Genomic DNA, 115,343 nt, shown 5'->3' on the forward strand with positions numbered 1-115,343 from the left:
ATGAAAGTGTTGCAATAGATGAGAATAAGAAATCTAATAATCCCCCATCTAAAGCTAAACCATCGGGAGCGTTACCAGCAATCATCATAACTGCCATTGTTTCTCCAATAATTCTTGCTACACCCATCATAATTGCTGCAACAATCTTAATTCCTGCAGATTTTAATACGATTCTGAATGTTGTATGTGTTCTACTTAAACCTAAAGCTAAAGATCCTAAACGATATGAAGCCGGTACTTTTTCTATTGCATTAATTGATAATGAAATCATTATTGGTAAACCCATAAATGCTAATGTAACAGCGGCTGTTATCAAGTTAGCACTAGATGGAGCTCCCATAAGTTTAAATATAGGTCCAATAGTTGTTAATGCAAATAGCCCAAATACCACTGATGGTATTCCTGCTAAGATGTTAATAATTCTTGTAATACGTCTTTTTCATGTATTTGATAAATACTCACATATAAATAGTGATGAAAAGATTGTTAACGGAACTGCAAATATTAAAGCAATTAGTAGCAAGAAGAAGGTTGAAATTATAATCCCTCATATTCCGTATTGGTCGTTGTTGGTATTTCAAGTGTTTCCTGAAATGAAACCTCAAAATCCACCGTCAACTGTGTCTAAAAAGAAGACTGATTTATAAATAATAAATCCGATCAATGTAAATAGTATTAGTATAGTTAGGACTGCAAAAATATAAATAAATATTTTTGATGCAAAATCTACACCATTTTTTTTAGATTGAAAGTTACTTTTAAAGACATCTAATTTGTTTTGAAAATAATTTTTCATTTATCTATATTCCTTTCTTATCCTTTATACGCATAAGCGCTATAATCAACGTCAGCATATAATCCTGTTTCTTCAACTATAAAGTCTCATAATCCACGATAATTTTGATCCATATTTCAAGCTACTGGTTCATTATCAGTTTGTATTCCACTTTTAGCGAATTCTGTGTTGTTATTATATTTACTAAAGTATGGATCATCAAATGTTAATGGTTGTAATCCAAGTTTTGCATATCAATAAGCTGCATCATTTTCAGTTAATGGATTTGCTTCTGGGTCTGCCATATATGAACTATATGGTTCTGGGTCGATCATTCAACCAACAAATTCAAGAATTGTTCTAAATGCTGCTTTATAATTTGTGTTAATAACTCCTGTAAAAGGTCTTGTTAATGTATATGAAGGGTTAAATTCATATAATGGGTTTGTTTCATCTCCAATGTTTATATATGGTAATTCTGATTTTGTTTCTTCAGTTTTACCAACAGCAATAATTGCTGTTTCTCCAAGTTTAGCAACTATATCTTTTAAGAATGGGAAAGAAACATAACCAATAGATCCTTCGGTATCAGTAATTTTACCTGTCATACCACCATTAGAAGTTGTTACTTCATCTGTACTATAGTCTTTAGTTCCAAGAACATTACTTTCAAAAAAGCTTCTTGTTCCACTTCCAGATTCTCTTGTTAATGTGTGAAAATCTGTTTCCGCTTCATCATCACAATCTAATTGTTCTGGGAAAGCTTCAGCTCAATTAACTTCTCCGGCGTAAATTTTTTGTAGTAATTCACTTCCGTCTTTACTTCCTGATTTACCCATTAATCCAAACTCTAGATAATTTTGAGCTGGTTTTAATTTACAACCAGATGGAATGTTTGCTGCCAATACTATGAAGTCTCTTGCAAATACATATCTAAGTATTTGTTCATTATTTCATAATGCTGAAGCACTTGTTCCATTGTCATTTTCTTTTGGTGTTGAATGTACATCTTTTGACAAATAACCAAAAGCGTAACTGTTATTTCTTACACCTACAAACGCTGCAGATGATCCTAAAGAATTGTATAAAACGTCTACGCCTTTGTCTTTTTTATACTGTGCTGTAACTTCATTCATGGCTGGAGCAACTGATGTACTTCCCCCAGCAATAATAACGTTACTTGATGTTGAAACTGTTCAAATAATTATTGAAGCAACTAATATAACAAACATTGATAATGTAATCATAATTCGTTTACTAGCTACAAATAATCAAAATTTTGAAACAAAAGTTTGCTTACCACCGTTTAAATAAGTCTCGTCACTAATATCGTCTTGTGAATTTAATTTTTTATCATCGACATTAGTATCTTTGTTCTTTTTGCTCATTTTTTTCTCCTTGTTTTGTTTATTAAATTCGTTTTTATTTTAACAACAAACAAAGTTCTTGTACTTTTTAATCTATTAATTTACTTTTGAATTACTTTTATAAAAATCATTTTACTTTTGAAAAAAACTTACATTTGATGTAAGTTTTTTGGAAATTATTTAATTTTTATCTTTTATTTTCACACTTACCATTTTAGTAATACCCTTTTCTTCCATGGTTGCTCCATATAAAATGTCACAATGTTCCATAGTTCCAGAACGGTGAGTTACGACCATAAATTGAGTTTTGTCAGTAAATGTTTTAATATATTTTGCAAACTTTTCTACATTAGATGGATCTAACGGAGCTTCTGCTTCATCTAAAATTACTAATGGTAAAGCTTTTATTTTTAAAATAGCAAATAAAACTGATAAAGCAACAAGTGATTTTTCTCCCCCAGATAATAGGTTTAAGTTTAAAACCTTTTTACCAACTGGTGAAATTGATATGTCTATTCCTGTTTCTAGTAAGTTTTCAGGATCAGTATAAAATATTTTAGCACTTCCCCCACCAAATAAAATATTAAATGTTTCTGGCAAAACTTTATTAATTTGTTTTACAGTTTTATCAAAAACTGTAATAATTTTTTCGTCTAATTCTTTAATGGTTTTCAATAATTGATTTAAAGAAGACGATATTTGATCATGTTCTTTTTTCGTAAAGTCATATCTTTCAAATTCTTGTTGATAGTTTTCAATAGCATCAGTTGAAATTGAACCAATTTTTTNTAAATCACTTCTTAATATATTAATTTCTTCTCGAACATTTTCTTCATTATCAAATGATTGTAGCTCCATGTTTTCAGCTGTTTCTAATGTCATATTATAATCTTGTGATAATTTATTTAAACTTTCTAAAATTTTAGCATTCACATAAACTAGTTCTTTTTCGTTATCCATGTTTTTGCTTCTAATATTATCTAAAGTAGTTTTTAACTTTTCTATTTCTTCATTTACTAAAGTGTTTTTTTCAATAATTTGTTTACGGTATGCTTGTTGATTTTGAATATCAATTTCAATGCTGTTTTTTAATGTTTCTTTTTCCAAAATTTCTTGTTCAAAGTTATTTTCATCAGCCTTGTCGTCATTAATATCTTTATTGGTAAATTTTCTATAAGTATTTTGTAAATAATTAATTTCTTTTTCAATAGTTAATAAATTATTTTTTAAAGCCCCAGATTCTGTAAATAAATTAGTAATTGAGATATTTGTAAAATCTAATTTTGATACTACTTGTTGTTTTTCAGCAAATAAATTATTTAAATCATTTTGTAATAATTCAATTTGTTCTTTAATCTTTTCAATTTGTTCTTCATGATTATTTGAAGAAATAATATTTTTAACTATTTTTTTACCACCGGCAACAGCACCTCTTGGCAAAATTGTTTCACCATTTAATGTTATTATAGTGTATTTGTAATTTAATCTTTGCGCTAACTCTTTGGCATTTTCAAAGTTATCACAAATAAAATAGTTTGATAATAAGAAATCTACAACAACTTTATATTCACTTTTTGTTTTAACTAATTTATTAGCAACACTTATAAATCCATTAGTTTTTTGCGCTAAGAAAATATCGTTTTCATTTATAACTCTTGGTTTAATTGTGTTCAATGGTAAAAATGTTGCGTGTCCTGCATTATTAGCTTTTAAAAAGTCGATTGCTGTTTTTGCATCATCAATTTTTTTAACAACAATATTTTGCACACGACTTTCTAAAGCTAATGATAATGGAACATTATACTCCTCGTTAAACTTGATTAAATTACCAACAACATTAACAATTCCTGGCAAACTTTTGTTTTCCAATATTTTTTGAACCCCAAAGAAAAATTGTTGATTGTTTTTGAAATCATTTCTTTTTTTCTCTGTTTCATCTTTTAAATTTTTAACATTATTAGTAAGTAAATTTATTTTATTAGNTAATTTGTAATAACTCTTCTTCTAAAGTTTGTTTGTTAGCTTTATTACTATGAATTTTTTCATTTAAATCAGCTTGTTCTTTTCTGACACTTTTTTGTTGTAATAAAAATTTATTGTATTTTTCTTTTATTGCTTCAATGTCATTTTGATTTATTTTTTGATTTAAAATAGTGTTATTTTCAATTTGCGCTATTTTCAAACTAGATAAACTTTCAATGTTTGCTTTAAAATCATGATTTAATTCGTTTAATTTATTATCAATAANNTGCTAATGTCTTTATTATTTTTATTAAAAATAATGTTTTTTTCGTTAAGAGTTGATGAAAGATTTAAAACATCAATTCTTTCATTTTCTAGTTTATTTTCAATTAAACTTTGTTTTTCTTTATAAGTTTTAATATCTTTAATTAAAATTGATAACTCAATTTTTTCTAATTGAGTTTTTTTAGTTAAATATTTTTCCGCTTTATCTTTTTGTTTCTTTAAATAAGGCAGCTGTCTTTCAGCTTCATTTAAAATATCTTTAATTCTTGTTAAATTTAACTTAGTATTTTCGACTTTTCTTAAAACACTTTGTTTATTTTTTTGATATTTTAAAACACCAGCAGCTTCATCAAACCATGCACGACGATCTATTGGTTTTGCTTCTGCAAATTCATTAACATTTCCTTGCGAAATTATTGCTAAAGATGATCTAGTAAGTCCGCTATCAAAAGCTAAATTTTGAATATCTTTATGACGAACTTTTTCTCCATTAATAAAGTATTCATTTTCTCCATCTCCACGAAAGACACGTCTTTTTATTTCTACTTCATCAAAGTCAATGTCAAAAATCTTGTTTTCATTATTAAAAACAAGAGTAACTTCCGCCATATTTAATTTTTCTTTAACTTCCGAACCATTAAAAATAATATCTTCACTATTTTTACCGCGTAAAGATTTTAATGATTGTTCACCTAAACATCATTTAATAGCATCATTAATATTTGATTTACCACTTCCGTTAGGTCCGACAATTCCTGTCATTTCACTTGTGAAAGTTAACGTTGTTGGTTCTGCAAAGGATTTAAATCCTACAGCTTCTAACTTTTTTAAAAAAATCATTCTTCTCTATAACTCCAATTAATCCATTGGTCCTTTGTAAACGTAAATCTGATCTAATTGACGATATTTATCATCATAATCCATTCCATATCCCACTAAAAAATCATTTGCTGATTCAAACAAAGCGTGATATTCAAAACCTAATTCTTCATGTGCCGCTTTTTTATCAACAACAGCTACAACAGAAATTGTTTTTGGTGATAGTTTTTTTAATAGATCAATTGTATAAGCCATAGTTTTCCCAGTATCAATTACATCATCAATTAATAAAACATGTTGATTTGTAATATCTTTTGCAATGTTTTTATAAAGTTTAATTGCTTCAGATTTACCCTTGTTGTAACTAGCAACACTTATTGAGTCTATTCTAACTTCAACATCAATTTTCTTTAATAAATCACTCATAAAAAATAAGCAACCATTCATAACTCCTAAGCAATAAAGGACTTCTCCTTTAAAACGATCGTTAATATATTTAGCGTATGCTGCAACTTTGTTTTCAATTTGTTCTTTTGAATATCTTAGTTCTAAATAGTTATTATTCATTTTAGCTCCTTTTTTTATAATTGATTTAATTGGTTCATATGTTTTTCTGTGAATATCAATAAACCCTGATTTATAAATGGTATCTATATGTTTTTTTGTACCATATCCTTTGTTTTTATCAAAATCATAACTTGGTCATTTTTTATGATAATCAACCATAATTCTATCCCTTGTTACTTTTGCCAAAATAGAGGCTGCCCCAACTGATTGAAAGTTTTCATCAGCTTTATTTAAAAAAACACAATTTTTTTCATTTATTTTTAAACTATCAATAATAGTGAAATCATATTTAACTTCTTTTAAAATATTTTTTGCACCTTTGATTGTAGCTTGTAATGGATTTAAGTTTTCAATATCTAAATTACTAATAACTTCAATTTTATAACTAATTGCTTTATTAATAATTTCAGAAAATAAATTTTCGCGAATTTTTTCAGAAAGTTTTTTACTATCATTTATTTTTTCATTAAAATAATTAATTGGTAAAATAACTCCAGCAACAACAAGGGGTCCAGCCAAGGCCCCTCTTCCAGCTTCATCAATTCCCATTAATAAGAAATTGTTGTTAACTTCTTTTTTATGCTGTTCTAATAATAAACTTTCTTTTTTATTCATAATCCGCTGGTTTTTCGTNNATGAAATATTTAAAAACTTATTGTTTCATAATTTTTGTAAAATATCATTAATAATTGCTTCGTAATTATCATTTAATTTCTTGCTAAATCTAATTTTTTCTAAAACATCTAAGTTGTTGAAAAAAATTACTTCATCATCTAATGATGACATATCTAAATCAGTTTTTTTTAATCCTGAATACATCGCAAGAAACTTATCTATATAATTTGTAAACATAAACTTTAAAAAATTCTGACAAATTGTTTCTTTGTTTAAAACATCTGATTTTATCGAATAAATATATGAAAGTTTTAAAGCTTTATTAAATTCATCAATTTTTGGTCATAGTAAACCAGGTGTATCAATTAAATCAACAGATTTGTTTATTTTAATAACTTGTTCACCTTTTGTTAATCCTGGTTTATTACCAGCTTTTGCTACTGTCTTTTCTCGAACCATGTTAATAAAAGTAGATTTACCAACATTAGGTATCCCTAAAACATAAACTGTTATTTTTGGGTTTACTAATCCTTTGCTTCTTTTCTTAGCTAATGTTTCTTCTAAAATTTCATTTATTTTATTTACTAAAACTTGTTTTACATTATGATTTTTATTGCTAACTTCTAAAAAGTTTATATTGTTAGCTTTAAAATGTTCGATTCACATTTTTGTAATTCTCATATCTGATAAATCAGCTTTTTTTAAAATGTATAATTTTGGTTTACTAACACCAATATTTTTAATTACTGGATTTTGTGATGAAATAGGAATTCTAGCATCAATTATTTCAATAATTAAATCACATAATTTTACCCGATCAACGATTCTTTTAATGGCAGATGCCATGTGACCCGGAAATCAATTTATTGGATTATTCATAATCACTTTCTTGAAAATCAGTTACTCATTCTAATGAAACATTAGGTATGTTAGTTTCTTGAATATCTTTTAAAATAATTTTTGCTACTTTTTCAATATCTGGCGCTTCTTCTGGTGATAAAAGTCCTTTTAAATTTAAAATTGTAATAAAATTTTTTAAAACATCATCAGTTGAAGGTGTTTTTTGTAAATGTAATCCATAATGAGAATTTAATTTACTGCGATATTTTCTTGCCAATTGTTTAAAAAGATAAAAAGCTAGTAATTCACTAATATTATTTTTTGTTTCTACTCCACCTAAAATAATTGAATTTAAATATACTTTCTTTATTAAAAAGTTTTTATTAATAGCCTTTACAGTAAAGTCTACAGAATAATTTTTAAAACCACTAAAATCTGGAATGTTTGTTTCAGTTTCATCTGTATTAACAGGACAATTACAAATTTCTTTAGCGTAATTTTCTAAATCTATTGTAGATAAACCAACGAATAATACAGATTTATTACTATCGTTAGACTCCATTAAAACCTTTATTTTATCTCTAATTTCAAATAAAGTTTTTTCTTCATTAATATATTTTTTAATGAAAATATTTTGTGTTTCAAAAAAACTTATTCAATCTGATGTTACTTTATCATCAGCTAATTCTCAGTTAACAATTAAGATTATACGATTAAATGCTTGTTTACCTTTATATGAAAAAAGATTGCTAGATGAAAACATGATTCTGGCATCAACAATTTCAATAATTAAATCTGCATTGGCAACCAATTTTTCATTTTTTGCAATATTTTTATGATATTCCGAAGGTACTTTTAATACTAATTCTTTTCCCAAAATAAACCTCCCTTGGAATAAGTTGTTAGATTAATATAATTATATATCATATATTTTATTATTTTTGTTTAATAATTTCTTTAATACGTGCAGCTTTACCTTGTCTATTTCTCATATAGTAAATACGTGCTCTTCTAACTTTACCTTGTTTAATTAATGTAATCTTATCAATTAATGGTGAGTGAATTGGAAATATTCTTTCAACAGATGCTCCGTTGCTAGTTTTTCTTACTAAAACAGCTTGCGAAATACCGCTCCCTTGTCTTTTAATAACAACTCCTTCAAAAGATTGAATTCTAAATTTTGCTCCATCTTTTATTTTAGCATCAACTTTAATTGTGTCTCCTGAACTAAAGTTTGGTAAATCTGTTTTAAGTTGATCTTTTACAACTTCGTTAGTTAAATTCATGTTCATAATAAGTAATCCTTTCGTTATTTTTTNTAATAAATCTGGTCGATTTTTTTTAATTTTGTTACTTGCTTGTAATTTTCTTCATTTATTAATATTTTCATGATGTCCTGATAACAATACTTCTGGTACATCGTGGCCCTCAAAACTTCTTGGCTTAGAGAATACTGGGTGATCAAATTGATTATCATTAAAAGATTCACTCTGTAATGATTCTTCATTAATAACACCATCAATTAATCTAATAACACTATCTGCAATTACCATTGCTGGCAGCTCTCCTCCAGTTAATACATAATCACCAATTGAAATTTCTTCATCAATATAATTAAGAATTCTTTCATCTACACCTTCGTAATGACCCGATATTAAAATCAAGTCATCATAATTTGTAGATATGTTTTTTGCTAATAATTGTTTATATTGTTTTCCTTGAGGAGTTAATAAAATTGTATATTTATTTTTTGCCTTAATTGTTTTAAGTGCTTCCACAATCGGTTCGATAAGCATTACCATTCCCGGTCCCCCGCCATACTGGTAATCATCTACTTGTTTGTGTTTATAATTTGAAAATTTTCTGATATCTAAAATATTAATATTAATATAATTACTTTCAACTGCTTTTCCAATGATTGAAGTTTGTGTAAAACCATCAAACTGTTGAGGAAATAATGTTAAAATTCATATATTTTTTAAAGCCATTTAGCAATATCCTTTATTGTAATTGTTAAATTTTTATTATCCACAACAACAAATTCGTCTACCAAGGGAATCATTAAGTTACGATCTTGATATTCAAATGCAACTATGTCATGCGCATTGTTATTAAAAACTTTTTCAATTGAATAGTTATTTCCTTCAATGATTAATGTATAGTTTGCAAAACTTTTTAATAAAATTGGGTGATGCTTAATGCTATCTGAATCAATTTCAATAATTTTGTTTAAAAAAACTTGTACATCATTTATATTATTGTAATCATAAAATTTAATAATATATTTATCCTTAAAAGGTTTAATATTTTTTACTTTTAAAACTTCTTTTTTTAAACCTAAATTGATGACAATGTTTTTTTCCATTAAGTCTTCATGATTTAAATTTACTAAGCTTTTAACAACCATCTGCCCTTTAATGCCGTGGGTTTTGACTATGTCAAATATTTCAACTAATTTCAAATTATTTCTTTTTATTAGCTAACTTGTTTTCGTGATGTTTTTTCATAACACCCTCTTTGCTTAATAAGTTTCTAACAGTATCAGTTGGTTTAGCACCTTTTTCTAATCAACTTAGAGCGGCATCAAAATTAATTTTGTTTTCTCCATTGTTTGGATTGTATGTTCCTAATAATTCAATATACTCTCCATCTCTTTTAGCTCTAGAATCAATTGCTACAATTCTATAAAAAGCTGATTTCTTTTTTCCAGTTCTTTTTAATCTTAATTTTACCATTTTTATTCCTTTCATAATTCTGTTAAAGTTTATAACTTAACACCATTATAGTTTATAAAAAAAAATAAATAATGTCAAGTTAATTAACTTAACATTATTTAAAGTTTTTTAATAAGTTAGCTGAACATTTATCGCAAGCTAATTTAGGATAGATGTTTAATGAATCTGTTCTAAAGAAATTATCCTTAAAATCATAGAAATTATTGCAAATATTACATTGCATATTGCCTTGTAAATAAATTTTATTACATTTATTACAATATGGAGAACTATCTGTTCTTTGAAATCAATTTTTACATGATTTACAAATACCAATATCATCTTTAATTTCTGATGGTAAAATTGTCGCTTTTTCAAAGTTATTATCTAAACCAATTGCATTAAAAGTTTTTAAAACATAATGACTATTTTTATTATTTTCTAACAAATAATTTTTAGCTTCTTCATACTTTTTATAAAATTTTATAAGTTTAAAGTTATCTAGTTCTAAATTTTCTTTGTATAAAATAACATATAAAGTTTCTGTCTTTTTCATATTATCTATTCTCCATAAATGCGCCTTGAATGCAACCAGCACAAACTATAAAGCGTTTTTTATTTTTATATACTTCACCATACATTTTATCTTGATAATGATTTACTTTAACATTGATTCCATTACACATTTGGCATGAAAATAATTCTATTCCTTCATATTCACTATAACAAAGAGTACATAAATTTTGTTGAAGTTTCAAAGTCACTTTTCTACACATTACACAAAATGGTAGTGACTTTTCAAAATCATTTGTTTTTTCCTTGTTAATAACATAGTCATCGGTTTGTTCATCATATGATAAAACCAAACAAAATCTTTTTATATCTGTAAAATTTTTGTTTTGCTTAATATCTAAAACATAATCCAATAAGGCTTTTTTNNTTGCTGTTTTTTCATTTTTACATATTGTTACTAATTCCTGGTTTTTACCACTTAATTCATAAATGAAATAATAATCTCAAATCATAATACCCCTTGTCGTTAATGATATAATTTTAACTTAAAAATATAATTTTACAAAAATAAAACCTAATGTTTACATTAGGTTCTTAATTACTTTGGCTGCTAATAATTCGGGGTTTTCTATAGCTTGTTTTTTTAACTTTGGGTTATTTACAATTAATGAAATAAATGTGTATAAACGATTTTTTTCTTCTTTTGTAACCTTTCTAAATTCTTCGCTAAAATCCGCGCTTAAGAAAATTAATATTTTTTTAATTTTAGATCAAGATGTTGATGAACAATCACTCTCTATTCTACATATAGTTGATTGTTGCATTCCTACAAGATCTGCTAGTTCTTTTTGTGATAGGCCCCGATTTATTCTAAGCTGTTTTATAATCTTATTTATAAAAATCACTCCTATCCTATTAGTCTTCCTAAATTAATATATATCATCTATATATGTTTTAATTTTATAGCATCTTGTTTTTAATAAATAAAAAATATGCTATATTTGCATATTTAAATATTATATATCAAATTGTAAAAAATTAATACTTAATGTTTTTAGGAGTTCGAGGAAAGGCGATAACATCTCTAATATTGCTCACACCAGTTAAATACATAATTAAACGTTCAAAACCTAAGCCAAATCCCGCACTGCTAGCATAGCCAAAGTTTCGTAGTTCAAAATATCATGATAAATCTTTTTCATCTATATTAAATTCTTTTGCTTTGTTTACTAACTTTTGATAATCGTCTTCTCTTTGGCTACCACCGATTAATTCTCCAACACCCGGAACTAATAAGTCACATGCTGCAACAGTTTTATTATCAGCATTTTGTTTCATATAAAAAGCCTTTATTTTTGAAGGATAATCAGTTACAAACACAGGTGCGTTATAAACTGTTTCGCAAATATAACGTTCATGTTCTGATTGTAAATCCATACCTCAATTGATGTCATTAATTTCAAAAGATACTTTTTTACTTTTTACAGCTTTTTGTAAAATATCAATAGCTTCTGTGTATGTAATTCTAAAGAATTCTTTTTCAATAATTTCCTTAAATCTTGTTTCTAAATCTATTTCATTTTTTGTAGATAAAAGGTTAATTTCATTAATATTGTTTACAAATAATTTTTTAACAATGCTTTTTAATAAATCTTCAGCTAAATCCATATTTTGTTTTAAATCACTAAAGGCAACTTCTGGTTCAATCATTCAAAACTCTGCTGCATGGCGAGAAGTATTTGAATTTTCCGCTCTAAATGTTGGCCCAAATGTATAAACATTTTTAAATGCTTGCGCATAACTTTCTGCTTGCAATTGTCCAGAAACTGTTAAACTAGCTTTTTTTCCAAAAAAATCTTGATCATACTTATCATTTTTAATGGTTGTTACTGTAAATGATTCTCCAGCACCTTCTGCGTCATTGGCTGTAATAATTGGAGATTGTAAGTATACAAAATTGTTTGCATTAAAATATTCATGAATATAAAAAGATAAATTACTTCTTATTTTAAATATTGCATTAAAATAATTTGTTTTTGCTCTAATATGAGCTATTTCTCTTAAAAACTCTAATGATTGTTCTTTTGCTTGCAAAGGGAATTTTTCATCACTTGTTTTTAAAATTTCTATTTTTTCTGCCGCTATTTCAAATGGTTGTTTTGCACTTGGAGTTAACTTTAACATTCCCTTAATTTCAACAGCTGAAGATAAACGTAAACTTGCTACTTCATCAAAATTCTCAATTATATTTTTTTTATACACAACTTGTACATTATCAAGATATGTTCCATCATTTATTTCTAAAAAACCTAATTTACCGCTTAAGCGATTAGATTTTGTTCAAGCTGTAACTTTTACTTCTTTTTGATCTAAATTTTCAAAATTTTTAAATAATTTTTGTAAATCCATATTATATTTTTGCACAACTTTCTAAAGCTAATTTGATCATGTTGTTAAAACTATTTTGGCGATCTTCTGGTGATGTTTTTTCACTTGTAATAAATGAGTCAGATATTGTTAAAAGACAAGCTGCTTGTTTGTTTAAAGCAATAGCGTTTGCGTATAGAGCATATGATTCCATTTCTACACAAAGTGCATCATATTTAGTAGTAATTTCTTTTCAATCATTTGGGTTTTTACGATAGAAAACATCTGAAGAATGAACTGTTCCCGTTGTTACAACATGTGATAATTCTTTTGCTGTATCTTTAATGCTTGTTATTATATTTTTTGAAGCATCTATGATATTTCCTTCAATACCAGTAGCTATTTTTGCATATGTACTTTCTCCATATGCTTTATCAGCTAGCACAACGTCAAAAACATTTAATTCTTTACGATAACTTCCAGCTGATCCTACTCTTATTATTGTGTCAACATCATAAAATTTATATAATTCATATGAATAGATTCCAATACTGGCACATCCCATTCCACTACCTGCGATTGTTATTCTTTGACCTTTATATGTTCCTGTGAACATTAACATATTTCTAACTTCATTGACTAATTTTACATCTGTTAAAAACTTTTCTGCGATGTATTTAGCTCTAAGTGGGTCTCCTGGCATTATTACAATTTTTGCTATATCTTCTTTTTTTGCTGTTATATGTGGTGTCATAATTCTCCTTTATTTTTTTATTTATGTAATGTTTATATTATATATTTTTTAGTTTCAATCGTGATGGATTTTTGCCGCAACATATTCTCGATCTACAAATCCTGAATTTAATACTTCATTAATTAATTTATCTGTAAAAAACATTCATGGTACTAATTTATCAACATAAACGTCGGTATTTCTAATATCAAATATTGGTGATGAAATAACGTGTGTTATATCCGCAAAACTCCCAGAACTTGATAGTCCCTTACCTGAAATTACAATAATTTTTGCATTGTTTTCTTTTGCAGATTTTAATCCTTTATTAATTGCTTCGTTATTTCCAAATAATGAAAATGCTATTACTAAATCATGTTCTGTCATGTAACGAGTTCTTATGTTAAAATCTTCTTCACCTTCATCTAGTGCAATTGCTAAAAAACCGTAATTGTTTAATTGTAAAGCAAGTGATTGCGCTAAAAATCTAGTTGTACCCATCCCTACAATATATATTTTATGAGCCGCTGTTAAATAACTAACAGTTTGTTTTAATAGATTTTCATCTATTATATTTGAATTTTGATTAATAATATCAAAATATTTTTTCTTAAGTGATTTATCATCATTACTTAAGTTTAATGATTTCATTTCAATATCACTTGATACAGAAACAATAAAATTACGATATCCATTAATCCCTAATTTTTTTAATAGTCCATATATTGCACTATAACCCGTATTTACACTTTGAGCTAGTGCTTCAATATTCATGTTTCTAACACTTTCTAAATTTTTTCGTATAAACAAAATAATTTCTTTTTCTTTTTNTGTAAAATTATCTTCCATTAAGGTATCTAATTTTGTTAAAAATGAAGCCATACTTTTTCTCCTTATTTGTTAACTACTGTTTCGTAAGCCAACATTGCAATCATTGCTGCATTATCTGTACAATATTCAAGTTTAGGAATAATTCCTTGTAAATGATGTTGTGACGCTAATTTCACAAACATATTCCGAATACTTTTATTGGCGGCAACTCCCCCGGCCAAAATAAGTGATTTTACTTGATATTTTTTAATAGCTTTTGTTAGTTTGCTATATAAGATCTCTGTACATTTTTCTTGAAAATCTGCACAGAAATTTTTTGTGTTAATTTCTAAATTATGTTTTTCATGGTTTCTAATAATTCTTATGGCGGCTGATTTTAAACCACTAAATGAAAAGTCCAGAGAATCATCATTTAGTGGAAAAGGTAAATCATAATCACCAACTTTACCTAAACTGGCTTTTTTTTCAATAATAGGTCCACCAGGATAGCTAAGTTTTAATTCTCTTGCCACCTTATCAAAGCACTCACCAATAGCATCATCTTTTGTTGTACCAATAATTTCAAAATTTAAATTTTCTTTTAAATATATAAGTTGAGTGTGTCCTCCACTAATAAGAAGTGCGATAGCTGGGAATACAATATTATTATCAATTTTGCCCGCATAAATATGACCATGTAAATGATTTAAGGGAATTAAAGGAATATTTAAAACATCACTTAAAGTTTTAGCAATTATTTTTCCAACGTGTAAAGCCCCTAGTAACCCAGGGTTAGCGGTATAAGCTATATAATTAATATCTTCTAAAGAAATTTTACTTGTATTAATGGCTTCTTCTAAAACTGTGTCGAAATTCTCAAAATGCATTCTCGATGCTAGTTCTGGAATAACTCCTCCATATTTTGTGTGTTGTTCAATTTGTGATGAAATTACATTAGATAACACTTTTCCATCTTTTAAAATAGAAAAACTTGTTTCATCACAACTTGTTTCAATCGCTAAAATTATCATATGTAACCCTTTCGCATTCCTTATTATTATAAGAAAAATTGGAAAAAATTACTATTTTTTATAATAATATTTTTTATAAAAAAAAATGAATTAAAATTCATTTTTATAAAACTATTTAATGTTTTCTTCTGTTGATAATTCATTATCGATAAATAATTTTTTGATTTCAACGATTGCGTCTGCTTCATCACTTCCATCTGCAATAATTTCGATGTTTGTGTTAACAGTAATCCCAATTGATAAAATGTTCATAATTGATTTTAAATCACCTTCTGTTCCATTTTCAGATTTAATAGTCAACTTTGAGTCAAATTTACCAGCTGTTGAAACTAATAATGCTGCAGGTCTTGCGTGCAATCCTTTTGGATCTGTGATTTTTATTTTTAAAATTTTTGCCATAATAATCCTTTTCATTTCTTTTAGTCTATACAAGTGTATTTTATATAAATACTATAATTTTGTAAATACTATTATTCAAAATAGAAACATTTTGTTTCAATATTTTACGTATCTATTGTCTTTAAAAATTTTTTATTAAATAAAATTTCATATTTATAGGCCACAGATGTAAATGCTTTTATGACTGGGTTTAATAAAAATATACCGACTAAAAAATTACTTGTTCCATGAATAAAATCAAACATTAATCCTCTAATAAAATATGCTAATGCATATGAAAAACCATTTAAAAACCATTCTTGAAGAGTAAATAGCAATCCAAATATATATCCAAAAAATGCAATTAATAAACAAAATAACATTGGTCACTTAATAAGAATGTTTTTTAACAAATATGCTATTGTTCCATAAGCGTTAAAAATTAAAAAGTACATTAGATTTCAAGTTGTAAAACCAAAAGTAACCAACATTAACCCTATATAAGTATTTGTAATTATATATGATGTATTCGGTTTTAAAATAACGAACCCTACACATAAAAGAAATGTAGTTAAGTGCACGTTTGGAATTGCTGCCAAAGCAATTTGTAATCCAAAAATTAAACTAGCGTATATTGCGCAAAATGTATATTTAAATATTAATATGTGGTTTGGAATACTATTTTTTTTCTCTTAAATTTAATCATTATTTATATTTAGTAAGCAAATCCTTCTCAAGGAATATACTTTGCTCTAATGTCAAAAGTATCATTATCTTCTAGATATAAGAAACTCACACCAAAGTCACAAGCTCCATCAGCATTACCTTCACACCCTTTGTTACTATCACTATAAAGCATTAAATATCAGTCTGCTTCTGAGTTAATAATGCTGTATGCGTCTTGTAATCAAGCTCCAAACACTGGATTAGGATACATTTCAATATTATCTCCATAATATGGAGATGCTAATAATTCTTCTAAAGTAGCTCACTTTGTATTAAATGTATTTGATTCAATAACTTTTTCTTCTTTATCGTAAAAATTTACAGTTACTTCTTTTATCGAACTATATTGATCAGCTTTTTTTATTTCAGCCATTAGAAAAGTTGAAAAAACAACTGTTGTAACTAAAAATATTGTTGATGTAATAATAAATATTATTGTTAATAAATTTTTCTTAAAATTAAATTTCATATATCTCCTTTACCTTAAAATTAAACAGCCACAGCTTCTACAATATAAATATCATCATCTTGTAAAAATAATGAATCAATATAAAGACCACAAGTTCCATCGTTAGCTACACAATAACTATTTGTGTATGACTTGACACTAAAATTTATCTTTGTTTCACTATTTTTTGCTATGTTATATGCATCGCTTATAATTGGGTTTCCATATTCATTTTTTCCCATTTTTACATTATTTTCATATTCATTTGAAATTAATAACTCATGTAATGTAAATGATGTTGTATCTACAACACGATCATTTACAATCTCTTTTTTGTCATCTATAAAAATAAGTCTTACATTATCATTATTAACGCTTGCGTTATTTTCTTTTATTTGATTTGTCATAAAAATGGCTAAAACTATTGTGGCCACCATTAAAGCCAATGTTGTTAGCATAAATAAAAATGCTACTCAATTTTTCTTAAATCATACTTGTATATTATTATTCATATATCCCCTTTTTCTATGTTACTAATTAACCATAATACTCTGCTTTGATGTCAAATACATCATTATCTTCTAAATATAAGAAGCTTATTCCAACATCACACATTCCACCTTCGTTATCTTTACAGCTTTTGTTTGTGTCGCTATATAGCATTAAATATCAATTTGATTCATTATCTATTATATTGTATGCATCATTTAAAAAACTGCGATAAACTCCTGTAGAGATTACTGGTTTAGCTTCTTCATATACTGGCGACAGTAAAAGTTCTTCTAAAGTTGCATACTTTGTATCTGTTTTTTTATCACTTATTATTTTTTGTTCTTTATTGTGAAAATTCACTTGTACATTTTGTTTTAGTTGGTAGTTTTCACTCTTTTTCTTTTCTGATAATAAGAATGAAGCTAAAACTACTGTTGCTGATAAAAGCACGGTTGAAATGATTACAAAAATCATTGTAACTAAATTTTTCTTAAAATTAAATTTCATAAATCTCCTTAAAATTACTTAATTAAATACTACTTTTTATAGCCATTGGTTTAATTTTAAAAACATCATTATCTTGTAGATGTAATGTGTTGATTGGGTTACCTCCACCCTGTCCTTCATCATCATATCCACCACAAAATCCAAAGGCACAACTATTGTTTGTATCAGAATACACTGTAAAACCTACATTAGGTTTTCCATTAATTAAATTAAAAGCTTCAACTATTTGCACCATATAATTTACAATATCAACATGTACATCTTTTTCATATGTTTCAGATCTTAATAAGTCTTCCAACGTTAACAATTCTGTTGAAATTGTTTGATCGTTGACAACTTTATCTTCTGAATCTAAAAACATGACTCTCACGTTTTCATTAATAAAATAATTTTTATTTTCTTGTACTTGTTTGTATAAAAATACGGCAGTTAAAATAGTTGTTGCCAACAAGATAACTGATGTAAAAATAAAAATTAATTGTTTTCAATTATTTTTAAAACTAAAATTTTTCATTATATTCCTTTCCATAAAAAAAATCTCAAATTTTGAGACTGTAAAAATTATATTGCATGTTTAAAAATGAATATAACTAATACTTTATCCCAGAAGTATTTTTTATAAAAAAATATAAAGGTAGGTCTACTGGCTTAAAATCATCTTACTAACTACCCTTCCCGTGTATACACAGTGGTTTTGTAGCTTTCATCCTTTTCACAGTTGCTGGGACAGCTTAAGCATTTAACTTAATTCCCTATTATGAATAAAAATTCACCTTCTATATTTGTTTATGAAATAATTATATAATAAATATTTCTTTATGTTAATAATTTTTTTAAAATATCAGAATTTGATGGAACAGACCTTGTTGACATATCTTCTTCAAATTCAACTTCAACATCATTACCAATAAACCCAATAACACGACCTTTACCAAAAAATGAATGTTCTACTTTATCGTCTAAACTAAATTTAGCTTTTGCTCTGTTTTCAAACTTTTTAAATAAATAACTCGATTCCATCGGTTTCATCGCAGACTCAATTGCTTCAAATGATTTATCTTTCACAATTTCAACATACTGTTTATTAAACTCTCTAATAAATGAAGAGGCAATATTGTTTCTTTTTGTTTGAAAATTATATCCCATATTATATGAAATATATAACTTTTCTTGCGCTCTTGTGGCAGCAACATACATTGTTCTTCTTTCCTCTTCCAATTCTCCATAAAATGAAGGAAACGAACCTTCACACACACCAAAAATGAAAACAACTTTATTTTCTAGCCCTTTTGCAGAATGAATTGTGATAATTTTAACAGTATTGTCTTCTTCTTCATCTAAATGCGATGTGTCTAAATTAATTGTGTCTAAAAAATTATTTAAAGTTTCAAGATTACTTTCACTTGGATTTGCAATTTTAGCAGTTTCTTCAAAGTCTGATAATATTTTTAATGCTTCAAAAATATTTCCGGCTTCATCAGAATCTCTTGCTTCAGCTCTTTTAATAAAACCATTATTATGTAAATATTGTTCAACTAACTTATATAATGATAAATTATTATCACTTATTTGGTTATGCAACTTTAAAAAAGCCTCTTTAAAAACAGATAATGCTTCTAACGATCTTTTTGAAGTAATCGGAAAAGTTTCATTATTTAGTAAATAATCTTTAAAAGAAATATTTTTTTCTTGTATATCTGCCACAATTTTTTCAACTGATTTTTCACCAATTCCCGGCATTTCATCTAAAACTATTTCATAATAAGTGTTGTTTGATTTAAGCAATACAGCAATGTTAGCAATTGTTTGTTTAACAATTTTACGATCATAAAAAGAACGGTTATTTAGGATTTTATAAGGGATTTTATTAATACTAAATTTATCTTCTAAAGCTCTTGTTAAGTTATTAGTTCGACAAAGAACATATACATCTTTATATTTATAATCTTTTTGCAAGTTTTGAATTTCTTCAGCAACAAATTCAGCTTCATTATCAATGTCATAAGCTTCAAAAATATTAATTTTATCCCCAACTATTCCTTCTGAAAATAGTTCTTTTTTAATACGATTTTTATTATTGCCAATAAAACTATTAGATGCATTTAAAATTGTTTGAGTTGAGCGATAATTTTGATTTAAATAAATTGTTTTAGTGTTTGTAAAATCATTATTAAAATTTAAAATAAGTTCAACTCTTGCCCCTCTTCAAGAATAAATAGTTTGATCAGGATCTCCAACAACAGTTATTTTATTACTGTTAGCAGTTAATGATTTAATAATTGAATATTGAATATCATTTGTATCTTGGAACTCATCCACTAGAATATAGTCAAATTTATTTTGTCATTTTTCTAAAACAACTTTATTTGTAGAAAATAAATGGTCAACTTTTAACAATAAATCATCGTAGTCTAAAAAATTATTGTCTTTTAAATATTTTTGGTAGGCAACAAAAGTTGCATAAGCTTTTCTATCAACTTCTCGATATAATTTTGTTTCATCCACTTGCTCATCAGACCCATTTTTTCAATTACTTATGTAAGTTGAAATTGTTCTTGGTTTAGTCTTTATTGTATCTCAACCGTGGCCTTTAAAAAATTTTCTAATAAACGTTAATTTTGTATAAGTATCAATTATTTCAGGTATTTTTTCAAATCCTAAAGCTTCATATTCTTGTCAAATTACTTTAAAACAAAAACCATGGTATGTTGAAATGAATGTTTCTTGTCCATTGTCAACTAAAGCTTTAACTCTTTCCTTCATTTCATTAGTTGCTTTGTTTGTAAAAGTTAAAGCAAAAATACGTCATGGTTTTATATTTAAATTTTCAATTAAATTAGCAATCTTTAATGTAATTACTCTTGTTTTCCCAGAACCAGCTCCTGCAATAATTTTTACAGGTTGGTTTACCTCTAAAACAGCTTCTTTTTGTTGTTTATTTAAAGTATTAATTGCTTGGTCTAAATTCATTCTTATTTTTCCTTTATCTTATCTATTTCTCTTTCATCTATATTACCCGGTTGATTGTCTCCCAAGTGAATATGATGATAATCTTTGTTGATTATATCATTGTTATTTATTGTTTGTTGGTGTTCAACTGGTTTTATATAAACATTAAATACTTTTAGCTTTTTATCAAAAATATATTGATTTTTTTTACTTATAAAAAGTGAAGTATAAATGACAAATGTTCAAAGTGAAATGAAAGTAATAATAGATTGAATCAAAATTTTAGTTAACAAAAAGACATCATCTCCATTTATAGCTGACAACATGTCTTCTTGATAATAATTCAATAAAAAAATGTTTAACGAAGTAATAACTAAATAAGGAAGTGTGAAATAAAATTCCCTTAAAAAATAAATATATCATTTTGTCACTTTGTTGTAACTATATAATCTAAAACGGAAAATTCACTTAAATAATGTTTTTCCTTTTCAAAAAATTGGTATAACAGAAAAATAAAAGATAACAAATACTAAATTAATAACAAAAAAAGTAATAGCAACTCACAAACTTGCTAAACTACTTTCTAAAGCAACAGAAATAATAATTGAGGGAATACTAACAAAAATCATATCAAAAATTCTTGCTAAAAATATTAGCAAGCTATGAGCAATTTTGTATTCTAGATTATTTATAGGATTTTTTTTTCATTAAATTCAATTTCTAATTTATTTACAATTATTTTCTTTTCAAATTTTCAAATATTTACTTATATCATTAGCAACAGTTGCAAAGTACTTGTCCCCGACAATGTTTTTAGCATACTTATTTTGACGATAGTTTCTAAAACGTTTTTTATATTTATTGAAAACAGTTGAATACGCTTTGTGTGATAAATTATTATTATTTTGATTTGTTATTATATCTAAGAAAGTTACTAAACAAAACCTTACATAAGCATACTCAATTTCATTTCTAAAATTATTATAAATATTGCGATCACGATAGTAGTTAAAAATATGTGATCATTGTTTTAGTAAATCAAAAACACTATAAGAAATTATTGCTGAATCAAAAATAGCTATTTTATCGTGAATTGTTAAATAAGAATTAGCTTTAGCAATCGCTTTATAAAAGAATAAAGAATCAAATCTTTTGTAGCGTTTAAAAAATAACTTATTTTTATTTAAAAATTCCACACTATACATTTTGTTTCCAATTGAAGAGTTAGCAAAAGCCACAACTTCTTTATTAACTTGCGGATTTTTAGTTTTTAAATTTTCATTTATGAATACATTATGAGATACATTAGAGTTATTTTCATATCCAAATTCAAGAATATCTACGTCTTTTTTTCCAACAGATTTTTTNNTTAGAACCTCAATAGCTGTTGGTTCTAATAATTCTCCCTCTTCTAAAATCATACAATATTTACCTTCGGCTGCATGAATACCTTCATTTATTGCATAGCTAAATCCTTGTGATCTTGAAAAACTTATAATTTTAACATTCTCTTTTTCATGCTCATGAAAAACACTATCAAATAAATCCATAATAGGATGTTTTGGTGTGTAACCAGTATCATTTATAAAAATAACTTCATAATCACGCAAAGTTTGCTTTCTTATTGACACGATAGTTTTTAAAATTTTACTTGGGTGGTTTTGAGAATGAACTATTATTGACAAAAACATAAATACCCTCTTTCTTCTAAAATTATTATCTTTTTATAATTATACCTTGTTTATTTAATAAACATATTAATTAATTTCCAATTATTTTTAGATATATTCTGTTAAAACTTCACACCCATCTTTTGTAATTAAAATAGTGTGCTCGAAGTGGGCACTATTTTGACCATTAACAGAAACCGGTGTTCAGTTATCTTCTAAAAAATCTATGTGTTTAGTACCAATTTGAACCATTGGTTCAATACAAATTGTCATACCCTCTTTTAATCTTAATCCAGTCCCTGGTGTTCCAACATTAGGAATACTTGGATCTTCATGTAACTTTGTTCCAATTCCATGACCAGCAAAGTCTGTTGGTAAATGAAAGCCAGCTTTTTCTATATGATTTTGAACAGCATGACCTATGTCGCCAATTCTAACTCCCGGTTTTAAAACCTCAATTGCTTTATATAAAGATTCTTTAGTAACTTTTACTAATTTTTCATCTATTTCATTGTTTGCTGTACCAACAATTACCGTAAAAGCAGCATCACTATTCATGTTGTTATAAACACAACCTACATCAACTGAAACAACATCGCCATTTTTAAATTTATAGTTATTTGGTATTCCATGTACCAATACATTGTTTAATGAAACACAAGCTGTGTTTGGAAAGTCATATAAACCTTTAAAATTAGGTTTACATCCATTATTAATAATGATTTTNNTTTCAGCAGCTTGGTCTAAATCTAACCCCGTAACCCCTGGTTTTATCATTTTTTTTAACTCATAATGTACTTTTTTAATGACATCACAAGCAATTTTCATATCTTTAATTTCTTGTTCATTTCTAATTGTAATCATAATATCCCCTTATTAAGTTAATTATAAAATAAAAAATAGCCTTTTCAGACTATTTTTTTATTTAATTATTTAAATATTATACTAAAGCAATAATTACAACAGGTGCATTATCACCACGTCTATTATCTAACTTTAATATTCTTGTATATCCACCGTTACGCTTACTATATTGTTTAGCTAATGGTCCAAATAATTTTTGTAAAGCTGCTGCTTTTTCATTTTTAACAGTAATGTTTCTTAAAAAAGATGCTGCTCTTCTTCTTGCGTGTAAATCACCTCTTTTACCTAATGTAATTAGTTTTTCGACATGACGACGTAATTCTTTTGCTCTAGTTTCAGTGATTTGTAATTTTTCATGAATAATTAACTCAGTTGCTAAGTTTCTCATAAGTCCATTACGTCACGAAGTATTTTTACCTCTTTTTTGTTGGTATGACATATAAACCCCCTAGTCTTTCTTAAACTCAAGTCCTAATGACTTAACTTTTTCTTTGATTTCTGTTAATGATTTTTTTCCTAAGTTTCTAATAGTTTCAATTTCATCTTCAGTTTTTGTAATTAAATCACGAACAGTGTTAATTTGTTCACGTTTTAAACAATTTTGAGATCTTTGTGTAAATTCTAATTCTTCAATTGCACGATCCAATTCATCTTCTTGTTCTTCTGTTGCAGTTGCTATAACATTTGTTTCACTTAATTCCTCTTTTAAGTTAACAAAGAATTCCATGTGATCGTTGATCACTTTACCAGCAATAGCTACAGCGTCCATTGGTTCAATTGAGCCGTTTGTTTTAACAATAATTTCTAATTTTTCTAAATCTACACTTTTACCAACTTTTGTATCTTTGGCGTGATATGAAACTTTTTCAATTGGAGAAAAGTTTGCATCAATAACGATTAAATCAGTATATTTTTTATCTTTTTTATTTTCTTCAACAGTTTTATAACCACGAGAGTTTTTAGCATATAGTTCAACTTCAAAGTTTCCCCCATCAGCTACTGTTGCGATTACTAAATCTTTGTTAATGATTTCTACACCTTCAGGAACTTCTAAATCTCCTGAAAGCAATTCACCTTCTTCTCTTCTGATTCCTTTAATTAAAACAGATTCGTTTTCTGGGTAAATTTCTGGGTTAATTTTAATAACTAAGTCTTTAATATTTAACACAATTTGTGTCATGTGTTCTAAAACACCTTCAAGAGCTGTAAATTCATGTGAAGCTCCCTTTACTTTTAAAGCATAAACTGCCGCACCTGGTGTTGCGAATAATAATGTTCTTCTAATTGCGTTACCTAGTGTATCTCCAAACCCTTTTTCTAGTGGTTCTGCTACAATAACAGCTGAATTATTAACTTTATCTTCTGAGTTTATACTAAATTCTGGTCTAATAAATGGTTTCATATNTGTCGCATACTCCTATTTTCTTGGTTTTTTAGGTGGTCTTGCACCGTTGTGTGGAATTGGTGTTACATCTTTAATTGATGTAATTTCCAACCCTGCAGCTTGTAAACTACGAACTGCAGCATCACGTCCAGGTCCTGGACCTTTTACTTCAACAGCAATACTTACCATTCCGTTTTCTTGCCCTGATTTAGCAGCAGCTTCTGCTACCATTTGCGCTGCATAAGGTGTTGATTTTTTTCCACCTTTAAAACCAACTGCTCCAGCTGATGATCATGAAATAACATTTCCGTTTAAATCACTAATTGTAACAATTGTATTATTAAAAGTAGAATGAATGTGTGCAATACCTTTGTTAATATTTTTTTTGACTTTTTTCTTTGTAACTTTTCTTGTTGCCATTTTGAAATTACACTCCTATTCTATCTTTTGTTCTTATTGGCAATAGCTTTNTGTTCCACGTGGCCCTTTTTGAGTACGTGCATTTTGTTTTGATGATTGCCCTCTAACTGGTAAACTACGACGATGTCTCATACCGCGGTAACTTCCAATTTCCATTAATAATTTGATGTTTAAACTAACTTCACGGCGTAAATCACCTTCAGTTTTTTGTTTTGAAACTTCATTTCTAATTTTTGTTAATTGTTCTTCAGATAAATCTTTTACTCTAATATCTTCTGAAATTTTTAATTTTGCTAATATATCTTGTGATAAAGACTTACCGATTCCATAAACATATGTTAATGAAATAACAACTCTTTTATCATTTGGAATATCTACTCCACCAATACGTGCCATATTCTATATGCTCCTCTCAATTATCCTTGTCTTTGTTTATGTTTTGGTGTTATACAAATTGCCATAACACGGTTTTTTCTTTTGATAATTTGACATTTATCACAAATCTTTTTAACAGATGATCTTACTTTCATAATATTCTCCTTTATTTATGTCTAAATATAATACGCCCACGTTCTAAATCGTAAGGTGATATTTCGACAGTTACTTTATCGCCCGGTAAAATGCGGATGTAGTGCATACGGATTTTACCAGAGACGTGTGCGTGTATAACTGCTTTGTTTTCAAGCTCTACAACAAACTTAGTGTTTGGTAAAACTTCTATCACCGTTCCTTTTACTTCAATTAAATCTGATTTCGCCAAATTTAAATTCCTCCTAATTAAATATTTTCAATCAAACTTTTCATTTCATTTCAAATTAAATGAAATTCTTTATTTGCATCAATATTTATTAATTTGTTTTGAAGTGAATAATAATCAACTAAAGGTTTTGTTCCTTTTATAAATTCTTGATATCTAACTTCAAATTTTTCTTCTGTATCATCTTTACGATGAGTTAGTGTTGTTTGATCTTTATCACAAACATTATCAACTTTTGGTTTAGCAAAGTTTACATGATAAGAAGTTCCGCATGTTAAACACACTCTTCTTCCAATAATTCTTTGCTTTAATAAATCTTTATCAATATCTAAATTAATTACTAGATCTATTTGAGTTGATAAATTTGCTAATAAATCATCCAATTTTTTTGCTTGAATAACAGTTCTTGGAAAACCATCCCAAACAACATTGTTAGAAACCTTTGAAAGATAGTCTTTAACAATTTCAATCATAATATCATCTGGTACCAGCTGTCCTTTTTCAGAGTAAGCTTGGCATATTTTTCCCAGATGGGTTTTGTTTACAATATTTGTACGAATTAAATCACCAGTTGATAAGTGAATATAATTAAAATTCTCTAAAATATTTGCTGATTGTGTTCCTTTTCCAGCGCCCGGAGGTCCTAATAAAATAATATTTTTCAAAACATTTCTCCTATCACAAATATGAATCTGTGCTGCCAGATTTTCGTTTTTGGTTAATAAATTCTTGTTGCGTTATACGCCCTTGTACTTGTCGCACTGTTTCCAATGCTACAGACACCATAATAATTAATCCTGTTCCCCCAATTGCTAACGCACTTGGTAAACTAGTTAATTTTGAAATGACATAAGGTAATACCGCAATTCCTGCTAAGAATATTGAACCTAAAATACTTAATCGGTTAATAACCCCTTTTAAATATTTTTCTGTTTTTTTACCCGGGTTTACTCCCGGAATGAATGTTCCAGATTTCTGGAAATTATCTGCAATTTTTTCTGGATTCATTTGTACTTGTGAATACATGAAAGTAAAAATGATTGTTAAAATTGCATATATTGATATTCCCCATCACGTACTAAATGACAAATAATTGTTACTAAATTGAACAAAACCATTAAGTGGATTGTCAACTTCAATAATCTGTGCGATAGTTACTGGTGCTGAAATTAATGCTGTGGCAAAAATAACCGGGATTACACCAGCGGAGTTTATTTTGAGCGGCAAATATGGGCCGGTCGTGTCACTCGCGTTAGCAAGCCCACTTCCGGTTTGTTGAATTGGCACTTTACGTTCAGATTCATTTAACAATACTACGAATAATATAACTAAAATAAACATAATAAAGTAAACTGCAAAACGCAATATTCCATCAAACAAGAAGTTCATATCTTCTTGTCCTGAAACTCAAAATTTAAATGTTGTATCTAAATTGTTAGGCAATTGTGAAACAATACCAGCAAATATAATTAATGATACCCCATTCCCAATTCCTTTAATTGTCATTTGGTCAGCGACCCACAACATTAACATTGTTCCGGCAATTAAAATAGTTGGAATTAATAAGTAGTAAAAGATTGGTGCTCCAACTCCAAATTCAGTTGAATCTCATTTAGCTGAAATTACCCCTTCATTTATCATTGTAAAAATAATGGCAATTCCTTGCATAACTGCAAAAGGAATTGTTAGGTACTTAGTTAGACGATCTAACTTTTTCTTCCCTCTTTCTCCACCTTTAGCTCAACGAGCTAATGGCGGTACAACTTCTGTTGACAATAACTGTACAATAATTGACGCTGTAATATAGGGAGAAACACCTAGTGCTAAAATGGAAAAACTTCCAAGAGTTCCGCCACCAAGCATAGAAATAAGCCCAAAAAATTGGTCTTGTTCAACTAAGCTTTGAAACCCTTCATTTAATTGAACGCCAGGAACAGTAATATAAGTTCCTAGGCGAATTAATACTAAAATAAATAAAGTAATTAATACTCTTTTAACTAAATCCTTGTTTTTAACAAAAAAATTACTTTTATCAAAAGTATTTTTTTTCGTAGTAGATTTATTTTTAATTTTAGCAGTTTTTTTTGCCATTATTATAGTACCTCTACTTTTCCTCCGGCTTTAGTAATAGCTTCTTGAGCTGAGTTTGATATTTTATTAACTTTTACATTAACTTTCTTAGTAATTTTACCATTTCCAAGAATTTTAACTAATGTTTTTTCTGATTTTATTAATTTTTTTTCTACAAGAGTTTTATGATCAACTGTTGTAAGATTTAATCTTTCTAAATCATCTAAGTTAAATATTGTATAATGTTTTTTTATAAATATTTGTGAATCCAAATTTTGGAATTCTTCTAAATAAAGGAGTTTGTCCCCCCTCGAATCCAGGTCTTACCCCAGTTCCACGAGCGTTTTGTCCTTTTTGACCACGTCCAGATGTTTTACCATGCCCTGAACCAGTTCCTCTTCCGACACGTTTTCTTGTGTGGCGTGAATTTTCAGTTGATTTTAATTCATGTAATTTCATTATCCACTCACCTCTTCAATACTTACATCTCTTAATTTAGCAACTTGTTCTGGTAATCTTAATGATTTTAAACCATTGATTGTTGAACGAATCATGTTGATTGGTGTGCTTGAACCAATTGATTTAGCGTATACATCATGTACTCCTGATAATTCAAGAACAATACGTGCTGGCCCCCCAGCAATAACTCCTGTCCCTTTTTTAGCAGGTTTAATTAATACACGTGATCCACCGTATTTAACTTCAACTTGATGAGGAATAGTTGTTCCAATTATTGGTACAGTCACAAGTTCTTTTCTTGCTTCCTTAATTGCTTTTTTGATTGCATCAGGTACTTCGTTTGCTTTACCTGTTCCAAATCCAACTTTTCCTTTACGATCACCGATTACAACAACAGCTGCAAATCTAAAGTGACGTCCACCTTTTGTTACTTTTGTAACACGGTTAATTGTTACAACTTTTTCTTCATAAGGAGAGATTTCTTTTTTAAATTTCCCTCTATCTTTAAAGTTTTTATTAGAAAATTTTGCAGAATTATTTTTGTTAGCAAAATTTGTTTTATTTTCACTATCAGTTTTAACTGATGGCGTTTGTTGTTCATTCTTTATAATTTCTGACATTTGCTAACCTCCCTTAAAATTCTAATCCAGCTTTTCGCGCTGAATCTGCAAAAGCTTTCACTTTACCGTGATATAAATATCCACCACGATCGAATACTACATTTTTAATTTTTTTACTAATAGCTTTTTTAGCTATGTCTTCACCAACTTTAGCAGCAGCTTCAACATTACCAGTTGATTTTAAATCAGTCATTTTCAATGTTGATGATGCTAATAATGTAACACCTTCTACATCGTTAATGATTTGTGCGTAAAAGTTACCATTTGATTTAAAAACACATAATCTTGGGCGCTCAGCTGTTCCGCTGATTTTATTTCTAACACGAGCGTGTCTAATTTTTCTAATATAATTACGAGATTGTTTCATATTTGTTTACCTCTATTTACCAGCTGATTTCCCTTCTTTTCTAATAACACGTTCTCCAGCATATCTGATCCCTTTACCTTTGTAAGGTTCTGGTTTACGATAACTTCTAATATCTGCTGCGACCTGCCCAACAAGTTGTTTTGAAATTCCTTCCACAACAACGCTTGTTGTTTTTGGTACTGTTATTACAACACCTTGCGGTGGTGTAAATAATACTGGATGTGAATATCCAACATTTAATGATAAGTTAGTTCCTTGCATTGCTGCACGGTACCCAACTCCGATAATTTCTAATTCTTTTTTATATCCGTTAGTTACACCTTCGATCATTCCTTTAATTAAAGAATTGATTGTTCCATGTAATTGTTTTGTATGTTTAATTTCGTTTTTTCTAATTGTTTTAATATTGTTTTCTTCAACAGTTACACTAATTACTGATGGTAATGATTGACTTAACTCACCCTTAGGTCCTTTAATAGTGATAATTTTATTATTTTCAACATTTGCAGTTACTCCTGCAGGAATTATTAATTCACGATTTCCAATTCTAGACATATTTACCTCTTTGAACTATCACACGTATGCGACAACTTCTCCACCTAAGTTGTCTTTACGAGCTTTCTTATCTGTCATTATACCTTTGTTTGTTGAAATAATTGCTATCCCCATTCCGTTTAAAACCTTTGGAAGTTTATCACAAGAAGCGTATACACGTAGTCCTGGTTTAGAAATTCTTTTTAAACCAGAAATTGCTCTTTCTTTGTTTTTATATTTTAAATTTATGCTTAATTCTTTTTTCTTGTCATTTTCTTCAATTTTGAATTCTTCAATATAACCTTCTTCTTTTAAGATTTTAGCTATTTCGACTTTCAAATTACTTGAAGGCATTGATACTGATTTATGTATTCTTTGATTAGCATTTCTAATTCTAGTTAGCATATCTGCTATTATATCTATCATCANTATATTAGTACCTCTTTCCTATCATGACGCTTTTTTAACACCAGGGATTTGTCCCATGTGTGCTAATTCTCTAAAGCATATTCTGCATAAATTATATTTTCTTAAAACTGAGTGCGGACGTCCACAACGTCCACAACGTGTATATGAGCGTGTGCTAAATTTGGGATGACGTTGTTGTTTTATTTTTAATGATCTTTTTGCCATAACTCTCCCTATTTCTTGAATGGCATTCCTATTTTTTTCAATAGNGGCCATTGCTTCTTCATTAGTGCTTGCTGTTGTTACGATTGTTACATCCATTCCACGAATTTTTTTGATTTTATCATAATCAATTTCTGGAAAGATAATTTGTTCTTTGATTCCTAATGAGTAATTACCATGACCATCAAATGATTTTGTACTTACCCCTCTGAAATCTCTAACACGTGGTAAAGAGATATTAATTAATTTATCTAAAAATTCAAACATTTTTTTACCGCGCAATGTTACTTTAGCTCCAATAGGCATTCCTTCACGTAATTTGAAAGAAGCAATTGAACTTCTTGCTTTTGTTACAACTGGTCTTTGTCCAGTAATTAATGATAATTCACTTGTAATATCATCGATTACTTTGTTGTTATGAACAGCATCTCCAGCTCCGATGTTAATCATAATTTTTTCTATTTTTGGTACTTGCATAACTGATGTGTAAGAAANACTCTTTTTGAAGTTCTGAAACGATTGTATCTTTATATTTTTTCTCTAAACGATTCATATTTCTCCTTAAGTTATTTGCGCTTTTGATTTTTTAGCGATTCTTACTTTTTTACCATTTTCAGTTATTTTGTATCCAATTTTTGTTACTTGTTTTTTGTTTTTAGGATCGATCAATGCCACATTAGAAATGTGGATTGATGAAGGAATTTCTTGAATTCCTCCTTCTGTATTATCCTGTGAAGGTTTAACATGCTTTAATGCATTAATCCCTTCGATTTGAACACGGTTTTTTTCTTTAATAATTTTGTTGATTGGTCCTTCTAATCCTTTGTGTTTACCAGAAATTACTTTAACAACATCACCTTTTTTTAGTTTAAATCCTGCCATAATTCCTCCTATAACACTTCTGGAGCTAAAGAAGCGATTTTTGCNATATCCGCGTTCTTTAACTTCTCTTGCGATTGGCCCAAATATACGTGTTCCTCTTGGGTTTTTATCATCTTTAATAATTACTACTGCATTTTCTGAGAATTTAATATAACTACCATCTGGGCGGTTAACCCCTTTAACAGTTCTAACAATAACCCCTTTAACAACTTGTCCTTTTTTGACAGTTCCACCAGGAGTTGCTTTTTTAACTGTACAAACAACTACATCACCAATGTTAGTAAATTTTCTTCATGACCCACCTAAGTTTTTAATAACCAATACTTCTTTTGCTCCGGTATTATCAGCAACTTTTAATCTAGTTTCTTGTTGTATCATAATTTACCTTAAGCAATCGCTTTTTCTACCACTTTAATTAAGCGGAAGTTTTTGTTTTTAGATAAAGGTCTAGTTTCCATGATTTGAACTTTATCTCCTTTTTTAGCTTGGTTACTTTCATCGTGAACTAAATATCTTTTAGAATACTTAACACGTTTCTTGTATAGGGGGTGGTTTTTGTATGTTTCAACTAATACTGAAATTGTTTTATCAGCAGCATCAGTAACAACTTTACCTTGTAATACTTTACGACTATTACGTTCCATTATTATTTACCTTCCTTGTTTATTTTAGATGTTTTTTTGATTGTAGCTTTTTCGATTTTATCTCTATTTTCTTCTCAGTTTGTACCGTAAGTATATGTTGTAGCATCTTTGGGTTTTTCTTTTCCTTCGATGTTAATATCTTCAATATTTGAAGGTGTTTTACCTACGGGTTTAATTGTCTTTTTTAAGCTATTTAGACGATCAATTGCTGTTTCTTCTTTAATAGCTTTTGGTGTTTTAGGTTTTGCAACCACTCCACCAATAGTTTTACCTGTTGTAGCTGTTTTAGCAGCAACTGGTTTTTTAACTACTTCTTTTTTAGCAGCAGCTGGTTTAGCAGCTGTTGTTTTAGTTGTTGTAGCTTTTTTAGCAGCTGTTGTTTTAGCAGCAGCTGGTTTTGCTTCAACTTCTTTTTTAGCAGCAGCTGGTTTAGCAGCTGTTGTTTTAGTTGTTGTAGCTTTTTTAGCAGCTGTTGTTTTAGCAGCAGCTGGTTTTGCTTCAACTTCTTTTTTAGCAGCAGCTGGTTTAGCAGCTGTTGTTTTATTTGTTGCAGTTTTTTTAGCAGCAGCTGGTTTAGCAGCTGTTGTTTTAGTTGTTGCAGTTTTTTTAGCAGCAGCTGGTTTAGCAGCTGTTGTTTTAGTTGTTGCAGTTTTTTTAGCAGCTGTTGTTTTAGCAGCAGCTGGTTTTTTAGTAGTTGTAGTTGTTTTAACATCTACAACTTCATCAACTGTTAAATCTTTGTTAACAGTGATTTCATCAAAGTTTGGAAGATCAGTATTGTTTGCTCCACCGTTTTGTTCTGCCATCATTTTTTCAACTTCGGCACGGCGTTTTTTAGCAAATTTTTGTGATTCTTTTTCCACAGCTTCATATGTTTTGTTAAAGTCAACTTTAACTTTAACGTTTGTGTTTTCACCTTTTGATTTACGACTATTTAAAACAGTTAGAATACGTGCAATGTCTTTTCTTAGAACTTTAATTCTATCTGATTTTTCTACGTTTCCCATTGATGATTGGAAACGTAAAGCCATTAACTCAGCACGAGATTCTTCTTCGATTTGTTTTAATTCTGGTGTTGTCTTTTTAATTATTTCTGAAATTAACATTATTCATCACCTCTTTTAACAATTTTGCATCTAACTGGCAATTTATGCATTGCTAACCTTAAAGCTTCACGTGCAATTTCCTCTGATACTCCAGCGATTTCAAACATAACTGTTCCTTCTTTTACAACAGCTACTCATGATTCTGGAGATCCTTTACCAGACCCCATACGTACTTCTAGTGGTTTTTTTGTTAGCGCCATGTGAGGGAATATTCTAATTCAAACTTTCCCTCAACGTTTCATATAACGAGTCATCGCAATACGAGCCGCTTCGATTTGACGGTTTGTAATTCAAGCTCCGTCTAGAGATTTTAAACCAAATTCACCAAAGTCAACACTTGTGTTACCTTTAGCTTTTCCTTCGTATTTAACACGGTGAGGACGGCGGTATTTTGTTCTTTTTGGTATTAACATTCTTACTTCCCTCCTCTTGGGCTAAACTCTCTTGGTTTACGATCATTGTTTTTAAAATCTCTTGGTTTATAATTTTTGTTTCTAAAATCTTTACGATCATTGTTGTTATTTTGGTTTTTCTTTACATAGCTTATATCTAAAGGACTTTGTCCTGGTAAAACTTCACCTTTGTAAATTCACACTTTAACACCGATGATTCCATAAGTTGTGTGTGCATTTGCAGTAGCGTAATCAATATCACTTCTTAAAGTAGCTAATGGAACATTACCTTCTGAGTAACCTTCTTTTCTAGCCATTTCAACTCCACCAAGTCTCCCTGATACGCGAGTTTTGATTCCTTTTGCTCCTGCTTTTAAAGCTTTTTTAATTGCAATTTTTTGCACTGTTCTAAATGAAGCTCTATTCACAATTTGTTCTGCGATGCTGTTTGCAACTAATTGTGCATCAACATCAGCGTTGCGAATTTCAACAACATTGATTTTAATTTCAATTTTACGATCTTTAATCGCTTTTTTAATATCTTTTATAATAACAGGAATGTTTTTTCCTTCTTGACCTAGAACCACACCAACACGTGCTGTTTTAATGAAGATAACAATTTCACTTTTTGTTCTTTCGATTTCAATTCTAGATATTGAAGCACTTTTTAGCTTTGTAAATAAGTGTTTACGAATAACAATATCTTGATGTAATCATTTTGCATAGTCTTGTTTATCAGCATATCAACGAGATTCTCAGTTTTTAACAATCCCGACTCTAAAACCATTAGGACTTACTTTTTGACCCATATCGTTACCTTCCCTTTCTTACTTCATCACTTACAGTAACTGTAATGTGACTTGTTCTTTTTAAAATTTCATATGCACGACCGTGTGCTCTTGGTCTAAATCTTTTTAATGTTGGTCCTTCTGATGCGAAGATTTCTTTAATGTATAAAGTATCTGCATCCAAACCGTTGTTGTTAACAGCATTTGCAATAGCTGAGCTTACCAATTTTTTTACAGGTAATGCTGCTCTTTTGTTAATGTTATCTAACATAATTACAGCTTCTCCTGCTTTTTTATCGCGAACCATGTCTAAGACAAGACGTACTTTTCTTGCAGAAATTCTAATTGTTTTTAAATGTGCTTTAACTTCCATATTAAACTCCTACTTTTTCTTCTTATCTTTATCTTTACCATGTCCACCAAAAGTTCTAGTTGGTGAAAACTCTCCAAGTTTGTATCCAACCATATCTTCTGTTACGTAAACTGGTATATGTTCTTTACCATTATGTACTGCAAATGTGTGCCCAATAAATTCTGGGAAAATTGTACTACGACGTGATCAAGTTTTAATAACTTCTTTTTTGCTTGCTTGGTTTAATTTTTCTACTTTTTTCATTAGATGGCTATCGACGAAAGGCCCTTTTTTCAATGAACGTGACATATATAAATCCTCCTACCTAAGTAAATAAATTTACTTAGTTCTCCTTCTAATGATAAGCTTACTTGAAGCTTTTTTCTTGTTTCTAGTTTTAACACCAAGCGTTTTTTTACCTCACGGAGTAACTGGAGCTTTACGTCCAATTGGAGCTTTACCTTCTCCCCCTCCGTGTGGGTGATCATTAGGGTTCATAACAGAACCCCTAACTGTTGGTCTAATTCCACGTCAGCGATTACGACCAGCTTTACCTCAATTAACAAGTCCGTAATCTTCATTACCAACTTCACCAATTGTTGCAAAACATTCAGCTAATATTTTTCTAACTTCTCCTGAAGTTAAACGAATTGTTACATATTTTTCATCATCATCTTTTCCTAAGATTTGAGCTGATGACCCTGCACTACGTGCAATTTGTCCACCTTTGTTTGGACGCATTTCAATGTTATGAATTGTTGTTCCGTCAGGAATATTTTTTAACTTCATAGCATTTCCAACTTTAATATCAGCGCTTTCGCTACTAATAATTTGTTGACCGATTTTCATCCCTTTTGGAGATAAAATATATCTTTTTTCTCCATCAACATAATTAATTAAGTTAATGAAAGCGTTTCTATTTGGATCGTATTCTAATGTAGCAACAACCCCAATAATATCAAGTTTGTTACGTTTGAAATCGATAATACGATATTTTACTTTGTGCCCTCCACCTTTATGGCGAGTTGTAATAACACCACGATTGTTACGACCAGCTTTTCTTACTTTAATTTTAAGCAATGATTTCTCAGGCTTATCCTTTGAAAGAACAGAATAGTCAAGTGTCGTCATATGACGACGACCGTTCGTAGTGGGCTTATAAGATTTAATTGGCATATAACCCTCCTATTGCCAAATCCAGATAGTATTTCCTGGATCTTTCTATTTTTTGTTTTCTCCAAGAAGATCTAATGTTTCACCTTCTTTTAGTTTAATAATTGCTTTTTTTACATGAGATGTTTTACCTAAGTATTTACCCACTTTTTTATCTTTTGGTTTTGAGTTAATGATATTAACATTAGCTACTTTAACTTCAAAGATTGTTTCAAAAGCTTTTTTTTACGTGTGTTCTATTAGCACGACGATCTACTTCGAAAGTAAATACATTGTTTGACATAGCACGATATGATTTTTCAGTTAAGATTGGTTTTCTTAAGACATTAGTTATATGCATTATGAATATACCTCCTCTAAAGCTTTAACAGCATCTTCTGTAATTAATAACTTGTTAGCATTCATTACATCATATGCGTTTGTTACACGTCCCGCAATAATATTTACACGTTCAACGTTTCTTGAAGACTTGTATGTTACTATGTCTTCTTCGTTTGTAATTACTAAGATTTTTTCATCTTTAATTTTTAAATTTGTTAAAGCGTTAATAAAATCTTTTGTTGATGGCGCTTCAAATCCAAATTTATCAATAATGATTAAGTCGTTTGTTAGCACTTTATCAGATAAAACTGATTTGATTGCTAATTGTCTTACTTTTTTGTTAACATGTTTTTTATAATTTCTATCAGTGTTTGGACCAAAAACAACTCCACCACCTCTTCATTGAGGTGATCTAATTGAACCATGTCGCGCACGACCAGTTCCTTTTTGTCTTCATGGTTTACGTCCCCCACCAGAAACGTCACCTTTGCTTTTTACTTTGTGTGTACCTTGACGCATAGCAGCTTGTTGAGCAATAACTGTATCAAACATTGCTTGATTGTGAGGTTTAATATTTCAAATATTGTCATCTAACGTAATGTCTTTAACGGCATTACCAGTGATATCATGTACTTTAAATTTCATATCTTATCCCCTTATTTTGCATTGCTTTCTTCTGTTGCTTTGTTGTAGTTCACAAGTATAGCTGGTGTTTTAGCTTTAGGATTTTTAATCGCTTGCTTAATAACAACTAATTGTTTTTTAGGACCTGGTACTGATCCTCTTATTAAAATTACATTTTTTTCAACATCGATGCTAACGATTTCTAAGTTTTGAACCGTTCTTTTTAAAGCTCCGTGTTGACCTGGCATTTTTTTACCTTTAACAATTCTATTATTGGTAATAACTCCCATAGAACCAATTTGTCTATGGAATCCAGAACCATGCCCCATAGGTCCGATTGAGTAGTTGTGTCTTTTAACCACACCTGCAAAACCTTTCCCTTTTGATGTTCCAGTAATATCTACTAATTCTCCGGCGCTAAACAAATCAGCTTTTACAACATCACCGGCATTATAGCCAGTCATGTTTCTGATTTCTTTAATGAAGCGCTTAGGGTTAGTATTTGCTTTTTTGAATTGACCTTGATCAGCTTTGTTTACAAGGTTAACTCTTTTATCTTCTGACGCAATTTTTGTCGCTACATATCCATTTTTTTCGGCTGTTAAGCTTTCTAAAACAACATTAGGCAAAACTTCAATTGCTGTAACTGGTAATAACATTCCTTCTTCAGTAAAGACTTGTGTCATACCAATTTTTCTTCCTAAGATTCCTTTCATGATTTTCTCCTTTAAAATTTTGTCATGTATTTAATAATGCCGGTTTGTAGATAATTAATAATGTTTTATTTTATTGAAATAAGAACACCACTTGGTAATTGAACTCTTGATAGCGAATCAATAACTTTTGCATCCGGACTATATAATTCAATAATACGGCTGTGGTCTTTTTTTATGAATTGCTCACGAGAATCTTTATATTTATGTGTAGGCTTAATAACAGTTGTTATTTCCTTCTTAGTTGGCAATGGAATCGGACCAGATGATTTACCGTTAGATTCTTTTATTGTTAATAAAAGTTTCTTAACTACAAAATCAACTACTCTGTGATCGTGTCCAACAATTTTTACTCTCATGTTAGTTCCCTTTTTCATAAAACCTCCCTTTAACACACTTTCCCGTGTGTCAAATAATTTACATTAACATTGTTAATATACATGCTTTATTATTGTATTACACTATGATGGTATAATGCAAGTATATTTAATATTATTTTTAAATAATTTTTTTGTTGTTTTAAATGATATTTACTCTAAAATTAGATAATAAAGAAATAAATAAGGGGGATAAATGACATCAAAAGAATATGAAGATATGTTAAAAAATTTAGAACCCAAAGAACGAATTAAGGTTATAAGACAAGGTCTTGGGTCTTATTATAAGAAAAGAATTGAAACAATAACATCTAGAAAACACGAATTAAAATCATTGGCTAATAAAAAAAATAATGTCAAAAAACAAAAAAAAGATATTGATGATAATCATCCTTTGAGCTCTTTTTTAAAAAGAGCAAAAGCTAAAAATGAACAAATAGCCAAAAATGCTTATAAAACAAAGGGAGACATTTTTTATCTAAAAGATTTAACTGTAGAACAAAGAGTTAAGTTAAATAAATTAGCGTCTAAAAAGGATCCAGTATATTTACAATTATTAAGAGAAAAAATATCAACAAATTTATCAGCATCAGCTATGCAAAGAAAAAAAGAGTTTTACAAAAAAAATATCGTTAAGAAAGACAAAAAGAATTCTTAACGATATTTTTTATTTGTGATAAGTTTGATTATTTATAATTTTAAAACTTCTAAAAATTTGTTCGTAAAGAACTGTTTTGGCCAACATGTGAGGTAAGGTTAATTTACTCAACGATCATCTAAAATTACAAATTTTACGAACATCATCATTAACCCCGTTACTTCCACCTATTATAAAAACAATGTTCGCTTTTCCAATGTTTTTTTGTTCGTTTATTATAGAACTTAATTTAATGCTGTCTAATTCTTGACCTTGTAAATCTAACAAGATTTTATAGCTATCTTTTCTTTGATTTAAAATTTCAATTATTTTATCACTTTCTGATTTAATTGTTTTTTTGATATCACTAAAGTTTTGTTCTTTAATAATAGTCTCTTTAACATTAGCAAAATAAGAAATTTTTTTATTATAGTCAAAACACGCCTCTTTGTAATAAGGCGTGTTTGTTGTTCCGATGTTAATTATTTCAATTTTCATTTATTATTTTATTTTGCGTATTCAATAATTGAATCAGGATTAATTGTTCAAGCTAAATCACGGTTTGTGTATTTGCTATCTTCAAAGAAAATGCTCCNTGGAGTTTTATCATTTGCAATTGCTGTTTCATCTTCAATTCTTGTAAATTGATCAGCACCATTTCAACCAAATGCTAATTTTAAATCTTTTGATAATCCTGGGATTTGTCAATCGTTTGCATCACCATTGTTAAACTTCATATTTTCATTATCTTTATAATAATCAGCATATTGATCTAAATCATAATGTCAGTATCCGTTAAAGAATCATTGGTGAGCAAATGTTTTTTCATCATCTTCACTATTTGCTTTTTCAGGATTAACATATGCTAAATAAATAAAACGAGCAACTAAGTTTGTAATAGTTACATCAAAAGTATAAAAACTATCTTTATCTGGGTTATCAAAACTTAAAGTCATTGTAATTGGTGGCAATTCTGCTAATACATATTGAATTGATTGTTTACCTGTTGCAACATCTGATTCATATTTTTGACCATTAAAATATACTGGTTTTCCGTCAGGTGTTTCTGCAGTATCATCTCCATAACTATCATTAAGAGATGTCACTATTTCTTGTACAGGGTTAAAAGTATATAAAGACTCTTTATCCATTTGAACAACAGTTTTTGTTTCCCCTTCAACTTCTTCTTCTTTTTCATTAACATAATTTGTGTCAACTATTCTTTCGTAATTAAAAGTTTTTCTTATAATATTATTTTTTGTTTCTCCATCATTTGGAGTATCAGTAATTTCGCTATTTTTGTCAGTTAAAAATGCTACTTGTTTATAATATGAGTCAGCACTTGAAATATATGAATCAAAAAAGTTGTTTCATTCTTTTCCAGCAGCTTCTGAAGCTTCTAAGTTAGTTCTTTGACCTTCTAATGCAGCTTTTTTTTGCTCGTCTGTTCAAACACCTTCATTGTGTCCCCCACCACTACTTTGTTCTTTTAAATTTACTCCATATAGTGTATTTAAAACGATTTCTTGTAAACCGTTTGAAATAACTACCGGGTTTAAAAAATTAAATTCATGTTGGTCATCTCCGCTATCTAATGTTTGAACTTTTAAAGCTCCATTTCCACTTGGGTTATGTTTAACGTCTTCAGGGTATATAAACATTGGTATAGATGGACCAACGTCCCCAGAACAAGCAATAACTGTTGCAGCTGTTGTTGCAGTTACTGTTAAAGCTGTCAATAATGATAATATTTTACGCATTTTTATCTCCTTTTATACATATCAAATTTTATAATACCTTATTTATATTATTATATCAAGGCAGTAATTATTTACTATTAGCAAATGAACCAAACTCTTTTATAAAGACTAATTTTAAATCTCCGGTTGGACCATTTCTATGTTTTGAAACTATTAAATCAGCTAACTCAGTTGATTTAAAATTGTTCGGTTGATAATCTTCTCCAGCCTCATCATTATTTTTTTCATAATAAGTATTACGATATAAAAACATAATAATATCAGCATCTTGCTCAATTGCTCCAGAATCACGTAAATCAGACATAATTGGTCTTTTGTCTTCTCTTTTTTCTACAGCACGCGAAAGTTGTGATAAACAAATAATTGGTACGTTTGTTTCTCTAGCTACAGCTTTTAACTGGCGAGAAATAGCTGAAACTTCTTGCTCACGACTTCAACCAGTATTAACACCTGAACTGATTAGCTGTAAGTAATCAATTACCACTAATCCCAAATCATGTTCTCGACTTAATTTTCTTAATTTAGATTGTAGATCCAATATTTTTAAACCAGAAGTATCATCAACATAAATTTTAGCTTTACTTAAACTATCTCCAGCTTTAGTAATTTTTGATCAATCACTTTTCGTTAATTGTTTACCGGTTCTAATTTTTGTTGATTCTACAGTTGATTCAGTTCCTAACATTCTTTGAAAAAGTTGTTCTGATGGCATCTCAAGTGAAAAGAAAGCTACAACTTTTTTAGATACTTTTGCAGCATTAACAGCAAAGTTTAAAGCTAAAGCTGTTTTCCCCATTGAGGGTCTAGCTGCCAAAATAATTAAATCGCCCTTTTGAAAACCTGATGTCATATTATCTAAATCATGAAACCCTGATGTAATTCCCGTTAAATTTTCTTCTGAGTTTTGTAAGACTTCAATTTTTTGAATTACAGTTTGCACTTCTTTATCAGCTGTTTTAAAAACAACACTATTACGAGCTTTTCTAATGTCTAAAACATCTTTTTCAGCCAAACTAACAATTTCATCAATGTCCATGTTTTTGTTAATCTTTTGGCCAATATCACTAACAAATTCTTGTAAGGCAATTTTAGTTGTGTTTTTAAATAAAATTTCAATATATTCTTCAGTATTAGCGTCTGTTGTATAAAATTCAAATATTTCAACAACAAATTCTTCACCACCAATTTTTTCTAAATTATTTTCTTTTAGTAAAGCATCACAAACAGTTGTAATATCTAACTTCTTACGATTTGAAATTAAATCTTTAACTACATTAAAAAANNAGATTCTGAAATTTAAATATGTAAAATCATTTTCACCTATCTCTAATAAAATGTTCTCAGCTTTAATTGGGGAATTAACTAAAATTGATAAAATATTTTTTTGTGTATTTAATATTACTGTTTTATTATTATCCATTTTCTACCCTATCAATTTGCACTTTTAAAGTTGCTTCTACATTTTTATATAAATTAATTTTTAAATAGTTTAAACCAATATCTTTTAAATTTTTGTGTTCCACAAATTTTCTTTTATCAATTGTGATCTTATATTTATCGTGTAACATTTTAGCTATTTGAACTAAACTAACAGAACCTGACACTTGTTTATTGTGTATTTGTAATTTAAATTTTAATGTTATATTTTCAATTTCTTTTTTTAATTCAAGATTTTTTTCATACTCTATTTTTTGCAATGCTTCTTTTTCATCTAATTTTTTNNTTTGTAAAACATTTAAGTTTGAATTATTAGCAACATCTGCTAAGCCTTTTTTTAATAAAAAGTTTTTGGCATAACCATCAGAAACTTCAATAATTTCATCTTTTTTACCAACTTTTAATACATCTTTTTTCAATATTACTTTCATAAAAACATCCACCTTAGTCTTTATAATGTTATCAAAAATAAGTAAATAAAAAAATAAATTATTATAAATCTATTTAGAATAAACTTATAATAATTTATTTTTAATGGTGGACTCGAACGGGATCGAACCGTCGACCTCCTGCGTGCAAGGCAGATGCTCTCCCAGCTGAGCTACGAGCCCATAAAATAAAAATGGTCGGGCTAAGTGGACTCGAACCACCGACCTCACCCTTATCAGGGGTGCGCTCTAACCAGCTGAGCTATAGCCCGGAAACCTTTTTTATTATAACATTATAGATTAATAAAATGCAACGCTTAAATAAAAAAATTACCTACATTTCTTGCGGTAATTCTTCTATATAATCTGGGTTCTTGCTTTTTTTATTTTTTTTATTTTTTAATGATTTTTTAGCTAATTTTTCATCTTTTATTTTTTGTTCTTTATCTAATTTTTCTTGTCTTTTTAACATTAGCTCTATAGCTTTTTGTTCTTTTTTTAATTTTTTTTGTTCTTTTTTTAGATAACTTACCTTCAACATGTTCTTCATTTGTAGCAGAAATTTTATTAATTTCACTTAAAGAAGCTTCTTGATTATCAACAGGGAAAAAATTGCTTTCAACAGTTTCATCGATGTTGTTTTCTATTGTTTTAACATCATTAAATAGAATATCTTTAGGTTCTGACAGAACTTCATCTTCAAATTGTTCATTTTGAAGATGATTTTGTTCATATCCATTTTCTATAGAATTATCTTCTTTAACTTCATTTTGAATTAATTCTTGATCAACCATATAGTTTTGTTGTTGATTTTTGTTGTTGATTTTGTTCCATGTTTTGTTGTTGATTTTGTTCCATGTTTTGTTGTGAAATATTTTGGTTATATGCCATATCTTGTTGATGGTTTTGATTTTGTTCCATGTTTTGTTGTGGAACATTTTGGTTATACGCCATATCTTGTTGATGGTTTTGATTTTGTTCCATGTTTTGTTGTGGAACATTTTGGTTATATGCCATATCTTGTTGTTGAAGATTTTGGTTTTGTAAATTGTTCATATTTCTATTATGATTATGCCCCATTTGATGTGGACCATGTGGTTTTGGTGCGTGACGATGAACATTACCCACAAAGTGATGAGAGCGTCCAGCTGGTGCATGCACATTTCTTTTTAATGAATGATTACGAACAACATTATTATAAACACTGTGCTTATTATTTTTTTCTAACTGTAAATATCCATTTTTTAAATTTTGAATATCTTCTTTTCTTTTATCTTCAAGATTTCTATAATTATCTTTTAATTGTTGAATTTCATATTCTTTTTTTAACTCAAGACTTTTATAGTCATTCTTTAAATCGTTAATTTCATTTTTAAAAGAACTAATTTCTTCTAAAATAGCATTGTTGTTAAATGGATTTTGTTGAACCGGTTGTTGTGGTTGATAAATTGGTTGTTGTGGTTGATATATTGGTTGTTGTGGTTGTTGATAAACCGGTTGTTGTGGTTGATAAATTGGTTGTTGTGGTTGTTGTTGATAGATTGGTTGTTGTGCTAGAACTGGTTGAACTTGATTATGCCCAAAATCATTGCTTGGGTTTACCAAATATATTTTTGGTTGCGTTTGTTTATGTTCATTTTCTCCATTACAACAAGATTTATCATTAAAATTATTATAACGTTCCATATGAAGCTTAAAACTTTGAGAGCGAGGATTATTTAAATACTTAAAGTCATCGTCCTCATATAATCTTTCAATAAACAGTTCCGCGTCTCTTCTACTTCTAAATAGTGCAATTTGATGGTTATCAGAACTTTTAACTAAATAACCTTCATCACTTGGTGAAATATAATAATTTTTCATGTGTTACCTCTTTTTTTAATTAACTAATACATAATTATTATAACATAAAAAGAGGAAAAAAAGTGCAGTATTATTTGACATTGATTTAACAATTAGGTATTATATATTGCTTTTAATAATGAATTTTTTTAAGAGTTAAACCATATGGTTTAGCACAATATATTGTTTTATCGTACTCTGCTCCAATTTGGATTTGTTGTTTAATTTTTTCAATAGTTATTTTATCGTTATAACACTCTAAGATATTTTGCATAATCATTCTTACTTGATAACGAATAAATCCCTTACCAAAGAAATGCACATTTATCTTGTCGTTATTAAGGCGTTTAACTACAATATCATCTATTTTTCGAACTGTTTCTTTGTTCTCGCTGCGCTTAACACCTGATAGGTTAAAAAAATCATGCTTACCAATGAAAATGTTAGCAATCTCTTGAAGCTTTGTTACATCTAATTTTTTATCCACTTTTAATTCATAGCGAGCCATTTTTAAATCAAAAGTTCCATCATTTATTTTATAAATATATTCTTTCTGTTTACATCCACGAACTGAGAATTTTCGATCAACTATTTTATGTTCCTTAATATTAATATCTAAAGGTAAGATTTTATTCAAAGTAAAAATAAAGTAATCTAAATTTACTGGATGAAATGGTAATTTAACTAAAATTTTTTGATCTTCAGCATGAACTCCGGCATCTGTTTTACTGGCACCAATTGTTCACAACTTTTGATTGCAAATGCTAAAAAAGGCGCTTTCGACTTCGCCTTGAATTGTTTTAACATCATTTTGTTTAATAAAACCATGATAATTAAAACCATCATATTCTAATGTTAATAATAAATATAAATAACTTGTTTTTGGCATAATGTTAACCTAGTAAAAAATCATCCATTCTTGGAATTCTAATTTGTAAAATTCCTGTTTTAAAATAATCATAAACATATTGTCCGTTTTGGAATCCACCAATTTGATAAAATGTTGTGTATTCTCCAAATGTAATGCTTTGAGCAAAAATTGCTGAAGCAAAAGTTATTCCAACTAAAAATATTAGTCAGTCTGTAAAACGAAAACTATATTTACGATATCGAGTTCTTTTAGCATGTGGATCATAACCACGAGCATCCATTGCATAAGCTAAATCTTCTGCTTTTTGAAAAGATGACACTAATAATGGAATAATTAAAGATGTTGTAGATTTTACCTTATCTTTTAGTTTTCCATTTTTAAAGTCTACACCCCTTGATGCTTGAGCTTTCATAATTCTTCCAGCTTCATCAATCAATGTTGGAATCATTCTTAAAGCGATTGAAATTATTGTAGAAAAAATATGTACAGGGAATTTAATTAGTTTTAAAGGAGTTAATAAATCTTCTAAACCAATTGTTAAATCTAATGGTTGTGTTGTTGAAGTTAAAATTGTTGTAATAGTAATCATTAAAAATATTCTAACCGCCATATAAAGTGAGCTGTATAGTGATTTTTCTGATACAGAAAATCATTCAGGGCCCCCAAGAGATTCTCCAACAGCCGTTGGTTTACCACCTCAATGTCAACCTAATGTTCCATCTGTTAATAGAAAGGAGTTTATTATAAATAAAATAATAAACATAAAAATTAATGGTTTTAACAATGAAATAATTGTTCTAAAACCTAAACGAGCAATAAAATATATTGAAAAAATAAATGTTCCAATAATTGCATAACCAGTAAATCCAGTTTGTAAAAAGATTGTAACCATTAAAGTTATAAACATAAATAGTTTTAATCTTGGATCCATCTTATGAATTGGTGAATTGTGATCAATATATCTTCCTAATGATAGTCTCATTGTTATTCTCCTTTCTTAGCTGCAATAATTTGTGAAGCTAAATCTTTTATTGTTCTAATTTTATCAGTTTGTAAATTTAAACCTTTTTCTTGTAATTGGTAAACCACTTTATAAATTTTTGGTGGTTCAATTTCTAACTCTTCTAATAAAGATTTATCGCTAAAAATTTCACTTGGTGTTCCTTGTTTAATAAGTTTTCCTTTTTTTAGAGCAATAACTTCATCAGCTATTTCTAAAACGTGATCCATATTATGTGTTACTAAAACGATTCTTCTTTTTTCTTCTTTGTTAATTTTGTTAAATAAATGAATGAAATCCACTTCTCCTTCTGGATCTAATCCAGCAGTTGGTTCATCTAAAATTAAGGTATTTCCTTCCATAGCTAATATACCGGCAACAGCAACACGACGTTTTTGTCCTCCAGATAAATTAAATGGTGATCGATTTAAATACTCTTCTCCAAGCCCCACTAAAGAAATATATTTTTTTGCATTTATTTTAGCTTCTTCTTTATTTTCTCCTAAATGAACAGGCCCAAAAATAATATCTTTTTCCACCGTCTCTTCAAATAATTGATATTCAGGAAATTGAAAAACAAGCCCAACAGATTTTCTTAATTGTTTAATGTTTTTAATTCTTTTTTGTTTACCTTTAATTTCAAATCCATTAACTTCAACAGTTCCTTTTGACGGAATGATTAATCCATTAATATGTTGAACTAAAGTTGATTTACCAGAACCAGTTGAACCAATAACAGCTGTTATGATATTAGGTTTAATTTCTAATGTAATATCATCAATCGCTTTAAACTCATAAGGAGTTTTTGGTGAGTAAGTATAGTGAATGTTTGTTAGCTTAATTGGTGTTTGAATATTTTTATAATCAAAGCTATTTTTATTTTTCTTTATATTTTTCTTTATTTTTGACATATTTCNTTCCACCAACTTTTCCAAACTTAATGTTTCTTCAAGTTTTAATCCTTGTTTAGATATTTCATCATGTAAGTTTACAACAAAAGGAACATCTAAATGAATACTTTTAATAAATTCTTTATTCTTTAAGATTTCTTCTGGTGTTCCCGCTTTAACAAGTTCTCCTTTATTCATAACAAGAACTTTATCAGCATTGATAATTTCGTCCATATCATGTGTAATTGAGATAATTGTTTTTTTACGTGTTTCTTTTAGTTCCAACATAATTTTTTTAACTTCTTTTTTACCTTTTGGATCAAGCATACTTGTTGCTTCATCAAAAATAATAATTTCTGGCGATAAAGCCAAAACAGATGCAATAGCAACACGTTGTTTTTGTCCTCCAGAAAGCATTAATGGTTCATGGTCAAGAAAATCTTGCATTCCCACTTTTTTAGCTGCCGAATCAATAATTGGTTGCATATCCTCTTGTTTTAAACAACGATTTTCCAAACCAAAAGCTATGTCATCTTTAACAGTTGAACCAATAAATTGATTATCTGGATTTTGAAATACAATCCCCAAATATTGTCTAATGCTTGTGATGTTTTTATTTGTCATTTCATTACCAAATATTTTAATGTGACCTTCTTTTGGTTTTAAAACCCCAATGATAATTTTTGACAAAGTTGATTTACCCGAACCATTATGTCCTACAATTGTCACATACTCACCATGATTAATTTTATAAGAAACATTACTTAAAGCTTTGGGTAAATTTTCGCGATAACGAAAAGAGACATCACTAATTTCTAGTGAAATATCATCAACTTTTTTTATCAGCACTTCTATTGATTTTATTTTTTTTATTCTTACTCATAATTTTACCCTTCATTTTATATTATTATATATTAAAAACATTATTTATAAAAATTATAATATACAAAAAAACTAAACATTTTTTTGATATTATAATTTATTTTAAAAGTATTCGATATCATCGTCGTAATCATTAAAACTGTTTTGCATACTAACATCCACATTTTTAATAAACACTTCTCTTGGCTTAGAACCGTTTTGAGGTCCAATAATTTTTTCCTCTTCTAAATAATCTATTATTCTACTTGCTCTATTATAACCAATAGAAAACTTTCTTTGTAATAAAGATGTTGATGCTTTTTGTGATGAAATAATAAATTCTTGAATTTCATCTATTAAAGGATCATCAAACCCACCACCATCTCTTGGATTACCATTATGATCATTTTCTTCGTTTAAATTTAGAAAATCATGTTCATATGAATGTGGCTGTTCTTTTTTACAAAAGTTAACAATACTTTCAATTTCTTCATCTGAAATATAAGCTCCTTGAGCTCTTGTTGGTATTCCTTGACCAGCTGGTGAATAAAGCATATCTCCATAACCAATTAATTTTTCTGCTCCACCTTGATCCAAGATTGTTCTTGAATCAATGTTTGAAGTAACAGAAAAAGCAATTCTTGAAGGAATATTTGTTTTAATTACTCCTGTAATAACATCTGTTGATGGTCTTTGTGTAGCAATAATCATATGTATTCCAGCAGCTCTTGCTAACTGAGTAATACGCATAATTGAATCTTCAATTTCTTTTCCTGCTGTCATCATTAAATCAGCTAACTCATCAATAACAACAACAATGTATGGTAATTTAAATTCTTTACTTACTTTCTTATTATAATCCTTAACATTACGAACACTATTTTGACTTAGTAATGCATAACGTCTTTCCATTTCCAAGATAATTCTTTTCAATGCTGTGTTTGCTAATTTAGTATCTGTTATAACTGGACCAATTAAATGTGGTAATTCATTATAAACAGCTAACTCCACATGTTTTGGATCAATTAATAATAATTTTACTTCATGTGGTTTTGATCTAAATAAAAGTGAACACAAAATAGTGTTAATTGAAACTGATTTACCAGAACCAGTTGACCCCGCAATTAATAAATGGGGCATTTTTTCAAGTTCAACAAAAATAATTTCTCCATTTACAGATCTACCAATTCCAACTAACAATTTTTGATCTTGTTTTTCAATAGGAATACGCTCCAGTAACTCTTTCAATGAAACTTTGTTACTTTCAGCATTTGGCACTTCAATCCCAACAGCTGACTTACCTTGAACAGGCGCCTCAATTCTAACGTTTTGAGTTGCTAAAGCATATTTTAAGTTATCGTTTAAACTTGTAATCTTACTTATTTTTGTTCCGGGAGCCATTGAAACTTCAAACTTAGTTACCGTTGGACCAATATTAACGTTATCAACTTTTGCATTTACATTAAACTCATCAAATACTTGATTAATTTTTAATGCTTTTTCACGAGCTGCATGTTCATTTGCTTGTTTACTTTCTAGATTTACTTCATTATTTTTTAGTAAACCTAAATTTGGTAAGCGATAATTGTCATTAACTATTTGTTTTTGTTGAGCTTTTTCAATTGTATTTTTGTGTATATTAATTGTTTGAGATTTTTCATTATCTGAAAAACCATTATTACGATAGTTGTTATTGTAAGAATTATTTCTAAATGAAGATTGTGTATTTTGCCCTGATGGCAATTCTTTTGACTTATCAAAAGAAGATTTTTTATAAATATTATCTTCTGACTTAGAATTAAAATCTTGTGTATTTTTCTTTTGAATTAAATCACTTGATCCTGTTTCAAAACGAGCAAATCCCCTATTTTGAGCTAAAGTAACATTTTCTTCAAAATTTACATTGTTAACCTTTTCTTCAACAGATTTAACACTTTCATTTTGTTTGTAACTTGGCAATTTCCCAAATGGAGTTATATTTACTTCTGTTGCAAATTCACTTCTTTTTGAATTTGTTTTTTTACCACTCAATTGATTTCGAGGCAAGATGTATCCGCTTTTATCATATACCGTTTGGTTATCTAAGATATCTTTTGTATCTTGAACTCCTCTATTTTGAGGTAAGATGTAGCCGTTTTTGTTTAAAGATACNNATTTTCTTTTTTTTTCAAAATGTACTTTGTTTTGATTAAACAATTCTTTACGCGGTTCATTATCTTGTAAAAGATCATCAATTAAAGATTGTTCTCTATCCATAGCGCTCTCACTATTTAATTGCATTGTAACTTCTGATTCTTCTACATCATGAATAACTTGACGAGAATTTAAGAAAAATTCTTCTTCAACAAGAGCATTTTTTTTATTTTTATTTTTAAATGCTTTTTTTTTCAAATCNNCTACTTTAACAATTTGTAATTTTTTATTTTTATTACGCTTTTTATTAAGGAAAAAGCCGAAAATTGAACCAGTTAAGGCTGAACTTAAAAGCAAAATAAACGCTATTATATTAAAAATTAAAGATCCAAAAATTGATGTGTAAGAGAAAATTGAAGCAATTAAAGCTCCAATTAATCCCCCACCAGCAAGCGGGTTAAATCATTCACCATTAAAACTTGTGAAACTTGTAATACCATTGAATACTGATGATTGTTTTCAATTTTCAAAATAATTAATAAAAACTATATTAAAGATATTTGAATCAAAGGCGATTAAATCATTATTAAAATATTGAACCATCATCATAATGTTTGTTGCTAACCAACATAAAATTAAAACTAAAAAGATAAATAAAAATAAAACTCGTTTTTTTATTTTTATATGTAATGAAAAGAACAACGCAATAGCTAAAACTATTAAAATAGCATAAGCTAAATATTTAAATCATCCGAAAAGCAATGTCATTAAAACATCATCTAAAAATTGTCCAATAACAGTTAATCTAAACAAAGAAAAAATGATAAAAAATGATATTAAGATTCCCCCTATGAAACCTCCAACTGAATCGCTTTTTTTATCGCTTTTATTTATTTTTATAATAGCTGTTTTTTCACCTTCAAAATTTGATGGTGCGTTATCGTTTGTTTGTTGCCCTGTCATTTAACCCCCGTAGAACTAATAAATGAATTATTTCTAATTAATATTATAGTTCATTTATTGTAACTAGTATAATCGGTGTTTTTCCCGTTTCGTTTTTTATAATATCGGCCATAGCTTTTCTAATTTCGCCTTTAATTCCGTTTAAATCATATACTTGTTCTGACTCATGTTTTTTACGATTTTTTTCTAAGATATCAGTAACAATGCTTTGCATTTTTTTGAAAATACTGCTGCTTTCTTGAATAAAAATTACACCCCTTAATTGTGTGTCAATTAAACTCAAAATCTTTTTAGATTTAGCATCAACAGAAGCGCCAATTATAGCAACTCCATCCGTTGCTAATTGGTTTCTTTCTTTTAAAACAACACTTCCAATATCACCAACTCCAATACCATCAACATAAGTATCAGATACTTTAATATTTTTATTTGTTTTAGTTAACTTTCCGTTTTCAAAATTAACAACTTGACCATTATCAATTATAATAACGTTTTCTTCTTTAACACCAGCTTCTACTGCAGCATCCCGAGCTTTAACAAATTCTTTATATAATCCTCTTAATGGAATAAAATATTTTGGTTTACATATTGATGTCATTAATTTAATATCTTCATAACTTGCTGACATTGTTCAAACTTTTTTATCTGAAAGTGGAACCACTTTAGCAATTGTTCTTGCTAATTCATCCAACACATTGGCATGGTTAAGTTCACTACCAGGATCTGGTGGCGTTGCTAATACAATAGTATCAGTTTCATTAATTTCTAAGTTTTCATCATTGCTTGTCGCAATTTTAATTAATCTACTATATAGTCTTTCACCACTACCGCTAACTAAAATAATTGAATTATCCATTTTAGCAGCTTCTTTTAAGCTAACAATTTTTATTCCTTTTAAATTAATTTGTTTCTTTTCAATCATCATTTTTAATAATTCATATAATGTTTGACCATATATTCCAACAAATCTTTTTTCACCATCTAAAAGTTGTAATAATTCTTTAATTTTTTGTATGTCTTGTTCATAACAAGCTAATATAATTCTTCCTTTTGATTCTTGAACTGCTCTTTCAATATATGGTGTTATTTTATGATTAGGAGCAGTGTAACCCTTACGAGAAGCAGTTGCTGAATCTGATAATAATAATAGTATTTCATTATTTTTAGTAATGCTGTTTAAATGTTGCATATCAAACTCAAAACCTCTATCCGCTTTGGCATCAAAAATATAATCTCCTGTATAAATTATTACTCCAGCTTTTGTTTTTACAGCAAATCCAAAACTATTTGGAATATTTGAAGTTGTTGAAAATACCTCAACTGAAACATCACCAAAATCTAAAACGTCTTTTGATTTAATTTGTTTTAATAGATTTGATTTATTTTTAATTTTAAATAAGTTCAAACTAATTTCGATAGCTTTTATTGAAAGATCTGATGCATAAACATTTATTGGTAAATCTTTTAATAAATAAGAAACACCACCAGATGAAAAATCTGCTGCCTTTGAAATAAATATACCTTTTATACGGTTTTTGTTTTCTTTTAAATAGTCATAACTTGCTACAACTACATCAATTCCCAAAATACCTTTTCCTGGTTTTTTAACTCCAGCATCAAATAAAAATATATTATTGTCTACTTCTAAACAATATAGATTTTTACCTCTTTCATCTAACCCTCCAAGGGCGAAAAATTTAATATTACTCATTATATAAAACTCCTTTTTATTTAAAATATGTTTTTCCATGTTTTAAATACAATCATTACAATTTATTTTAATTCATTATTATTATAGTAATATAAATTGAAATGAAATGCTAAATTAAAATTTTTAATTAAATTATGTGTATTTAAAATATATACGAACTACTTATGTTATTTATATAATACCTTAAAAATGATATAATTTATATATATTTGGAGACATTATATTTATGATAGATAGTAATGAAAATAATAGAGATCTTAACAATATTAATTGTGAAGAATGTATAAATAATGAATATGAGTGTAAATGCGAGTTTATTGAAGGAACATTTTTTTGTTGTGATATAACTGACATAAATTATGATGGTAGTTGTTGTCACCAAGTTAATAATTACTTTGTAGAAGAAAAAAACGATAATGTTTTAGAAAAAAAAGATTACAACGTTAAAAAACTTGATGTAATTGATTTAGAAAACCAAAGACTTGTCTTGATGAAAGAAATTGAAATTTTAAACAAAATTAAATTAAGTACATTAACAGCTATAAGAAACATTAAAAAAGAAATTAATAATTTTTACCAAGAAAATAATGAAATTAATAACAACTTTAAAACATTAGACTCAAAAGCAAAAGATATTGCAGATAACTTAGAAAAAATTAGAAAAGAAGTAACAAGAGATTTTTCTAATAATAACTTAGTTAGCGATAATGAAATAAATAGTATTAAAGTTGAAAAACAAACAACATACAATGATCAAGACGAAATAAATAGTATAAAAAAAGAATCTATTAACACTGATTATGCGGACTCTAATTATAAAAATTTAGAAGAAAACAAAGAAGATTATCAAGATGACTATGTACCTCTTAAAAGAAGCAATATAATAAAAGCTGTACCAGTTGAAGAAGACATTATGGATACTGTCCCTGCTAAATCTACTTACAATAACTATAAAATATATTCAAAAAAAGGTACTTTTTATGCCTCTGAAATATATAATGATTTATTTGATATGTATGGTGCGCAAAAATTAGGACAGTTTGAAATAATGGATAAGTATGGTTTAAATAAAAAACAATACAAAAAAGTTTATAATAATTTTTATGGAAATAAGAAATAGCATAATTAACCATTATTGTTAATTGTGTTTTTTATTTTTGAGTGTATAATCTATTTTAGTTCAAAAACAAACGAATTAAGGGGGTTTTGTGACTAAATTAGTAATTTTAGAGTCGCCTACCAAGACAAAAGCTGTTGAAAAATATTTGGGTCCTGGTTATACAGTTGTTTCTTCTGAGGGTCATGTAAGAAATTTATCAACTAAAGGTGAACATGGGTTAGGAGTAGATTTAAATAATTTTACTCCATTGTATAAAGTTATTCATGGTAAAGGGAAAAAAGTTAAAGAATTACAAAAGATAGCTAAAAAAGCTGAAGTTGTTTATTTGGCGACTGACCCGGACCGTGAGGGAGAAGCTATTGCTTACCACTTAAACGAAGTTTTAAATTGTGATGACAGATCTGTTCGTGTAAGATTTAATGAGATTACCAAAGAGGCAATTTTAGATGCTTTTAAAAAACCAACAGAGATAGATATGGATTTGGTTGAATCACAAACAGCCAGAAGAATATTAGATAGATTTATCGGTTTTAGATTAAGTAAATTAATACAACAAAAAATAAAGTCTAAATCAGCTGGAAGAGTGCAATCTGTTGCATTAAAGATAATTGTGGAACGTGAAAAAGAATATTCAAATTTTGTTCCTAAAGAATATTGAGTTGTTGAAGGGAAATATAAGAGAACTTCAGTAAAACTTACAAAATATTTAGGAAATAAAATTGAGTTAGAAAACGAACAACAAGTATTAGATATTAAAAATAATACAAAAAATTCATATATTGTTGAAGATATTAAAGAAGTGGAGAAAAAGCGTAATTCGCCCTATCCTCACACAACATCAACTTTATTACAAGAATCAAGTAGTAAATTGGGATTTGCTTCTAATAAAACTTCAATGATTGCTCAGCAGTTATACGAAGGTATTAAAATTGATAAAGAATTGACTGGATTTATTACTTATCCAAGAACAGACTCAACAAGATTAAGTGATAACTTTTTAGAAGATGCTTTTACATTTATTAGAGTGGCATATGGTCCAGACTATATTGGAGAAGTAAAACCGCCTAAAGGTAAAAAGAAAAATGTTCAAGATGCTCATGAGGCAATTCGTCCAACAAATTTAAGCATTACACCAGAAAAGGCTAAAGAATATTTATCAAGAGATCAATTAAGGGTTTACAAAATAATTTATAATAAAACATTAGCAAGTTTAATGCCCCCAGCAAAACTGTTAGGAAAATCAATTATTTTAAATAATAATGGATATGAATTTCGTATGACTGGAAGCACAGTATTATTTGATGGATTTTTAAAATGCCAAGATTTAGATGATGAAGATAAAGTAGTACGATTACCAAAAATTAAAGTTGGTGATGAAATTGTAGTTGATGAAATGCTAGGATTAAAAAGATTTACTAAACCTCGCAACAGATACTCTGAAGCTCGTATTATAAAGGAATTAGAAGACATTGGTGTTGGAAGACCATCAACTTATGCCCCTATTTTGCGTACATTGAAGGAAAGAGGCTATATTGTTGTCGAAAATAAAGCAATTAAGGCAACAGAAAAAGGAATTTTAACTTCTGACAAGCTACAAGAATATTTTAATGATATAATAAATGAGTCTTATACTTCAATTGTAGAAGAGGAATTAGATGAGATTGCCGATGGTAATGTTCGTTCATTCCCTTTATTAAAAGATTTTTGAGATTTATTTGAACCCAGAATTCAAAACGCAATGGTTAATATGGAAGAAATTCCTATCGAAAAGGCAAATATTATTTGTCCTGAATGTGGTTTTGACTTAGTTTACAGATATGGTAAATATGGTAAATTTATAGCTTGTAGTACATTCCCAAAATGTCGCTATATACATCAAACCGGCCCTAAATTTGGCCCCTGCACCGAATGCGGAGTTGGTGAAATATTGCTTAAATTTAACAAAAGAGGACAAAAGTTTAAAGCTTGTTCTCGCTATCCTGATTGTAACTTTACAGACACATACAGACCAGAGAAACCAGATGAGGCTTCTGATGAAACAGAAGTTAAAATTAAACAAATTATTATTCACAGTAATAATAAATAGTTAAAAATTTTTTATAAACATTATCAATTAAAAATAAGATAAAATAACAACAGAAAATAAATAAAGAGTTAATATTAACAAATATTAAAAGGAGATATAAAATAATGTATGAAAAAGGACAAGTAGTAAACGTATCAATTACAAGTATCGCACCGTACGGAGCATTCTGTACATTTAAAGGTGGAACTGGATTAATCCACATTAGTGAGTTTTCAGATTATTTCGTAAAAAACATTGAAGAGTATGTTGCTGTAGGTGATGAAATTGATGTTGAAATATTATCATTTGATGAAAATAGAAAACAAGCAAAATTAAGTTTTAAAAATATCAGAAAAGAGCTTTTAAAATCTAATAGTGAAATCCAAGAAACTGGCGATGGGTTCAAAAATTTAAAAGACAAAGTTGAAGAATTTACTAAATAAAACAAATAAAAAACACAAAAGTGTTTTTTTTTTATATAAAATAGACTTATAAGGAAAATATAGGAGACAAAAATGATCAAAACAATTTTAAAAAATACCTTAAAAAAAATAGATCTAAATAAATATGAATCTAAAGTAAAAAATATTCATAATATGATTCACAATAAAACTGGAGCTGGTAATGAATTTTTAGGATGAACTGATTGACCAACAAATTACGATAAATCAGAATATGCAAAAATGAAAACAATTAGTACAGAAATCAAAGGAATGGTTAAAGATATTGTTGTTATTGGTATTGGAGGGAGTTATCTAGGTTCAAGAGCCGCTATTGAAATGGTTAATGGTTTGCACGCTGAAGAAACTCATAATATTTACTATGCTGGTCACACTTTATCATCAACTTATACATATCAGTTGTTGAAAAAGTTAGAAAATAAAAAGTTTGCAATTGTAGTTATTTCAAAATCTGGAACAACAACAGAACCAGCAATTGCTTTTAGACTATTTAAGGATTTATTATCAAAAAACTTAGGTAAAGATAAAGTAAATTTAAATAAATATATTGTGGCTATTACAGATAAAAGTAAAGGTGCTTTAAAGAAACAAGCAGTTGAAAACAATTATCAAACATTCACAATAAATGACGATATTGGTGGAAGATACTCAGTTTTAACACCAGTAGGAATTTTTATTATGATGTTAGCTAACATTAATACAGACCTAGTACTTGAAGGTGCTCAATTAGCAATGAAAGATACAAATAATGATGATGTAATGAAAAATGAAGCGTATAAGTATGCTGTAGCTAGAGATTCATTATTAAAAGATTATAACTTTAAAAGTGAAATGTTTGTTGCTTATGAAATTCAAATGCAATTAATAGCAGAATGATGAAAACAACTTTTTGGAGAATCAGAAGGAAAAAATGGTCAAGGTTTACTACCAACTTCAGCAATATTTTCAACAGATTTACATTCATTAGGTCAATTCATTCAAGATGGAACTAAAAATGTTATGTTTGAAACAATTGTTAAAATTAAAAAAACCCCTCACGATCTAAGCATCGCTAAAGATGAGTTAGACTTAGAAGGATTAAATTATTTAACTAAATTTTCATTACATGAAATAAATAACGTTGCTCTTGAAGGGGTTTTAGAAGCTCATACAAAAGACGGTTTAGTTCCAAATATTGTACTAGAAATGGACACAATGGATAGCAAAATGTTTGGTTATTTATCTTACTGATTTATGAAATCATGTGCTATGAGTTCATACTTATTAGAAATCAACCCTTTTAACCAACCAGGTGTTGAGGTTTATAAACAAAGAATGTTTAAGCTTCTTGGAAAAAAATAATACTATTTTTTATATAACTCAATTTCTCTCATCATAGAAGAGGAAATTGAGTTATTTTCATAATCGGATAGTAAAAATACTGTCTCTAACCCTTTTCCTAAAATATTGTTAGCATAAGCTAATTCTTTTTCAAAATTGAAATCACTTTGATTTCTCAATCCCCTTATAATGTATTTGATTTTAAGTTCACAAGCCACATCAGCTGTCAACTTATCAACATTTTTAATTACAACTACATTACTATTATCTTTAAAATGATTTTTGATAAAATCAATGTTTTTATCAGTATCATTTTTTTCTTTAGCTTTATTTTGAGTTACAACAACATAAACTTTTGTAAACAATTTTAAAGCTTTTTTTAANNTTATATCGATGTGTCCTTGATGTATAGGGTTAAAACTTCCCGGAAAAATACAATTCATTTATTTTAAATCTCTTTCTTTATTATTAGATTAAAAAATAAAAGGCGTCCCTTTTATTTTAAGATGTTTTATTAGCTACATTTGTATGTTGTAATATGTGCATTAATAACTTTTGTAAGTTATCAATTACTTCAACCATTGGCATTACTTTCATTTTAAAGTCTCTTGAATGAGTGATTAATTTTTNTCTATCTTCTTCTTTCATTGAAAGAATTCCTTTATTATATTTTTTAACTTCTTCTATTACTTTTGCTTTATCAAATCCGTTACCATTTAATTTTCCATCTTTAATATCTTTTTCAATTCTATCAATATTTTCTAATTGTAGTTTTTCTTGATCCTGAACTCATTTTTCTGAAAAATTTTCTAAAGCTACATTTCTAGAAACATAAACACCTAATTCATTCATACCATGTCATATTTCTGAATGATCTTTTGAATTTGATATTTTTTCAATAGTTTGATCTATTGTTTTATCAATATTCTTAATTGTTTTTTCATAAACCTTAAGAATTTCTTCTTTTTCAGGTTTCATCATATCTGTAAATAACTCTCTTAAGTCTACAGGTTTTTTCACAGATGCTTTTTGAGAAAAACCATCTAAAAATCTCGTTACTGGTATAAAGAAATTAAATACTGAACTAATTCTCATTAATGTTACTATTTTTTTCTGAGGTAATTTTGCAATATCGTTTTCTTCCCCTAAGTATTCTTGTCTTTTATTATCAAATAACTTTTTAATTTCGATTCTTAAAAAATTATATGTATTTTCAAAATCTTTTTTTTCTTTATAATCGGCTATAAATTTATCAATATCTTTGTCTTCTTGATATTCGTTTTTATTTTCATAACTTTTTTCAAATAAATTAAAGTTAAAATCTAAATAAGATTTCATTGCTTGTTCAACTTTTTTTCAAAATTCTTGTTTTTTGTTTTCCATAATTTCTCCATCTATTTATATGCTTTTACTATTCTAACATATATAACCAATATTTTTAAATTGTGATAATTAAGAATGTGATTTAACACCTTCAATATAAGTAATTCTTTTTCAAACAAAGTAATTAACAGTTGAATATAAAAATATTAAAGCTGGTAAATAAAAGACCCAGTTAATAACAATATTATAATCAAAGAAAAAATAAGGTTGATAATAAGTGTCTGATACACTTGTGTAATTATACAAACTTGCATTTATTAAAGTTGTTCTTAATATTGCTTGTCTTACCATTACATAACCAACATAAAGAAAAACTAAGTATATTGGATACAAATAGTCTTTCTTTGTGGGTTTAGCTGTTTTTTTTACAACAAATATCATAAAAATCATAAAAATTGGAGTTATTAAATGCGGAAATAGTGTGTACATTCAAAAAATAACGGTATTAAACTCTGGAGATAATTGTGTGTTGGCTATTAAGGACATAAAAATAGATATTAAAAAGAAAGAAATAGCTCAAATGTTGGTTACAAATATTAGTTGATTAACAATTAATTTAAAGGTTTTTTTCTTAATAAAAAAAGAAAAGCAAAGAACCAAAAAAAAGTTATGTGTGTAACTCAGGTAGTTCATCATGAATAAGAATATGTAAAAAAAGATCAAAAGCTTATTTTATTTTGTAACATAAGGAATAAAAAAGAAAATAAAAAAGATAAAATGTTCGCAATACCAAACAATAAAAATATTAAGTTATTTTTTTGTCTTAATAATTTGATCATAAATTTCTTTCTTGCTAACATTAAATACATCACTTAATTTTTCTGCAACATCTTTAGTGGAAAGTGATTTTTCTTTAATTAAAAAATGCGCGTAATCTATAATGTCTGAAGATATATCTTTTGAATGTGTGTGCTTAAGGTTGTTGTCAATAATAATAACATATTCCCCTTTTGAAACATTTGGATAATAATCACCATTAAAATAATTTATAACTTCACTAACTAACCCTCTAAAAAATTGTTCATTAATTTTTGTTATTTCTTTAGCTACACAAACATCAACATCCCCAATTTCTTCTTTAATTTTTATAAGAGTTTTAATAATTCTGTTGGGAGATTCATAAATAATAATTGTATTTTTTTTAGTTTTAAGCATGTCATATTCAGAGTTTTTATTGTTTTTATCAATAAAGCCATGAAAATAAAATTTATCACTAGGTAACCCAGAAGCTATAAGTGCACTAACAAATGCTGTTGGACCACTAATTGGAACTAAATTAAAATTACACACTTTTAATAAATTTTTAATTAAAACATAACCGGGATCACTTATTAGTGGTGTACCTTTATCACTCACAATTCCCACGTTTTTGTAAATAGTTAAATCATTTTTAAATTCTTCAACCTTTTGTAGTTCATTATGTTTAAATAATGATTTAAGCTTTTTATTTATGTTTAAAAAATTTAATAACTTTTTTGTCTCTCTTGTGTCTTCACAATAAATAACATCACATTCATTTAAAGTGTTTATAATCCTTGTTGATATTTCTTCTAAATTACCGATGGGTGTTGGGATTAAAAAAACATTTGGTAAGTGATTATTTTTAGAAAAACTATACTGATGCATTTCCACTGTGTTTATTTGTAAGTTCTAAATAATTATTCCCATCAATAAAATCATTTACAACTAATTGTACCTTTGGCAATATATCACTAATTAAAAGTGATAAATCTTTTTTGGCAAAGTTTTTTAGCACTCATTCTTTAATTGGATATTTATTGTTATAACCAATACCTACCTTGATTCTCATTCAATTTTTTTCTCCTAAAACTTGTATAATGTGTTTTACACCATTATGACCAGCTGCGCTACCATTGTTTTTGATTTTAAACTTACCTACTGGTAAATCTTTATCATCATAAATAACTAAAACATCTTCTGTTTTTATATTATAAAAATTTTTAACAGCTTGAATTGAATTTGCGCTTAAATTCATAAAAGTGTGTGGTTTTAAATAAATTATTTTTTCTCCGCTTATGTTTGTTTCAAAAACTTCCCCAATAAAATTTTTTTGTAAGAAAANGTTATTTTCACCAACCATTTCATCTAAAAAAATAAACCCAATATTGTGATGGGTTTTTTTATACTCTTTAGGGTAGTTTCCTAGACCAACAATTAACTTCATGCTCTCGCCCTTTTAAATATTAACTCCACATTTTCTAAAAATGTTTCTGGTTTAAAGCATAAATCTAAATCCTTTAAATTCACATATTTTTCAATACCATTTTTAATTAATGCAATTTTAAAATCACTGTGTTTATTGCTTTGTAACTCTAAAGTCGTTTTTTGAATGAAATCATATATTTCTTCACGAGAATTTTTAGAATTTTTTATTAACAAATTCATAACAGCTTGACTAAAAATCAACCCATTATTTTTATTAATCCTTAAATTTATTTGTTCTGTATTTACATAAAGATTTTCAATTGTATCATTCATACGATCTAAAATATAAACACAAGTATGAAATGCATCAGGAATGATTAATCTTTCATTACTACTGTGAGAAATATCTCTTTCATGTCATAAATTATTATTTTCAAAACCAACATTAACAAAAGTTCTCAAATATCTTGCTAACCCATTAATATTTTCTGAACTAATAGGATTTTTTTTATGTGGCATTGAAGATGAACCTTTTTGTTTTTTGCTAAAACCTTCACTAATTTCATTTACTTCACTTCTTTGTAAATGCCTAATTTCTGTAGCAATTTTTTCTAATAGGTTTCCGATTGTCGCTAAAGCAAAATATAATTTTACATGGCGATCTCTTGAGTTAACTTGTGAAGTAACTGGATCAATATTTAATTCCATTTTTTTAGCAACATGCTCTTCAATACGTAATGGCATGTGTGCAAAATTACCCATTGAACCAGATATTTTAGCGACTTCAATTTCTTTTTTTGCATTTAAAAAAGTGTTTTTAGCTCTTTTTAATTCCATTTCTCAATTTAAAAATTTTAACCCTAAAGATGTGATTTCTCCATTCATCCCGTGAGTTCTTCCGATTATAGGTTGATTTTTTCATTTATCAGCTTGAATTGAAATACTTTTAATCAAAATATTTAAACTATCTAAAACAACATCATTTGATTGTTTAATTAAGTAATTTTGTGCTGTATCAACAATATCAGTTGATGTTAAACCAAAATGAATAAAACGCTTTTCTGGTCCTAAAAAAGTTGATAACATTCTTGTAAATGCTACAACATCGTGTTTTGTTTCCGCTTCAATTGTTTTCATTAATTTAACATCAACTTTAATATTTTTTTTAATTAAAGTTAACTCTTTATCAGATATTAGACCTTCTTTATTTCAAGCTTCACAAACAAAAACTTCCACGTCTTTTCATATTTTTATTTTATTTTCTTCGTTTCAAATTTTTTGAATTTTATTATTTTCATATCGAGAAATCATGGCAACTCCTTAAAATATTTCTTCCATTTTAATTGTTTGTAATCTATCACGACCAACAGAGAACATAACTATTTTAACTTTAAGAATATCTTCAATTTTTTTCAAGTAATTTTGTGCATTTTTTGGTAATTGATCAAAAGATGTTACTTTTGAAATATCTTCAGTTCAACCCGGCATTTCAATATATTCAACTTCACATTTTTCATATTCTTTTATTGTTGAAGGAATATAAGATATCTTTTTACCATTTAATTTATATGAAGTACAAATTTTTATTGTCTTAACACCTGTTAAAACATCTAAAAGCATAATAGATAATTTATTGATTCCAGATACTAAAAGCGTATGTTGAATTAAGACACTATCAAATCACCCAATTCTTCTTGGTCTTTTAGAAACAGTCCCAAATTCATTCCCTCTAATTCTAATATCTTGCGAAACACTATCGTCAAACTCTGTTGGAAAAGGTCCTTCTCCAACTCTTGTGCTATAAGCTTTTACAACCCCTAATATATTATTAACAAAAGCAGGGCTTATTCCTGTATTTGTAGGAATTGAGCTAGCTGTTGGGTTAGATGATGTTACAAAAGGATAAGTTCCGTGATCTAAATCCAACATAACTCCTTGAGCCCCTTCAAACAATACTTTTTTATTTGTTTTAATATAATCATTTAACTTAAGTGATGTATTTGTAACAAATTGTTTTATTTTATCAAATGCTTTTAATGTTTCTTGATAAATTTTATCAAAACTAACTTGTTCGATATTATAAATTTTATCAAACAACATATTTTTAAAGTTTACATTTCTTTCTAGTTTTTCTCTAAACAACTCTTTATCAAGTAAATCACCAATTCTAATACCAATACGTTGTGCTTTATCTTCATAACAAGGACCAATTCCTTTTTTAGTTGTTCCAATTTTTTCATTACCCCTAAACATTTCTTGGGCTTCATCTAATTTGCTGTGGTATTCAAAAATAACATGTGCACGATCAGAAATTAATAAGTTTTTACAATCAAAACCTTGTTTTTGTAAGTTTTCAATTTCACTCACTAATTTTTGTAAATTAACAACACAACCATTTGCTATAATATTTGTTGTTTTAGAATTAAAAATTCCAGAAGGAACAATGTTTAATTTATACTTTTTATCATTAAAAATAATTGTATGACCAGCGTTATCACCACCCGATCACCTAACAACAACATCTGCTTTTTGCGCAAAAAAATCTGTTAGTTTTCCTTTTCCTTCATCTCCTCATTGAGTTCCTACAATAGCTAATGTATTATTTTTCATTTTTCTCCTTTTTGATAATATATGAATTATTTTATAGCTTTTACAAATCCTAAAAATAATGGGTTTGGTTTATTTAACCTACTTGTAAATTCTGGATGATATTGTGTTGCTATAAAGAATTTATGTTTTGGTAATTCAATAATTTCTACCAAATCTTTCTCTGCATATATTCCACTAAAACTTATGCCGTTTTTTTCAAACATACTGCGGTACTTATTACTAAATTCATAGCGATGACGATGTCTTTCAATTGCAAAGTTAGCATTATATAGTTTTTGAGCTAAAGAGTTTTCTGATAAAGTTGTTTTATAATTTCCTAACCTTAACGTTCCACCTAAATCTACAAGGTTTTTTTGTTCGGCCATAATATCAATAATATTATCTTTATTATCACCAAATTCTAATGAACCAGCATTTTTTAATCCACAAACATTACGTGCAAATTCAACAGCCGCTGCTTGCATTCCAAAACAAATCCCGAAAAATGGTATATTATTTTCTCTAGCAAATTTAATGGCTAAAATTTTACCTTCAAATCCTCTTTCACCAAATCCCCCAGGAATTAAAATACCTTTAGAGTTTTTTAAAATATCATTATAATTATCTTTATTGATATTTTCAGCTTTAATTCAATTAATTTTAATATTTTTACCAATTTCATATCCAGCAATTTTTAAAGACTCAATAATTGAAAGATATGCATCTGGTAATTCCACATATTTTCCAATAATATCTACAACAATTTCTTCTTTGCTGTTTTTTCTTTTATTATTAAATTCAATAATATGTTCAATGTTTGTTTTTTTAATTTTTAAATCTAAAATATTAGCCACAATTTTATGAGCGTTTTGCTTATATAAAATTTCTGGAATGTAATAAATTGATTTCTCTGTTTTCGCAACTAAAATATTTTCATTATTTACATTACAAAACATAGCAATTTTTTCTTTAATATCTTTGCTTAAATCCTCTTCACATCTAGCAACTATTATATCTGGTTGAATTCCTAAAGAAAGTAATTCTTTAACTGAGTGTTGAGTTGGTTTAGTTTTTACTTCAGCTGTAGCTCCTAAAATAGGAACTAGTGATACGTGCATAAATAAAGTATTGTTTTTACCTTGTTCTCTTCGCACTTGACGTGCTGCTTCTAAAAACGGTAATGATTCAATATCACCAATTGTTCCACCAATTTCAGTTATTACAATATCAGCATTTGCTGATTTACCAGCATCATAAACTTTTTGTTTTATTTCATTTGTGATATGTGGAATAACTTGAACAGTTTTTCCACCATAAAGACCTGCACGTTCATTTCTAATAACTTTTTGATAGATTTTACCTGATGTAATATTCGAAAACTTGTTTAAATTTTCATTAATAAAACGCTCATAATGACCTAAATCTAAGTCAGTTTCAGCACCATCTTCTGTTACAAAAACTTCTCCATGTTGATATGGACTTAATGTCCCTGGGTCAATATTTAAATATGGATCAAATTTTTGCATAAAAACTTTATACCCACTAGCTTTTAATAATGCTCCAATAGATGCTGATGTTATCCCTTTACCAAGACCTGAAACAACTCCGCCTGAAACAAATATATATTTTGTCATGTCTACCTCACTAAAATTTTAATATCTCTAAAAATTAAAAGAATGAAAAAACTTCATTCTTGATTTTTATAAAATTATTTTAATTATTTTCGTCAAATTGATCTTCAACGTCTTTTCAGTTAATTTCAGAAGTAATTCCTAAACTTTCAGCATAACTTTCATCTTCATCATCACTTAAGTTAAATTCTTCGTCAATTATATCTTCTTTATCTACTTTGTCGTCTTCAATAATATCATCCGATAAATCATCTTCAAAAATTTCATCGTCAACGTCACTATCTGAAACTAAAACAGTTTTAGTTTCTTCTTCCTCGTCAACGTCATTTACAACATCACTATCAAGAATTTCTTCATCGTCGTCTTCATCGTCGTCGTCTTCATCGTCGTCCATACTAATTTCATCAAATTCTTTTGTTGTTTCAAATTGATCTGAATAATCATATTGTTTTTTTATCTCATCAAATGGTAAAATTTCACGTAAAGTTCATTTACCATCGCTTGTTAATACAAATCGACTATCTAAAACCATTTCAGCATATAAATCTGCAATTATTTCATCTTTATCTTTTTTTGGTAATTTTATTTTTGTTTCTTTAATAATTTCGTTTCAAATATTTTCAAATGATTCTGGCTTTTCTTCTTTTTTTAAATACTCTTCCATTAAATCTAATAAATTTTCTATGCTATCCATAACGACTCCTTTTTTGTTTAATCACTAATAACGAAATACTCGTTAGCAATATTCCCTGCATTTTTTTGATTATCAAAGTTTAAAACTTGTGAATTTGCAGATAGTTCTTCTAATTCCCTACTTTTTTCATTATATATATAAATAGGTTTTTCATTCCTACTATATATTATATAACTTTTTTTCTTACAATGTAATATAAAATAATTATTATCAGTATGATATTCTCTTTGGAAGTTGATTAATAATTTACCAGCTTCCATAGTTGTTAGTTTTTTTCATTTATGAAATTTTCTATGAATTAAGTTATATGATAATTTTTTTAATATCTTATCATTTTCATTCATCATAATTTTTACATAAGTTATAAATGCATAGTTATCCATGTGTAAATAAACATTTATTGGTGTTTCATCTTTTAAAAAGTGGTGTAATGTATTAACAATTTTTACGTTTTCAAAAGGAAATTTCTTTTCAATCAGCTCTTTCAATCTTTTTCATCAAGCCAAATAAAGTGTATCAAAACCATTACTTATTTTGTGGTTATACATTTGCATATACATATGATATCTACTAATTAAATAATGCTCAATCGAATGCCTTGCTTTTGAACTAACACATAATTTTCCATCAACAATTAGCGAGTTTCTAATTATATATGAAGAATCCACATTACTATAATTAACTCCAGAAAAATAACTATCTCTTTTTAAATAATCTAAACGATCAGCGTCCAACTGTGAGCTAACAAATGAATTTAAAACATCATTTTTATGCTCACCTTGAATTAACTGACAAATTTCATCGATTTCTTCATCTTCTAAATATCTATTCAAGACCTTATATACTTCCCCATTTGGGTCTTTAATAATCTTTGATGAATACTCTTCGTGAGAAATAGGTTTATTTCTTATTTCATTAATAATCTCAAAAGTATGAGAATATGGTCCATGACCAATATCATGTAAAAGCCCAGCAATTTTCACAAGTAACATTTGTTTTTTAGTTAACTTGCTTGAAATAGCTTCATTTGTAAAAAACTTATCGACTAAACAATAAACTCCAATTGAATGTGAAAATCTTGTATGTGTAGCAGATGGAAAAACAAATTCTCCTCCACCTAACTGATTGATTCTTCTCATTCTTTGAAATTCTTTTGTATTAACAAGTTCTATAACAACATCTTCTTTTAAATAAATGTCTCCGTGAATTGCATCTCTTATAATTAATGGTTTTTTTGACAACATAACTATTTAAGCTCCTTTTTGATATTGTTTAAAACAAAATCTTTACCTAATAGATAAATAACTTTTGCAAGTTCTGGTCCTTGAAAACTATTTGTTGTAAAAATTCTTGTTGTCATAAATAAATTTTTACCTTTTAAACTATAATCTTTTCCAAGTTTAACAATAACAGCTTTAATATCCACGGGACTTCACTCACAATTTGAAAGTTCTTTATGTAATGAAGATATAAAATCTTTTGAATATTCTAAATCTTTTAAATGATCTTGAGTTTCTTGATTTTTTGTATTTGCTGGATTTAAAATTATTTGTGCCAATTCATTAATTTGACTCCCAAATTCTAACTCTTTTTTAAATAAACTTATTATTTCTAAGATAAATTCATTTGGTTTTTCTGATAAATCTTTATCTAAAAACTGTTTTACAAAGTTTACATAAGTTGTATCATCCATTTTTTTCATATATTGAAAGTTAATTCATACTAACTTTTTAATATCAAAAAAACTAGGTGATTTACTTAATCTACTTTCATCAAAAATACTTATTAAAGTTTTTTTATCAAAGATTTCTTCTTCCCCTTTAGGACTTCATCCTAATAAAGAAATAAAGTTAAACATAGCTTCTGGTAAAAACCCTTTTTCTTTATATTGAGAAATAAATTGATCTAAATTTCCATCTCTTTTTGACAATTTTTTATTGTTCTCATTTACGATAAGAGTTAAATGGGCAAAAATTGGTGGTTGTTGTTTAATAGCTTCAAACACCATTAATTGTTTAGGAGTGTTTGAAATATGTTCCTCACCTCTAATAACATGAGAAATTTTCATTTCAAAATCATCAATTGCTGCTGCAAAGTTATATGTTGGAATTTTATTATTTTTTTGAATTACTCAATCTCCAATATCTGAACTTTCAAAACTAACATTCCCACGAACAATATCGTCAAAGTTATAAGTTTTGCTATTTGGAACAGCAAACCTTACACTAAATGGCACTTTTTGGGTAATTTTTTCATTAACTTGTTCTAAAGTTAAATGTTTACATTTTTGTGAATATTTAGTTGCGATAATTTTTTGTGCTAATTGTAATTCTTTTTCTGTTAAAAGTTCCTCTTCTGTACAAAAACAACGATAAGCGTGTTTTTCAGCTAAAAGTTTATCAACATATTTTTGATATATATCTAATCTTTCAAGTTGGCGATAAGGACCATAATTTTTAGGATTGTATATTGATTCATCAATTTCAAAACCTAATCATTTTAAATTATCAAATTGTGATTCAATTGCTCCTTCTTGGTTTCTAGCTATATCTGTATCTTCAATTCTAACAATAAAAGATCCTTGATAATGTTTAGCAAACAAAAAGTTGAAAAGTGCAGTTCTTGTGTTCCCGATATGTAAATTTCCGGTTGGAGACGGGGCATATCTTACTCTAACGTTTTTCATTATATCCTCCTAATAATACGGTTGTTAATGCTCATATTTTTTTGCTACGTTTTTTTTCAAAAGTTGTTGCTTTGATATTAATGCAATCTAATTTAATATCACAAATTTCTGCAATCTTTTCTTTTATTAATGCTTTATACTCTTTTAAATATGGTTTTTGAACAACTATTGTTGTATCTATATTTATAATACAATAATTTTTTTCTTGCATAATACTTAGTGCTTTTTTTAAAATGACAACAGATGAAATATTTTTGTGTTTTGCACTAAAATATTCTCCTAAATCACCAGCACCACAAGCGCCTATAATAGCTTCACTAATAGTGTGAAGCAATATATCACCATCCGACACAGCTTCAACCTTGAAGGGTGATGGAATATTAATGCCCCCAAGCACTATCATTTTGCCTTTTTTTAAATTATGTATATCAAAAGATGAACCAACTCTCATATCTAAACGTTAAACTTGAAAAAGCATATATCGCCATCTTTTACAATATATGTTTTTCCTTCACTCCTTAATTTCCCTGATTCCTGTACTTTCTTTTCAGAACCACATTCTATTAAGTCATTATAGTTATAAATATCAGCTTTAATAAAGCCTTTTTGAAAATCTGTATGAATTACTCCAGCACACTCAGGAGCTGTCATATTTTTTTTATAAGTTCAACCTCTTAATTCTTGTTTTCCGGCTGTAAAAAATGTTTGAAGCCCAAGAGTTTTGTAACTTGATAAAACTAATTTATCTAAACCAGATTCTTGAATATTGTATTCTTCCATGAAAATTTCACGATCCTCTTCACTCATTACAGATAACTCTTGTTCAATTTGCGCACAAACAGTAATTACTTCTGTTTTTTGTTGTTTTGCATAATCTTTTAAAACTTTTACGTGTTTGTTATCACCTTGTTTTAAATCATCTTCGTGAACATTAGCTGCGAATAGCATTGGTTTTAGTGTTAATAAATTTAAATGTTTAATGTATTCAACATCTTCATCAATAAAAGTAAAATCTCTTATCATGTTACCTTCTTTGATAAACTCTTGAATGCTTTTTAAAACTTCAACTTCTTTAATTTCTAAAACATTTTTTTGTGCATATGCTTTTTTTTCAATTTTATCTAAACGTTTTTTAATTTGTTCTTCATCTGATAATAAAAGCTCTAAGTTAATAATTTCCACATCTCTAATTGGATCAACAGTTCCTTCAACATGAGAAATGTCTTTATCTTCAAAACAACGCACAACCATACAAATAGCTGCTGTATCTCTAATATTTGCTAAGAAAGCGTTTCCAAGACCCTCTCCTTTGCTAGCTCCACTGATTAATCCAGCAATATCATAAAATTCTATTGTTGGATAAATTGTTTTATTTGGTGTAAAAATTTCTTGCATTTTTTTCATACGAAAATCTTTTACTTCAACTGTCCCCACGTTTGGAGTAATTGTTGCAAAAGGGTAATTTGCGGCTTCTACTTGGGAATTTGTTATAGCGTTAAAAAGTGTTGATTTACCGATATTTGGTAATCCCACGATTCCAATTTTTAATGACATGATAATCTCCTATTTTTCTAATAAATTCAAAATTGCTAAAATACGATTTAAATCATGTAATCCTTTATATTCAATAACAATTTTCTTAGAATCTAACTTAACTTTAGCTCCTAATTTTTTTATAATTTGATTTTCTAGATGAGCAGTAACAACATTTGATTTTGTTGTGTTTTCATCAATACTGCTTTCACTAGTTTTAATAGTTGCTGGTTTTGTAATTTCTTTAATCATCTCTTCAACTTGTCGAGAAGTAAGTTTATCTTCAATTATTTTATTAACAACTTTAATTAAGTCAGCTTTTTTAAGATCGGCATTTATTAAAGGTTTAACTTGCCCCATTGTTAACAGTTTTTTACTTAACATTTCCAAAACTTCTTCTGGCAATGTTAAAAGACGTAAAATATTTGTAACATGACTTCGTGATTTTCCGATTTTTTTCGCTAATTTTTCTTGAGTTAAATTTAAGACTTCTCCAAGTTCTTTATAAGCTACAGCTTCTTCAACAATGTTTAAATCTACTCTTTGAATATTTTCAATCAAAGCTAATTCTTTCATTTTATTATCATCAATATCTAAAACTATTACTGGAACTTCTTTTAAATCAGCTAATTTTGCTGCTTTAGTTCTTCTTTCTCCTGCAATAATATAGTATTTATCATTGTCAATTTTTTTAACAACAATTGGTTGTAATAATCCATGCTCTTTTAACGAAACTGCAAGTTCATCTAACTCAACTTGATTAAACGACTTACGTGGTTGGTGTGGGTTTGAAACTAATTTATCCAAACTAACAACATTTTCTGTAACAACTGTTTTTTTGTCTTCTTTAATGTCATTTATTACATCATTTAAATCTGCACCAAATATTTTATCTAATCCTTTTGGATTTAATCTACTTTTATTGTTAGCCATNNTATTTTTTAACACCTCTTTCACTAATTCCTCATAAGCTTTTGCTCCAGCTCCTGATCCATCATAGTCAAAAATACTTAAACCATGTGATGGAGCTTCGGTAATCTTGATGTTTCGAGGAATATATGTTTTATATAATTTTTCTTCAAAATATCTTTTAACTTCCGCTAAAACTTCAAATGCTAATTTAGTTCTAGCATCAAACATTGTTAGTAAAATTCCTTCAATACTTAAGTTTTTGTTATACATTTTTTTCACAAAATTAATTGTGTTTAATAATTGTGTTAATCCTTCTAACGCATAATATTCTGCTTGTATTGGAATAATAACTGAATCAGAACTCGCTAAAGCGTTTCTATTGATTAATCCTAAGAATGGTGGACAATCTATAATAATAAAATCATAATTACTTTTAACTTCATCAAGCTTTTCTTTTAAAATAATGTGTTTGTCATCAGATTGTTCCATAAGGTGAATATCAACACCAGCTAAAGCAAGTGATGCTGGTGCTAAATCAACATTTTTGATTATATCTGGAATAATAATATCTTTTAAACTAGCTTCTCCGATTAAAACATCGTATGTGCTGTTTGTAATATCATCCTTATTAGCACCAATTCCGGTTGTTGAATTACCTTGGGGATCAATATCCATTAACAAGATTTTTTTACCTACTTTGGCTAACCCTGCCGCTAAATTAATTGATGTTGTTGTTTTACCAACACCACCTTTTTGGTTTGTAATAGCAATTATTTTACTCATTATTTCTCCTTAAAGTTTTACATATCAAGTAAATTATATCAAATTATAAAATATTTACTTGATAGATATTTTAGAGCGGTTGTTTTTTTATTTTATTATAACTACGAGGATATATATTTGGTGTTTGTTTCATTTTTTTAAAAATCATGAAGGCTCTTACTCCAAAATCTTGCTCATTTTCTAAAAATGTATCGATATGTCTTAAAAATAAATGCTGAATTGCACCTTTAGATAAAGATAGCTCTTCTTCATGTTTTTGTGATTTATAAGCAATAATATCACCTTTTATCTTTAAGTATCTTGTTGAAAGTTCTAAAATAACTGGCAGTGTACTAACAGCTCTCGATAACACGCAATCATAAACTTCTGTTTGTTTTGTGGCAAATACTTCTGCTCTTTCATTTACAATTTTTACAAAACTTAAATCAAGCAAAACGATTAATTCATCAAGAAAATTACATCTTTTTAATAAAGATTCTACAATAGTAACCTTTAAACTAGGAACTAATATTTTTAAAACAATCGATGGAAAACCAGCACCAGCACCAATATCTAAAATATTTTTATCATTTAAATCATAGTATTTAATTAATAAAGCACAATCTAAAAAATGCTTGTTTAAAACATCTTCTCACTTAGTAATTGCTGTTAAATTTATTTCTTGATTTTTTTTAACTAAAAATTCATAGTAAGTAATAAATTGTTTAATTTGAGTTTCACTTAAATCAATTTCTAAATTTTGCAAGAAAAGATCTTTAATCTGGTTCTTCATTGTTTTCCTTTAAATATTTTGCTAAGTTTTTTATACGATATATTCTTTCTCCATTTGGTAAAAGACCAATTCTTTTTTTATTTTCAGCAATTCACTTTAATTGAAAGTAACGAATTTTCTTTTCGTGTAATATTTTTAATATTTCAATTCAGTTATATCTTTTGTCATTGTAAACTCAATGTCTTTCTTCATGAGCTTTTATCAAATCTTTATTGTAAAAGCTATTAGGGTTTGATCACGTTCTAATTTGGCGAACATTATTTTCCCTTTTAGACACAATTTCTAAATTACTTGCTCTGTTGTCTCGTGGATTATTATTAACATGATCAATTGTCATGTTTTTGGGAATTTCACCAATAAATGTTTCGACCATAATTTTGTGAAATGGAAATGACTTTGTTTTGCCATCAATTTTTTTGCGCAAAATATAGTAATTTGAAGCCTTTGGCTTTTTTAACTCTTTTTTATGTTTAGAATCAAAATAACGAACTTCACCTTCAGAACTTAATTCTAAATGCATAAAATCAGGGTGTCTTTTTCAAACAACCTTATCTGAAGTTGGTTCATACTTGATAATAAATGGTTTCTTTTTAAAACTCTTTGGTTTGTTATTTTTTTGTGTATTTTCCATAATAATTCCTAAAATCTAAAAACTTTTGCAAGTGCAAAAGTTAGTGTGATTGACAAGCAGAAAATTCAACTTCAGCCGGTGTTAAACGACCAAACATTTCTACATTTACTGTCGCCAATCCTTTTGTTGTATCTATACTTACAACTTTACCGTCTTTTCCAGCTAGTGGTCCATCAATTAATGTAACAACATCGCCAACTTTAAAGTGTGCAACATAAACTTTTTTCTCTTTTTTCTCAGTATTTTTGTTAATGTTTAATGCTTTCCCTAACATTCTTTCAACTTCTTTATCAGTTAATGGAAATGGTTTTGTACCTTTTCCAGAAGAACCAATAAATCCAGTTACACCTGTTGTGTTTCTTACAACATATCAAGCGTCATCATGCATTTTCATGTTGATGAAAATATAACCAGGATAAACATTTTTTTCACGTGGTTTTTGACCTTTTTTAACAACGATTTTTTCTTTAACGACACGAATATCAAAAACTTTATCTGTTAAATTTAAAGATTCAACTCTTTGTTTTAAATCTTCTAAAACGCGATCCTCTTGCCCAGAGTAACTGTTGATAACATATCATTTACCTTTTTTATTATTTGGTGTTATGTTTAATTCATTATTTATAGTGTTCATTTTTATACCTTTCATAATTAAAAAATTATTATTACATTATTTTTAATGCTCGCAAGAGATTGAATAATCCTAAATCTAATGCGAAATAGAATAAAGCAAAAGCTGCTACAAAACATAGCACAATTAAGAACTTTTTACCTAAGTTATTTTTAGGCGATCACTTAATTCTTCTAATTTCTTTTGAAAATTTTATTGGAAATTCTTTAAAAGCTAGTTTAATATTTCTTTTTTCACGCGGTTTTTTTTTCTGTAACTTTAACACGTGCAAAACGAGATTTTTTGCCTTCAGCAATTCTATCCCCATCAAAAATTTCGGGATTAACTGCTTTAACATTTATTGGTTTTGCTTTTGCTTGCTTTTTCAATTTTTTTTCAGCTTTATCTTTGCCCATTATCTTGTTTCCTTATAAATTGTGTGTTTGTTACATTTTGCACAAAACTTTTTTATTTGAAATCTTTCATTTGCTAGTTTATTACTTTTGTATATAGAATGACTTTTTGATAAACATTCTGTACAAACTATTAAAATTTTTTGTGCCATATTTTCACCTTACAATTATATTTATTATACCAAAATATATTTAGTTATTTAATAAGTTAATATAAAAAAGCTCTTGTGAGCTTTCTTTTTTTAGTATTCGTTGATTTTAGCATCAATTCCTTCTTGGATAATATCTCTTGGATCTCTTAACCCTGTTCCTGCTGGAATTAAGTTACCAATCATAATATTTTCTTTTAATCCTTCTAATCTATCTGTTTTCCCTTTAACAATAGCTTTTACTAAAACTCTTGTTGTATCTTGGAAAGATGCAGATGATAAGAATGATTCTGATTCTAATGGTGCTTTTTTAATACCAAATAATACATGTTTTGCAATTGGTGGTTTTTGCTGTTCTAAAATAGCTTTTTTAGTAACTGCTTTATATTTCTTAATAGAAACAATTTCACCTTGTAACAACTCAGTATCACCTGAATCAATGATTTTTACTTTGTTTAACATTTGTTTTACAATAATTTCAATATGCTTATCAGAAATTTCAATCCCTTGTAAACGATAAACGTTTTGTACTTCTTTAATTATATAGTTTTGAACATCTTCAATTTTTGCAATATCTAATAAATCTTTAATATTAATTGAACCTTCAGTTAATTTTTGCCCACGAACAACACGGTCTCCAACTTTTACAGTTAATGCCGCATTATGTTGTGAGCGATATTTCTTCTCATCATTTTTAGAAGCAACAGTTATATGATAAACTCCCGATTCTTCAATAATTTCAGAAACTTCTCCGTCAATAACAGAAATAATTGCTGTAGCTCCTTTTGGAGTCGTTACGTCTAACAACTCTTTAATTCTTGGAAGCCCTTGAGTGATGTCAACACCACCAGCAACCCCTCCTGTATGGAAAGTACGCATTGTCAACTGTGTTCCTGGTTCCCCAATTGATTGAGCTGCGATAACACCAACAGCTTCTCCAACTTTAACTGGTTCTCCAGTTGCAAGGTTTTTACCATAACATTTTTGACAAATACCTTTTGCAGATTCACAAGTTAATACTGAACGAATTGATATTCTTTCAATTCCTGAATTTGCAATAATTTTTGCATCATCTTCTGTTAATAATTTTTCTTTACTAATAGTTAAACTATCATTAATTTCTAAATCAGATAATAAGAATCTACCAACAAGACGATCTTGAATTGGAACAATAATGTTACCATGACGATCATCTACGATGTTGAAAATTCAGAACCCTTTACGAGTTTTACAATCATCTTCTGTTACTATAACTTCTTGAGAAACATCAACAAGTCTTCTTGTTAAATAACCAGAGTCAGCTGTTTTAAGCGCAACATCGGCCATCCCTTTTCTCGCCCCATGGGTTGAAATAAAGAACTCAGAAACTGTTAATCCTTCACGGAAAGAAGATTTAATTGGTAATTCAATAATATCCCCTTTAGGGTTATTCATAAGTCCACGCATACCTACTAATTGGGTAAAGTTGGACACATTACTACGCGCTCCAGAATCTGTCATCATAAAGATAGAGTTTTTTGGATCTTCTTTAATAATTTCTTCTAATTGTGTTTGAATATTATCTTTTACTTTTGTTCAAACATCAACAACTTTTCGTTTTTTCTCACGTAAAGTTAGTAACCCTTCGTTATAAAATTCATTAATTTCATGGACACGGTTGTCTGCTGCTTCAAAAGATTCTTTTTTCTGATCAAATACTTTAACATCACCAGCTGAAATTGTAACTCCAGATTTTCCAGAGAACTTAAATCCAACATTTTTCATGTTATCAAGCATTTCAGCTGTTTTATTAGCTCCAAATAACTTAAAGTAACGATCAATGATTGATGATAAGTCTTTTTTTCTAAATGGTAAATTAATATCTAATGTTTCAATATATTCTTGAATGTTTGTATCGAAACTAACTAAAAATTTATCTTTAATTTCAAAATTTGAACTTTGAATTGGTTCATTTAAATATGGGAAATTTTCTTTAAAAATTTGGTTAAAGATAATTTTTCCTGGAGTTGTGATTAATAATTTATTTTCAAATCCATTTGGTAAATTTTTGTTAATTAAAGCTGATGCTTTAATTGCAATAATTGCATGTAAAGCAACACTATTTGTTTCATAAGCAATAACAGCTTCGTTAATGCTTCCAAAAATAGTTCCTTGACCTTTAAGTCCTTTTTCTTCATAAGTTAAGTAATAGTTTCCTAAAACCATATCTTGTGTCGGTGTAACTATTGGTCGTCCATCTTTAGGACCTAGAATATTTCTACTTCCTAACATTAAACTTCTAGCTTCAGCAACAGCTTCTCTAGTAATTGGTACGTGAACAGCCATTTGGTCTCCATCAAAATCGGCATTAAATGCTGTTGTTACCAATGGGTGTAATCTAATAGCTTTACCTTTAATTAAAACAGGTTCAAAAGCTTGAATTCCTAAACGGTGTAATGTTGGCGCTCTATTTAAAAGTACTGGACGGTCTTTAATAACCTCTTCTAATACTTCTCACACTACATCTTCTCGCTCTGAAATCATTTTTTCAGCAACTTTAATGTTTGTTGCAATATCTAATTTAATTAAACGTTGAATAATAAATGGTTTAAATAAAATAATTGCCATATTACGTGGTAATCCACATTGATACATTTTTAAGTCTGGTCCAATTGCAATAACTGAACGCCCAGAGTAATCTACCCTTTTTCCTAGTAAGTTTTGTCTAAAACGTCCTTGTTTTCCTTTTAAAATACTTGTTAAAGATTTTAAAGGACGTTTATCTTTACCAGTAACTGGTCTTACTTTACGTTCATTATCCATTAAAGCATCAACAGCTTCTTGTAACATTCTTTTTTCGTTGTTAACAATAACACTTGGTGCTCCCATGGCTTTAACTTTACGTAAACGTTCATTTCTAATGATAATACGACGATATAAATCATTAATTTCTGAAGTTGTAAATCTTCCACCATCCAATTGAATAATTGGTCTTATGTCTGGGGGAATTACAGGAATTGCATCCAAAATCATTCATTCTGCTTTGCTTCCAGATTTTAATAATGAATCTAAAACTTCTAGTCTTTTAATTAATTTTGTTTGTTCTGTTTGTGTTTTTTTAACTCTTAAATCTTCTTTTACTTGATCGATTTCTTTTTGTAAATCTAATCCTTGTAATAAAGTTTTAATTGCTGCAGCACCAATTCCAAATTCAGCATTTGTATAACGATTAATGAATTGTGCACATTCATCCATTGAAAATGGAATTGAGTTATCACTTAATTCTTCAATAATATTTTCACCGATTTCATATGTTGCTTCATTTTTGTCACGATCAATTGTTGCCAAAATTTCTTTAACAGTTTTAATTAATTTTGTACGTGTTTGTACTGAAGTTTTAGCATTACCTAAATCTAAAACCATTTTTTTCTTTAGTTGTGTTGCTGTTCCTGGATCTAAAACGATGTAAGAAACAAAGTAAGCAACTTCATCTAATTCTTTTGATTTCATATCTAGTAATGTTGCAATTCTTGAAGGAGTCGCTTTTAACATTCAAATATGTGTTACCGGTTCTTCTAACTCGATGTGACCCATTCTTTGTCTTCTAACGATTGCTTCTGTGATTTCAACTCCACATTTTTCACAAGTTTTACCTTTGTTTTTAGATTTTTTATATTTACCACAAGCACATTCGAAATTTTTAGTCGGTCCAAAAATTCTTTCATCGAAAAGTCCTTCTTTTTCTGGTTTTAAAGTTTTATAGTTTATTGTTTCTGGCTTTTTAACTTCCCCACGAGATCATGAGCGAATAGTTTCTGGGTCAGCTAAACCAATTTTTATCATTCTTTTTTGTTTGTCTAAAATCATNNTATTAACCCCTTTTATTTTACAAAATTAAAAATCTTCTTCTGAAATTTCTTTGTTTATATCAACACCTTCAGCTCAATCTTCTTTGCTTTCGTTTTCTTCACGTTCTAACAAGTCTAATTGTTCATAGTATTCTTCATTATCATCGTATGAGTCAATAGTTTTAATGTTTCCATCTTTATCAACTGTATTAATAGCAAATCCAAGACCTTGTATTTCTCTTGTTAAAACATTGAATGATTCTGGAACACCTGGTTCTGGAATCCTTTTATCTTTAACAATTGCTTCATATGCTCTTGTTCTTCCTTTAATATCATCAGATTTAATAGTTAAGATTTCTCTCAGAATATGAGCAGCTCCATAAGCTTCTAAGGCTCAAACTTCCATTTCTCCAAATCTTTGTCCACCATTTTGTGCTTTACCACCTAATGGTTGTTGTGTAATTAATGAGTATGGTCCAACATTTCTTGCATGTAATTTATCATCAACCATGTGAGAAAGTTTTAGCATATACATAACTCCAACAGAAATTAGGTTATCAAAAGCTTCACCTGTTTTACCATCGATTAGTTTTTCTTTACCAAAGTTTTTCATGTTGGCTTGATCCATGATTTCAATTAATTCATCATTTGTCATTCCATCAAAAACTGGTGTTGCAACTTTTAAACCAAGTTTTTTAGCAGCCATCCCTAAGTGGATTTCTAAAACTTGCCCAATGTTCATCCTTGAAGGTACCCCAAGTGGGTTTAACATAATATCAACTGGAGTTCCATCTTCTAGGTGAGGCATATCAGCTAAAGGTAATATTTTTGAAATAACACCTTTGTTACCATGACGCCCAGCCATTTTATCTCCTTCTTGAATTTTACGTTTTTGAACAACATAAATTTTAATAATTTCAATAACATCTGCTGCCAATTCATATTTATCACGAGAAAATCTTTTAATAGATTGAACAATTCCTTCACCACCATTTGGTGCTCTTAATGAACTATCTTTAACATTTTTTGATTTTTCTCCAAAGATTGATTGTAATAAACGATCTTCTGGTGACAATTGGATTTGTCCTTTTGGTGTTACTTTACCAACTAAGATATCCCCAGGTTTTACTTCTGTTCCAATAATAACTAGTCCATCTTCATCTAAGAATTTTCTAGCATTCTCTGAAATATTTGGTATTTCACGAGTTATTTCTTCCGCCCCTTGTTTAGTTTGTCTTCTTTCAATTGTATATTCTTCAATATGAATTGATGTAAAGACATCTTCAACAACTAATCTTTCAGATACAATAATCGCATCCTCATAGTTGTAACCATTTCAAGTACTAAATGCTACTGTAACATTTTGCCCTAAAGCTAATTCTCCTTTTTCAATTGAAGGACCATCAGCTATAATTTGACCTTTTTTAAGAGTGTCACCTTTTTTAACTAATGGAGTATGTAAAAGAGATGTTCCTTGATTACTTCTTTCAAAAGTATCTAGTGTATATGTTTTAATACCATCTTTTGTTTCAACTTCAATTTTTTTAGAATCAACATAGTTAACAACTCCAGTATCTTCAGCAATAATAGCTAACCCAGAATCTCTAGCAGCTACATGTTCAATCCCAGTTCCAACATATGGTGAATCTGGTCTAATTAAAGGAATTGCTTGACGTTGCATGTTGGCACCCATTAAGGCACGGTTGGCATCATCATTTTCTAAAAATGGAATACAACTTGTAGCCACAGAAACAATTTGTTTTGGTGACACATCAATATAATCAACTTGTGATCGATCAACAATAATATTATCTCCTTGGAAACGTGCAATAACTTCGTCTTCTTTAATTGAACGATCATCATTTAAAGCAATGTTTGCCTGAGCTATAACATAATCTTTTTCTTCATCTGCTGTTAAATATTCATTTTCTTCTGAAATTTTACAATCTTTTACAACACGATATGGAGTTGTAATAAATCCATACTTATTGATTTTTGCATATGTTGCTAAGTTATTAATTAAACCAATATTTGGTCCTTCTGGTGTTTCAATTGGACAAATTCTTCCATAGTGAGAGTAGTGAACGTCACGAACTTCTAATCCAGCACGTTCTCTTGTTAACCCACCTGGTCCCAAAGCTGTTAAACGACGTTTGTTTGTCAACTCTGATAAAGGATTTGTTTGGTCCATAAATTGTGATAATTGAGATAAGTTGAAAAACTCACCAATTACAGATGATAAAGGTTTGTTGTTAATTAAATTAGATGGTTTCATTTTGAAAATATTTGAAGTAGAAATTTTTTCTTTAACGTTTTTTTCAATACGTAACATTCCAATTCTAAATTGGTTTTGTAAAAGCTCTCCAACAGTTCTTACACGACGGTTTCCTAAGTGATCAATATCATCAACTTCCCCAATATCATGTCTTAAGTTTAGTAAATATGAAAAAGTTGCAACAATATCTGGTACAGTCACAAAAGTTTCTTTTCCATTTGGGTCAATCCCAATTATTGAAATTACTTTTTCACGACGATCACTTTCAGCATAAACATTAATTTTTTGAATTACGTTTGTTCCTGGAATTTCTTCGTCAAATTTAATTGTTGTTTGCATTGCTCCATTACGAAGTGCTTTTCTAATTACTTTTAATTCATTTTTAGTAATTAAAGTTTCCGCAGGGAATAAAACATTTCCGTTTTCATCTAAAAAGTCTTGAGCAATAACTCTTTTTAGTAATCTTTTTTCAATTGATAATTTTTGAATCAATTTAAAACGACCAGCTCTTGTTAAATCATGTTTTCTTGGATCAAATAAAAGTCCATATAAAAACTTAACCGCTCCATCTGGTGTAGCTGTTTCTCCCGAACGAATTTTTTTATAAATTTCTTGTGCTGCACTTTTCTTTTTATCTTCAATATTTTCGAATGGTGAACCATCAAAATCGTATGTATTTTGAATGTAGTTATTGTTTTCATATAAATCTAAAACAACATCTTGCTCTAAACCAAATGCATCAAATAAATGATTAACAGCTATTTTTCTTGATTTATCAATTTTTACAAAAAATACGTTTCTTAAAACATCTTCTTTTTCTTTCTTAATTTTTTTTAATTCTGATTCAAATTCTAATCATGTTCCACGAGAAGGAATTAAATCAACATAGTAAACAACTTCTCCGTTTTTTATATTAATATCTTTTTTAAAGTATGTTCCAGGAGAACGAACAAGTTGTGATACTACAACTTTTTCTGAACCATTAACAATAAATGTTCCTTTTTGAGTCATTAAAGGGAAATCACCGAAAAACACTTCCCCTGTTCTTTCAATTGAAAAGTCCACAATAATTTCATCTTCATTTGAACTTTTTATAATTACAAGGCAAGTTGCTTTGTGTTCACCATTATCAATAGTAAAGTTAAGCATATTATCTTTTTGTTTTTCAAGTGTAATATCATGACCAACATTTTCCTTAATGTGTTCTTTGATATAAATAAAGTCATCTCAATCAGCATTACTTTCGTAATCTTTTCTAATAACAGAGTCTTGTGTATTAATTGATAACTTTAAATTAGCATAAATTGGTGCTTCAAAAATTTTACCTTGCTCTTTAGCACGATAAACGCTTCTACGCTCTTTTTTAAAGCTTCAATCTAACATTTGTAAATGAATTTTTCCTTCACCGTCTGAAACCGGAAAAATTTCTCCGAAAATTTCATTAATTCCTTCATTTAAAAATCATTTAAAATTTTCTGTTTGTACTTCAATTAAATTTGGTAGTTCTAAGTCACCACTAACTTTGGTATAGTCTAATCTTTTAGCAAATTCACCGAACGATTTTTGTTTTCTCATTAATTACCCCTTAATAGTTTGATTTTTTACATAATAAACGCTTTTATATTATAAACATTAATTATATCTATTGTCAATACTTTGTTCATAAATTGTTATTATAACAAAAATAAAAATAAAAACTTTTGTTTTTATTTTTATTTTTTATTTATTTGTGTTTTTCGCAAACAAATATGTCATCTAAAGATCCACTAGCCATTGCTTGTCTAGCTTTGTTAACTAATATTGGATTTGCTGGTGTGCCTTTTTTTTCTAGTTCTTGTAAACATTTAAAGCATCTAATATCAAAATCTTGTTTCATAATTTAAACTCTTTTCTTTTGGTGTTCACAAATATCACAACCTTTTAAATATGGTGTTTTAACTTTTGTAAACTTTTCAACGTTATGTTCCGCAATATGGTTAGCAATTCTATGGCTTAGAATTAAACTATCTTGCTCTTGATAATTTTCATAATTATGTTTTTCGTTGTTATGGTTTGTTTCAACTACATGTTTTGTTCTTTTGATATGGTTTGTTTTTCTACTTTGTTGATTTAATTGTTCTTTAATTGATGATATTTCTTCTACTTTTAAACTTATAGTGTGCATGTTAGATTTTAAATCTAAAATAGCTTCTTCAAAATTATTGTGTTGTGAAAAAATTTCTTTTTCATTATTTTTTATACTTTGAATTTCTCCACCAAGTGAGTTTACATCAGCACTTACTGTATCAATTTTTGTGTTAATTTTTTCTATTAAATCACCATTGCTTTTTAATAGTTTATTTCCAAAATTATTTAAAACTGCTTCAAAATCAAAGTTGCTTTCTTTAACATTGTTAATAGTGTGTGTTGTATTTATAGTATTAGCATTTTCATCAATTGATGTTGTTGTTTTATTGTTTTCTACGTTGTTGTTTAATATTTGTGTTTCGTTGTTTGTTACATTTGTAATTGTTTTGTTTAATAGTGTTGTTTCATTTTTACTTATATTTGTTTCATTGTTATTTGATATTATTGTTTCGTTGTTTGTTACATTATTGTTAAATGTTTGTTGTTCATTTTCATCTTCATAAATAACTTTTACTTCTTTATCTAATTGGTTATTTTCATTAATTTCTCTGATTAAATCTCTTTGTTCAATTAGATCATTTTTAACTTTTGTTCTAAAAGGTTTTGATGATGGGAAATCGCTTTTACTACGATTGTTTTTAAAGATATTATCTTTATTTAAAATTTCAATAACTCCATCTTCATCGGCGTTATTTTCAATAATGTCATCTTCAAGTTTAAAATTGTCATTTGATTTTTTAATACTCATATTGATATTACCTTCATCTTGTATTTGTTTATTATTATCGTTTGTTTTTTCTTCAATAACTTCGTGTTTAATATTATCATTAATTGAACTATCTTCAAAAAATACAGTCATATTTTTAGTTTCAGGAACTACATTGTCTACAGTTTTTTTAATTTCATCAAAATTAAGATTGGTTTCTGATTGATCACTAATATATGATTTTTCAATTTTAAGTTCTTTTTCTTCAAGTTCAATTCTTCTTTGATTGTTTTTATTAATTAAACGACGTTTTTCCTCATTGTTTATTAATGCTAAAACTTTTGGTTTGTTAAAGTTTTGCTCCATAACAATTTTGTTAGCTTTTTTAGCTAAAATATTATATTTAAATATAATTTTGTTAAGTTCATTATTTGAAATAACATTTTTTGAATATATTGTTGAATGTAAGCATGTTGCTTTTTGGTGTAAAAAACCTCATTGTTCTAACTTTTGAATTGTATTATCATTTTCTTTATTTAATTCTAAAGATGTTGTTTGTGACTCTTCTTTTACATTTGTTAATGCTTTTTCTGTTACTGCACTGTCATTTTCAACTAAAATGAATTTATCAATATTATTATTTGAAATAACATTTGTGTTACTTTCTATTGTTTGAGTTTCAACTTCTTCAATAACTTCTTCTGGTTCTTCAACTTTTAAAACTTCTGAAACAGATTTAGACTTATTGAAAGTGTCTTCTTCTTCTTGTATTTGTTCATTCATATTTTGAATATCTAAACTTAAAGCACTTTGCTTAGTTATTAAATTTTCATTTATTTCGTTGTTGAAAACATTTTCTTCTGAAACATCTTGTTTTTCTTCTTCAAAACTTGAATTTATTGCAGGCGCACTCATGTTAATTTGTAAATCAGTTTGTTTTTCTTCACTAAAGAAATCATCGTACTCATTACTTGTTTTAGCTTCAGAAAACTTGATTTTTTTTCTTAATTTATCTTTTGCTTTCTTTAATACTAGTTTTCTATCCAAAACTTTATCTAAATTATCATTAGCCTGTGGCAACGCCATTGGTTTTTGAATGTTTGGTAATTTTATTTGTTTTGGAGTTTTTTCTTTTTTAACCTTAGGTTTTTTAATTTTCATAGTTTTTTCTTTAGATTTTTTAGTTTTTCCAAGACTTTTGTAAACTCTTTCGCTAATTTCTAAAGCTATTAATAAAAATCCTATAGCTCCTGTTAATGGACCAATTAAACTAGACCCGGCTGCAATTTGTAACCCAATTATAAATACCAATAATATTTTGATATAAATATTTAAATATAAATTACTATCATTACCTTTTTTAAATAATAATCTCAAATAAGTTATACTGAATCCTATCATTCCTAACGGGATAGCAATAATAGCTGCAGTATAAACAAACCCTCAAATAGGTCCTGACGTTAAAATAGCATATTGTTCTGGCCCTCAAAATGTTCAAGAAGCTTCTCTTAAAATTTCAAAAAGAGCTGTTGGTAAACTAATCTCTAAAACATATATTAAAAGTAATGACCCCAAGAAAATTTGAAATAACGCTAATAAAATTATTAAAGATAATGAAAAGGTAAATAACCCTAAATGTGTTTTTTTCATATAAGTACCTCTATCTTGATCTTCTTATTTTATTGCGCGCTTGATCAGAAATACGCAAATCACCCATTTTTTCTTCTTCTTTTTCGTTATTCATTAAACTTACTTTTTCAGAAGTTTTAAGATTACGGTTTATATTTACGTTTCTTAAAATACGGTCTGTATTTGACATATAATAACGTGATTTTTGTGGAAATGCTGAAGGCACATCTTCAAAACTTTTATCATCATAGTTGTCTTGATATTCAATCTCATTTACAATTCCATTGTTTTTATTAGGTTCTTGATTGTATTGAGTGCTTTGTGTAATTTGATTTACGTTATTAGCACTTAAAATATAATCAAAGTTATATAGTTCGTTATTTGCACTAAGTGTAAATTTGTTAAAGTAGTTTATAAAGATTGTTTCTTTAACTTCAAATAGAACATTAAAATTGTTTAAATCTTTAAAAATAATTTTTAATAGTTTATATAAGTCATAAGCATATTCAAAATTGTTTGAACTAATTTCATTTATAACAATTAAGAAATCTTCTTTTATTTCATAAGCTTGTGTTATTTCTTTAAACTCTTTGGCGATGTATTCTAATGGATCATCAAATTCTAAATCGTTTAAAATAATATCAGCTTTTTGGTTGTCTAATTCTTTGCTATTTTTTAACAAGTTTGAGAATAATTTAACTCTGTCTCACAAGATTTTTTTNNTGTCTTTTGCTGAAACAACAGTTAATCCTTTAATAATTTTTTTCATAGCAAATAAGAAAGACTCTCCATACATAGATAGTTTGTTGATTGAAAGCTCAATATTGAATTTAGCAATAATACTATAATTTAAATCTTTAATTATAGTATTTGAAAAATCAGGTAAAAAAACTATACAAAATCTGTTTTCTTTATATTTACTAATAAGTTTTTTCACAACTCCAAATTCATCAAATAAATCTACATCTTCCACTAAGTTAGAAATGTCATTGTTGTAACTTTTTGTTGAGATATTTTTTGTTAAGTCTTTTTCCATTAATTTAATTTTGTCGTAAGTATTCGTTTTCATATTCTCTCCTATACAATCTAATTATACCATATTTTTTTAAAAAATTGCTTGTAATTAATTTGCCATAGTGTTATTATATTATGATTTTTTTTTCTAATATTTACATAGAGTTTATAAGGAGTTTTGACATAAAAAAAGAAAAGCCTAAGCTTTTCCTTTTGAACCGAATCATGTTGTTAATTCATTAAATGTATCTTTAATTGCTACAAAACCTGGGTTAAGTAGTTTTCTAGGATCAAATCCTTTACCGTTTTCAGGTAAATCTTTTTTAGCTTCAATATATTTTCTTGTTGCACTAGCAAAAGCTAATTGTAATTCTGTATTAACATTAATTTTACTAATTCCTAATGTAATAGCTTTTTTAACTTGGTCTTGTGGTATTCCACTTCCGCCATGTAAAACTAAACCTTTGTTTGCTGCAGTATTAATGTTTTTTAAAACATCAAAGTTTAAACTTTTTCAGTTTTCTGGGTATTGTCCATGGATATTTCCGATACCAGCTGCTAAAAAGTCAATTCCTAAAGCAACAATTTCTTTAGCTTCTTTTGGATCTCCGAATTCACCGTTACCGATTACTCCATCTTCTTCTCCACCAATTGAACCAATTTCAGCTTCAACAGAAACATTGTGTTTCTTAGCATATGCTACAACTTCTTTTGTTTTTACTATGTTGTCTTCAAAACTTAAATGACTTCCGTCAAACATTACTGATGAAAAACCAGCATCAATAGCGTTCTTACAGCTTTCCACACTTTGTCCGTGATCTAAATGTAATACAACAGGAATTGTAATTTTTAAATCTTCTAATAATCCATTAATCATTCCTGCCACAGTTTTAAATCCACCCATGTATTTATTCGCACCTTCAGAAACTCCTAAAATAAGTGGTGTGTTTGAAGCTTGACCTGCTTCTAAAAGAGCTTTAGCTCATTCTAAATTATTAATATTGAAATGCCCTACAGCATATTTACCTTTATATGCTTTCGCAATAATTTCTTTAGCATTTACTAATTGTTTATGATATTTCATCCTAATAATCTCCTTATGTTAATTTTCTACCTTTATTTTAACTACTTTTAAATAAAATAAAAGGAATCTATATAAAAGACTTTTTATAATTATTAAAAAACTTATAATTATATTGATAAATGAAATGAGAAATAAAATATGAAAACTATTGTAATTGTTGAGGGAAGTTCTGATACAAATAAATTACGAACTATATGACCAGACATTGTTACTGTTGAAACATCAGGGCATGGGCTTAGTCAAAAAATAATTAATTTAATTGTATTATTGTCTAAAACGCACAAAATGATTGTTTTTACAGATCCAGATAAACCAGGATTAGATATTAGAAAGAAAATTAATGAAATTTTATCTAATAATTGTTTTAATGTTTTTTTACCCCAAAGACCTTTAAATCACAAAGGAAAATGAGGTGTTGCAGAAGCACCCGCAAAAGAAATAATGGCAGCATTTAAGGAACAAAAAAAAATTTTCCTCAGCTAATAGCAGTTTAAGTTTACAAGACTACTTATCAATAGTTGAAACAAAAAATATTCGAGAAACAATTTGTGAAAAATTAAATATTAATTTTTTTAATAATAAAACATTATTTAAGGTTTTAAACTCTTTAAACTATAATAAAGATAGTTTATTAAAACTTTTAAAGGAAGATAATGAAATTTAAAGCAAAGAAAAAGTTTGGACAAAATTTTTTAATAGATAATAATATAATAAATAAAATTATAGAAGCAACAACAAATAATGGTGTTGATAACATTATTGAGGTTGGCCCTGGTTTAGGAGCTTTAACTAAATACCTTTTAGATAAAAACTTATATGCGTATGAAATAGACACAGAAGCTTATGATTACTTATTAAAAAACTTTCCCGAAAAAAGTAAAAACATATTAAACAAAGATTTCCTGGAAGTTGATATTGTTGATGATACTCATAAATTCTTTGGCAATGAACCATTTAATGTAGTTTCCAATGTTCCCTATTATATAACTTCTCCTATAATATTTAAATTTCTTGAAAGTGATTTAAAAAATCTTAAAACAATGACATTTATGGTGCAAAAAGAAGTTGGCGATCGAATAATAGCAAAGCCTAACAATAAACAGTATGGTAATTTAAGTGTTATTTGTCAATTTTTTTGTGACATAGAAAAAGTTACTAATGTTAGTCGAAATTGCTTTAGACCAGCCCCTGACGTTGATAGTATTGTTATAAAAATGACTATGAATAAGAAGTTTGATGTAAAAGATGTAAAAAATTTACAAAAATTTGTTAGAGGCTGTTTTGCAATGAAAAGAAAGACTTTATACAATAATTTAAGAAGTTTTGGAATTCAACAAGAAAAAATTAAAGATATGTTCGCAGCTTTAAATATCAATCCACAAATTAGAGGAGAACAACTTGAATTAGATTATTTTTGAAAAATATATAGGTTTTTTTATGAAAATAATTAGCAACGGAAAAATAAATTTGTATATTAAGTTATATAAAAAAACAAAAAATAATATTCATGATTTAAAAACGCTAATTATCCCCTACTATGATGCTTTTGACACAATTGAAATTATTAAAAATGAAAATTTTGAATATTGTTCAAACAATAATGATTTGTTAAATAATAGCACTGTGCTTGATGCAATAAAGTTATTTCGTGATACATTTACAGATTTAGATTGAAATATTAGGTTGTTTTTAAATAAACAACAACCAATTGGTTCTGGTTTGGGGTTATCTGCAAGTAATAGTGTTTTTACAATTAAACTTTTATGTCAATATTTTAATATAGATTATTATAGTAAAAAAGTTTTAAAGATAATTAATCAACTAGGAAATGATGCTTTGTTTTTTTTACTATAATAAACCAGCAATTGTTTATAAATTTGGAAAAAAAAATAAAGTTTATTAAAAAAAGAAAGTTAAATAAATATATTCCAAAAAATTATAAAGTAATTACACCAAAAATAAGTTCTAACACAAAAGATGTTTTTATAAATATAGTTTCAAACAATTTATATTATAAAAATTCTTTTAACTATTTAACGAAATATAATTTTAATGATTTGCAACACTCTGCTATTTCTATAAACCAAAAATTAAAAACAATATATAATGAATATAATAAAATATATAGATACACCATGATTATTGGAAGCGGAAGTTCATTATTGTGTTGAAATTAGGAGTTTAATGAAAAAAATATTGTTAGTTGATGGTAATGCGTTAATTTTTAGAGCTTACTTTGCAACAGCTTATAGTAATAATAGTATTCAATTAAAAACGAAAGATGGTATTCCAACAAATGCTGTTTTTTCTTTTGCTAAAATGTTAAAAAACTTAATTCATAGTAGTGAATACTACAATGTTATTGTTGCATTTGATAAAGGTAAAAAAACATTTAGACACGAGAAGCTTGAATCTTATAAAGCCGGAAGAAGTAAAACTCCAGATGATTTGATTCAACAATTTAAAATTGTTAGAGAATTTTTAGATGCTGCAAATATTGTCTATTATGAAAAAGATAATTATGAAGCTGACGACATTATCGCTGTATTAACACAAAAATTAAAGGCAGAATATCATATTGATATTTTATCGAGCGATAAAGATCTGTTCCAATTAATAGACAAAAACGTACATGTTTTAACATCAAAGTCTGGAACTTCAAATTTAATAGTTTATGACATCGAGACTTTAAAAGAAAATATGGAAATAACACCAGAACAAGTAGTTGACTATAAGGGATTAAGTGGTGATCCCTCTGATAACCTTCCAGGTGTTCGTGGGATTGGGCCAAAAACAGCTAAGACTCTTTTGGCAAAGTATGGGCATTTAGATAATATCTATGAAAATATTGAAGAAATTTCTAAGTCTCAAAAAGAAAAGCTTTTAACATATAAAGATGATGCTTATTTATCAAAAGAAATGGCAGTTTTAAACTATGATTTTGACATTAGTGATTATCAAGAACAAACAGAACTTGTAGTTAATTATGAGGGTTTAAATGACTTTTATGAAAAATACGAGATGGCATCTTTAATGAGTGGGACTGTTAAAAAAACGGCGGAAGTTAAGTATCAAATAATTGATAAATGAACTTTGGATATGAATCATGATAGTGCAATATATCTACAAACATTAGATGAAAATTATCATAAAAGTGAAATCATTGGATTTGGAATTTCAAACAGTTCTGGTAATTATTATTATGATTTTAGTGTGGCTAAAAATGATATTTTATTTAAAGAATTTTTAGCATCTACAAAATTTCAAAAAAGTGTTTTTGATTTAAAAAAAATCATTTGCGCCTTAAATAGATACGAAATAAAAGTAGAAAATATAGCATATGATATGATGCTTGCTTCATATATTTTTAACGAAAAAACAAACAATGATATTCAATCTTATATTTCTAGTTTTTTAAAGGTAAATATTTTAGAAGACGAAGAAGTATTTGGAAAAGGTGTTAAAAAAACAAGTGATGTTGAGAAGGAAAAAATAGCTAAACTTTTAACAAACAAAAGTTACTATATGTTTAATTTAAAAGATAAAATAATAAACTTGTTAATTCAAAGTAATCAACATGACTTGTATGAAAACTTAGAAATGCCTGTAGCATTTGCTTTAACAAGCATGGAAATAAATGGAATTTTTGTGGATAGAAAAGAACTAACAAAACAGCAAAAAGAAACCGTTATAAAAGTAGAACAAATTGCTGAAGAAATTCAAAAAATAGCTAAGAACAAAATAAATCCTAATTCTCCAAAACAAATACAAGAACTACTATACGATGAGCTAAATTTAAAAACAAGTGATGAAAAGGTCAATAAAAAAAGATCAACATCTGTTGATGTATTAGAGTTTATGAAAAAGTATCAAGAACACCCTGTTATTGATTTAATTTTAGAATATAGAAAATTTAATAAGATTCTTACTAGTTTTTTAAATGTTTTTGAAAGTAGTGTTCATGAAGATAATAAGATTCATACAATTTATCGTCAAGCAGATACAACAACCGGGAGAATATCTTCAAAAGATCCTAATATGCAGGTTGTAGGTTCAAAAGGTCCTGAACAAAGGAAAATGCGTAAAATTTTTACAACTTCAACCAAAGATTCAGTTTTATTATCTTTTGATTATTCTCAAATAGAACTAAGGGTTTTAGCTCATTTTTCACAAGATGAAAATCTGATTGAGGCTTTCGCTAATAATCAAGATGTGCACATTCAAACAGCTTCTAAAATATTTGATGTAGATATTAAGGATGTCGATGAAAATATGCGTAGAAATGCAAAAACAATCAATTTTGCAATTATTTATGGAATGGATGATTGAACATTATCAAATGTGCTTAATATAACTGTGAAAAGTGCTAAAGCATTTAAAGAAAGTTATTTTGAACGCTTTAGTGGTGTTAAAACCTTTATTGAAAAAATGCAATTATTTGCAGAAGAAAACGGTTATGTTAAAACCTTATTTGAAAGGAAAAGATATATCCCAGAAATGAAATCTAATAATCATCATTTAAGAAGTTTTGGTAAAAGAGCGGCTGTAAACTCTCCAATACAAGGGACTGCTGCTGATATTATTAAATTTGCCATTAAAAACGTAGATTTTAATTTAAAAGAATTTATGCCAAGTGCTAAAATAATAGCTCAAATACATGATGAGCTTATCTTTGAAGTACCAAAAGATTTGGAAGAAAAAGCTATTGAAATTATTAAAGATGGAATGGAGAAAGCCGTTGTACTTGATGTGCCCTTATCTGTTTCATATAAAAGTGGTTTAAATTGATTAGAAATTAAATAAGGAGAACTATGCCAGAATTACCAGAAGTTGAGACGGTTTGTCGTACATTAAGAAAGTTTGTAATAAATAAGAAAATTACAGATTTGTTTATTTATTACAATAAAATAATAAAACAACCACATATTGAAGAATTTAAATCAATATTATTGAATAAAACAATACAAAATGTTTCTAGACGTGGAAAATACATTCTTTTTGATTTGGATGATTATGTATTAATAAGTCATTTAAGGATGGAAGGAAAATGATTTTATAATAATAAAAAAGACCCCTATGATCCTAAACATGTTTTATTTGTTTTAGAACTTGATCAAGATTTTGAACTAAGATATCATGACACAAGACGCTTTGGAACATTAGACTTAGTAAAAAAAGAAGAATTGTTTACGATTAGACCTTTAAGTAACTTAGGATTAGAACCTTTTAATGAAAATTTTACAGCAGATTACTTAGAAGAAAAATGAAAAAATCGTAATAAGGCAATAAAAACGCTGTTATTGGAACAAAATGTAGTTACCGGAATTGGAAATATATACGTAAACGAAATATTATTTTTATCTAAGATATATCCAGAAAGAAATGTAAAAAATATAACAAGAAATGACTTAGAAAACATAGTAAAACACACAAAAGAAGTTCTACAAAAATCAATTGATGTTGGAGGAACAACTATTTCATCATTTCATTCTGGTAATATTGATGGTAAATTTCAAAACTATTTATATGTTCATGGAAAAGCAAAGCAACCATGCGCTGTTTGCTCGACAATTATAGAAAAAACTGTTGTTGGTGGTCGTGGAACTTATTATTGTCCTGAATGCCAAAAAAGTAACTTATAGATGTTTTTTTGAGCATTGAGATAAAACGTCTGATATAATGTTGCATTGTTTTTCTTTTTTTTCATAACAATTACAATATATATTTTTTGTCATTGCTTTAAAAATTTCAACAGCTTTTTCGTCGTAGTTATTTTTGTCCCCATTTAAAAATCTGCAGAAAGACGAAACTGCACCAACTATAAAATCAGCGTATCTTATTAATGGTTTTTGAGATGATATATGTTCATTTACTTTTAAATTATCTGTTTTTAATTTTGCTTTTAAATATTTTTCAATGCCTTTGTTTTCTGAATTCTTGTCTTTATTGCTTGTTTTTGTAATACCTGTTCTTTGATCAATAGATATTTTAATTTCTATATCCTCACCTATATTTTTATCAACTTTTTTTTAAAGTTTCTTCTAACAAAATAAAAACCATTTTATTATAGATTGAATTTAAGTTTTTTTTTACTACTTTCTTTATATTTCTTTAAATTTAAAATAACAAAAATATTTTCTTGCTGATGATTTTTTAAATTTTTAAATAAAAAATTCTTTATTATTATGATTTAGACATTTAAATTTTAGCTCTGTATTATATCTCTTTTTTCTATGTAATTCTGAAAAATTATTGATATTTTTACTTTTAATATTATAGTCTAAAATAGCTTTTTCAGTTTTTTTTTATATTTCTATGTATCTTGTTTTCCACACTTTTCATATCTGCTTTGTCTTTTGTAATTATAAAAAAAGCCTCCAACAACAAAAAAAGTCGATGTATCTCCACCACTTTCATCCAGAAAAAAATTAACATATGTTTTGCCCATAAAATAACCTTACAATAAAAAAGGGAAGAAACTTCCCTTTAGCGACAAAAAGTCCGTACTTAAAATTACGGTTAAGATTTCTACTAGATTGTCGTCTTACTTTATTAAGTATAACAGGATTGATGAAAAATGCAAATAAAATAATTTTCTTATTAATTTGCCTTAAAATTTATTAAAAAGTATAAATATTTTTCAATTTTAATATATGGTATAATTATTTTTAGTTACAGCAGATGAATTATAGGCCGGTGAGGAAAATATGTTTAAAAAATCAGAAAAAATAATTAATAAAAAAGCTATTATACAAACAGATATATTAATGTCTTTATTAATATTATCGGGTGTTTTACTATCTATTGCATATTTAACAGTGGTTGGTTTACAAGGAAAATTTGATGTATTAAGTATAGGTCTTTTTGTAAGAGTTTCTCTTATATTTCCGGCTATAATTTTAAATTTAGTTAAATTGTTTTCTAACAAAAAAAGTAAAACTTTAAAAAATATAACTATCTTTTGATCAGTTATATCAGGATTTTTCATTATTTCAGCTTTGGTGGAATTATTTAAAAAATCTAAATAAATATTTTAAATAAAAAAACAACGATTTCGTTGTTTTTTTTATTTTAATTCAAGAATTTTTTGTGCTCAATTAGTTGAGAAGTTAATATCATGGGTTGTCATAATAACAGTTCCTTCAAAAGCTTCAATAGCTTCTAAAAGTGCTTCTTTTGCTAAAACATCAATGTTATTTGTTGGCTCATCAAGCAATAAAAGCCCACAAGGTTGTACATTTAAATTGGCTAACCTAACTTTTGTTTGTTCTCCCCCAGATAATGTAGTCATTGGTTGAGACATTAATTTACCTTTAATAGCAAATTTAGCTAATAATGATCTAGCTTCATTATCTCCTAAATTAGGGTTGTGAGATCTAATGTAACTAACAGCTGAAATTGGTTCTATTTTTTCTAATTGTTTAAAGTACATAATAGAAACACCTTCGCCAATTTCAAAGTTTCCTCCAAGTTTATCTAAAGCTCCAGAAATTGTGTTTAAAAATGTAGTTTTACCAACTCCATTTTTACCACTAATTAACATTTTTTCACCATCTCTGATTTTAATGTTTAGTTTTTCAACAAGTCTTTTGTCATACCCTATTTCTAAATCATTACAATTTAAAATAATTGTTGAAGCTGGCCTTTTATATTTAAAAGCAAAGTTGGGTTTTTGCAATTCTTTTCGGTCCTCTAATTTGTCCATTTTTGTTAATTGTTTAGCACGAGATTGCGCACTTTTAGCAGTACTTGCTCTTGCTGAATTTTTAGCAATATATGTTTCTAATTTTTTAATTTGTTGTTTTTGTTGTTTTACTTGTCGATCATAATTTTCATTCATTACTTCTTCGTATTCAACAAATTCATCATAGTTCCCTACAAATCTAATTAAATTTGTGTTTTTTAAAGAATAAATAATGTTACATGTCTTGTTTATAAAATCAATATCATGTGAAACCAAAATATATGTAATATTTGAATTCTTTAAAAAATCTGACAATCAATTTACTTGAGAAATATCTAAAAAGTTTGTTGGTTCATCCAAAATTAAGAAATCTTTTTTAGTTAAAAGCAATTTGGCTAAAATAATTTTAGCTTTTTGCCCTCCAGATAGATCATCAATTTTTAAATCTAACTTATCAAGACCAATGCCAAGTCCATTAACTAATTGACCAACTTTTTTTTCGATTGAATCAAAATCTTGGGCATCCAACATATCTTGAATACTTAATGCTCTTAAAAGTTTTTTCTCGCTATATTCCGCTTCCATATCTGCGTATATTTTTGTCATTTCAGCTTCTAATTCATATAAATCTGCATAAGCTTCCTTTAAGAACTTTCCTACTATAATATCTTTATCAATAACTAAGTGTTGATCTAAATATCCGTATTTAATTCTTTCATGCATGTCTATAATCCCGTTGTCGGGAGCTATTTTTCCAGAAATAATGTTTAAAAGTGTTGTTTTACCAGCTCCATTCGGACCTAATAAAGCTATTTTTTCTCCTGGATTTATTTTTAATTCAATGCCAGAATATAATTTTTTACCAGCTATTGAGTATTCAATGTTTTTTAAATGTGCTAAACTCATAAGTTCCTTTCTCAAAATATAGTGTTACAATATAAAAGGTCAAAAGTTTATTTAAAAAATAAACAGTTTGACGTTTTAAAAGTAAAATTTTATTTTTGTAACAATAAATTATAAAAATAGTAATAATAAAAAATTTTTATATCTATTAACTTTACTATCATACCATATTAATTTTAATGATATAATCACAATAAAGAAAGGTTTTTTCAATAAGAATGGCAAGAAAAAATAAAGAAACTAAATACTTAGCTATGGACTTTGGTACAAGTAAAACCATTGCCTATGTTTCTGGTTTGGGGGTAATTTTTAATGGGCCCTCTGTTTTAGCGTACGATAATAGCAAAAAAAAGATAATTGCCGTTGGTGAAGAAGCCTTAAATATGATGGATAAAACACCACCACATATTTCAATTTTAGAACCATTACAAAATGGAGCAATAACAGATCGTGGATTAGCAGAAGCTTATTTAAAAAGAGTCTTTGAAAGCGTGGAAATAAAAGATGTTTGAAAAGATGCAAATGTTGTTATTTCATCAGCTTCAAATATTTCTGTTTTAGAAAAACAAGCTTTTGAAAAGATGTTCATTAATTTGGGAGTTAAAACAATTAGAATAGTTCCTTCTGCTTTAATGGCAGCTTTGGGTTCTGGAATGAAAATATTAGAACCTAAAGGTCATTTATTATTGGAATTAGGGGCTGGCCTTATTAGTTGTTCAATTATTTCAAACAATAATGTTTTAGTTAATAAAGTATATAAAAAAGCTGGTAATTTTTTTAATGAAGAAATTGAAAAATACATTAGAGCAAAATATTCTTTAGAAATTGGAAGAAATACAGCAGAACAAATTAAAAAAGAGTTTGGTGGATTTGCAGCTAAAAGTAATCGTAAGTTAAAAATTTCCGGTCGTAGTCTATTGGGTGGCGGACCTAAAAACGAACTTATTGATTCTAATGAAATAAAAAATATTGTTGTTGGATTGTTTAGACCTGTTTTAAATTTATTAATGGAAGTCTTAGAACAAACACCACCAGAATTAACAGGTGATATTTTAGATGAAGGTATTACAATTACCGGTGGTTCTTCAGCCTTTCAAGGGTTAAAAGAATACTTAAGTAATAACTTTCAAATTACTGTTAACAAATTTTCAAATATCAAAACATCAGTAATTGATGGTTTAATAAAATATGAAGAAATATATGAAAATGACTTGCTTGACTAGTCATTTTTTTATTTATTGTTACCATTTTGTTTAATTAATAGTATAATATTCTTTAAAAATAATGGTATAATCAATGTGTATTGTAAATCTTTTTATGCAACATCATATAAAGAGGACAATTCATTTAAAAGACAAATAGTTATTCTATTTTGGAGGAATTAAAATGGCTTTAAACGGAGGCAGAAAATACAATTTTGTGTCATTAGATTTAGGTACAGCAAATACACTAGTTTTTATAGCTGGTCAAGGGATCGTTTATAACGAACCTTCAATCGTTGCATACCACATTAAATCAAACAAAATTGTTGCAGTTGGTAATGAGGCTGCAAAAATGGTTGGAAAAGGAAACAAAACTATCAGAGTTGTAAGACCCATGGTAGATGGTGTTATTACAGACATTAGAGCTACACAAGCTCAGTTAACTTACATTTTCCAAAAATTAAGAATTACAGCTCACTTAAAAAATGCTGTAATGTTAATGGCAACACCTTCTGTATGTACAGAATTAGAAAAAGATGCACTTAAAAAGATTGCATATCAATTAGGAGCACACTATGTGTGAATCGAAGAAGAAGTAAAAATGGCTGCTTTAGGTGGTGGATTAGACATCACTAAACCATATGGTAACTTAGTAGTTGATATGGGTGGAGGAACAACTGATATTGCAGTTATTGCTTCAGGAGATATTGTTATTTCAAAATCAGTTAAAGTTGCTGGAAACTACTTAAATAACGAATTAGTTAAATATGTACGTTCACAGTATGGATTAGAAATCGGAATCAAAACAGCTGAACAATTAAAAGTTGAAATTGGTTCATTAGCAAAATACCCAGATGAAAGAAAAATGAGCATTTACGGACGTGATGTTGTTTCTGGATTACCAAGAGAAATTATTATTACACCAGAAGAAGTTAGGGAAGTATTAAAAGTTCCTGTTTCAAGAATTGTTGAATTAATCGTACGTGTATTAGAAGAAACACCACCTGAATTGGCTGGAGATATCTTCAAGTACGGAATCACAATTTGTGGTGGTGGTGCTTTAATAAAAGGAATTGATCGTTACATCGAACAAACTTTACAACTACCAACTTCAATTGGAGAACAACCTTTACTATCAGTTATTAATGGTACTAAAAAATATGAAGATGATGTTTTCGACATTATGCGTCATGAAAAAGATAACAAAGATGTTAGTTATTAATTAACTAAAAAAAAAGATATTAGGAGGCATTTATTGTGAAACCAAATACAATAAAATTTATCGGTCTAGACTTAGGAACTAAAAATACTTTATGTTATGTTTCTGGTCACGGAATAGTATATAATGAACCATCATTTATGGCCTACGACACAATTACTAACGCTTTAATCGCTTTAGGTACTGATGCGTATGAAATGATCGGAAAAACTCACAGCAACATTAGAATGGTTACACCATTAGTTGATGGAGTTATTGCTGACTTAGATGCAGCGAAAGACTTACTAAAACATATTTTCAGTAAAATGAAAATGCTTAACATTTGAAAAAACTCAATCGTAGTTCTTGCATGTCCAAGTGGAGTTACAGAACTTGAAAGAGAAGCTTTAAAATTAGTTGCTAAAGAAATGGGTGCAACACACGTTGTAATCGAAGAAGAAGCTAAAATGGCTGCTTTAGGAGCTGGAATTAACATTGATCGTGCTCAAGGACACTTATTAATTGATATTGGTGGAGGAACAACAGATATGGCGATTATTTCTGCTGGATCAATTGTTGTTTCAATGAGTACAAAAACAGCTGGAAACCACTTTGATGATGAAATTGCAAAATACATTCGTTCAGAATATAACATTGCAATTGGAGCAAAAACTTCTGAAAACATCAAAAAACAAATTGGTTCATTAGTTAAGTATCACAACGAAAGAGCAATGCAAGTTTACGGACGTGATATTGTTTCTGGATTACCAAAAGAAGCTAAAATTACATCAGAAGAAATTAGAAATGTGTTATTAAACTCATTCTCAAAAATTACTGATATGTTAATTGAATTATTAGAACACACACCACCAGAATTATCTGGAGACATCATGAAAAATGGTATCACAATTACAGGTGGAGGAGCATTAATTAGAAATATTGAAAAATACTTCTCAGATATCTTCTTACTAAAATGTAAAATTGCTGACGAACCATTAGACTGTGTTATTGAAGGATTACGTTTATACGAAAAAGTTGTACGTAAGAGAATCATGGACGGATACTACGAGAAAGAAAACCAATTAAGAGGAGCTTTCGGTAGAAAATAAGTATTAACCTTATATCAACAATATTAAAATATAAATTAAGCTTAATTAAAAAGAGAATCTGACGAGATTCTCTTTTTTTATTTTTTATAATTAGGGAGTAATAATGGATAAAAAAATAAAATACATAAAAATGTCTATTCTAATTTCTATCATATTGGTGGCTGTTTTTACCTTAGTTGTTAGGACTATTTACGATGCGGCNAAAAATGATTTTCCCTTCTATTATCCTAAAGGACTAGATAAATTTTCTTTTACTTATTCTTTCTTTTATCAGTTTATTTATTATAGTAATTGAACTGTTTTATTAACAATTATTNNATGACTTTTTTTACTAATAATTAATTTAAAAAATAATAAATATATTGAAGACAAACATGATCGTATAACTTTAGTGGCGGTTTCAAATTTATTTATTATGGTTTTATATTTTTCTGGATTTATTCCTTCAAAAATAGACCCTAAAATTGATTCAGCTAACCCTTTAACGAGTTGATCTGATTGAGCTAAATCTGTTCCCCCGCATTTAGTTATCCCTGTGTTATATATTTTTTATTATTTTATGTTTTGCAGTATTGAAACAAATGCTAAAAAACATTTTAAAAACAAATGATGGTATTACACTATTTTTATTGGTGTTTATGTAGGTGTAGTATTCTTTAGATATGTTTTACTTAAGATAAATGACATTGATAATCCAAAATTAAACTTTCCTTATTGATTTTTAAGTCCTGACGCATTNACTTGGTTTGGTTTTATTCCCCTTTTATCCTTAATTTTATTTGGTCATTCTCTTGCCGGTTGGGGTTTTAAATACTTAGCAAATAAAATTAATTTAAAATATTTTTAAAATTATATTTTGCATTAAAAATAATGTAATATGTGAGGGACTATTGAATAAGTCAAAATATACGGAGGTAATAATATGGGAAACCAAAAAGCTAATCAAACTAATCACAATAATACAAATCAATCTCATAATAATACAGACTATAATCACACTAACAATAATAGAGCTAATCAAAAAAACCCAAATAGCAAGTAAATAAAAAGCAGAATGTTTAAAAATTCTGCTTTTTATTTACTTTTTTATTTATATATTCAATTATTATTCAAAAAATAGAACAGCCAAATAATAATGCTACACCAATTATCATAGTAATAATTCCTGGTTGAAGCAAATCTTTGCTAAATATTATTGCTCCAGTTGCCACTAACATTATTCCTAAAATCATTGTGGTACATATAGTAATTTTTTGTCATGTTTCTAAATTTGAATATGAACCCATTTATTGAAGTGCTCCCCTTAGTACTTGTTGACTATTATCCAACATTTTTTGTGCTACATCTAGTGTAACTTTCTTTAATAAACATATTATAGTTAATTTTACATTCATATTGCAATCTTTTAATTTTGAAAAAATTAATTTTTCATCATTTATTTTTGTTATTTCTTTAACGATATTAATTGCTCTACTAACTAGTTTTTCATTTGTTGTTTGCACATCAACCATTAAATTATCGTACACTTTTCCTAATTTAATCATTGTTGTTGTAGAAATCATATTTAGAACCATTTTAGTAGCTGTTCCTGATTTCATACGTGTTGATCCCGTAACAACTTCAGGACCTACTAAAACTTCAATACAAATGTCTGCAACTTGTTTAAATTCTGAATTACTTGTCATGCATAAAGCTATGGATTTTGCCTCAATGCTTTTTGCGTATTCCATAGCTCCAATACAATAAGGCGTTCTACCAGAAGCTCCAATAACAAAAATAATATCGTTTTTAGTAAAATTTACATTTTTTAAATCTTCGATTGCTAATTCTTTTGAATCTTCAGCCCCTTCAACAGGAACCCTTAAAGCTATGTCTCCCCCAGCAATTATTCCGTAAAACATATCACCAATTCCATATGTTGGTAGCATTTCACTAGCATCAAGAACCCCTATTCTACCAGAAGATCCTGCTCCTAAATAAAATATTCTTCCTTTATTTTTAACACTCTCAAAGATAGTGTCTGTAGCTTCTATTATTTTGGGCATTGCTGCATTAATTGCGTTTGTTATTTTAGCATCTTCTTTATTTATTACTTCTAAAATTTCTTTTGTATTTTTAGTATCTAAATTATTACTATTACTGTTCCTTTGCTCGGTAGCAATATTTTTTAATTCAATTTTTTTCATATATTTACTTTCCCTTAAACTAACTGAAATTTATTATATTCTTGTCTTACACTTACATCTAATTTTTTGTATTTTACACTTCAAAATATTACTAAACCAAAGAATGTTAAATACATTAAAGATAAACTAATTATTTTTAATGTACCTAAAATAATTCCTTGAAAGTTTTTTTGTTTTATTTCGTTTGTTCATTTACTATATAAGTCTTTTGATAGTATTGTTCCATATCTTGAGACTCTTGAATAAGCAAAGAAACAAATAAGAATTCCTGTAACATATGTAATAATTACTGCTAATAAATACATTAATATACCTAAAACAACATTATTTGTTGTTGTTGTCATCATAATTGCGGCAACTAAACCACCAGGACCTGTTGCAGCATTCATAGAAATTGTTATTCCACCTCATGTTGATAAGGCCCCAATAAAGAACCCTCCAAATGTTGCAGAAATACAAGATAAAATAAATGGTTTAACTCTTGGTAAAGAAATTCCATAAATTAATGGTTCTCCAATTCCCATAAATCCAGGAATTATTGCTCCAGATATTTGACGTCTTAATGTAGAACCTTTACCAGCTAAAAATCACATCCCGATACAAACTCCAACTTGAGCAACACCAGCCATAGCCATTATTGGAAACAATGGATTAGTATGACCAGTATCTCCAAGATCTATTAAAGCAAAATATATTGGTAAAAATCCTTGATGAACTCCAAAAGCAATAGCAAATAAGAAAATACCCGCTAAAACAGCTGCTCCAAATGGATTTGAATATAAGTTATTCATTAATCAAGTTATACCTGTAAATAAATATCCAGCAGCCGGAATAATGAATACAAAATTAGCTGCTAGCATTACTAAAATAACCAATATTGGAGTAACTATTGTATCGGCTACTCCTGGCATAAATTTTCTAAATTGTTTTTCTACAAAAATAGTTATGGCTCCAGCGATCATAGCTCCAATAAGCCCAGCATGTGGAGCCCCTAATGTAGCAATTCCTGTTGTTCCTAAGTTAACAAATCCAACTGTAAATCAATTTGATTCTATATTGGCACTGTTAATTACCATTCCTAAGAAGTTATACCCAGAAATAATACCTTCCGCGTTTTCAATGGGAATAAATATCCCAGAAATGATCGATCCGGCAAATGGTGTATAAATAGCTGTCATTAAAGCTACTAATCCGGGATTAGCACCTCATTCTTCAGCCATTCTTCAGCCCACAGCTATTATAAATACATTTGTTAACACCGCTAACATAATTGTTAATACAGAAATTCAAGAACTTAAACTAGCACTTGGTTCAATTGTTGCGGTTAAAATACCTGAAATTCCAGATAATAAACCAGCTCCAATAAAGGCTGGTATAAGTGGAGTGAACACTTTAGAGATTTTAGATAAAAATCCTTTTACTTTTCCTCCGTCACTTTTTCTTTTTGCTTTTTCTATTTTTGCTAAATCAGCAGCTGATAAATCACTGTTATTTGTATTATTAGTTTCAGACTTTAATGTAACAATTTTATCAAACTCTGTAGCTACTTTATTAACAAAACCAGGACCTAATATAATTTGATATTCATCCCCGGCCATTACTAACCCTAAAACACCATCAATTTTCTTTAAATCATCTGTATTAAAATTAGGTTTAGCTTTAACTCTTAAGCGCGTCATACAATTAGTAAAAGAAATAATATTTTCATTCTTTATTACTTTTAAAATATTTTCAGCAACTTTATTTGGTTTAGCCATAACTAGTAAATTCCTTTCTTTTATAAATTCATTTATATTTTAAAGTTATTGAAAATATTTTCTATAAATAAAACAAAATATGAAACTAGTTTCATATTTTGGAAAAATTTTTAATATACGCTGTTTAACAATAGTTCTTCATATTTTGAAGGGTTTTTCTTGTAAATATATCAAGCCATTTTATACACAATATATGTCATAGCTGTTCTTGATTTTAAAGAAAGAATTCTAATTAAGTTTTCTGAATTATCAATTTTAAACACTAAATCAGCAAGATCTTTTAATGGACTTTCGTCATCTCTTGTAATGGCAATAACTTTACATTTTCTTTCTTTAGCTTTTTTAACTAATTTTAATATTTCTTCACTTTCTCCAGTATATGAAAAGGCTCAAACTAAATCTGTTTCTTTAGCATTAGACACAGAAACAAACATTCCGTGTTGATCAAAATTATGTTCTGCTTTAAAACCAAATCTTTCTAACCTTGTTTTCATTTCATAACAAACAGAATGATTTCCTCCTAAACCAAATAAAAAATTATTTGTGGAATTAATTAGCATTTTATAAGCTGTCTCAAAGATATTGTCACTATTTAACTTAGCCGTTATTTCAATAGGATCCAACATTACTTCTTTATCAAACTCTGTTAGCATGTTTTCGTTTTCATGTTGGTTGTGTCTGTTTTCATTTAATAATAAATATTTAAACTCTTTAAACCCATCAAATCCATATGACTTAAAAAATCGGGTTACACCCGATTTAGACATATAAGCATTTTTAGCTATATCATCTATATTTAATTCTTTATTTTCTTCTAATAATTCATGAATATAAGAAAGTAATTTATTTGCTTTTTCATTGTTAAGTAAAAATTTAAATGCTGATTTTTTCATTATTTCCTTATTTAATATCAAAATAATCGTCAGTAAAGTTTTCTAAACTTCTATATTTATCATCAATACTGATATCTCTATTTTTTGCGTATTTTATATGACTTAAATATTGTTTATAAACACTATCTAATCTTTTTTCAATGTAATCTTTTATCAATAGAATCGTTTGTACTATAAGCATAACCATCATATTTTCCGTTTATTAGCATCTTTATTTTCTGCTTTTATAATTGGATTACCAAGAGTTTCACCGGAAATTATATACCCAACATTGATTGAAAAATTTCTCTTTTTGTCTAATATATTAACCTCATATTCAGCAATTATGCCTTTGAAAAATTGTCTTAATAATCTACTGTCATCATAATCGTTGATTCCCTTCAATTCGTGTAATTTAAAAACTACCGGAAAATTTTTTCATAATATATTTTTAATATCAGAACTTCTATATCATCAATTATCATGTTTTTGAAATAAATCAAAAAAATAATCAAATATTTTAAATTTAATATTTTTTGCGAACTTCTTTTTTTATATATTCTTTATAAGAAAAATTAAAAATATCTTTTTGAATATGCATCAAAACTGCCGCTCTTTATTAATTTTGAAACTTTATTTTATCATTATCTGTTCAATTATTGATGCAACAATATATTTATTAAAATATTCTTTTGAAAATAGTCTTCACTCTCTAAAGTTTTAATAATTTCTAAATATTTATCCTTCATATCTTTTGACTAAAAAACTCATAATAAAATGCTTTTTGAATGAAGGGTACAAAATATAGCATTTAAGTTTTTTTATTTCTTTTTTTTCCATAAATTATTAAATCTTATCAATTATTAATTCAATTTCAACTTCTGCATCTAATGGAAGTTTTCCAACTTGAAATGCTACTCTAGCTGGTTTGTGATCTTGAAAGAATTCTTGATAAACATCATTTACAGCTTTAAAACTTGCTAAATCTTTTAAATAAACTGTAGCTTTTAATACATCTTCTTTTGTTGTATTTGTTTCTTTTAAAATTGTTGCAATGTTTTCAAAGATTTTTTTNNTAGTTTGATTTAAAATTCCATCTTCTAAAACAGTTTTATCTTTATCAATTCCTAATTGTCCTGATACAAAAACTAATCCTGTTTTTGATACTGCATAATGTGAATAGTGCCCTAATGGTTTTGGTAAGTTACTTGTGTTTTACTCATAATATAATCTCCTTTAAATACTTGATTTATCTTTTTATTTTATGTTATAGAAGCAAAAATGTTTTTGCAAGCATTGTAAAATTTTTAATAATTCTTTTCTTTGGACAACCAATGTTAATTCTAACTCAACCTGGTTCTCCTCCAAAAAAGTTATCAGAAAAGTTTGGAATAAAATTATGTTCAATACACAAATCCCTAAACTGATCTGTTGTTAAATTGCTATCAAATTTGACTCATAGTAAATAAGATGAGTCTGAATCAAAGATTGAAATATTTAAATCTTTTAATTCTCTTTTTGCAATTTCCATGTTTTCNNACTGAATTCTATCTAAAAATTTTTTTAATCATTTTCTTGGTCTTGGATCATTATAAGCTGTTTGTAAAATAGGTTGAACAAATATATTTGGTGTAGTAACATAGTTTTTTACATATATATCATCAATTATTTTTCTTAACTCTTGATTATAAGTAACAATGTAACTACCTTTCATTCCTCCTAAATTGAATAATTTATTTGGAGAATTTCCAACAATTAAATTTTTTATTTTATCTTTATATTTCAAAAGACTAATAAAAGTTCCTTTTAAATCTAAATCTCCATGAACTTCATCAGAAAATAAAATAACATTGTGTTTATTACAAATTTCTACAATTTTATCTAAATCGCTTGATGTTCAGTTTTTACCACTAGGATTGTGTGGGTTACAAAACATAAATAATTTAACATTGTCTTTTATTATCTTGTTTTCAAAATCTTCAAAATCTATTTCATACGTGTTATTTTTATAAACTAATTTGTTATCCGCAACTTTTCTATTATTATTTATAATAGCTTGTCCAAAAGGTTCATAAACTGGAGTTTGAACCAAAACACCTTCACCTTCTTTTGTTGTTGCTTGAATAATTTGATGCATAAAATTAACTGTCCCTTGTATTAATTTTATGTCTTGTCTTTTCATAGAAATGCTATATCTACTGTCATATCAATTAATAACAGCATCTAATGATGCATCATTTACATAAGAATAACTATAACTTCTAATTTTTGCTCTTTTAATTATAGTTTTAAATATTGTTTTTTCTGTAGCAAAATCTGAATCTGCAATGTGGGCGTTTAAAATGTGCCCTTCTTTTAAGTTTGGGAATTTGCTTCTAAGAAATTCTAAGTCAGCTTTTCGTTCATAGCTGTGTTCTTTGTTGATAGCTTTTTTTAAACCATTAAACATAAAGTACCTTCTTTTCTAAAAATTATCACATAATTATTAAAACAAAATATAATAAAAATTTCCATTGTATTTTATAAAAAAAATATTTTTTTCTATATATTTATTGCTTATTTAAATGTATTATACTCTTATTTATAAGATTTTTAAATAAGTAATTAATTTTTTAAGTTTTTTTCAATCTGTGCTTATGTTTAAGCGAATCCACCCAACTTCACACCCATAAAAGTTGTGAGAGTGATTTAAAACAATATTTTTTTGAATCATTTCACTTTCTAAATTTTTTGAGTTTTTATATTTAAGTCACGGAAGATATGAAGAATCTGAATTAAATAATTCAAAATTTGTTTCTTTAAGCTCGTCTTCTAAGTAATTATAATTTTTAATCATTTTTTTATTAAAAGAATTTAATCACAAAATGGTTTTTTTATTTGTGTATGCAGCTTGAATAGCTGGTTGTAAAAACACATTTGGTGATGTTAAAGAATTTTNTTTATACACATTATTAATTTGTTCTAGCAATTCCATGTTATATGAAATAATATACGATCCCTTTAAACCTCCCAAATTAAATGGTTTGTTGGGTGAGTTTGCGATTATTAAATTATTTATTTTATCTTTAAAATTAAGCAAACTAATAAAAGTGTTTTTTAAATCTAAATCACAATGAACTTCATCAGAAAATAAAACAACATTATATTTATTACATAAATCAATAATTTTTAGTATTTCATTTTTGTTTCAATTTTTACCCCCAGGATTGTGAGGATTGCAAAACATAAACAATTTAACATTGTTATTTTTAAATTTATTTTCTAAATCTTTAAAATCAATTTTATAAGTTTGATTTGTATATAATAACTTATTTTCTATAACTTTTCGTTCATTATTAATAATGGATCTACCAAACGGCTCGTAAATTGGTGTTTGGATTAAAACACCATCTTTTTTACTAGTTACAGCTTGAATAATTTGGTGCATAAAACTAACTGTTCCATGTACAATTTTTATGTTTTCTTTTTCAATTGAAATATTGTGTTTATTTTCATATCAAGTTTTAATAGCTTTTAATGTTGCATCATTTGTATATGAATAACTAAAACTGTTTAAATTAACACGCTTTTTAAGAGCTTTTACAATATGCTTGGGAGTTGAAAAATCTATGTCTGCGATTGACATATTTATTATTTTTTTTGTTGGATCTAATTTGGGAAATTCTTTTAATAAAAATTCTGTATCAGCTTTTCTTTCATAACTTTTAGTTTTATTTTTACTTTTTTTTTAAAGGGCTAAACATTTTTATTAACAACTTCTTTTTTCTTATCTAAATTCACAAGTCCCATTGTTAAAACTTTAACAACATTAACACGAATTTTTCTTTCTAATTCAGGTTTTTTAGCTAATAATTTTAATCCCAATATAGTTAATGTAGAAATAAGAGATCCAATTAAAGCAATAATTAAGAATAATACAATAGCAAATCAAACAGGTAGTGCTCCGGTTGTTGAAGAAATACCAGCCATTGTAATAAATCCTCCCCCAGTTATTGTTGATCCTAAATTAAAGGCATATGTTAATCCTCCAGCTGTAGCTCCACCAAGAATAAATCCAGGAATTACTCTAAACGGATCTGATAGCATTAACGGAATTGAACCTTCTGTAATACCTAAAGAAGACATTAATCAAGAAATTTTTCCAGCGTCTTGTTCTTGTTTATTACATCATTTTTTACCAATTGTTGTTACTAAAGTTGTAGTTCAACCAGTTCCAATTCCAGCTGCTCAAAATGCAGTATAAGGAACTAATAATGCTGGATCTCCTCCAACAGACATTGCTTGTGTATATGAAGCAAAACTAAATGCTCAAGCAACTTTATTAAATGGTCCACCAAGATCAAATACACATAAAAATCCAATAACTATACCAGCTAAAAATGATACATTAGAATACTGTAGTTGTGTTAATCCATCAAATATCACACTAACAAATAAAGCTAATGGTTGTCCAATTACAAATAAAATGACAACAATAATAATTAATGATGATAAAACAGGATATACAAATCATGTAAGAACAGATTGCATTCTTTTACTTTTTACATATTTTTTAGCACCAATCATCATATAACCAACAATGATCCCAGTAATTAAGCCCCCTAAGAAACCAAGCCCGGCAACAACAGTTGTTGGGTTACCATCAACCATTTTTTCATATGTTACAGCATTACAAGCTAGACCTCCTAAGAAACCTGGAAATAATCCGGGTTTATCAGCTAAAGCATAAGCAATGTAAGCTGCTAACACAGGCGCTAATAAAACACTTAAAGCTTGTCCTCCAACACTTGATATTTGGTTTAATCAGTTGGCATTTTCCTTAATTGTATCTGCTCCAAATATTTGATTAATAATTGTAATTAAAGCCACAATTGTTGTTCCAGCAACAATTACCGGTACTACATAACTAATTCCAGTTAAAATAGCATCTTTTAAATTTTTAGTTTCTTTTTTAAACCTAACTTTAAAACTTTTATTTGTTACTTCAGATTTTTTTTGATTTGGATCTAATTTTGAAACAACTTTATTTTTTATGTTTAATATGTCATTTCATATGTTATCCATATTTTTTAAAGGTTCTGCAACCCCAGTTTTAATTTGAGGAATATTTTCAAAACGTTCCATATCTCTGGGATTAATGTCAGCTGATATTAATAAGGCATTAGCATTTGCAACATCATCTTCAGTGATTTTGTCTTCAATTCCATTTGCTCCTTGTTTTTCAACTTTTACATCTCACCCTTTTTCTTTGGCAAAATCTTCAATTTTTTTAGCTGCCATATATGTATGAGCGACACCAGCTGGACATCCAGTTATTGCTAATAAATATCCTTTGCTTTTTTTATTAGGACTTTTTTCTAAAACACTTACTTCTTCTTTAAAAATTAAATTTATTATATTTTCAAGATTTGTATCTTTTTTTAAAGTATCTCTAATATTTTTATCAAGAAGTTTCTTTGCAACAGAACTCATGATGTTTAGGTGTTTAGCCGGATCATTTTCTGGAATCATTAAAGCTATTGCAACTTTAACTTTGCTATTGTCGAAAGTTCCTCATTCTATTTCTTGTGAAAATCTAATGAAAGCTATTTTCGCTTCTTTTATTTCTTGAATTCTAGCATGGGGAATGGCAAAGCCATCTTCTAGACCNNTAGTGCTTCCTTCTGTTTCTCTATCGAGAAAGCCTTTTAATAAAGTATTTTGATCATCTACAATATTGTTATCAAAACCTAATTTGGCTAACTCCAATAAAGCTTCATCTTTATTTTTTGCTTTAGAATCTAATATTATTAAATTATCATTAAAAATATTAGATCCGTATTTATATTGAGCCATATTCTCTCCTTTAAAGTAAAATAACTTACAATATAATTAAAACAAATAAATAATAATTTCTATCATATTTTTACAAAATAAAAATATATTCCAATAAATGAAATATATTTTACTTTTCCATGTATATGTAATCTCAAAATTGTTGTAAAACTTGCGATCTTATTGAAAACACATCTCAGAAATCACTTTCCGTATTGTCTATTTCAAAAACATAATCTGTTAATTTATTTAACGGTCCTTTTTGACCAGTTATGGCAATTGTTTGACACTTTTCATTTATTGAAAATGCAATGTTTTCCAAAAAGGAATTATTTCCAGATAAAGAAATGAAAATAACTAAATCTTTTTTATTTAACACCTCTACGTAAGAATCGATTAAAGAAATATCATCTTCTAAATATATGTGATAACCTTTTTTTCTCATTCTTTGCACAAATGGTTTTGTTGCAAAAAAACCAATATTAAAACAAAAAATATGAACTTTTCTTTCTTTATTAAAAAGAGGTAAAATCACATCTTTTTCTTTTTGATATTTTTGAAACATGTTTATAGAAGCTTGATTTTTTATATCTAAATATTTATTGATTGCTATATTTTTATCTTTTAATGAATTTAATTCTTTATCAGTATTATTCTTAATAATAAATTTTAGTTCATTTAAACCATCATAACCTAANNGCGCCTGGCAAAATCTAACAATAGATGAAGGACTTACATTACATTTTTCGGCTAAATCTTTTGTTTTAGCATTGGCACAAAAATTTAAATTATCTAAAATAAATTTGGCTATAATAGAATTAATTTCTTTCTTGCTTCCTAAAGTAATAAGGCTTGTTAATTTTTTTATTAAATGATCCATTTTTTACTATTTCCTCTTTTTGTTTTATTTTTATTATTTTTTTAGTTAAAATTTTTAATAAAATTTCTGTTTCTCTTTCACTAAAATCCATTACTTTATGTTTAGTGAAGCCCGCATCTTTTAGCGCTTTAATTATATTGGTATTTACAGCTTCCATTTGGTTTGATTTTTTAGACATGTCAAAAAAATTATATTTAACACCAATTTTTTTAAGAACAGATTTTTTAAACAGTAATACTTGGTTGCTTTCTTTTGTGTTTTCAAAACAATCAATAACTAGTTTTAAATTGTTATTTTTATCTTTCAAAATAAAATCTACATAATGATTTTTTATAATATTTTTTTCTTCTTCTGTATAAATTAGTTTAGTATAATTGTTACTTTCAACAATACTTTTTAGTGGTGTATTTTGGTTTATATTGTAAACATATGTTTCTTTTTGAAAATTATTATTTTTAAGAAGGCAACTGTGAATCAACATTTTCAAATTACGTTCATCGCATTTTTTACATATTTTAATGTGTTTATCAAAAACATCAGGATCTATGTTTTTATTTTTTTTAGAAAATTTTAAATCGTTTAAGTTTTTTTGAATAAACATTTTAATATCTATCTCATTACCATCAAAAAAAAATTTTTCATATGTTGGTATTCTTAACAAATCAATATTCATCTTGCTTAGAATTGAGTTTTTAATTTTATCGTTCTCTTTTGTTTTATAGTCCTTTTCATGGAAAGAACCATCACATTCAATTGCCAAAGAAATATTATTATCATTATCTGTTAAAAAGAAATCTACATGTGAATCATTTTCTATAAACGCTAATTCTTTTTCCGATAATTTATCTTTTATTTTTTTATCTTTGATATCTATAAAATTTTTTAAAAAATATTGCGTTTTATATTCAAAGTTATATAGAATTTCTGATGAATTATTAGTAATATTGCTTCTTAAACTATTTATAATATCAAAAATAATAATTTCTGAGGGATTATGAGGTTTCATATTACACTTATTTCATTTTAAAAAATGTTTTTCTTTCATTGCCTTTATACAACAATCTTCTGGACAATNCATTACAAACATGACATTTTTTACGTGATTTTTAACAATCTCTATCAATAAATCTATGTTTTCTTCAGAAAGTTTATCAAACTCGTTTATAGACTCATGTTTTTCAACATAAGGTTGTACTTTCAATATATGGTCATATAATTTTTTATAAATAGTGTCTTTGTGCATATATTTTTCAAAAATAATGTAAATTAATTTTTTCTTAGCTCTTGAAACGGAAACATTTATTAGTTCATTGTTTAACTTAAAATTTTCCTTATTATCATGCGTAAAAGGAGTGGCGAAAATTACAAGGTCTTCTTCTGTTCCTTGGCTTTGATGAACTGTTTTATTGATTGCACTTTTTTCGTTTTCTGTCTTAAGAGCTATATCCCGGGTTGGATATACAAATAATGTTTTATTATCTTTATATTTTTTAAAATATTTCTTTTTNNTTTCAATTGTAATTTTGTCACTATAAAATTCACTTTCATTTGTTCCAATATTTTTTTCTCTAAATGATTTTAAAATGCTAATTTCAAATGGATGAGTGTCTTCTTTAGACAACATTTTCATATTAATAAGTTTATTATTGTAAAAGTTAACATTGCAAAATTGCATAATTAACGGATGACACCTATAATGTTCTAATAACATTTGACTATTTTCACTATTAGAAGAAAGTTTCATAAAACTAACATCATGCAATGTTTCGGTAAAATTTTTTGGTTTTGGTATTTTGTTTAACTCTGTTTTTAATTCTGAATCATATTTATTAAAGGACTGAATTTGTTTTAAATCTCCTAAAATTATTATGTTTTTTCCTAAACTTAAAGTAGGTATACCTATTTCTGATTCCAAAACTGAAGCTTCATCTATTATTATATAGTCATAAAGTTGTTTATTTTTTTCGTTTTTTTTGGGGAAAAATATTGTGAACAGTACTAAATNGTAACTAAATTTTTTTTAAATTTTAATTTCAAAATATTTTTTAATTTTTTTTTGAAGTAGTTTATTTGATTGAATATTAATTTGTTTATAATCTTCGTTTATTTTATTTAATTCTAACTTTTTTTCTTCAGAAAGCAGTATTACATTTTTTTGCAAAACATTATTATTGTTTTCAGCAATTAATTTTTCTTCTAATTGTTGATTATTTTCTAATGATGATATATATTTTTTAAGCAGTTTNNTCATGGTTTTTTTTGCCCTATACAAATTAATTAAGTTTTTTTTTTCATCATGTATCCGAAAAATTTTCAAACTCTTCATTTTTTCTTTTTTTAAAAATTCTTTAAAAGTTTTTTTATAATTAAANNTAAAAAATAAGGTTTTAGTTTTTTTCCCTGCTATTTCAAAATTCAATCTATCGAAAATATTAAAAACATGCTCTTTTCCTTTAGCTATAACTGCCACTGTTTTATTTTGAAATATAATGTTACTAATAATATTTAAAATTGTCTGGGTTTTGCCTGTTCCAGGAGGACCTTGAATTGAAGATATATTGTTTTTAAATACATGTTCAATAGATTGTTGTTGAGAAAAACTAACTTTAAAAGGGTAAACTAATTTATTTTTATTAAAATCATTATTTTTACTAGTTTTTTTATTTAAAAAATCATTTAACAGAACGGAATCTTTTGGTATATTTTGTTCGTTTAAGTATTCACTAACCCTATTAGTAACTCGAGCTATTTCTCTTATTTTTTCAATTTTATGGTTTTTATGATAATTATGAATACAATTTATATAGTTTTTTATGTATTCTAAAAATTCACTATTATCTATACTCAAAACAAAGGTTCTTTCATTTAAATTACTAATTATTACACATTATACAACGAACCAATGGAAATTTAAAATTTAGTAATTTTTAATTAAAACTTCTTCATGGTTTTTTCTGTTTTTTCCATTTGAGTTAACATTTCTGTTTACCAACACCTTTTCAATCTTAAAATCCTTATAAATGGTAGAAACTAAATCTGTGTTGTGATTTGAAAGCAAAAATTTAACATTTTTATTATTTAATTTTTGACAAAAATCTGCCAACTCTTTTTGTTCCTTTTGGTCAAATGATGATGAGTTGTAACTTATAAATGAGTTACTATTTAATTTATCATATGGTGGATCTAAATAAACAAAATCACCTTCTTTAACAATGTCTAGTATTTTTTCAAAACTGTGACATTCTATTTTTGTTGTTTTTAAAAATTTAGCAATTTTTATTACATTTTCTATGTCATATATTTTTGGGGCTTGTTCTTTTTTATTTCAAGGAGCATTAAATTGCCCTTTGGAATTCACTCTATATATGCCATTAAAACATGTTTTGTTTAAAAAAATTAATCTTGCAGATTTTCAATAATCACATTTATCTTTGAAGGTAGTTTTTCTGTCTTCACTTCTTAAACAGTAAAAAAAATTCTCTGGATCTTGATTGTAACTGATTCGCATTTTTTCTATATTATAAATAACTTTTTTGTAATCATCACGTATACAAATATACAAATTAATTAAATCTTCATTTAAATCTGAAAAATATGAATTACTTATAGCCAAATTAAAACCTATTGCTCCACCACCAAAAAAAGGTTCAAAATATGTATTTATCTTTTCCGGTAATAAAGAAGATATTTTATTTACTAATTGTGTTTTACCGCCCACTCATTTAACTAGAGGTTTCATTAATTTTCCTTTAAATCATTAATATTAAAATCTTGAAATGTTTTTAAATTAAACATAAAATTAATTTCATTATATGCATCACGTATTGCATTCTTACTTTTTAATCAAGCAGGGCCATCTGTTATTCAAATAAATTTAAAATTTTTAGAATTTTTTATTGTTTCATTTAATTTAGTATATGACCTTGCTGTTTCTTGTATTTTACTTCCTGTGGAATTATATGCATTTACTTCTACTAAAAAAAGATTATTGTTATATTCAAAAACAAAATCAAACCTTTTTGGAGCTCCTTCAACTTTAAAAATATCTTCTACTTCTTTTTTATTTAAACCATAATTTTTTATAAATAAATCAGAAGAAACTTCTTTTTGAAATGATATATTTTTGTTTAAAAAACTTTCTTCAACTAATCTAACCATAATGTTCCCAGTTCTATTTTTTCTAGCATTTGTGTCCATGCCCACTTCAACACCCAATAAATAATCTCTNNTGATATTAGAAATATTATTACTTTTAAAAAAATTTAATAATCCTACATCTTCAAAAATTTTTCAAGCATCTTTTTCATTCATTTCTTCTACTTCTATTATTTGTTCTAGATTTTTTATGGAATTTTTTTCTCCCCTTAAAGCAAAAAGTAAAGTTAATAAAAATCTAAATTTATAATTGTTTTTAAAAACATTAAAAAAAAACATCTTTATTCATGTTTGATTNNTTAAAAACAAATTAAATTCTTCTATTTCTTTTTCAAAAACTATTACGTTTTCACTAACTTTTTTAATATCTACATAATCTCCAAGAGTAAAAATAGATTTTTTTAAAGTTTTTAAGAAATAGTCAA

Annotated in this window: 115 protein-coding genes, 2 tRNA genes, 6 pseudogenes and 1 riboswitch (2 of these 124 cut by a window edge); of the genes and pseudogenes, 15 read left to right on the plus strand and 108 right to left on the minus strand. The window is 27.4% G+C overall.

The genetic code is table 4. The features are described 5' to 3' along the window. The 53 genes and pseudogenes from pstA to rpsJ all read right to left on the minus strand — a co-directional run. Window positions 1–796: the beginning of a phosphate ABC transporter permease PstA gene (gene pstA, locus NPX79_RS01215; protein ID WP_381415313.1), read on the minus strand. 1,205 nt of this gene lie to the left of the window's left edge; the window shows 796 of its 2,001 coding nt (coding positions 1–796); its start codon is at window positions 794–796; its stop codon lies beyond the left edge, outside the window. Between the two features lie 17 nt (window positions 797–813). Further along, window positions 814–2,163: a phosphate ABC transporter substrate-binding protein gene (ptsS, locus tag NPX79_RS01220; RefSeq protein ID WP_381415314.1), complete on the minus strand. Its 1,350-nt coding sequence runs from the start codon at window positions 2,161–2,163 to the stop codon at window positions 814–816. Between the two features lie 159 nt (window positions 2,164–2,322). Continuing rightward, on the minus strand, window positions 2,323–4,011 hold the full coding sequence (locus tag NPX79_RS01225) for a hypothetical protein (protein WP_381415315.1): 1,689 nt from the start codon (window positions 4,009–4,011) through the stop codon (window positions 2,323–2,325). Window positions 4,012–4,371: 360 nt separating this feature from the next. Beyond that, window positions 4,372–5,229, minus strand: a complete 858-nt coding sequence (locus NPX79_RS01230; RefSeq protein ID WP_381415316.1) for an AAA family ATPase — start codon at window positions 5,227–5,229, stop codon at window positions 4,372–4,374. Window positions 5,230–5,247: 18 nt separating this feature from the next. Next, window positions 5,248–7,269, minus strand: a complete 2,022-nt coding sequence (ylqF, locus tag NPX79_RS01235) for a ribosome biogenesis GTPase YlqF (protein ID WP_381415317.1) — start codon at window positions 7,267–7,269, stop codon at window positions 5,248–5,250. Continuing rightward, window positions 7,262–8,107 (minus strand): hypothetical protein, encoded by an 846-nt coding sequence (locus tag NPX79_RS01240; RefSeq protein ID WP_381415318.1) that lies wholly within the window; start codon window positions 8,105–8,107, stop codon window positions 7,262–7,264. The genes ylqF and NPX79_RS01240 overlap by 8 nt, the downstream gene beginning before the upstream one ends. A 58-nt stretch (window positions 8,108–8,165) precedes the next feature. After that, window positions 8,166–9,218, minus strand: a complete 1,053-nt coding sequence (gene trmD, locus NPX79_RS01245) for a tRNA (guanosine(37)-N1)-methyltransferase TrmD (protein ID WP_381415319.1) — start codon at window positions 9,216–9,218, stop codon at window positions 8,166–8,168. Further along, the gene (locus NPX79_RS01250; RefSeq protein ID WP_381415320.1) at window positions 9,209–9,691 is read right to left on the minus strand and encodes a hypothetical protein; all 483 of its coding nucleotides are present in this window, start codon (window positions 9,689–9,691) and stop codon (window positions 9,209–9,211) included. The genes trmD and NPX79_RS01250 overlap by 10 nt, the downstream gene beginning before the upstream one ends. Window position 9,692: 1 nt before the next feature. Continuing rightward, a complete protein-coding gene (gene rpsP / locus NPX79_RS01255; RefSeq protein ID WP_381415321.1) occupies window positions 9,693–9,965 on the minus strand; it encodes a 30S ribosomal protein S16 in 273 nt (90 codons plus the stop codon). A 94-nt stretch (window positions 9,966–10,059) separates the two neighbouring features. Beyond that, window positions 10,060–10,500 carry a hypothetical protein gene (locus NPX79_RS01260; RefSeq protein WP_381415322.1) on the minus strand — a complete coding sequence of 147 codons (441 nt, stop codon included), beginning with the start codon at window positions 10,498–10,500 and terminating at the stop codon, window positions 10,060–10,062. A gap of 538 nt (window positions 10,501–11,038) precedes the next feature. Then, window positions 11,039–11,362 carry a helix-turn-helix domain-containing protein gene (locus NPX79_RS01265; RefSeq protein WP_381415323.1) on the minus strand — a complete coding sequence of 108 codons (324 nt, stop codon included), beginning with the start codon at window positions 11,360–11,362 and terminating at the stop codon, window positions 11,039–11,041. A gap of 133 nt (window positions 11,363–11,495) precedes the next feature. Then, window positions 11,496–12,866, minus strand: a complete 1,371-nt coding sequence (gene asnS / locus NPX79_RS01270) for an asparagine--tRNA ligase (protein ID WP_381415324.1) — start codon at window positions 12,864–12,866, stop codon at window positions 11,496–11,498. 1 nt (window position 12,867) lies between these two features. After that, window positions 12,868–13,578 (minus strand): purine-nucleoside phosphorylase, encoded by a 711-nt coding sequence (gene deoD, locus NPX79_RS01275; protein WP_381415325.1) that lies wholly within the window; start codon window positions 13,576–13,578, stop codon window positions 12,868–12,870. 48 nt (window positions 13,579–13,626) lie between these two features. Further along, complete coding sequence (locus tag NPX79_RS01280) at window positions 13,627–14,439, minus strand: MurR/RpiR family transcriptional regulator (RefSeq protein ID WP_381415326.1); 813 nt, start codon at window positions 14,437–14,439, stop codon at window positions 13,627–13,629. Window positions 14,440–14,450: 11 nt separating this feature from the next. Continuing rightward, window positions 14,451–15,398 (minus strand): tRNA (adenosine(37)-N6)-threonylcarbamoyltransferase complex transferase subunit TsaD, encoded by a 948-nt coding sequence (gene tsaD, locus NPX79_RS01285; protein WP_381415327.1) that lies wholly within the window; start codon window positions 15,396–15,398, stop codon window positions 14,451–14,453. A gap of 111 nt (window positions 15,399–15,509) precedes the next feature. Further along, window positions 15,510–15,797: an HPr family phosphocarrier protein gene (locus NPX79_RS01290; RefSeq protein WP_381415328.1), complete on the minus strand. Its 288-nt coding sequence runs from the start codon at window positions 15,795–15,797 to the stop codon at window positions 15,510–15,512. Between the two features lie 104 nt (window positions 15,798–15,901). After that, window positions 15,902–16,231, minus strand: coding sequence for a hypothetical protein (locus tag NPX79_RS01295; RefSeq protein WP_381415329.1), 330 nt, complete (start codon window positions 16,229–16,231; stop codon window positions 15,902–15,904). Window positions 16,232–16,491: 260 nt separating this feature from the next. Continuing rightward, complete coding sequence (locus NPX79_RS01300) at window positions 16,492–16,971, minus strand: hypothetical protein (protein WP_381415330.1); 480 nt, start codon at window positions 16,969–16,971, stop codon at window positions 16,492–16,494. Between the two features lie 20 nt (window positions 16,972–16,991). Then, window positions 16,992–17,462: a hypothetical protein gene (locus NPX79_RS01305; protein ID WP_381415331.1), complete on the minus strand. Its 471-nt coding sequence runs from the start codon at window positions 17,460–17,462 to the stop codon at window positions 16,992–16,994. A 25-nt stretch (window positions 17,463–17,487) separates the two neighbouring features. Further along, a complete protein-coding gene (locus NPX79_RS01310) occupies window positions 17,488–17,949 on the minus strand; it encodes a hypothetical protein (RefSeq protein WP_381415332.1) in 462 nt (153 codons plus the stop codon). Window positions 17,950–17,971: 22 nt separating this feature from the next. Beyond that, window positions 17,972–18,463, minus strand: coding sequence for a hypothetical protein (locus tag NPX79_RS01315; RefSeq protein ID WP_381415333.1), 492 nt, complete (start codon window positions 18,461–18,463; stop codon window positions 17,972–17,974). A 101-nt stretch (window positions 18,464–18,564) separates the two neighbouring features. Further along, a riboswitch (cobalamin riboswitch) is annotated at window positions 18,565–18,741 on the minus strand. Between the two features lie 24 nt (window positions 18,742–18,765). Next, window positions 18,766–20,919 carry an ATP-dependent helicase gene (locus NPX79_RS01320; protein ID WP_381415334.1) on the minus strand — a complete coding sequence of 718 codons (2,154 nt, stop codon included), beginning with the start codon at window positions 20,917–20,919 and terminating at the stop codon, window positions 18,766–18,768. 2 nt (window positions 20,920–20,921) lie between these two features. Next, window positions 20,922–21,527 (minus strand): hypothetical protein, encoded by a 606-nt coding sequence (locus NPX79_RS01325; protein ID WP_381415335.1) that lies wholly within the window; start codon window positions 21,525–21,527, stop codon window positions 20,922–20,924. A gap of 96 nt (window positions 21,528–21,623) precedes the next feature. Continuing rightward, window positions 21,624–22,589 carry a glycosyltransferase family 2 protein gene (locus NPX79_RS01330; RefSeq protein ID WP_381415336.1) on the minus strand — a complete coding sequence of 322 codons (966 nt, stop codon included), beginning with the start codon at window positions 22,587–22,589 and terminating at the stop codon, window positions 21,624–21,626. An 87-nt stretch (window positions 22,590–22,676) separates the two neighbouring features. Beyond that, entirely contained in the window at window positions 22,677–23,432 is a 756-nt protein-coding gene (gene map / locus NPX79_RS01335; RefSeq protein ID WP_381415337.1) for a type I methionyl aminopeptidase, read from the minus strand. 76 nt (window positions 23,433–23,508) lie between these two features. After that, entirely contained in the window at window positions 23,509–23,871 is a 363-nt protein-coding gene (rplQ, locus tag NPX79_RS01340; RefSeq protein WP_381415338.1) for a 50S ribosomal protein L17, read from the minus strand. Between the two features lie 9 nt (window positions 23,872–23,880). Continuing rightward, window positions 23,881–24,834, minus strand: a complete 954-nt coding sequence (locus tag NPX79_RS01345; RefSeq protein ID WP_381415339.1) for a DNA-directed RNA polymerase subunit alpha — start codon at window positions 24,832–24,834, stop codon at window positions 23,881–23,883. 15 nt (window positions 24,835–24,849) lie between these two features. Then, the gene (rpsK, locus tag NPX79_RS01350) at window positions 24,850–25,236 is read right to left on the minus strand and encodes a 30S ribosomal protein S11 (protein ID WP_381415340.1); all 387 of its coding nucleotides are present in this window, start codon (window positions 25,234–25,236) and stop codon (window positions 24,850–24,852) included. A gap of 33 nt (window positions 25,237–25,269) precedes the next feature. Then, entirely contained in the window at window positions 25,270–25,632 is a 363-nt protein-coding gene (gene rpsM / locus NPX79_RS01355) for a 30S ribosomal protein S13 (protein WP_381415341.1), read from the minus strand. Between the two features lie 20 nt (window positions 25,633–25,652). Continuing rightward, window positions 25,653–25,766, minus strand: a complete 114-nt coding sequence (gene rpmJ / locus NPX79_RS01360; RefSeq protein ID WP_381415342.1) for a 50S ribosomal protein L36 — start codon at window positions 25,764–25,766, stop codon at window positions 25,653–25,655. Between the two features lie 11 nt (window positions 25,767–25,777). Continuing rightward, window positions 25,778–25,996, minus strand: a complete 219-nt coding sequence (infA, locus tag NPX79_RS01365; protein WP_381415343.1) for a translation initiation factor IF-1 — start codon at window positions 25,994–25,996, stop codon at window positions 25,778–25,780. Window positions 25,997–26,013: 17 nt separating this feature from the next. Further along, window positions 26,014–26,658: an adenylate kinase gene (locus tag NPX79_RS01370; RefSeq protein WP_381415344.1), complete on the minus strand. Its 645-nt coding sequence runs from the start codon at window positions 26,656–26,658 to the stop codon at window positions 26,014–26,016. Window positions 26,659–26,668: 10 nt separating this feature from the next. After that, window positions 26,669–28,090, minus strand: coding sequence for a preprotein translocase subunit SecY (secY, locus tag NPX79_RS01375; RefSeq protein WP_381415470.1), 1,422 nt, complete (start codon window positions 28,088–28,090; stop codon window positions 26,669–26,671). Next, window positions 28,087–28,522, minus strand: a pseudogene (rplO, locus tag NPX79_RS01380) (50S ribosomal protein L15). Before rplO ends, secY begins: the two are co-directional and overlap by 4 nt. Continuing rightward, the gene (gene rpsE, locus NPX79_RS01385) at window positions 28,522–29,142 is read right to left on the minus strand and encodes a 30S ribosomal protein S5 (protein WP_381415345.1); all 621 of its coding nucleotides are present in this window, start codon (window positions 29,140–29,142) and stop codon (window positions 28,522–28,524) included. Before rpsE ends, rplO begins: the two are co-directional and overlap by 1 nt. A gap of 13 nt (window positions 29,143–29,155) precedes the next feature. Next, window positions 29,156–29,509, minus strand: a complete 354-nt coding sequence (gene rplR, locus NPX79_RS01390) for a 50S ribosomal protein L18 (protein ID WP_381415346.1) — start codon at window positions 29,507–29,509, stop codon at window positions 29,156–29,158. A gap of 12 nt (window positions 29,510–29,521) precedes the next feature. After that, complete coding sequence (rplF, locus tag NPX79_RS01395) at window positions 29,522–30,064, minus strand: 50S ribosomal protein L6 (protein ID WP_381415347.1); 543 nt, start codon at window positions 30,062–30,064, stop codon at window positions 29,522–29,524. Between the two features lie 15 nt (window positions 30,065–30,079). Then, a complete protein-coding gene (gene rpsH / locus NPX79_RS01400) occupies window positions 30,080–30,472 on the minus strand; it encodes a 30S ribosomal protein S8 (RefSeq protein WP_381415471.1) in 393 nt (130 codons plus the stop codon). Window positions 30,473–30,490: 18 nt separating this feature from the next. Beyond that, entirely contained in the window at window positions 30,491–30,676 is a 186-nt protein-coding gene (locus NPX79_RS01405) for a type Z 30S ribosomal protein S14 (protein WP_381415348.1), read from the minus strand. A gap of 8 nt (window positions 30,677–30,684) precedes the next feature. After that, window positions 30,685–31,226 (minus strand): annotated as a pseudogene (gene rplE / locus NPX79_RS01410) (50S ribosomal protein L5). An 8-nt stretch (window positions 31,227–31,234) separates the two neighbouring features. Continuing rightward, window positions 31,235–31,555 (minus strand): 50S ribosomal protein L24, encoded by a 321-nt coding sequence (rplX, locus tag NPX79_RS01415; RefSeq protein WP_381415349.1) that lies wholly within the window; start codon window positions 31,553–31,555, stop codon window positions 31,235–31,237. Window positions 31,556–31,563: 8 nt separating this feature from the next. Next, window positions 31,564–31,933, minus strand: a pseudogene (gene rplN / locus NPX79_RS01420) (50S ribosomal protein L14). Between the two features lie 8 nt (window positions 31,934–31,941). Continuing rightward, complete coding sequence (gene rpsQ, locus NPX79_RS01425; RefSeq protein ID WP_381415472.1) at window positions 31,942–32,202, minus strand: 30S ribosomal protein S17; 261 nt, start codon at window positions 32,200–32,202, stop codon at window positions 31,942–31,944. Next, window positions 32,202–33,305 (minus strand): 50S ribosomal protein L29, encoded by a 1,104-nt coding sequence (gene rpmC / locus NPX79_RS01430; RefSeq protein WP_381415350.1) that lies wholly within the window; start codon window positions 33,303–33,305, stop codon window positions 32,202–32,204. Before rpmC ends, rpsQ begins: the two co-directional genes overlap by 1 nt. Beyond that, complete coding sequence (gene rplP, locus NPX79_RS01435; protein WP_381415351.1) at window positions 33,305–33,718, minus strand: 50S ribosomal protein L16; 414 nt, start codon at window positions 33,716–33,718, stop codon at window positions 33,305–33,307. The genes rpmC and rplP overlap by 1 nt, the downstream gene beginning before the upstream one ends. A gap of 2 nt (window positions 33,719–33,720) precedes the next feature. After that, complete coding sequence (gene rpsC / locus NPX79_RS01440; protein WP_381415352.1) at window positions 33,721–34,506, minus strand: 30S ribosomal protein S3; 786 nt, start codon at window positions 34,504–34,506, stop codon at window positions 33,721–33,723. Between the two features lie 4 nt (window positions 34,507–34,510). Continuing rightward, window positions 34,511–34,858: a 50S ribosomal protein L22 gene (gene rplV, locus NPX79_RS01445; protein ID WP_381415353.1), complete on the minus strand. Its 348-nt coding sequence runs from the start codon at window positions 34,856–34,858 to the stop codon at window positions 34,511–34,513. Between the two features lie 9 nt (window positions 34,859–34,867). After that, a complete protein-coding gene (rpsS, locus tag NPX79_RS01450; protein WP_381415354.1) occupies window positions 34,868–35,146 on the minus strand; it encodes a 30S ribosomal protein S19 in 279 nt (92 codons plus the stop codon). A gap of 30 nt (window positions 35,147–35,176) precedes the next feature. Next, window positions 35,177–36,013: a 50S ribosomal protein L2 gene (gene rplB, locus NPX79_RS01455; RefSeq protein ID WP_381415355.1), complete on the minus strand. Its 837-nt coding sequence runs from the start codon at window positions 36,011–36,013 to the stop codon at window positions 35,177–35,179. A 45-nt stretch (window positions 36,014–36,058) separates the two neighbouring features. Continuing rightward, a pseudogene (gene rplW, locus NPX79_RS01460) lies at window positions 36,059–36,350 on the minus strand (50S ribosomal protein L23). After that, window positions 36,350–36,976, minus strand: a complete 627-nt coding sequence (gene rplD / locus NPX79_RS01465; protein ID WP_381415356.1) for a 50S ribosomal protein L4 — start codon at window positions 36,974–36,976, stop codon at window positions 36,350–36,352. Before rplD ends, rplW begins: the two are co-directional and overlap by 1 nt. Window positions 36,977–36,987: 11 nt before the next feature. Next, window positions 36,988–37,671 (minus strand): 50S ribosomal protein L3, encoded by a 684-nt coding sequence (gene rplC / locus NPX79_RS01470; protein ID WP_381415357.1) that lies wholly within the window; start codon window positions 37,669–37,671, stop codon window positions 36,988–36,990. A gap of 65 nt (window positions 37,672–37,736) precedes the next feature. Continuing rightward, the gene (gene rpsJ, locus NPX79_RS01475) at window positions 37,737–38,045 is read right to left on the minus strand and encodes a 30S ribosomal protein S10 (protein ID WP_381415358.1); all 309 of its coding nucleotides are present in this window, start codon (window positions 38,043–38,045) and stop codon (window positions 37,737–37,739) included. Window positions 38,046–38,241: 196 nt separating this feature from the next. Between rpsJ and NPX79_RS01480 the strand changes: the two genes are divergently transcribed. Continuing rightward, on the plus strand, window positions 38,242–38,703 hold the full coding sequence (locus tag NPX79_RS01480; protein ID WP_381415359.1) for a hypothetical protein: 462 nt from the start codon (window positions 38,242–38,244) through the stop codon (window positions 38,701–38,703). Window positions 38,704–38,712: 9 nt separating this feature from the next. Here the strand turns inward: NPX79_RS01480 and NPX79_RS01485 are convergent, their stop codons facing one another. The 15 genes and pseudogenes from NPX79_RS01485 to NPX79_RS01555 form a co-directional block, all read right to left on the minus strand. Beyond that, on the minus strand, window positions 38,713–39,180 hold the full coding sequence (locus tag NPX79_RS01485) for a 23S rRNA (pseudouridine(1915)-N(3))-methyltransferase RlmH (RefSeq protein WP_381415360.1): 468 nt from the start codon (window positions 39,178–39,180) through the stop codon (window positions 38,713–38,715). 8 nt (window positions 39,181–39,188) lie between these two features. Further along, a complete protein-coding gene (locus tag NPX79_RS01490; RefSeq protein WP_381415361.1) occupies window positions 39,189–40,442 on the minus strand; it encodes a lipoprotein in 1,254 nt (417 codons plus the stop codon). 67 nt (window positions 40,443–40,509) lie between these two features. After that, on the minus strand, window positions 40,510–41,862 hold the full coding sequence (dnaB, locus tag NPX79_RS01495; protein WP_381415362.1) for a replicative DNA helicase: 1,353 nt from the start codon (window positions 41,860–41,862) through the stop codon (window positions 40,510–40,512). Beyond that, window positions 41,855–42,310 carry a 50S ribosomal protein L9 gene (gene rplI, locus NPX79_RS01500; protein WP_381415363.1) on the minus strand — a complete coding sequence of 152 codons (456 nt, stop codon included), beginning with the start codon at window positions 42,308–42,310 and terminating at the stop codon, window positions 41,855–41,857. Before rplI ends, dnaB begins: the two co-directional genes overlap by 8 nt. 104 nt (window positions 42,311–42,414) lie before the next feature. Next, window positions 42,415–42,490 (minus strand) — tRNA-Ala (locus NPX79_RS01505). A gap of 12 nt (window positions 42,491–42,502) precedes the next feature. Beyond that, window positions 42,503–42,579, minus strand: a tRNA-Ile gene (locus NPX79_RS01510). 62 nt (window positions 42,580–42,641) lie between these two features. Further along, window positions 42,642–42,779, minus strand: coding sequence for a hypothetical protein (locus NPX79_RS01515; protein ID WP_381415364.1), 138 nt, complete (start codon window positions 42,777–42,779; stop codon window positions 42,642–42,644). Next, on the minus strand, window positions 42,751–43,101 hold the full coding sequence (locus tag NPX79_RS01520) for a hypothetical protein (protein ID WP_381415365.1): 351 nt from the start codon (window positions 43,099–43,101) through the stop codon (window positions 42,751–42,753). Before NPX79_RS01520 ends, NPX79_RS01515 begins: the two co-directional genes overlap by 29 nt. Then, window positions 43,067–44,170 carry a hypothetical protein gene (locus NPX79_RS01525; protein WP_381415366.1) on the minus strand — a complete coding sequence of 368 codons (1,104 nt, stop codon included), beginning with the start codon at window positions 44,168–44,170 and terminating at the stop codon, window positions 43,067–43,069. Before NPX79_RS01525 ends, NPX79_RS01520 begins: the two co-directional genes overlap by 35 nt. Before the next feature lie 112 nt (window positions 44,171–44,282). Next, entirely contained in the window at window positions 44,283–45,038 is a 756-nt protein-coding gene (gene truA / locus NPX79_RS01530; RefSeq protein ID WP_381415367.1) for a tRNA pseudouridine(38-40) synthase TruA, read from the minus strand. Window positions 45,039–45,042: 4 nt separating this feature from the next. Further along, window positions 45,043–46,002, minus strand: coding sequence for an energy-coupling factor transporter transmembrane component T family protein (locus NPX79_RS01535; protein WP_381415368.1), 960 nt, complete (start codon window positions 46,000–46,002; stop codon window positions 45,043–45,045). A gap of 2 nt (window positions 46,003–46,004) precedes the next feature. Then, the gene (locus NPX79_RS01540) at window positions 46,005–46,931 is read right to left on the minus strand and encodes an energy-coupling factor transporter ATPase (RefSeq protein ID WP_381415473.1); all 927 of its coding nucleotides are present in this window, start codon (window positions 46,929–46,931) and stop codon (window positions 46,005–46,007) included. Window positions 46,932–46,997: 66 nt separating this feature from the next. Continuing rightward, window positions 46,998–47,834 (minus strand): annotated as a pseudogene (locus NPX79_RS01545) (energy-coupling factor transporter ATPase); the annotation flags it as partial. Between the two features lie 60 nt (window positions 47,835–47,894). Continuing rightward, the gene (locus NPX79_RS01550; RefSeq protein ID WP_381415369.1) at window positions 47,895–50,867 is read right to left on the minus strand and encodes a DNA translocase FtsK; all 2,973 of its coding nucleotides are present in this window, start codon (window positions 50,865–50,867) and stop codon (window positions 47,895–47,897) included. 43 nt (window positions 50,868–50,910) lie between these two features. Beyond that, window positions 50,911–52,578 carry a ribonuclease J gene (locus tag NPX79_RS01555; RefSeq protein ID WP_381415370.1) on the minus strand — a complete coding sequence of 556 codons (1,668 nt, stop codon included), beginning with the start codon at window positions 52,576–52,578 and terminating at the stop codon, window positions 50,911–50,913. A gap of 226 nt (window positions 52,579–52,804) precedes the next feature. Here NPX79_RS01555 and NPX79_RS01560 point away from each other — a divergent pair, with 226 nt between their 5' ends. The 4 genes from NPX79_RS01560 to NPX79_RS01575 all read left to right on the plus strand — a co-directional run bounded on the left by NPX79_RS01560 (window position 52,805) and on the right by NPX79_RS01575 (window position 57,565). Then, window positions 52,805–53,698 (plus strand): hypothetical protein, encoded by an 894-nt coding sequence (locus tag NPX79_RS01560; RefSeq protein ID WP_381415371.1) that lies wholly within the window; start codon window positions 52,805–52,807, stop codon window positions 53,696–53,698. Window positions 53,699–53,786: 88 nt separating this feature from the next. After that, on the plus strand, window positions 53,787–55,784 hold the full coding sequence (gene topA / locus NPX79_RS01565) for a type I DNA topoisomerase (RefSeq protein ID WP_381415372.1): 1,998 nt from the start codon (window positions 53,787–53,789) through the stop codon (window positions 55,782–55,784). A gap of 104 nt (window positions 55,785–55,888) precedes the next feature. Next, entirely contained in the window at window positions 55,889–56,206 is a 318-nt protein-coding gene (locus NPX79_RS01570; protein ID WP_381415373.1) for a S1 RNA-binding domain-containing protein, read from the plus strand. Window positions 56,207–56,278: 72 nt separating this feature from the next. Next, the gene (locus NPX79_RS01575) at window positions 56,279–57,565 is read left to right on the plus strand and encodes a glucose-6-phosphate isomerase (protein WP_381415374.1); all 1,287 of its coding nucleotides are present in this window, start codon (window positions 56,279–56,281) and stop codon (window positions 57,563–57,565) included. 2 nt (window positions 57,566–57,567) lie between these two features. Here the strand turns inward: NPX79_RS01575 and coaD are convergent, their stop codons facing one another. From coaD to fba, 24 genes and pseudogenes are all read right to left on the minus strand, one after another. Then, on the minus strand, window positions 57,568–57,987 hold the full coding sequence (gene coaD, locus NPX79_RS01580) for a pantetheine-phosphate adenylyltransferase (protein ID WP_381415375.1): 420 nt from the start codon (window positions 57,985–57,987) through the stop codon (window positions 57,568–57,570). A 1,009-nt stretch (window positions 57,988–58,996) separates the two neighbouring features. Continuing rightward, window positions 58,997–59,308: a hypothetical protein gene (locus NPX79_RS01585; RefSeq protein WP_381415376.1), complete on the minus strand. Its 312-nt coding sequence runs from the start codon at window positions 59,306–59,308 to the stop codon at window positions 58,997–58,999. Window positions 59,309–59,677: 369 nt separating this feature from the next. Then, on the minus strand, window positions 59,678–60,553 hold the full coding sequence (gene rsmI, locus NPX79_RS01590; protein WP_381415377.1) for a 16S rRNA (cytidine(1402)-2'-O)-methyltransferase: 876 nt from the start codon (window positions 60,551–60,553) through the stop codon (window positions 59,678–59,680). After that, window positions 60,540–61,112, minus strand: coding sequence for an aminoacyl-tRNA hydrolase (pth, locus tag NPX79_RS01595; protein ID WP_381415378.1), 573 nt, complete (start codon window positions 61,110–61,112; stop codon window positions 60,540–60,542). Before pth ends, rsmI begins: the two co-directional genes overlap by 14 nt. Then, window positions 61,103–62,404 carry an adenylosuccinate lyase gene (gene purB, locus NPX79_RS01600; RefSeq protein ID WP_381415379.1) on the minus strand — a complete coding sequence of 434 codons (1,302 nt, stop codon included), beginning with the start codon at window positions 62,402–62,404 and terminating at the stop codon, window positions 61,103–61,105. Before purB ends, pth begins: the two co-directional genes overlap by 10 nt. Before the next feature lie 9 nt (window positions 62,405–62,413). Continuing rightward, a complete protein-coding gene (locus tag NPX79_RS01605; protein ID WP_381415380.1) occupies window positions 62,414–63,703 on the minus strand; it encodes an adenylosuccinate synthase in 1,290 nt (429 codons plus the stop codon). Window positions 63,704–63,729: 26 nt separating this feature from the next. Next, window positions 63,730–65,316, minus strand: a complete 1,587-nt coding sequence (locus tag NPX79_RS01610; RefSeq protein ID WP_381415381.1) for a CTP synthase — start codon at window positions 65,314–65,316, stop codon at window positions 63,730–63,732. Window positions 65,317–65,395: 79 nt separating this feature from the next. After that, window positions 65,396–66,007 (minus strand): DNA-directed RNA polymerase subunit delta, encoded by a 612-nt coding sequence (rpoE, locus tag NPX79_RS01615; RefSeq protein WP_381415382.1) that lies wholly within the window; start codon window positions 66,005–66,007, stop codon window positions 65,396–65,398. A 17-nt stretch (window positions 66,008–66,024) separates the two neighbouring features. After that, on the minus strand, window positions 66,025–67,251 hold the full coding sequence (locus NPX79_RS01620; protein ID WP_381415383.1) for an HD domain-containing protein: 1,227 nt from the start codon (window positions 67,249–67,251) through the stop codon (window positions 66,025–66,027). 2 nt (window positions 67,252–67,253) lie between these two features. Then, the gene (gene gltX / locus NPX79_RS01625) at window positions 67,254–68,693 is read right to left on the minus strand and encodes a glutamate--tRNA ligase (protein ID WP_381415384.1); all 1,440 of its coding nucleotides are present in this window, start codon (window positions 68,691–68,693) and stop codon (window positions 67,254–67,256) included. Then, window positions 68,680–69,144: a 2-C-methyl-D-erythritol 2,4-cyclodiphosphate synthase gene (gene ispF, locus NPX79_RS01630; RefSeq protein ID WP_381415385.1), complete on the minus strand. Its 465-nt coding sequence runs from the start codon at window positions 69,142–69,144 to the stop codon at window positions 68,680–68,682. Before ispF ends, gltX begins: the two co-directional genes overlap by 14 nt. A 2-nt stretch (window positions 69,145–69,146) precedes the next feature. After that, on the minus strand, window positions 69,147–70,247 hold the full coding sequence (ychF, locus tag NPX79_RS01635) for a redox-regulated ATPase YchF (protein ID WP_381415386.1): 1,101 nt from the start codon (window positions 70,245–70,247) through the stop codon (window positions 69,147–69,149). A 9-nt stretch (window positions 70,248–70,256) separates the two neighbouring features. Then, window positions 70,257–71,033 (minus strand): ParB/RepB/Spo0J family partition protein, encoded by a 777-nt coding sequence (locus NPX79_RS01640; RefSeq protein WP_381415474.1) that lies wholly within the window; start codon window positions 71,031–71,033, stop codon window positions 70,257–70,259. Window positions 71,034–71,114: 81 nt separating this feature from the next. Then, window positions 71,115–71,921, minus strand: a pseudogene (locus NPX79_RS01645) (ParA family protein); the annotation flags it as partial. Between the two features lie 70 nt (window positions 71,922–71,991). After that, window positions 71,992–72,693, minus strand: coding sequence for a 16S rRNA (guanine(527)-N(7))-methyltransferase RsmG (gene rsmG, locus NPX79_RS01650; protein WP_381415387.1), 702 nt, complete (start codon window positions 72,691–72,693; stop codon window positions 71,992–71,994). After that, window positions 72,677–73,324, minus strand: a complete 648-nt coding sequence (locus tag NPX79_RS01655) for an HNH endonuclease signature motif containing protein (protein WP_381415388.1) — start codon at window positions 73,322–73,324, stop codon at window positions 72,677–72,679. The genes rsmG and NPX79_RS01655 overlap by 17 nt, the downstream gene beginning before the upstream one ends. Window positions 73,325–73,364: 40 nt before the next feature. Then, a complete protein-coding gene (nusG, locus tag NPX79_RS01660; RefSeq protein WP_381415389.1) occupies window positions 73,365–73,958 on the minus strand; it encodes a transcription termination/antitermination protein NusG in 594 nt (197 codons plus the stop codon). Window positions 73,959–74,173: 215 nt separating this feature from the next. After that, window positions 74,174–74,350, minus strand: coding sequence for a hypothetical protein (locus NPX79_RS01665; protein WP_381415390.1), 177 nt, complete (start codon window positions 74,348–74,350; stop codon window positions 74,174–74,176). After that, window positions 74,350–74,499 (minus strand): 50S ribosomal protein L33, encoded by a 150-nt coding sequence (gene rpmG / locus NPX79_RS01670; RefSeq protein ID WP_381415391.1) that lies wholly within the window; start codon window positions 74,497–74,499, stop codon window positions 74,350–74,352. Before rpmG ends, NPX79_RS01665 begins: the two co-directional genes overlap by 1 nt. A gap of 90 nt (window positions 74,500–74,589) precedes the next feature. Then, a complete protein-coding gene (gene rpoC, locus NPX79_RS01675; RefSeq protein WP_381415392.1) occupies window positions 74,590–78,342 on the minus strand; it encodes a DNA-directed RNA polymerase subunit beta' in 3,753 nt (1,250 codons plus the stop codon). Between the two features lie 27 nt (window positions 78,343–78,369). Next, entirely contained in the window at window positions 78,370–82,176 is a 3,807-nt protein-coding gene (locus NPX79_RS01680; RefSeq protein ID WP_381415475.1) for a DNA-directed RNA polymerase subunit beta, read from the minus strand. Between the two features lie 145 nt (window positions 82,177–82,321). Beyond that, window positions 82,322–82,474 (minus strand): hypothetical protein, encoded by a 153-nt coding sequence (locus NPX79_RS01685; protein WP_381415393.1) that lies wholly within the window; start codon window positions 82,472–82,474, stop codon window positions 82,322–82,324. Between the two features lie 3 nt (window positions 82,475–82,477). Then, the gene (locus NPX79_RS01690; RefSeq protein ID WP_381415394.1) at window positions 82,478–85,081 is read right to left on the minus strand and encodes a hypothetical protein; all 2,604 of its coding nucleotides are present in this window, start codon (window positions 85,079–85,081) and stop codon (window positions 82,478–82,480) included. A gap of 1,192 nt (window positions 85,082–86,273) precedes the next feature. Further along, complete coding sequence (gene fba / locus NPX79_RS01695; protein WP_381415395.1) at window positions 86,274–87,158, minus strand: class II fructose-1,6-bisphosphate aldolase; 885 nt, start codon at window positions 87,156–87,158, stop codon at window positions 86,274–86,276. A 138-nt stretch (window positions 87,159–87,296) separates the two neighbouring features. On the opposite strand from fba, the gene NPX79_RS01700 reads away from it, so the two are divergent. From NPX79_RS01700 to mutM, 6 genes are all read left to right on the plus strand, one after another. Then, entirely contained in the window at window positions 87,297–87,641 is a 345-nt protein-coding gene (locus NPX79_RS01700; protein WP_381415396.1) for a toprim domain-containing protein, read from the plus strand. A gap of 31 nt (window positions 87,642–87,672) precedes the next feature. Continuing rightward, window positions 87,673–87,822 (plus strand): DUF4093 domain-containing protein, encoded by a 150-nt coding sequence (locus NPX79_RS01705; protein ID WP_381415476.1) that lies wholly within the window; start codon window positions 87,673–87,675, stop codon window positions 87,820–87,822. Next, the gene (gene rsmA / locus NPX79_RS01710; RefSeq protein ID WP_381415397.1) at window positions 87,812–88,609 is read left to right on the plus strand and encodes a 16S rRNA (adenine(1518)-N(6)/adenine(1519)-N(6))-dimethyltransferase RsmA; all 798 of its coding nucleotides are present in this window, start codon (window positions 87,812–87,814) and stop codon (window positions 88,607–88,609) included. Before NPX79_RS01705 ends, rsmA begins: the two co-directional genes overlap by 11 nt. Continuing rightward, a complete protein-coding gene (locus tag NPX79_RS01715; protein ID WP_381415398.1) occupies window positions 88,596–89,012 on the plus strand; it encodes a hypothetical protein in 417 nt (138 codons plus the stop codon). The genes rsmA and NPX79_RS01715 overlap by 14 nt, the downstream gene beginning before the upstream one ends. A gap of 330 nt (window positions 89,013–89,342) precedes the next feature. Then, the gene (gene polA, locus NPX79_RS01720) at window positions 89,343–91,961 is read left to right on the plus strand and encodes a DNA polymerase I (protein ID WP_381415399.1); all 2,619 of its coding nucleotides are present in this window, start codon (window positions 89,343–89,345) and stop codon (window positions 91,959–91,961) included. Window positions 91,962–91,969: 8 nt separating this feature from the next. Beyond that, complete coding sequence (mutM, locus tag NPX79_RS01725) at window positions 91,970–92,800, plus strand: DNA-formamidopyrimidine glycosylase (protein WP_381415400.1); 831 nt, start codon at window positions 91,970–91,972, stop codon at window positions 92,798–92,800. Window positions 92,801–93,471: 671 nt separating this feature from the next. Here mutM and NPX79_RS01730 read toward each other — a convergent pair. Then, complete coding sequence (locus tag NPX79_RS01730; protein WP_381415401.1) at window positions 93,472–93,606, minus strand: hypothetical protein; 135 nt, start codon at window positions 93,604–93,606, stop codon at window positions 93,472–93,474. A gap of 259 nt (window positions 93,607–93,865) precedes the next feature. Here NPX79_RS01730 and NPX79_RS01735 point away from each other — a divergent pair, with 259 nt between their 5' ends. Then, complete coding sequence (locus tag NPX79_RS01735; protein WP_381415402.1) at window positions 93,866–94,186, plus strand: hypothetical protein; 321 nt, start codon at window positions 93,866–93,868, stop codon at window positions 94,184–94,186. 38 nt (window positions 94,187–94,224) lie between these two features. Here NPX79_RS01735 and NPX79_RS01740 read toward each other — a convergent pair whose 3' ends face one another. Further along, window positions 94,225–95,748, minus strand: a complete 1,524-nt coding sequence (locus NPX79_RS01740; protein ID WP_381415403.1) for an ABC-F family ATP-binding cassette domain-containing protein — start codon at window positions 95,746–95,748, stop codon at window positions 94,225–94,227. A gap of 215 nt (window positions 95,749–95,963) precedes the next feature. Between NPX79_RS01740 and NPX79_RS01745 the strand changes: the two genes are divergently transcribed. The 3 genes from NPX79_RS01745 to NPX79_RS01755 all read left to right on the plus strand — a co-directional run bounded on the left by NPX79_RS01745 (window position 95,964) and on the right by NPX79_RS01755 (window position 99,254). Next, window positions 95,964–96,968 (plus strand): rod shape-determining protein, encoded by a 1,005-nt coding sequence (locus NPX79_RS01745; RefSeq protein ID WP_381415404.1) that lies wholly within the window; start codon window positions 95,964–95,966, stop codon window positions 96,966–96,968. 163 nt (window positions 96,969–97,131) lie between these two features. Next, complete coding sequence (locus NPX79_RS01750; RefSeq protein ID WP_381415405.1) at window positions 97,132–98,169, plus strand: rod shape-determining protein; 1,038 nt, start codon at window positions 97,132–97,134, stop codon at window positions 98,167–98,169. Window positions 98,170–98,204: 35 nt separating this feature from the next. Then, window positions 98,205–99,254: a rod shape-determining protein gene (locus NPX79_RS01755; protein WP_381415406.1), complete on the plus strand. Its 1,050-nt coding sequence runs from the start codon at window positions 98,205–98,207 to the stop codon at window positions 99,252–99,254. 1,058 nt (window positions 99,255–100,312) lie between these two features. Here NPX79_RS01755 and NPX79_RS01760 read toward each other — a convergent pair. The 14 genes from NPX79_RS01760 to NPX79_RS01825 form a co-directional block, all read right to left on the minus strand. Next, complete coding sequence (locus tag NPX79_RS01760) at window positions 100,313–100,540, minus strand: hypothetical protein (RefSeq protein WP_381415407.1); 228 nt, start codon at window positions 100,538–100,540, stop codon at window positions 100,313–100,315. Continuing rightward, on the minus strand, window positions 100,541–101,440 hold the full coding sequence (murQ, locus tag NPX79_RS01765; RefSeq protein WP_381415408.1) for an N-acetylmuramic acid 6-phosphate etherase: 900 nt from the start codon (window positions 101,438–101,440) through the stop codon (window positions 100,541–100,543). Between the two features lie 14 nt (window positions 101,441–101,454). Continuing rightward, complete coding sequence (locus NPX79_RS01770; RefSeq protein WP_381415409.1) at window positions 101,455–103,197, minus strand: PTS transporter subunit EIIC; 1,743 nt, start codon at window positions 103,195–103,197, stop codon at window positions 101,455–101,457. A gap of 110 nt (window positions 103,198–103,307) precedes the next feature. Beyond that, the gene (locus NPX79_RS01775) at window positions 103,308–104,090 is read right to left on the minus strand and encodes a MurR/RpiR family transcriptional regulator (protein WP_381415410.1); all 783 of its coding nucleotides are present in this window, start codon (window positions 104,088–104,090) and stop codon (window positions 103,308–103,310) included. Between the two features lie 7 nt (window positions 104,091–104,097). Next, window positions 104,098–104,271 (minus strand): hypothetical protein, encoded by a 174-nt coding sequence (locus tag NPX79_RS01780; protein ID WP_381415411.1) that lies wholly within the window; start codon window positions 104,269–104,271, stop codon window positions 104,098–104,100. 644 nt (window positions 104,272–104,915) lie between these two features. After that, on the minus strand, window positions 104,916–105,272 hold the full coding sequence (locus tag NPX79_RS01785) for a RidA family protein (protein WP_381415477.1): 357 nt from the start codon (window positions 105,270–105,272) through the stop codon (window positions 104,916–104,918). Window positions 105,273–105,336: 64 nt separating this feature from the next. After that, the gene (locus NPX79_RS01790; protein ID WP_381415412.1) at window positions 105,337–106,518 is read right to left on the minus strand and encodes an aminotransferase class I/II-fold pyridoxal phosphate-dependent enzyme; all 1,182 of its coding nucleotides are present in this window, start codon (window positions 106,516–106,518) and stop codon (window positions 105,337–105,339) included. Between the two features lie 132 nt (window positions 106,519–106,650). After that, complete coding sequence (locus NPX79_RS01795; protein ID WP_381415413.1) at window positions 106,651–107,694, minus strand: aminotransferase class I/II-fold pyridoxal phosphate-dependent enzyme; 1,044 nt, start codon at window positions 107,692–107,694, stop codon at window positions 106,651–106,653. 110 nt (window positions 107,695–107,804) lie between these two features. Beyond that, window positions 107,805–109,904: a fructose-specific PTS transporter subunit EIIC gene (locus NPX79_RS01800; RefSeq protein WP_381415414.1), complete on the minus strand. Its 2,100-nt coding sequence runs from the start codon at window positions 109,902–109,904 to the stop codon at window positions 107,805–107,807. A 109-nt stretch (window positions 109,905–110,013) separates the two neighbouring features. Continuing rightward, the gene (locus NPX79_RS01805; RefSeq protein ID WP_381415415.1) at window positions 110,014–110,763 is read right to left on the minus strand and encodes a MurR/RpiR family transcriptional regulator; all 750 of its coding nucleotides are present in this window, start codon (window positions 110,761–110,763) and stop codon (window positions 110,014–110,016) included. Next, window positions 110,702–112,678, minus strand: a complete 1,977-nt coding sequence (locus tag NPX79_RS01810; RefSeq protein WP_381415416.1) for a DUF2726 domain-containing protein — start codon at window positions 112,676–112,678, stop codon at window positions 110,702–110,704. Before NPX79_RS01810 ends, NPX79_RS01805 begins: the two co-directional genes overlap by 62 nt. 105 nt (window positions 112,679–112,783) lie before the next feature. Then, the gene (locus NPX79_RS01815; protein ID WP_381415417.1) at window positions 112,784–113,611 is read right to left on the minus strand and encodes an AAA domain-containing protein; all 828 of its coding nucleotides are present in this window, start codon (window positions 113,609–113,611) and stop codon (window positions 112,784–112,786) included. A gap of 69 nt (window positions 113,612–113,680) precedes the next feature. Beyond that, on the minus strand, window positions 113,681–114,502 hold the full coding sequence (locus NPX79_RS01820; protein ID WP_381415418.1) for a DNA adenine methylase: 822 nt from the start codon (window positions 114,500–114,502) through the stop codon (window positions 113,681–113,683). Beyond that, window positions 114,502–115,343, minus strand: the 3' portion of a protein-coding gene (locus tag NPX79_RS01825; RefSeq protein ID WP_381415419.1) for a DpnII family type II restriction endonuclease. The gene runs 13 nt beyond the window's last position; 842 of the gene's 855 nt are visible here — the last part of the coding sequence; its start codon lies beyond the right edge, outside the window — the gene reads right to left on this strand; its stop codon occupies window positions 114,502–114,504. The genes NPX79_RS01820 and NPX79_RS01825 overlap by 1 nt, the downstream gene beginning before the upstream one ends.

Origin of the sequence: Spiroplasma endosymbiont of Anurida maritima, from assembly GCF_042465095.1 — a bacterium.
In the GTDB taxonomy this organism is placed as follows: domain Bacteria; phylum Bacillota_I; class Bacilli_A; order Mycoplasmatales; family Mycoplasmataceae.